This window comes from Streptomyces sp. NPDC051018, from assembly GCF_044456085.1.
Taxonomy (GTDB): domain Bacteria; phylum Actinomycetota; class Actinomycetes; order Streptomycetales; family Streptomycetaceae; genus Streptomyces.
Window position 1 is genome coordinate 399,633 of sequence record NZ_JBITFN010000003.1, and the last position, 112,286, is coordinate 511,918.

The 112,286-nt window shown below is 72.6% G+C and carries 83 protein-coding genes and 4 pseudogenes (1 of these 87 only partly in view); 31 read left to right on the forward strand and 56 right to left on the reverse strand.

Features of this window, described 5'->3' with window-relative positions:
• Window positions 1–447 carry the final stretch of a FecCD family ABC transporter permease gene (locus tag ACIBCM_RS08140; protein WP_399241126.1) on the forward strand. It extends 483 nt beyond the left edge of the window, so only the last 447 of its 930 coding nucleotides appear in the window; its start codon lies off the left edge, out of view; it ends in the stop codon at window positions 445–447.
• 192 nt (window positions 448–639) lie between these two features.
• On the opposite strand, the gene ACIBCM_RS08145 is transcribed toward ACIBCM_RS08140, so the two are convergent.
• The 6 genes from ACIBCM_RS08145 to ACIBCM_RS08170 all read right to left on the reverse strand — a co-directional run bounded on the left by ACIBCM_RS08145 (window position 640) and on the right by ACIBCM_RS08170 (window position 8,879).
• Window positions 640–2,124 carry a glucoamylase family protein gene (locus ACIBCM_RS08145; protein WP_399241127.1) on the reverse strand — a complete coding sequence of 495 codons (1,485 nt, stop codon included), beginning with the start codon at window positions 2,122–2,124 and terminating at the stop codon, window positions 640–642.
• Window positions 2,125–2,232: 108 nt separating this feature from the next.
• A complete protein-coding gene (locus ACIBCM_RS08150) occupies window positions 2,233–4,080 on the reverse strand; it encodes a glycoside hydrolase (protein ID WP_399241128.1) in 1,848 nt (615 codons plus the stop codon).
• A gap of 307 nt (window positions 4,081–4,387) precedes the next feature.
• Entirely contained in the window at window positions 4,388–5,203 is an 816-nt protein-coding gene (locus tag ACIBCM_RS08155; RefSeq protein ID WP_399241279.1) for a carbohydrate ABC transporter permease, read from the reverse strand.
• Window positions 5,204–5,286: 83 nt separating this feature from the next.
• Window positions 5,287–6,255: a carbohydrate ABC transporter permease gene (locus tag ACIBCM_RS08160; protein ID WP_399241129.1), complete on the reverse strand. Its 969-nt coding sequence runs from the start codon at window positions 6,253–6,255 to the stop codon at window positions 5,287–5,289.
• 4 nt (window positions 6,256–6,259) lie between these two features.
• A complete protein-coding gene (locus ACIBCM_RS08165) occupies window positions 6,260–7,501 on the reverse strand; it encodes a sugar ABC transporter substrate-binding protein (protein WP_399241130.1) in 1,242 nt (413 codons plus the stop codon).
• 307 nt (window positions 7,502–7,808) lie between these two features.
• A complete protein-coding gene (locus ACIBCM_RS08170) occupies window positions 7,809–8,879 on the reverse strand; it encodes a LacI family DNA-binding transcriptional regulator (RefSeq protein WP_399241131.1) in 1,071 nt (356 codons plus the stop codon).
• 576 nt (window positions 8,880–9,455) lie between these two features.
• Between ACIBCM_RS08170 and ACIBCM_RS08175 the strand changes: the two genes are divergently transcribed.
• The 3 genes from ACIBCM_RS08175 (at window position 9,456) to ACIBCM_RS08185 (ending at window position 16,543) form a co-directional block, all read left to right on the forward strand.
• Complete coding sequence (locus tag ACIBCM_RS08175; protein ID WP_399241132.1) at window positions 9,456–11,882, forward strand: SpoIIE family protein phosphatase; 2,427 nt, start codon at window positions 9,456–9,458, stop codon at window positions 11,880–11,882.
• A gap of 529 nt (window positions 11,883–12,411) precedes the next feature.
• Window positions 12,412–13,701, forward strand: coding sequence for an MFS transporter (locus ACIBCM_RS08180; protein ID WP_399241133.1), 1,290 nt, complete (start codon window positions 12,412–12,414; stop codon window positions 13,699–13,701).
• Window positions 13,702–14,173: 472 nt separating this feature from the next.
• A complete protein-coding gene (locus ACIBCM_RS08185) occupies window positions 14,174–16,543 on the forward strand; it encodes a S8 family serine peptidase (RefSeq protein ID WP_399241134.1) in 2,370 nt (789 codons plus the stop codon).
• A gap of 353 nt (window positions 16,544–16,896) precedes the next feature.
• On the opposite strand, the gene ACIBCM_RS08190 is transcribed toward ACIBCM_RS08185, so the two are convergent.
• Window positions 16,897–17,541: a dihydrofolate reductase family protein gene (locus tag ACIBCM_RS08190; RefSeq protein ID WP_399241135.1), complete on the reverse strand. Its 645-nt coding sequence runs from the start codon at window positions 17,539–17,541 to the stop codon at window positions 16,897–16,899.
• Window positions 17,542–17,772: 231 nt separating this feature from the next.
• A complete protein-coding gene (locus ACIBCM_RS08195; protein WP_399241280.1) occupies window positions 17,773–18,156 on the reverse strand; it encodes a DoxX family protein in 384 nt (127 codons plus the stop codon).
• Between the two features lie 176 nt (window positions 18,157–18,332).
• Between ACIBCM_RS08195 and ACIBCM_RS08200 the strand changes: the two genes are divergently transcribed.
• Together ACIBCM_RS08200 and ACIBCM_RS08205 are read left to right on the forward strand one after the other, a co-directional pair.
• A complete protein-coding gene (locus ACIBCM_RS08200) occupies window positions 18,333–18,806 on the forward strand; it encodes a carboxymuconolactone decarboxylase family protein (RefSeq protein WP_399241136.1) in 474 nt (157 codons plus the stop codon).
• 136 nt (window positions 18,807–18,942) lie between these two features.
• On the forward strand, window positions 18,943–19,866 hold the full coding sequence (locus ACIBCM_RS08205; RefSeq protein WP_399241137.1) for an RNA polymerase sigma-70 factor: 924 nt from the start codon (window positions 18,943–18,945) through the stop codon (window positions 19,864–19,866).
• A 125-nt stretch (window positions 19,867–19,991) separates the two neighbouring features.
• Here the strand turns inward: ACIBCM_RS08205 and ACIBCM_RS08210 are convergent, their stop codons facing one another.
• Entirely contained in the window at window positions 19,992–20,873 is an 882-nt protein-coding gene (locus ACIBCM_RS08210; protein WP_399241138.1) for a nitroreductase/quinone reductase family protein, read from the reverse strand.
• Between the two features lie 501 nt (window positions 20,874–21,374).
• Here ACIBCM_RS08210 and ACIBCM_RS08215 point away from each other — a divergent pair.
• Entirely contained in the window at window positions 21,375–22,568 is a 1,194-nt protein-coding gene (locus ACIBCM_RS08215; protein ID WP_399241139.1) for an ankyrin repeat domain-containing protein, read from the forward strand.
• 63 nt (window positions 22,569–22,631) lie between these two features.
• Here the strand turns inward: ACIBCM_RS08215 and ACIBCM_RS08220 are convergent, their stop codons facing one another.
• The 4 genes and pseudogenes from ACIBCM_RS08220 to ACIBCM_RS08235 form a co-directional block, all read right to left on the reverse strand.
• Window positions 22,632–23,387 carry an alpha/beta fold hydrolase gene (locus ACIBCM_RS08220; RefSeq protein ID WP_399241140.1) on the reverse strand — a complete coding sequence of 252 codons (756 nt, stop codon included), beginning with the start codon at window positions 23,385–23,387 and terminating at the stop codon, window positions 22,632–22,634.
• A gap of 4 nt (window positions 23,388–23,391) precedes the next feature.
• On the reverse strand, window positions 23,392–24,582 hold the full coding sequence (locus ACIBCM_RS08225; protein ID WP_399241141.1) for a thiolase family protein: 1,191 nt from the start codon (window positions 24,580–24,582) through the stop codon (window positions 23,392–23,394).
• Between the two features lies 1 nt (window position 24,583).
• Window positions 24,584–25,243 carry a 3-oxoacid CoA-transferase subunit B gene (locus ACIBCM_RS08230; RefSeq protein ID WP_399241142.1) on the reverse strand — a complete coding sequence of 220 codons (660 nt, stop codon included), beginning with the start codon at window positions 25,241–25,243 and terminating at the stop codon, window positions 24,584–24,586.
• Window positions 25,243–26,033: pseudogene (locus tag ACIBCM_RS08235) on the reverse strand (CoA transferase subunit A). Before ACIBCM_RS08235 ends, ACIBCM_RS08230 begins: the two are co-directional and overlap by 1 nt.
• Before the next feature lie 127 nt (window positions 26,034–26,160).
• On the opposite strand from ACIBCM_RS08235, the gene ACIBCM_RS08240 reads away from it, so the two are divergent.
• Window positions 26,161–27,807, forward strand: coding sequence for an IclR family transcriptional regulator C-terminal domain-containing protein (locus ACIBCM_RS08240; RefSeq protein ID WP_399241143.1), 1,647 nt, complete (start codon window positions 26,161–26,163; stop codon window positions 27,805–27,807).
• Between the two features lie 295 nt (window positions 27,808–28,102).
• Here ACIBCM_RS08240 and ACIBCM_RS08245 read toward each other — a convergent pair whose 3' ends face one another.
• Entirely contained in the window at window positions 28,103–28,321 is a 219-nt protein-coding gene (locus ACIBCM_RS08245; RefSeq protein ID WP_399241144.1) for a hypothetical protein, read from the reverse strand.
• A 170-nt stretch (window positions 28,322–28,491) separates the two neighbouring features.
• On the opposite strand from ACIBCM_RS08245, the gene ACIBCM_RS08250 reads away from it, so the two are divergent.
• From ACIBCM_RS08250 to secD, 4 genes are all read left to right on the forward strand, one after another.
• Window positions 28,492–30,099 (forward strand): serine/threonine-protein kinase, encoded by a 1,608-nt coding sequence (locus ACIBCM_RS08250; RefSeq protein WP_399241145.1) that lies wholly within the window; start codon window positions 28,492–28,494, stop codon window positions 30,097–30,099.
• Entirely contained in the window at window positions 30,084–30,938 is an 855-nt protein-coding gene (locus ACIBCM_RS08255) for a hypothetical protein (protein WP_399241146.1), read from the forward strand. The genes ACIBCM_RS08250 and ACIBCM_RS08255 overlap by 16 nt, the downstream gene beginning before the upstream one ends.
• Before the next feature lie 238 nt (window positions 30,939–31,176).
• Window positions 31,177–31,596, forward strand: a complete 420-nt coding sequence (locus tag ACIBCM_RS08260; protein ID WP_399241147.1) for a hypothetical protein — start codon at window positions 31,177–31,179, stop codon at window positions 31,594–31,596.
• A gap of 151 nt (window positions 31,597–31,747) precedes the next feature.
• The gene (gene secD / locus ACIBCM_RS08265) at window positions 31,748–34,042 is read left to right on the forward strand and encodes a protein translocase subunit SecD (RefSeq protein WP_399241148.1); all 2,295 of its coding nucleotides are present in this window, start codon (window positions 31,748–31,750) and stop codon (window positions 34,040–34,042) included.
• Window positions 34,043–34,135: 93 nt separating this feature from the next.
• Here the strand turns inward: secD and ACIBCM_RS08270 are convergent, their stop codons facing one another.
• The 3 genes from ACIBCM_RS08270 to ACIBCM_RS08280 all read right to left on the reverse strand — a co-directional run bounded on the left by ACIBCM_RS08270 (window position 34,136) and on the right by ACIBCM_RS08280 (window position 35,643).
• Window positions 34,136–34,627 carry a GNAT family N-acetyltransferase gene (locus ACIBCM_RS08270; protein WP_399241149.1) on the reverse strand — a complete coding sequence of 164 codons (492 nt, stop codon included), beginning with the start codon at window positions 34,625–34,627 and terminating at the stop codon, window positions 34,136–34,138.
• Window positions 34,628–34,699: 72 nt separating this feature from the next.
• Window positions 34,700–35,080, reverse strand: coding sequence for a VOC family protein (locus ACIBCM_RS08275; protein ID WP_399241150.1), 381 nt, complete (start codon window positions 35,078–35,080; stop codon window positions 34,700–34,702).
• Between the two features lie 185 nt (window positions 35,081–35,265).
• Window positions 35,266–35,643, reverse strand: coding sequence for a DUF4440 domain-containing protein (locus tag ACIBCM_RS08280; protein WP_399241151.1), 378 nt, complete (start codon window positions 35,641–35,643; stop codon window positions 35,266–35,268).
• A 313-nt stretch (window positions 35,644–35,956) separates the two neighbouring features.
• On the opposite strand from ACIBCM_RS08280, the gene ACIBCM_RS08285 reads away from it, so the two are divergent.
• On the forward strand, window positions 35,957–37,417 hold the full coding sequence (locus tag ACIBCM_RS08285; RefSeq protein ID WP_399241152.1) for a PP2C family protein-serine/threonine phosphatase: 1,461 nt from the start codon (window positions 35,957–35,959) through the stop codon (window positions 37,415–37,417).
• 353 nt (window positions 37,418–37,770) lie between these two features.
• Here the strand turns inward: ACIBCM_RS08285 and ACIBCM_RS08290 are convergent, their stop codons facing one another.
• Complete coding sequence (locus ACIBCM_RS08290) at window positions 37,771–39,273, reverse strand: hypothetical protein (protein WP_399241153.1); 1,503 nt, start codon at window positions 39,271–39,273, stop codon at window positions 37,771–37,773.
• Window positions 39,274–39,503: 230 nt separating this feature from the next.
• Here ACIBCM_RS08290 and ACIBCM_RS08295 point away from each other — a divergent pair, with 230 nt between their 5' ends.
• The 4 genes from ACIBCM_RS08295 to ACIBCM_RS08310 all read left to right on the forward strand — a co-directional run bounded on the left by ACIBCM_RS08295 (window position 39,504) and on the right by ACIBCM_RS08310 (window position 48,014).
• The gene (locus ACIBCM_RS08295; RefSeq protein WP_399241154.1) at window positions 39,504–40,628 is read left to right on the forward strand and encodes an aminoglycoside phosphotransferase family protein; all 1,125 of its coding nucleotides are present in this window, start codon (window positions 39,504–39,506) and stop codon (window positions 40,626–40,628) included.
• A 503-nt stretch (window positions 40,629–41,131) separates the two neighbouring features.
• A complete protein-coding gene (locus ACIBCM_RS08300) occupies window positions 41,132–42,964 on the forward strand; it encodes a PP2C family protein-serine/threonine phosphatase (protein ID WP_399241155.1) in 1,833 nt (610 codons plus the stop codon).
• 694 nt (window positions 42,965–43,658) lie between these two features.
• Complete coding sequence (locus ACIBCM_RS08305) at window positions 43,659–45,617, forward strand: N-acetylmuramoyl-L-alanine amidase (protein ID WP_399241281.1); 1,959 nt, start codon at window positions 43,659–43,661, stop codon at window positions 45,615–45,617.
• A 216-nt stretch (window positions 45,618–45,833) separates the two neighbouring features.
• Window positions 45,834–48,014, forward strand: coding sequence for a germacradienol/geosmin synthase (locus tag ACIBCM_RS08310; RefSeq protein ID WP_399241156.1), 2,181 nt, complete (start codon window positions 45,834–45,836; stop codon window positions 48,012–48,014).
• Window positions 48,015–48,247: 233 nt separating this feature from the next.
• Here ACIBCM_RS08310 and ACIBCM_RS08315 read toward each other — a convergent pair whose 3' ends face one another.
• The 8 genes from ACIBCM_RS08315 to ACIBCM_RS08350 all read right to left on the reverse strand — a co-directional run bounded on the left by ACIBCM_RS08315 (window position 48,248) and on the right by ACIBCM_RS08350 (window position 57,116).
• Entirely contained in the window at window positions 48,248–48,748 is a 501-nt protein-coding gene (locus ACIBCM_RS08315; RefSeq protein ID WP_399241157.1) for a hypothetical protein, read from the reverse strand.
• Window positions 48,749–48,807: 59 nt separating this feature from the next.
• Window positions 48,808–51,705: an ATP-binding protein gene (locus ACIBCM_RS08320; RefSeq protein WP_399241158.1), complete on the reverse strand. Its 2,898-nt coding sequence runs from the start codon at window positions 51,703–51,705 to the stop codon at window positions 48,808–48,810.
• Between the two features lie 300 nt (window positions 51,706–52,005).
• A complete protein-coding gene (locus ACIBCM_RS08325) occupies window positions 52,006–52,350 on the reverse strand; it encodes a hypothetical protein (protein ID WP_399241159.1) in 345 nt (114 codons plus the stop codon).
• A 169-nt stretch (window positions 52,351–52,519) separates the two neighbouring features.
• Complete coding sequence (locus ACIBCM_RS08330) at window positions 52,520–52,735, reverse strand: DUF397 domain-containing protein (protein WP_399241282.1); 216 nt, start codon at window positions 52,733–52,735, stop codon at window positions 52,520–52,522.
• Between the two features lie 263 nt (window positions 52,736–52,998).
• Window positions 52,999–54,165 (reverse strand): thiolase domain-containing protein, encoded by a 1,167-nt coding sequence (locus tag ACIBCM_RS08335; protein ID WP_399241160.1) that lies wholly within the window; start codon window positions 54,163–54,165, stop codon window positions 52,999–53,001.
• Window positions 54,158–55,237 (reverse strand): thiolase domain-containing protein, encoded by a 1,080-nt coding sequence (locus tag ACIBCM_RS08340; RefSeq protein ID WP_399241161.1) that lies wholly within the window; start codon window positions 55,235–55,237, stop codon window positions 54,158–54,160. The genes ACIBCM_RS08335 and ACIBCM_RS08340 overlap by 8 nt, the downstream gene beginning before the upstream one ends.
• Window positions 55,234–56,196, reverse strand: a complete 963-nt coding sequence (locus ACIBCM_RS08345; protein ID WP_399241162.1) for a Zn-ribbon domain-containing OB-fold protein — start codon at window positions 56,194–56,196, stop codon at window positions 55,234–55,236. The genes ACIBCM_RS08340 and ACIBCM_RS08345 overlap by 4 nt, the downstream gene beginning before the upstream one ends.
• Window positions 56,197–56,285: 89 nt before the next feature.
• Window positions 56,286–57,116: a crotonase/enoyl-CoA hydratase family protein gene (locus ACIBCM_RS08350; protein ID WP_399241163.1), complete on the reverse strand. Its 831-nt coding sequence runs from the start codon at window positions 57,114–57,116 to the stop codon at window positions 56,286–56,288.
• A gap of 250 nt (window positions 57,117–57,366) precedes the next feature.
• Between ACIBCM_RS08350 and ACIBCM_RS08355 the strand changes: the two genes are divergently transcribed.
• Entirely contained in the window at window positions 57,367–58,989 is a 1,623-nt protein-coding gene (locus ACIBCM_RS08355) for an acyl-CoA synthetase (RefSeq protein WP_399241164.1), read from the forward strand.
• 311 nt (window positions 58,990–59,300) lie between these two features.
• Here ACIBCM_RS08355 and ACIBCM_RS08360 read toward each other — a convergent pair whose 3' ends face one another.
• Both ACIBCM_RS08360 and ACIBCM_RS08365 read right to left on the reverse strand, forming a co-directional pair.
• Window positions 59,301–60,398: a calcium:proton antiporter gene (locus tag ACIBCM_RS08360; RefSeq protein WP_399241165.1), complete on the reverse strand. Its 1,098-nt coding sequence runs from the start codon at window positions 60,396–60,398 to the stop codon at window positions 59,301–59,303.
• 269 nt (window positions 60,399–60,667) lie between these two features.
• Window positions 60,668–61,084: a MarR family winged helix-turn-helix transcriptional regulator gene (locus tag ACIBCM_RS08365; protein WP_399241283.1), complete on the reverse strand. Its 417-nt coding sequence runs from the start codon at window positions 61,082–61,084 to the stop codon at window positions 60,668–60,670.
• Window positions 61,085–61,253: 169 nt separating this feature from the next.
• Between ACIBCM_RS08365 and ACIBCM_RS08370 the strand changes: the two genes are divergently transcribed.
• Together ACIBCM_RS08370 and cpt are read left to right on the forward strand one after the other, a co-directional pair.
• Entirely contained in the window at window positions 61,254–62,081 is an 828-nt protein-coding gene (locus tag ACIBCM_RS08370; RefSeq protein ID WP_399241166.1) for a nitroreductase/quinone reductase family protein, read from the forward strand.
• Window positions 62,082–62,703: 622 nt separating this feature from the next.
• Window positions 62,704–63,234 carry a chloramphenicol phosphotransferase CPT gene (cpt, locus tag ACIBCM_RS08375; RefSeq protein ID WP_399241284.1) on the forward strand — a complete coding sequence of 177 codons (531 nt, stop codon included), beginning with the start codon at window positions 62,704–62,706 and terminating at the stop codon, window positions 63,232–63,234.
• 105 nt (window positions 63,235–63,339) lie between these two features.
• Here cpt and ACIBCM_RS08380 read toward each other — a convergent pair.
• The 3 genes and pseudogenes from ACIBCM_RS08380 to ACIBCM_RS08390 form a co-directional block, all read right to left on the reverse strand.
• A pseudogene (locus ACIBCM_RS08380) lies at window positions 63,340–63,497 on the reverse strand (IS630 family transposase); the annotation flags it as partial.
• Window positions 63,487–65,031, reverse strand: a complete 1,545-nt coding sequence (locus ACIBCM_RS08385) for an acyl-CoA synthetase (RefSeq protein ID WP_399241167.1) — start codon at window positions 65,029–65,031, stop codon at window positions 63,487–63,489. The pseudogene ACIBCM_RS08380 and the gene ACIBCM_RS08385, both read right to left, overlap by 11 nt.
• Complete coding sequence (locus ACIBCM_RS08390) at window positions 65,028–66,164, reverse strand: NAD(P)H-dependent flavin oxidoreductase (RefSeq protein ID WP_399241168.1); 1,137 nt, start codon at window positions 66,162–66,164, stop codon at window positions 65,028–65,030. The genes ACIBCM_RS08385 and ACIBCM_RS08390 overlap by 4 nt, the downstream gene beginning before the upstream one ends.
• Window positions 66,165–66,366: 202 nt before the next feature.
• On the opposite strand from ACIBCM_RS08390, the gene ACIBCM_RS08395 reads away from it, so the two are divergent.
• Window positions 66,367–68,259: a serine hydrolase gene (locus tag ACIBCM_RS08395; RefSeq protein WP_399241169.1), complete on the forward strand. Its 1,893-nt coding sequence runs from the start codon at window positions 66,367–66,369 to the stop codon at window positions 68,257–68,259.
• Window positions 68,260–68,336: 77 nt separating this feature from the next.
• Here ACIBCM_RS08395 and ACIBCM_RS08400 read toward each other — a convergent pair whose 3' ends face one another.
• From ACIBCM_RS08400 to ACIBCM_RS08410, 3 genes are all read right to left on the reverse strand, one after another.
• Window positions 68,337–69,869, reverse strand: a complete 1,533-nt coding sequence (locus ACIBCM_RS08400) for a phytoene desaturase family protein (protein WP_399241170.1) — start codon at window positions 69,867–69,869, stop codon at window positions 68,337–68,339.
• Window positions 69,870–70,033: 164 nt separating this feature from the next.
• The gene (locus tag ACIBCM_RS08405; RefSeq protein WP_399241171.1) at window positions 70,034–72,259 is read right to left on the reverse strand and encodes a tetratricopeptide repeat protein; all 2,226 of its coding nucleotides are present in this window, start codon (window positions 72,257–72,259) and stop codon (window positions 70,034–70,036) included.
• Window positions 72,260–72,622: 363 nt separating this feature from the next.
• Window positions 72,623–73,813 (reverse strand): acyl-CoA dehydrogenase family protein, encoded by a 1,191-nt coding sequence (locus tag ACIBCM_RS08410; protein WP_399241172.1) that lies wholly within the window; start codon window positions 73,811–73,813, stop codon window positions 72,623–72,625.
• A 169-nt stretch (window positions 73,814–73,982) separates the two neighbouring features.
• On the opposite strand from ACIBCM_RS08410, the gene ACIBCM_RS08415 reads away from it, so the two are divergent.
• Window positions 73,983–75,050, forward strand: coding sequence for an enoyl-CoA hydratase/isomerase family protein (locus tag ACIBCM_RS08415; RefSeq protein WP_399241173.1), 1,068 nt, complete (start codon window positions 73,983–73,985; stop codon window positions 75,048–75,050).
• Window positions 75,051–75,124: 74 nt separating this feature from the next.
• Here the strand turns inward: ACIBCM_RS08415 and ACIBCM_RS08420 are convergent, their stop codons facing one another.
• From ACIBCM_RS08420 to ACIBCM_RS08440, 5 genes are all read right to left on the reverse strand, one after another.
• Window positions 75,125–75,718, reverse strand: a complete 594-nt coding sequence (locus tag ACIBCM_RS08420; RefSeq protein ID WP_399241174.1) for a hypothetical protein — start codon at window positions 75,716–75,718, stop codon at window positions 75,125–75,127.
• 220 nt (window positions 75,719–75,938) lie between these two features.
• A complete protein-coding gene (gene htpX / locus ACIBCM_RS08425; protein ID WP_399241175.1) occupies window positions 75,939–76,862 on the reverse strand; it encodes a zinc metalloprotease HtpX in 924 nt (307 codons plus the stop codon).
• Between the two features lie 158 nt (window positions 76,863–77,020).
• Window positions 77,021–79,177 (reverse strand): SpoIIE family protein phosphatase, encoded by a 2,157-nt coding sequence (locus ACIBCM_RS08430; protein ID WP_399241176.1) that lies wholly within the window; start codon window positions 79,175–79,177, stop codon window positions 77,021–77,023.
• Between the two features lie 403 nt (window positions 79,178–79,580).
• Window positions 79,581–80,414: an alpha/beta fold hydrolase gene (locus tag ACIBCM_RS08435; protein WP_399241177.1), complete on the reverse strand. Its 834-nt coding sequence runs from the start codon at window positions 80,412–80,414 to the stop codon at window positions 79,581–79,583.
• 205 nt (window positions 80,415–80,619) lie between these two features.
• Window positions 80,620–84,186 carry a phosphodiester glycosidase family protein gene (locus ACIBCM_RS08440; protein WP_399241178.1) on the reverse strand — a complete coding sequence of 1,189 codons (3,567 nt, stop codon included), beginning with the start codon at window positions 84,184–84,186 and terminating at the stop codon, window positions 80,620–80,622.
• A gap of 634 nt (window positions 84,187–84,820) precedes the next feature.
• On the opposite strand from ACIBCM_RS08440, the pseudogene ACIBCM_RS08445 reads away from it, so the two are divergent.
• A pseudogene (locus ACIBCM_RS08445) lies at window positions 84,821–85,720 on the forward strand (cation diffusion facilitator family transporter); the annotation flags it as partial.
• Between the two features lie 15 nt (window positions 85,721–85,735).
• Here the strand turns inward: ACIBCM_RS08445 and ACIBCM_RS08450 are convergent.
• Both ACIBCM_RS08450 and ACIBCM_RS08455 read right to left on the reverse strand, forming a co-directional pair.
• Window positions 85,736–86,269 (reverse strand): DUF6328 family protein, encoded by a 534-nt coding sequence (locus ACIBCM_RS08450; RefSeq protein WP_399241285.1) that lies wholly within the window; start codon window positions 86,267–86,269, stop codon window positions 85,736–85,738.
• 118 nt (window positions 86,270–86,387) lie between these two features.
• Window positions 86,388–87,179 carry a SigB/SigF/SigG family RNA polymerase sigma factor gene (locus tag ACIBCM_RS08455; RefSeq protein WP_399241179.1) on the reverse strand — a complete coding sequence of 264 codons (792 nt, stop codon included), beginning with the start codon at window positions 87,177–87,179 and terminating at the stop codon, window positions 86,388–86,390.
• 286 nt (window positions 87,180–87,465) lie between these two features.
• Between ACIBCM_RS08455 and ACIBCM_RS08460 the strand changes: the two genes are divergently transcribed.
• A complete protein-coding gene (locus ACIBCM_RS08460) occupies window positions 87,466–87,636 on the forward strand; it encodes a hydrophobic protein (protein WP_399241180.1) in 171 nt (56 codons plus the stop codon).
• A gap of 291 nt (window positions 87,637–87,927) precedes the next feature.
• Here ACIBCM_RS08460 and ACIBCM_RS08465 read toward each other — a convergent pair whose 3' ends face one another.
• The 3 genes from ACIBCM_RS08465 to ACIBCM_RS08475 form a co-directional block, all read right to left on the reverse strand.
• Window positions 87,928–89,772: a transketolase gene (locus tag ACIBCM_RS08465; protein WP_399241181.1), complete on the reverse strand. Its 1,845-nt coding sequence runs from the start codon at window positions 89,770–89,772 to the stop codon at window positions 87,928–87,930.
• A gap of 237 nt (window positions 89,773–90,009) precedes the next feature.
• On the reverse strand, window positions 90,010–90,282 hold the full coding sequence (locus tag ACIBCM_RS08470) for a hypothetical protein (RefSeq protein WP_399241182.1): 273 nt from the start codon (window positions 90,280–90,282) through the stop codon (window positions 90,010–90,012).
• Window positions 90,283–90,667: 385 nt separating this feature from the next.
• Window positions 90,668–90,919, reverse strand: coding sequence for a DUF6158 family protein (locus ACIBCM_RS08475; RefSeq protein WP_399241183.1), 252 nt, complete (start codon window positions 90,917–90,919; stop codon window positions 90,668–90,670).
• A 284-nt stretch (window positions 90,920–91,203) separates the two neighbouring features.
• On the opposite strand from ACIBCM_RS08475, the gene ACIBCM_RS08480 reads away from it, so the two are divergent.
• A complete protein-coding gene (locus ACIBCM_RS08480) occupies window positions 91,204–92,013 on the forward strand; it encodes a VOC family protein (protein ID WP_399241184.1) in 810 nt (269 codons plus the stop codon).
• 472 nt (window positions 92,014–92,485) lie between these two features.
• Here the strand turns inward: ACIBCM_RS08480 and ACIBCM_RS08485 are convergent, their stop codons facing one another.
• On the reverse strand, window positions 92,486–93,691 hold the full coding sequence (locus tag ACIBCM_RS08485; protein ID WP_399241185.1) for an aromatic acid exporter family protein: 1,206 nt from the start codon (window positions 93,689–93,691) through the stop codon (window positions 92,486–92,488).
• 281 nt (window positions 93,692–93,972) lie between these two features.
• Between ACIBCM_RS08485 and ACIBCM_RS08490 the strand changes: the two genes are divergently transcribed.
• Both ACIBCM_RS08490 and ACIBCM_RS08495 read left to right on the forward strand, forming a co-directional pair.
• Window positions 93,973–95,031: a PHP domain-containing protein gene (locus ACIBCM_RS08490; protein ID WP_399241186.1), complete on the forward strand. Its 1,059-nt coding sequence runs from the start codon at window positions 93,973–93,975 to the stop codon at window positions 95,029–95,031.
• Window positions 95,032–95,072: 41 nt separating this feature from the next.
• The gene (locus ACIBCM_RS08495; RefSeq protein WP_399241187.1) at window positions 95,073–95,477 is read left to right on the forward strand and encodes a VOC family protein; all 405 of its coding nucleotides are present in this window, start codon (window positions 95,073–95,075) and stop codon (window positions 95,475–95,477) included.
• 162 nt (window positions 95,478–95,639) lie between these two features.
• On the opposite strand, the gene ACIBCM_RS08500 is transcribed toward ACIBCM_RS08495, so the two are convergent.
• Complete coding sequence (locus ACIBCM_RS08500; protein WP_399241188.1) at window positions 95,640–96,356, reverse strand: class E sortase; 717 nt, start codon at window positions 96,354–96,356, stop codon at window positions 95,640–95,642.
• A 248-nt stretch (window positions 96,357–96,604) separates the two neighbouring features.
• On the opposite strand from ACIBCM_RS08500, the gene ppk2 reads away from it, so the two are divergent.
• A complete protein-coding gene (ppk2, locus tag ACIBCM_RS08505) occupies window positions 96,605–97,423 on the forward strand; it encodes a polyphosphate kinase 2 (protein WP_399241189.1) in 819 nt (272 codons plus the stop codon).
• 92 nt (window positions 97,424–97,515) lie between these two features.
• On the opposite strand, the gene ACIBCM_RS08510 is transcribed toward ppk2, so the two are convergent.
• The gene (locus ACIBCM_RS08510) at window positions 97,516–98,391 is read right to left on the reverse strand and encodes a universal stress protein (protein ID WP_399241190.1); all 876 of its coding nucleotides are present in this window, start codon (window positions 98,389–98,391) and stop codon (window positions 97,516–97,518) included.
• A 576-nt stretch (window positions 98,392–98,967) separates the two neighbouring features.
• On the opposite strand from ACIBCM_RS08510, the gene ACIBCM_RS08515 reads away from it, so the two are divergent.
• Window positions 98,968–99,627, forward strand: coding sequence for a pentapeptide repeat-containing protein (locus ACIBCM_RS08515; protein WP_399241191.1), 660 nt, complete (start codon window positions 98,968–98,970; stop codon window positions 99,625–99,627).
• A 129-nt stretch (window positions 99,628–99,756) separates the two neighbouring features.
• On the opposite strand, the gene ACIBCM_RS08520 is transcribed toward ACIBCM_RS08515, so the two are convergent.
• The 9 genes from ACIBCM_RS08520 to ACIBCM_RS08560 all read right to left on the reverse strand — a co-directional run bounded on the left by ACIBCM_RS08520 (window position 99,757) and on the right by ACIBCM_RS08560 (window position 110,428).
• A complete protein-coding gene (locus ACIBCM_RS08520) occupies window positions 99,757–101,028 on the reverse strand; it encodes an NAD(P)/FAD-dependent oxidoreductase (protein ID WP_399241192.1) in 1,272 nt (423 codons plus the stop codon).
• Complete coding sequence (locus ACIBCM_RS08525; RefSeq protein WP_399241193.1) at window positions 101,025–102,470, reverse strand: NAD(P)/FAD-dependent oxidoreductase; 1,446 nt, start codon at window positions 102,468–102,470, stop codon at window positions 101,025–101,027. The genes ACIBCM_RS08520 and ACIBCM_RS08525 overlap by 4 nt, the downstream gene beginning before the upstream one ends.
• Complete coding sequence (locus ACIBCM_RS08530) at window positions 102,467–103,900, reverse strand: FGGY family carbohydrate kinase (protein WP_399241194.1); 1,434 nt, start codon at window positions 103,898–103,900, stop codon at window positions 102,467–102,469. The genes ACIBCM_RS08525 and ACIBCM_RS08530 overlap by 4 nt, the downstream gene beginning before the upstream one ends.
• Window positions 103,897–105,459, reverse strand: coding sequence for an APC family permease (locus ACIBCM_RS08535; protein WP_399241195.1), 1,563 nt, complete (start codon window positions 105,457–105,459; stop codon window positions 103,897–103,899). Before ACIBCM_RS08535 ends, ACIBCM_RS08530 begins: the two co-directional genes overlap by 4 nt.
• 82 nt (window positions 105,460–105,541) lie before the next feature.
• Window positions 105,542–106,312 carry a DeoR/GlpR family DNA-binding transcription regulator gene (locus ACIBCM_RS08540; RefSeq protein ID WP_399241196.1) on the reverse strand — a complete coding sequence of 257 codons (771 nt, stop codon included), beginning with the start codon at window positions 106,310–106,312 and terminating at the stop codon, window positions 105,542–105,544.
• Window positions 106,313–106,944: 632 nt separating this feature from the next.
• Window positions 106,945–107,193 (reverse strand): DUF397 domain-containing protein, encoded by a 249-nt coding sequence (locus tag ACIBCM_RS08545; protein ID WP_399241197.1) that lies wholly within the window; start codon window positions 107,191–107,193, stop codon window positions 106,945–106,947.
• A gap of 446 nt (window positions 107,194–107,639) precedes the next feature.
• Window positions 107,640–108,026 (reverse strand): hypothetical protein, encoded by a 387-nt coding sequence (locus ACIBCM_RS08550; protein ID WP_399241198.1) that lies wholly within the window; start codon window positions 108,024–108,026, stop codon window positions 107,640–107,642.
• 256 nt (window positions 108,027–108,282) lie between these two features.
• Window positions 108,283–109,182, reverse strand: coding sequence for a helix-turn-helix domain-containing protein (locus tag ACIBCM_RS08555; protein WP_399241199.1), 900 nt, complete (start codon window positions 109,180–109,182; stop codon window positions 108,283–108,285).
• Between the two features lie 796 nt (window positions 109,183–109,978).
• Entirely contained in the window at window positions 109,979–110,428 is a 450-nt protein-coding gene (locus tag ACIBCM_RS08560) for a PPOX class F420-dependent oxidoreductase (RefSeq protein ID WP_399241200.1), read from the reverse strand.
• Between the two features lie 178 nt (window positions 110,429–110,606).
• On the opposite strand from ACIBCM_RS08560, the gene ACIBCM_RS08565 reads away from it, so the two are divergent.
• Together ACIBCM_RS08565 and ACIBCM_RS08570 are read left to right on the forward strand one after the other, a co-directional pair.
• Window positions 110,607–111,563, forward strand: a complete 957-nt coding sequence (locus tag ACIBCM_RS08565) for an N-acetyltransferase (RefSeq protein WP_399241201.1) — start codon at window positions 110,607–110,609, stop codon at window positions 111,561–111,563.
• Window positions 111,564–111,768: 205 nt separating this feature from the next.
• Window positions 111,769–112,286, forward strand: a pseudogene (locus ACIBCM_RS08570) (hypothetical protein); the annotation flags it as partial.

Consider the following 112,286-nt stretch of genomic DNA (forward strand, 5'->3'; position numbering starts at 1 on the left):
CTGACGGCGCGCTCCTGGCAGGACGCGGCGACCATCGGGCTGGTGCTGCTGGTCGCTCTTCCGGCGACCGCTCTGCTCACCAGACGGCTGGGCATCGGTGAGATGGGCGACGACATCGCCCGGGGGCTCGGCTCGGACCCAAGGAACACCCGGACGTACGCCGTGGTGCCGGCGATCGTCCTGTCGGCGGGGGCGGTCGGGGTCGCCGGCCCGATCGCGTTCATCTCGCTGACGGCGCCGCAGACAGCCAAGCGGCTCACCCGGGTCTCCGGCCCGCATCTGCTGCTGTCGGGACTGACGGGCGCCCTGCTGCTCGTGCTGGCCGATCTGTGCGCACAGCAGCTGCCGCTGCTGGAGAATCTGCCCGTCGGTATCCACACGATGGCCATCGGCAGGGCGTACCTCGGGTTCCTGCTCACCCGGGAACGGCGCCGGGGAAAACTGTAGGGCGCCGGTGCGCCCGATGGCCGCGGGTGCGGGGTCCGGGCCGGGCCGGCACCGGGCGACGGCGGTGCGCCTCGGCGGCCGAACGGACGATGCCGGTCGGCCGCCGGGCCGGACCTTTCTCGCGCTGAGGGCTCCTCGTCCTGTGAAACTCTCCCTGCACGCCGGGCCGCTCAGTCGAATCGTCAGTGCCGCTCAGATGCTGAAACGCTCCTTCGCCAGCAGCGGCCTGACCCTGGAGGCGAATCCTCCGGCACGGAAGGGTCGTTGCAGCAGGCCGGGCCGCAGTTCCTGGGCGAGGGCCGCCGCGATCATCCCCTGGTCGAGCGCGAGCACGAAGTCGCTGACCCGCCCGGTACGGACGTCGACGGAGTCGCGGAAGCCGAATCCGTCGTGGTAGGCGCCGAAGTCGCGTTCCAGTGCGCGGAGATTGGCGATCGCCTCCCGCCGGGCGTAGGGGAGGGCGAGGAACGCGGCGTGCGGGGTGACCACGCCGCTGGACTGGTAGCCCTCGATCTGCATGCCGATCGCGTCGACTCCGTACTCCCGGTAGCCGCCGGAGGGGATGTTGGCCGGGGAGAAGCCCCAGTAGCCGTACTTCTCCTCCTGCAGTCCGTGCTCGATCTGGGAGCGCACATAGCGCTGGTGGGTCAGCCCCCAGGAGCGGCGGGCCCATTCGGGCTCGGGGACGAACAGCGGCACCATCAGCGCCTCGAACATCGAGCCGCCCCAGGAGGGGACGAGCTTGCGGCCGCGGTAGGTGTAGTGGCCGTTCCAGACACGGATGCCGTCGACGGTGGTGTACGAGCCCCCGGGCATCTGCTCCTGACCGTGCTCGGGGAGCATGGTCCGCAGCATGTGCCAGTAGTGGTCGGTGGGCAGTGAGCCGTCCGCGATGCCGAGGTAGCTGGCCATACGGGGCTCGGTGTTGAGCGCGCCGTAGTGGTGGCCGGTGGGTTCCCCGGTGTCGGTCCAGAAGCCGCCGCGCAGCTGGCCGGGGCCCTTGACCGGGTCCGCGGGGTCGTAGGGCGTGTAGAAGTACGACCAGTCGGCGTCGGCGAGGATCCTCGCGATCCGGCGGCGGAGGCGGGGCTCGGCGTCGGCGGCGATGCGCAGACCGGTGACGAGCCAGGCGTTGTCGACGGAGGAGAGGAAGGGGCGGACGGGATTGCCGTTCTCGGGCCAGGTGGTGAGGACCGAACCGTCGTAGGCGTCGTACCAGTTGAGCCAGAAGCCGTGGTGGCGTTCGAGCTTCTCGACGGCACCGACCATGTGGTCGAGGCGACGGCGCAGCGCGGACCGGTCGATCACCCCGAGGCCCGCCGCGGCCACGGTCGACCAGAGCCCGCAGCCGATGTTGGTGGGTGAGGTGTTCTTCGACGGCACGGGCGGCGCGGAGCCGCTGATGTCGGCCTTGTCCGCGGTGAGGCCGAAGTCGGTCGTCAGTACCTCGATCGAGTGATAGGTGTCGCGGAACCACTTGCGCAGCAGCGGTGTATCAGAGGCATGAACACTTTCCATGTCCTCGGTGGAGCGCATATCGGCGGCGGTCGCGGCGGCGGCCCCCGCCCGGTCGCGCGGTGCCGCCAGTGCTGTCGGAGCGGAGAGCGCCGGGAGGGACAGGGCGGCGGCCCCGGCTCCTGCGGCGGTGAGGAGGGTTCTGCGATCGAGACGGTCCATGTGATTCCAGCTCCCGGTGAGATGGGCGGGGTTGCGGAGGTGGTGCGGGTGCGGGGGCCGTCGGCCGTCCGGGTCCGGCGGCCCCCGGGTCGGGTGGGCGCTCCGGTGTCAGCCGCGGGCCAGACGCAGGAAGCGGATTCCGGGGTTCGGCAGCTCGACGGTCAGGGTGAGGGCTCCGCCGGCGTCCGCCGTGAGCGTGCCGAGCCCCTCCTCGGGCAGCCGGTCCGCGGCGCGCAGCTTCTCCCACTGCTGCTCGTCGGGCCACGCACCGCCGTCCAGGTCCTTCCAGACCGCCTCGATGTTGGCGTGCTGTTCGTCGACGCGCTGGGAGACGACGGAGTAGGAGGCGCCCGGGACCAGGCCCGTGACGCGGACGGTGGCGCTGCGGTCGAGCGCGGTGGAGCCGTCGATCTTCGACTGGTCGAGGGTGCCGTTCCACAGGAGTACGTCGACGGTGGAGCCGTCGTCGGCGCGGGTGGCGAGCGTCTCCACGAGGGTCTCGGCACCGTCACCGGTCACGGCGGCAGGGATCCTTCCGCCCGTGAGCCGGCTCAGCAGGTGGAGTGCCCAGAAGCGGGGCTTGCGCAGATTGCCGACGGTCAGCAGCCCGAAGCCGCCGTGGAAGAGCCGGGGCGGCCAGCCCAGCTCCTCGAACTGGTCGGAGGCGACCCAGTAGGCGAGGCAGTCGGTGGAGGCGAGCGCGCTCTTCATACCCCGCAGTACGAAGGACGCGGAGAAGACGGAGTCGCTGATCCGGTGGAAGTGGGTGGGGGTCACCCCCCATTCGGTCCACAGGATCTCCGGCTCGGCGCGACCCGTCGACTCGGCGAAGGCACGGGTCATCGGGCGGAAGTCGAGAGGGGCGTTGCCATAGGTGTGGGTGGAGACGAAGTCGACGGGGAGGTCGTGTGTCCGGCAGTGCTCCAGCAGCGCTCCGACCCAGCCGGCCGCGGCGGAGGACGGTCCGCCGACCCGGATCCGTTCGTCCACGCCCTTCACCGCGCGGACGGCGATTTCGTAGAGGCGGTGGTAGTCGTCCTGGGTCCCGTTCCAGAACACTTCGAGGTTGGCCTCGTTCCAGACCTCGAACTCCCAGCCCGCAACCTCGTCCGCGCCGTACCGGTCCCGGAGGTGGACGATGAGGTCGCGGCAGAGGTCTCCCCAGCGGTCCCAGTCGGCGGGGGTGGAGACGAGGGCCTTGTAGTCGAAGACGGTGTAGCCGGGGTCGGCGGCGAGTTCGCGGGGCATGAAGGAGAGCTCGACGACGGGCTTGAGCCCCGTGGCGAGCAGGCGGTCGTACGCCTGGTCCAGTCCGGAGAAGTCGAAGGTGCCGTCCGCCCGGACGGAGACCGTCTCGGGCAGGAAGGTGCCGTGGGCGCGGATCGTGCGGACGCCGATCTCGTCCCGGACGATGCCCAGCGCCTCCGCGTAGTCGGCGGCGACATCGGATCCGCCCGCGCCGGGCTTGTCCCAGGTCAGCAGCGAGAAGTGCTCGCCGCCGATCATCCTGTTCCACACACCGGGGAGTTCGGTCGTCGCGGCCGAGGCGTCGATGGCGACGGTGACCTCGGCGGGCCCCTCGCCCGCCGCCCCCGCGCGCCCGGCGACGGCCTCGGACAGTTCACCGGCGCCGCTGTCGGACCAGGTGGCGATCCTGTAGTGGTAGTCGCGGCCGGGCTCGACCAGGGTGTCGGCATAGGGCGGGTGCGGTACGGCGAGGACATCGCCCCCGAGGTGGTCCAGGGGTTCGAAAGGCCCCTCGGCGGAGTCGGCGCGGTGCACCAGATAGCCGAGAGCTCCCTCGACCCGGGGCCAGTCCAGCTGGACGAGACCGGTGCCGCTCTCCGCGGTGGGCCGGCCGGGGGCAGGCAGTTCACCGGCTCCGGTGAGCCGGGTGTCGCTCGGCTTGCCGATCCGGGAATCCCAGTCGACATGGGCAGCGGACTTATTGCTCATTTCGGTGCAGACCTCTTCATCGGGAGTGTGGGGTGGTGGTACGACGGCGGCATAGGCCGCCGGGAGTGGGACGCGCTCCCCGGGGCGCCCCGCAGGGGGCGGGCCCCTCCGGGTGGCCGTCCCCACCCGGTCGGCCGCGCACCGCCGGGGGCGGTGCCGGGTGGCGGGCGGCCGGGGTCCGTGGGCAGCGGACGCCGGGCGACGGCGATGGCCGGGTGGGTCACCCTGACCGGGTGGACCGTTCCGCGGCGGCGGTGCGGCCAGCTGCGGCGTGCTCCGGCCGGAAGGGATGTTCCGGTCCGGCGGACTACTTCAGACCGGCGGTGGCGATGCCCTGGGTGAAGTGCCGTTGAAGCGCCGCGAAGACGAGCAGCACGGGCAGCACCACCAGGAAGGAGCCGGCCATCAGCACACCGTTGGCGCCGTTGGCCCGGTTGGGGTCGGTGGCGAAGGTCGCCAGCGCCACGGGCAGTGTGTATTTGTCGGGGTCGTTGGTGGCAATCAGGGGCCAGACGAAGTTGTTCCAGGACTGGAGGAAGGTGAGGATCGCCAGCGTCGCGAGGGCCGGTTTCACCAGGGGCATCACGATCCGCCAGAAGATGTACCACTCCCCCGCGCCGTCGAGCCGGGCGGCTTCCAGCAGTTCGTCGGGGACCGACAGCATGAACTGGCGCATCAGGAAGACCCCGAAGGCCCCGGCGGCGAACGGCAGGACGAGCCCGGCGTAGGAGTCGATCAGCTGCATCTTGCTCATCAGGACGAACAGGGGCAGCAGCATCAGATTGCCGGGCACCATCAGGGCGCCCAGGACGAGGCCGAAGACCTTGCCCCGGCCGGCGAAGTTCAGCTTGGCCAGGCCGTAGCCCAGCATCGAGCAGAACAGCAGATTGGAGACGGTGACCAGAGTGGCCACGATGGTGGAGTTCAGGAAGTAGGTGGGGAGATCGAGCAGATCCAGCAGCTCGCGGAAGTTGGCGAGCGTCCACTCGGTGGGGATCCACACCGGCGGGCTGGCGGCCAGTTCCGGCTTGGTCTTGAAGGCGGACAGCGCCATCCACAGGAACGGCGCGGCCATCAGCACCAGCCCCGCGCCGAGCACCAGATAGGTGGCGGGCTTCTTCATCCGCGCCGAGCCGCCCGGCCGCGGCGTGCCCGCCGGCCGCGAGGTGTTCCTCGCCCGCCCGGTGCTCTTCATGGGTGCGGTGCTCATGCGGTGTTGTCCTTCAGCAGACGGAGCTGGAGCACCGTGACTCCCATGATCACGACGAAGAGGACATACGCCATGGCGCTCGCGTAGCCCATATGGAAGAAGTTGAAGCCTTCCCGGTACATGTTGAGGGAGACCGTCAGGGTGCTGTTGGAGGGCCCTCCGTTGGTCATCACGAACGGCTCCTCGAAGACATTGAGATAGCCGATGGTGGTGATCACGGTGGCATAGAGCAGGGTGGGCCGCAGCAGGGGCACGGTGATCGCGCGGAACTCGTGCCAGGCTCCGGCGCCGTCCAGCCGGGCGGCCTCACGGACCTCGTGGGGGATGGCCTGGAGGCCCGCGATGAACAGGACCATGACCGTTCCGAGGTTGCGCCATACCGCCATCACGATGAGGGAGGGCATGGCGAGGGTCTCGGAGCCCAGGAAGTCCGGTGAGGTGAGGCCCATTTCGGCGGCGACCCCGGCGATGAGACCGTCGGCCGGGTCGAGGACGAAGCGCCAGACGACGGCGATGGCGACGATGCTGGTGACGACGGGGGCGTAGAAACCGATCCGGAAGAACGTACGCAGCCGGTCGATGCCGTTGTTGAGCAGGACGGCGACGACCAGTCCCGCGACGATGGTCAGCGGGACACCGACGACCACGAAGTACAGGGTGTTGAAGAGTGCGGTGAGGAACTTCTCGTCGTCGAAGAGCTTGGTGTAGTTCTCGAAGCCGATGAACTCCGCAGAGAACGGGTCGGTGACATTGCGCAGCCCGAAGTCGGTGAAGCTCATCACCAGGGTGGCGATGATCGGCAGCGCCATGAAGACCGCGAACAGCACCAGGAAGGGGGTGGAGAACAGCCAGCCCGCCAGATTCTGTACACCGGCCCGGCGTTTGCGCGGCGGCCGTGCCCCGGGCGGGGACGGGTCGGCCGTCCCCGCCGGTTGTCCGGCCACCTCGTCGGTGATGGTGCTCACGGAACTACCCCACCAGTTCCGCGGTCTCGGACTGCATCTTCTTGGCGGCCTGCTCCGGGGTGGCCTTGCCCTGGGTCACCGACTCGATCGCCGCGTCGATCTTGGAGCCGATCTCGGCCCACTTGGCGAGCGCGGGAACCGCCTTGGCGGACTCCATCTGGGTGCGGAACACCTTCATGTTCGGGTCGGAGGCGAGCTTGCCCTCGTCCCAGGCGGCCTTGTTGCTGGGGAGGTCGGTGGTACGGACATACCAGTCGGCCTGGTTGGCGGGCTCGGTGAGGTACTTGATGAACTCGGTCGCCGCGGCCTTGTGCTCGCTGTCCTTGGAGACGACGAGGCTGGAGCCGCCCGCCCAGGAGGTGGAGGAGGTGCCGGAGGGGAGCGGGGCCGCGGCCCACTTGCCCTTCAGCTGGGGCTGGTTCTCGGCGATGTTGGTGGTCTGCCAGGGACCGGACAGGAACATCGGGACGCTGTCGTTGCCGAAGTCCTTGATGACGTCGTAGCCGGGCTGCACGCTCTTCTTGGAGAGGCCCTTCTCGAAGTACGAGGCGTACTCGGTCAGGGACTTGACGGCGGCCTCGCTGTCGAGGGCGGGCTTGCCGTCCTTGATCAGTTCACCGCCGGCCGAGTAGAAGAACGGCAGCCAGTTCTGCCATGCGTCGAGGTTGTAGGGCTGGAGGGAGATCCCCCACTTGGTCTTGGCCTTGTCCTGGTAGGCGCTCGCGAGGGCCGAGAGCTCCGCCCAGTTCGCGGGGGCCTTCTGTACGCCCGCCTTACCGGCCAGATCGGTGCGGTAGTAGAGGACCCGGGTGTCGACGTACCAGGGGACGCCGTAGACCTCGCCGTTGACGACGTTGCCGTCCCAGGCGGCGGGGAAGAAGTCGTCCTTCTTGAACACCGTGGTGTCCACCGGCTCCAGTACGCCGAGTTCGGCGAACTCGCCCATGAAGGTGGAGCCCATCTGTGTCACATCCGGAAGATTTCCGGCGGCCGCGGCCGAGACCAGCTTCTGATGGGCGACATCCCAGCCCACCGGTGTGACCTTCACGGTGATGTTGGGGTTCTTCTTCTGGTACTCGGCGGCGACCTCGCCGAGTTTCTCGCCCTCGGTGCCCATGGCCCAGACGGTCAGCGTCTGCTTCTTGTCCGCCGCGACCCCGTCCCCGCCCGAACTGCCGCACGCGGAGATTCCGAAGGTGGCCGCGAGAGCGACGGCGACGGAAGCGGTTCTGGCAGTGCGGTGCATGGGGCTCCTCCTTGAGCTTCCGGCAGTCCGGCCGGTGATGTATGCGCTGCCTGTAAGCGCATACATCACCCTGCGGCAGCCTCGCGGACATCCGCAAGCACCCTTGGGATAACGCTTCCGTAACGACGCCGCCCCGCGGGCGCCATCGACGCGGCCCTGCCGGCGCCCGACGGAAGAACGCTAAGCGGAATGTTTGCAGACCGAAAGCACATATATGCCATTCCGCTTCCCGGGCCGGTCGGAACACACCTCGCGCCCCGGCCCCCACGTGGTGAACGGGGGCCGGGGCGCGTCGGTGGCGCGCGGGTCAGGCGCGGGCGGCCGGAGGGCAGCCGCAGCTGGCGCGGCGGGCCACGGAGACCGGCAGCATCATCGACACCGGCTCACGGCTGCGGTCCCGCAGGCGCTGCACCAGCAGTTCCACGGCCTCCTCGCCGAGGCGCCGCATGGGCTGCCGTACGGTCGTCAGCGCCGGACGCACCAGACGGCTCAGGGGAATGCCGTCGAACCCGGTCACGGCGATGTCGCCGGGCACCCGGACACCGCGCGCCTCCAGGGCGTGCAGGGCGCCCACCGCCATCTGGTCGTTGGCGAACAGCATCGCGTCGGGCCGCTCCCCCTCCCGGTCGAGCAGTGCCTCCGCCGCCCGCGCCCCTTCGGCCTGGGTCATCATCAGGACCCGTGCGGCCGGTTCGTCCGGCACCGGGAGCCCGGCCTCCCGGCAGGCCTTCCGGAACCCGGCGAAACGGGCCTCGGCATCCGGTGAGTCCCGGTCCCCGCCCACGAAGACGAGCCGGCGCAGCCCGTGGTCGCGGATCAGATGACGGGCCAGTTCCCGCTCGCCGTCCACGTTCGCGACCTCGATGTGGTCGAGATGGTCGATCTCCCGCGGACCGGCGAGCATCACCACGGGCAGCCGCCGGGAGATGACCTCCAGGTCCTGTGTGGGAACGGTCCGGGCCAGTACCGCGAATCCGTCCACCCGTCCCGCCACCTGCTCCACCAGGCTCTGCGGCCCGCCTTCCAGAGGGGCGGCGATCAGGAGGGCGTAGCCGTGACGGCGTGCCGCGCGCTCCATCCCGTGGATGATCTGGTCGGAGTAGAGCATGACGGCGGAGTCGTCGTCCTCCACGTCCTCGCCGTCCGCCTCCGCGTCGGGATCGGTGTAGTCGGGGAAGCAGAGCCCGAGGACACCGGTGCTGCGGCTGGCGAGTCCGCGTGCGTTGCCGCTCGGCACATAGCCGAGGTCCCGTGCGGCCTCCAGAACGCGCTCGCGGGTCCGGGCGCGTACGGAATCGGGATTCCGGTAGACCCGCGACACCGTCGCGATGGAGACGCCCGACCGCTCGGCGACGTCGTACACAGTGGGGGTGCTCACCCGACCGACCGTCCGCTTCTTTGTCTCTCGTGACCTTTGCGTATGCGCTCTGAAAGCGCATTCACCCTAGGTCTCGGCGATACCGCCGGGCAAGACCGGCCCGCGGGAAGCGGCCCGTCCGCCGTGTGTTTCCGGCCAGGACTCTCCCGCCCTGGCCCCAGCGGCCCGGCCACCGGAGCCGCGGTGCCCCGCGACCCGCCGTCCGGGCAGCCGTGCGGGATCCCGGGGGCGGGGTGTCCGGCCCCCGGGGCGTCCGGATCTCGGGGGTCCGGTCTCCCCGGCGTCCCGCCCCGGTGTCGGCCCCCCGGCCCCCCGGCCGTCCGGACCCGGTCTCGGCGCCCCGGGCGTCCCCGTTCGCGTGCGGCGGGCAGGACAGGGGCGGCACGGGCCCGGCTGCCGCACCGCGCCGGACGGCCCTGGGCAGCGCGGTCCGTATTACCGCAGTCCTCCTTACGGCGAGTACCGCGCAGCATAGAGTGGGCGTCCACGGCGAGGACACGTCCCAGCCGGGTCCGGTCGGCCCCACACCGTGGAAGCGCCGAGCGCGGCCTCGGCTTCCCGGGAGGCGATACGGCCTTGAGCAGGCATACCTTTGCGTTCTGCGGAGCGGGGTCCGCAGCCGTCTATCTCCTCGGCGACGAAGGCGACGGCCTGGACCTCGCCGAGGCCGTCGAGGGCCCCGGCGGACCGTACTCCGTGCCCCCGCTGATCCGGCTCGCCGGACGCTCCCCCGTCGCCGAGGTGTTCCGCACGGGCCGGCCGCTGTGGCTCGACCCCGCCGGACTCCAGGCGTACGCGGCGGACGACACCCACGGCTGCCCGGACACCGAGCTGCGGAACCGCGTCAAGACCTGGCCGCCCGGTACCTCGCTGGGCGCGCTCCCCCTCGGCGGGCATGCCAGCAGACGCGGCTGCCTCGTGGTGACGGGGGCGTTCCCCGAGGGCTTCGACCCGGACCGCCGCCGGCTCCTGGAGCTGTACGCGGACCAAGTGGCCGCGGGCATCGAGGCGTTCGAGTCCCGGCTGGTACGGCGCCAGCAGCCGCGCCGGCCCCGTGGCTCGGGCCTGGTGCCGCTGCGCAGCGGCGCCTTCACCCTGCGGCTGGACACCGGCGGGATGACGGCCGACGCCCAGGTGCTGGATCTGCTGGGCATCGGCCCCGAGGACTTCGACGGGCGCGCGGAGACCCTGGTCGCCTGTGCCGTACCGGACGATGTGCCCGCGCTGATGTCCGTCGTGGAACCGGGACTGCTGCCCTCGTCCGACCATCAGCTGGCGTTCCGGATCCGTTGCCGCAACGGCGAGTTACGGTGGCTGGGCCTGCGCTGCCGGGTGCTGGTGGCCGACGACGGCACACCGGAACGGGTGCTGGGCGTGGTCGCGGACGCCTCCTATCTTCGGCCCAGCGCCGACGAGGTCTCCCGGGTGCAGCGGCTCTCCGCAGAACTGGCGGGCGCGACGACCGTACGCGATGTCAGCGAGGTGGTGGTCGCGGCTCTGCGCGCTCCCCTGAACGCGAGCCGGGTGGCGGTGGCGCAGGTGGAGGGCGAGCGGCTGTTCGTCACCGTCCTCGATCCGCCGGCCCCCGGCGCCTGGCCCGAGGTGTGGCGTTCCGAGTGGCGTTCCGAGTGGCCCGACGCGTCGAGCGGATCCCTGCCGACCCTGCGGCGGACCCTCCGCGAGGGCACGGTGACCGTATGGCTGCCCGGTGCGGCCCTCGAACCCGGACTGGCCGACATCGGCCCCGGCGGGCTCGCGGTCCTGCCGCTCCAGGCGGACGGCCGGATGGTGGGTCTGTGTCTGGTGGGGTGGGACGAGGAGCACCGGTTCGGCCCCGAGGAAAGGTCTCTGCTGACCGCGACGGCGTCTCTGGTCGGGCAGGCGCTGATGCGGGCCCATGCACTGGACGCCCGGCACGAACTGGCCAGAACCCTTCAGCGCAGTCTCCTGCCGCGCAAACTGCCGGTGCTGCCCGGCGGCAGGGCCGTCGCCCGCTATCTTCCCGCGACCGTGGGTCTGGAGGTCGGCGGCGACTGGTACGACGTGATCCCTCTGCCCGACAGCCATGTCGCCCTCGTCATCGGGGATGTGCAGGGCCACAGCGCGGAGGCGGCGAGCATCATGGGGCAGATGCGGACGGCCATCAGGGCGTACGCGGTGGAGGGCCATCCGCCCGATGTGGTGGTCGGCCTCACCAACCGCCTGCTCACGGGGATGGAGACCGATCTCTTCGCCACCTGCTGCTATGTGGACCTGGACATGGAAGAGGGCCATGCGCTCCTCGTCCGGGCGGGGCATCCGCCACCGCTGCTGCGGCATCCCGACGGCTCCACCGAGGAGCTCGACGTCCAGGGCGGGCCGCCGCTGGGTGTGATGACGGACGCCCAGTTCCCGCTGACCGAGGCGGGACTTGCTCCCGGTACGGTCCTCGCGCTGCTGACGGACGGGCTGGTCGAGTCGGCGAACCTGCCGCTGGACGAGGGGATGGGCCGGCTGCGCGGGCTGCTGGGCGCGGCCGACCCGGCGGACCCCGGGCACATGGCCGACGCGCTGCTCGGGAACGTGGGCCGTCGCGACGACGATGTCGCGGTGCTGCTGCTGCGGTACGACGGAATGGCCGTCAGGCCCCTGCGGGCCCGCTGGACGGTGTGGCGGCTTCCCGACGCCATCGTGCACGCCCGCAGGTTCACCGCCCGTACCCTGCGGTCCTGGGGCGCGGCCGAGGAGATGGATGTCGCCCTGCTGATCGTCTCCGAACTGGTCACCAACGCCATCGCGCACACCCGGGGACAGGTCCGCCTGGATCTGACACTCTTTCAGGACCGGTTGAGGATCGCCGTCAACGACTCCTCGCCCCGCTCCCCCGCACGGCCGGCCGGGCTGGATCTGGACGCGACCGGGGGCCGGGGGCTGTTGATCGTCGAGGCGCTGGCGACGGCGTACGGCTCGCTGCCGTTCGCCGGGGGCAAGCAGGTGTGGGCGGAGGTCGGGGTGACCCGCTGATCCGGCCCGGCGACGGCCATCCGACGGCCGGGGCGGCCCGCGGCAGCCGTACGCGCGACGTACGGGCACGGGCGGCCGGTGGCGGACCGGGGCCGCGCTTCTGTGCTGCCGTACGCCGGAGGTCGACAGGGGTCGCAACGGAACGGCGCGGTGGTTTCCGGCGGGCCGTGTGTGGCGGGCGGGCGGTTCCGGCGGGCCGCTGCCCCCGCGATGCCCGTACGGCAGCGTCCGTACAGCGCACGGCGCTGGCCCGGTCCGGCCGCGCCCGGCGGTCGGTGCCCGCGCGGGTGTGCCCACCCCCCGGTGGCCGGCTTCCTGCCGCCGGGTTCTCGGTATCGGATCCCCGGCCCCGGATCCTTGTCGGCCCGTCAGCCCGTCGGTCCGTCCTCGTACACTGATCCGCATGAGCCGAAGACACTGATCCTCCGCCGCAGGTCCATCCGGAACGGACGGAGCGCGCTGCCGGGGCCCGCCTCCGGGACGAGCAGTCACCGCCACCGTCCACCACTCCGTTCCGGAGGGCTCTTCCGTGCAGTTTTTCGCCTCGTTCCCGCCCGTACGCTCCCGCCCGCCCGATGACCGCCCCCTGCGGCGGCTGGAGCGGACGCTCCTGGTGTACGCGGGCCTCAAGGATCTGATCCTGCTCTATCCGGTGTACGCGCTGCTGTTCGCCGAGCACGGCCTGACCACCGGCGAGATCTCCTCCCTGTTCATCCTGTGGTCCGTGACCGGTCTGGTGGTCGAGGTGCCGTCCGGTGCCCTGGCGGACCTGGTGTCCCGGCGTCTGCTGCTCGTCGCCGGACCGCTGCTGAAGGCCGTGGGCTTCGCCCTGTGGGTGTTCGCCCCCTCGTACGGGACGTTCGCCCTCGGGTTCGTGCTCTGGGGCACGGGCAGCGCCCTGCGCTCCGGTGCGCTGGAGGCGCTGGTCTACGAGGAGTTGGAGCGGCTCGGCGCGGCCTCCCGCTACACCCGGCTGATCGGCCGCTCGGCCGCCGTCGCCGCGATGGCCACGGCCACCGCCACCGCCGCGGCCGCTCCCGTGCTCGCCCGGGGAGGCTTCACCGCCCTGGGTCTGGCGAGTGTCGCCGTCTGTCTGCCGGCCGCAGCGGTGGCCGTGCTGCTGCCCGAGCACCGGGACGGACGTCGGTCGGCGGTACCGGACACCGACACGACAACCCACTCGCACACCGGTACCGGTACCGGTACCGGCTCCGCGTATCTCGCGACGCTGAAGGAAGGGCTGGGCGAGGTGCGCGCCAGTCCGTCCGTGCGGCGCGCGCTGCTGATGACGGTCCTTCTCACGACGGTCTGGGAGGCGCTGGACGAGTACGTTCCGCTGCTGGCGGCCGAGACGGGTGCCGCCCCGTACGAAGTGCCGTTCCTGGTTCTGACGGTGTGGGTCGGTGTGACGCTCGGCAGTCTGGTGGCGGGCCGCGCGGAGCGGCTGGGCGCCCGGGCGTCGGGGCTGGCGCTGGCGGCCGGGGCGTCGGCCATGGCCGTGGGCCCGTTGTCCGGGGGCCCGGGCGGATTTCTCCTGCTGGCCCTGGCGTTCCTGGTGTTCCAGACTGCGGAGGTGGTCGCCGGGGCCCGCCTCCAGGCCGCCATCACGGGACCGAGCCGGGCGACCGTGACCTCGCTCGCCGGTCTCGGCACCGAGGTGTCGACGCTGATGGTGTACGCGGTCTACGGGGCCGCCTCCGGATACGCCGGCCACGGCCCGCTGTTCGCCCTGGCCGCCGTTCCCTGTCTGGCGGCCGCGCTGGTGGCCCTCCGGCGCCGTCGTCCCTCCCCCAAGCCGTCCGGCGCACAGGGTCGTTGACGTCTCCTCGTGATGACTGCGTCCGGCGGTGGACAGGCAGTACAGTCGTCGAGCCGTCCATGGACGAAGGCGATCCGGCCGGGGGGCCGGGTCGCCCGGTCACGGTTGTGGGCGTCCGGCCGCCACGGGCCCCGGGGGGGCGCACGCCCCCGGGGCCCGCCGGTGCGGCGACTGAACCGGCGAGGGCCGGCAATGCTCCCAACAGCGAGGCCGATCAGGGCGGTTTCCCCGATGATGGGGAACGGCGTCCGTCCGCTCACGGGTCCGGGTGCCGCCACATCGTCGTACACGGCGGCCGGTTCGGTGCTCCACCGCAACCGGACGTCCCGGGGGAGGTCCGCGATGGAGATGCCGGCGAGATCCACCGTCCGGCGGACGCGGGGCGCTGCTGCCCGGTCCGGCGCCGGGCTGATGCGACCGCCGCCGGACGCGGTGGCCCCGGGACCGTGTTTCACAGGAGGGGAGTTCGCCCATGACGAGCAGGCTGATCGTGAGTGTGCGCACGGACGCCGACGAGGCCGCCGTCCGTGCGACCGGGGTGGAGGTTCTCGCGCGCTATCCGGACTCGATGCTGGTGCGCGCGACCGGGGAGCAGACCGAGGCGACGCGACGGCTGGATGTCGAGGTCACCGCGCTGGAGGAGCGGCAGCCGGTGCTCGCGTCCGGGAACAGCTTTGTGTTCGAGGACGCGATGAGCGCTCAGGAGCTGAGTACGGTGGAGCCGCCGTCCGGGCGTACCGCCTACTATCTGCTGCGGCTGGCCGGTCCGCCCGCGCCCGGGTGGCTGCGGGAACTGCGGGCGGGCGGTGCGGTGATCCACGACAGCCTCACCGATTTCACCCTGCTGATCGGCGTACTGCCGGAGCGGGTCGCGGCGCTGGCGGCCCGGCCGTGGGTGGAGGCGGTCACTCCCTACCGGGCGGCGATGAAGGTGTCGCCGAAGGTGTACGCGGAGCCTCCGGCCGGCCTCGGGGCCGGGGAGCTGTCGAGCGTCACGGAGGCCGCCGAGCAGTTGCTCGAGGTGTCGGTCTTCCCCGGTGAGAGCGTGCAGGCGCTGGCGGCCGCCGTCCGCGCGGGGGGCGGAACCGTTCTGTCCACGACCGGCCGCAATGTGGTCGCGAGCGCGCGTCCGGCGGAACTCGCCGGTCTGCCCGCCGTGCAGGCGGTCCTGCCGTACGCGCTGCCGGAACTGCACAACGACCGGGCGCGGCTGATCCTGGAGGTCGAGAAGGACAACTCGGTCGGGGGGCTCCAGCTCACGGGCAGGGGCCAGATCGTGGCCATCGCCGACTCGGGCCTCGACACCGGCGACCCCGAGACCGTCCACCCCGATGTACGGGGCCGGGTGGCGGGCCTGGTGAGCTGGCCGGCCAAACTGTCCCTGGCCCCGTATGTGAACGACCCCCCGGGCCATGACGACGGTCCCGCCGACGCGCACTCGGGCCATGGCACCCATGTCACGGGCTCGGTCCTCGGCGACGGCAGCACGGCCCTCGCGGCGAAGGAGGAGACCGTGCCGACCGGGGTGGCACCGGAGGCACAGGTCTACTTCCAGGCCATCAGCCAGACCATGAAGTGGCGCAGTGCGGCGGAGATCGCGGCCGGGGGACTGCCTCCGCTCGGGGGTACCTGGCCGCCGGCCGAGGTGGGGCTGCACGGTCTGCCGACCGATCTGCTGCCGCTGTTCGAGCAGGCGTACCGGGCCGGGGCCCGTATCCACACCAACTCCTGGGGCTCCGCCGCCGCCGGGGTGTACACGGGCACCGCGCGCGCCGTGGACGCGTTCATGTGGCACAACCGGGACATGCTGATCCTGTTCTCGGCGGGCAACAGCGGTGAGGACCGCGACGGTGACGGGCTGATCGACCCGGATTCCGTGGGCGCGCCCGGCACGGCCAAGAACTGTCTGACGGTCGGCGCCGGTGAGAACGACCGTCCCGCCGGCTCGATCCCGGCACCGGGCAAGGACCAGCGCTGGGATCTGACCCGCCCGACGCTCGGCGGTGCGGGCCATGTCTCGGACGATGTGGACGCGATGGCCGCCTTCTCGTCACGCGGTCCGACGGACGACGGCCGTATCAAGCCGGATGTCGTCGCGCCCGGCACGAATGTGCTGTCCCTCCTGTCACGGAAGCTGCCCGACTCGGTCAACCCGCTGTGGGGCAGGCTCCCGTCCGGCCATCCGCTGGCCGACGCGTACTGCTGGGCCGGTGGCACCAGCATGGCCACCCCGCTGGTCGCCGGAGCAGCGGCACTGGTCCGCGAGCACCTGGTACGGGACCGGGGCCACCATCCGTCGTCGGCACTGCTCAAGGCCTTCCTGGTGAACGGCGCGGTGCCGATGAAGGGCGGTTACGAGGGTGAGATCCCGCCGGGTCCCAACAGTGTGAGCGGCTTCGGCCGGGTCGACGCGGCGCGCTCCGTGGGTGCGGACGAGCGCCAACGGGCCCGGTTCGCCGACAGCTGGGACGACGCCGTGTGCAGCGGTCAGACCCGGCGGTTCGAGGCCGAGGCCACGGAGCCCGGGGAGGAGCTGAGGGTCACCCTCGTCTGGACGGACGCGCCGTCGCAGGAGGGCAACGGGAAGCTCGTCAACGAGCTGTATCTCCAGGTGATCACCCCGGACGGGTGGCTGCTGGAGGGGGATGTGCACCCGTTCCCGAGGGCCGTCAACAACGTCCAGCAGGTGACGATCCCGGTGCCCGGTGAGGGTGTCCACGAGATCCGGGTCCGGGGTGTCTCGGTCACCGAACACGCGAGGCCCGGGGAGCCCGCGGGTGCGCCCAGGCAGGACTTCGCCCTGGTGGTGACGGGCAGCCGGGTGCTGGCGGGGGAGCAATGAGGCCGTACCCCGCGTAAGGCACGGTGCTCCGGGGCTGCCGCCCCGGGGTTCGAGGGCGGCCCGCGCGATCCGGGAGCGCGGCCCGCTCCTCCCTCTCTTCCACGGCTTCAGCGAAGAGGTCGTCCCCGGCCCGCCGACCGGCGCCGTATGCCCCCGCGCCCGCTGGCCGCGCCCGCCTCGGGGCTGACGGAGGCGAGCGCGGACCACGGCCACCGCCGGCGGGCGCGCGGCCCCATGCCGCCCGGCCCGCCGGGCAGGACGCCGTCGGGCCGCTCCCGGAGGAGGGTCGGCCGCGCCTCAGCCGGGCCGACCGGCCCGCATACGGCCGGGGCGTACCGTGTGCCGCCCTGGTGTCATCTGCGCCAGAAGAGGTGGTGCGTCACCCCGCTCGGGCTGGGCACGACGTCCAGGTGGAACCGGTCGAGCAGTTCATCGGGTGACTCCCAGAGCCGTACTCCGGAACCGAGCTTCACCGGCGAGACCGCCACATGCAGGGTGTCGACGAGACCGGCGTCCAGGAACTCGCGGATGACGCTCGCCCCGCCGCCGAGCCGGACGTCCTTGCCCCCGGCCGCCTCCCGCGCCCGTTCGAGGACCGCGGCCGGGTCGCCGCCGACGAAGTGGAACGTGGTGTCGGACAGCGTGAACGAAGGACGCTCGTGGTGGGTCATGACGAACACCGGGGTGTGGAACGGGGGCTCGTCACCCCACCAGCCCTGCCACTCATGGTCCTGCCAGGGCCCGCGCTGGGGCCCGAACTTGTTGCGGCCCATGATCTCGGCGCCGATGTTGTGCGAGAAGTCCCGTGTGAAGTAGTCGTCCAGGCCCCGGCTCCCCCCGGGGTCGGTACGCATGGGCCAGCTCGCCGTGGCCCCGGCCCAGGCGAACAGCCTCCCGGGATCGACATGACCGAACGGCCTCTCCAGCGTCTGGTCCTCACCGGCACCGATCCCGTCACTGGAGACATTGAAGTTCTGCACCCTCAGCAGCTGAGCCATCTGTTTCTCCCTTGCTGTCGACAACAGTGTGGGACTCCCCGGGCCGGGAGATCTCATCGCCGCGTCGGTGACCGGCCGGAGAATTCGGCGGTCCGAAGGGTGTCCCGTCAGTGATCCCGATGTGAGGCGGGCTCCCGGGCGGCGTCCTCACGGATCGGAGCCGCCCTGGAGCCCGTTCCCCCCGCCGAACCGGCGCGCCTTCGGGTCACCGGCTCTCCCCCTCCCGATCGGTCAGCCGGTGAAGGACTCGGGGCCGAAACGGCCCCACGCCACGAAGACGGCCAGGACGAGATAGACCAGGTCGCCCGCGATCGTCGCCCTCTCCCCTCGGCGGAGGCGCGCGAGCGCCGCGCCCGCGAACAGCATCACCAGACCGGTGGCGGCGAGCGGTACCAGAACCGGCGCGATGTCGAGCGCGGCGGGCAGGATCAGGCCCGCCGCGGCCAGGAGTTCAACGGCACCGATGGCCTTGAGGGCACCAGGGCTGAAGTCCTCCATCACGCGGGTGGAGGGGCCTATGCCGGCCAGCTTCTCCCTGGACACGAACATCTTGGCGCTGCCGGCGAGACAGGCGAGAGACAGCACTCCGGCGGTGATCCACAGCGCGAGGTTCATCATCGGCTCCTTGGTAAGGACGGTTCGCACCCCGTGGACGAGACAGCGCATCCGCCAGTGACATCGGTGCGCGTCGGCACCGGGTGAGGTGGGTCACACCTCTGCGTGTCACAGGGGGACGGGCCACCTCGTCCCAAGGAGTGAAGCCACTGACGGCCACCCCCGAGGAGCACACGATGGACGCGCGACTGAACTACCCCGCCAACCCGGCCGACAACGAGGTCTTCAAGAGCTTCATGTCGGCGGGCAGGGCGCTCAGGGACTCGCCGCTGCCGGCGTCGACACGGGAACTGGTCGCGCTCCGCGTGAGCCAGATCAACGGCTGCGCCGTCTGTGTCGACATGCACACCAAAGAGCTCGCCGCTGCCGGCGAGACCTCGGTGCGGCTGAACCTGGTGCCCGCGTGGCGGGACGCCCCGGTCTTCTCCGAGGCCGAGCGTGCCGCACTGGAACTGGCCGAGCAGGGAACCCGGGTCGCCGACGCGGGCGAAGGGGTCGGCGACGACGTCTGGGCGCGTGCCGCACACCACTACGACGAGGAGCAGCTCACCGCGCTGGCGGTCCTGGTGTCCTTCATGAACGCGGTGAACCGGCTGAACATCATCACCCGGCAGCCGGCCGGGGACTACCAAGTCGGGCAGCTCCACTGAACGGCAGCCGCCGCGGAGCCCGGTCCGGACCCGGCGCCGGGGCGGTTGCCCCGTCCCACCGGTGGACGGATGATCACCGGAAGGTGCCCGGGCCGGCGGGTACGGCCGGACGACAGGGCCTCAGGGAGGATTCGGCGTGAGCAAGGTCGAGGAGTTCGAGGAACTGCGGCCGCTGCTGTTCTCGATCGCCTACCGGATGCTGGGCAGCGTGGGTGAGGCCGAGGACGCGGTGCAGGAGACATGGCTGCGCTTCGACGGCACGGCGACCCGGCCCGCATCGGCCAAGGCCTATCTGTCCACCACGGTGACGCGGATCTCGATCGACGTACTGCGCTCCGCGCGGGTGCGGCGGGAGGAGTACCCGGGCCCGTGGTTCCCCGAACCGCTGCTCAGTGATCCGTATGAGGATCCGGCCCGCGCGGCGGAGCTGGCCGACTCGGTGTCGATGGCGGCGCTGCTCCTCCTGGAACGGCTCAGCCCGCTGGAACGGTCGGTGTTCGTGCTGCGGGAAGTGTTCGCCTTCGGGTTCGGCGACATCTCGGAGGCGGTGGGACGGTCGGAGGCCGCGTGCCGGCAACTGCTCGTACGGGCACGGCGGCACATGGACGCGGGACGGCCGCGGTTCGAGGCGGACCGCCGGGAGCGCCGGGAACTGGCGGCGCGGTTCTTCGCCGCGCTGAAGAACGGCGACGTGGACGCGCTGCGGGATCTGCTGGCCGCCGATGTCCAGGTCGTCGGGGACGGCGGCGGCAAGGCACCGCAGCTGGCCAGGGCCGTCATCGGAGCGGACAACGCGGCCCGGCTGCTCGGCGCCCTCTTTCCCCACATGGCCCGCGTCGATGTGACGTTCGAGCCGCACGAGGTCAACGGCCAGCCCGGCGCGGTCTTCCGCGACCGGGACGGAAAGGTGCTCAACATCCTGGCCCTCGATGTCCTCGACGGGCGGATCCAGACCATCCGCTCCGTGATCAATCCCGACAAGCTCGCCCACCTCGGGCCGGTCGCCGACGCCTGGGCCGTCGACCGCGAGGCGAAACAGGCCCGCGGCCGGAGGAAGTGACCGGTCGCGGTCCCGATCCCGATCCGGGATGAACGACGGCGGCGGAGGGCGCGGCCCGGCGACCGTGGCACGGTCGCCGGGCCGCTCTTGTCAATTGGCCACCATCAGGATCCGATCGAGGCTCCCTACGCGTCCATGAGCGGGATCAATTGCTCCTCCTCGTAGGCGAGATGGACGTCCAGTTCGGCCGCGAGCCGGTCCACCTCCGGCAGTACGGCCAGGGGCCCGGCCCCGGAGGTCACGATCCGCTGGAGTTCGTCGAGGATCGCGGCGACCTTCCGGTGTTCGCTGTCCAGCCGTGCGAGGACCGGGGCGTGTTCGGGGAAGCGCTCCCGGATCATGGGGAAGACGGAGCTGTCCTCTCCCTGGTGGTGGTGGCGCAGTCCCTCGCACAGGGTCAGACAGTTCACCCTGAGCTGGGCTCCCAGTGCCGTGGCCGTCCGCCCGGATCCGGATACCGCGGACCCGGATGCGGCGGCTCCGGATGCCGATGCGGCGATCTCCTCACGGATCAGCGCGACTTCACGGCGCAGCGCGCCATGGATACGGGTGAGGTACGCACCGAACGTCGTGGCGCCGGGGATGGTCGGCGGGCCCTCCGCGATCTCCTCCAGGGCGACCACGGGGATCACCCGGGTGGTCCTGGACTGGTACTCGCCCAATCCCGCGTCGAACTCGACGGCACGGGCGAAGGCGTCGTCCCGCTCCTTTCCCTCCAGGACCACGGCCCGGGCGTCGTACACGAACACGCCGTCCTCGACGGTGACGCGGGGCTCGGCACGCAGATTGTGGTACCAGGCGGGGTGCCGCGGCGCGCCGCCGGCCGAGGCGATGACGAGCACCCGGTCTCCGTCGGGAAGACGGCCGAGGGGAGTGGTGTACCGGGCTTTCGACCGTATGCCGGTGGTGGTCAGCAGAAGCAGCCGGGTCCCTTCGAAGGGGCCCCCGACCGTGCCTCCGTTGGCTCGGAACTCATCGATGATCCGCTGGTTGAAATCGTTCGGCATTCTCTGCTCTCTTCGTCGCTTCTCTGTCGGCTGTCGGGGCCGTGGAGGCCGTTCGGGCATACCGGGGAGCCGTCCGGCTCACGGGCGGAAGCACTCGGTCCGAGACGATGTAAGTGCTGAAGCCGTTGGGCAGCCCGAAGGGGCGCGTTCCCGCCTTCGAACGGCGGGGTACGCGGACGTCATCGCGCACAGTGCGCGGAAGGTGGGGAGGAGGGGAAGAGAAAGGCGGGGCTCGCGCCCGCCCCGGACTCACTCCGGAGCCGGGAACCCAACGCGCTTCTGGCCCAAGGCCGACCCGGCAGTCACATGGACGACCCTACCCGGGGAAGGGGCGGCTCGGCCATGCGTTCGGCAAGACGGAGGCGTTATCACCCGGTGTCAGCCGGAGCGGCACATGCTCCGCTCTCGGCGGGAGGCATCGCAGCTCAGGCACGTCGAGGCGGCCACGGCCGGCGAGACGGGCCGTCCCCGGCCGGCAGCCGCTCCGCCTATCATCCGGCGATGAACCGAGTCCAAGCCCAGCATGATGCCGTCACCGCCGGCGACCCCGACGCCCTCACCCGGCTCTTCGCCGACGGCGGTGACCCCGCCGCGAGCTTCGACGACTTGCCGGTGGTCCTGGAGGCGGCCGGTACCGGAAGAGTCGAGTTGGTCCGTCCGTTCCTGGACGCCGGGCTCCCGGTCGACCCGGAGTGGCCCGATGACAGACGCGGGACGACGCCGCTCATGTACGCGGTGTCCGTCGGCAGCCTTCCGCTGACGGAGTTCCTGATCGCCCGGGGCGCGGACGTCAACCGGAGCGAACAGGGTGATTTCGAGACGAACACGGTGCTGACCGGGGCGTTCGATGCGCCGGACCCTCTGCCCGTGGTGTCGGTGTTGCTGCGGGCGGGGGCCGACCCGAGCCTGCCGCGCCCGGACGGCTGGACACCGCTGATGCTGGCTTCCCACGATGGGAGGATCGACGTCACACGAGCACTGGTGGAGGCCGGCGCGGACGTGTCGGCGTCCAAGGACGACGGTACGAACACCGCGATCAGCCTCGCCGAGCACTGGCAACACGACGACATCGTCCGATTTCTGCGCGACCACGGAGCCACCGACCCGGCCGAGGCGTGCGCCGAGCGACTGGCCGCCCTGGTATCCGATATCTCGGGTTGGCTCGCTGAGCACGCCCGCCCCGCGTACCGGTCGGTGGTCGCCGCCGGTGGTCCGGCGGATCCGGCTGAGGTGGCCGAACTCGAAGCCGCGGTCGGAGCACGTCTCCCGGCTGACTTCCATGCCTACCTGCGGCTGTTCGGGCGCTCCGGCGGACTGGACATTTTCGAGTACGAGGGCCTTTCGGTCAAAGGGATACTGAGTACCTGGCGGGGCCTCAGCGATCTCCACAGCCAGGGCACGTTCAACGACCGGACTCCCCACGGGATGCTGCCGGGAGAGGATGACATGCAGGCTGTCTGGTGGCATCCCGGCTGGGTACCGTTCGCCTCCGACGGCGGGGGCAACCTGTACTGCATCGACCTCGCGCCGCCCCGGCCCGGCGCCCGTGGCCAGGTGATCGAGTGGGAGATCCAGGCCGGCCCCTACGGTCCACGTGCCTCGTCGTTCGAGGAGTACCTCCAGGACTACCGCGACAAGCTGTTGAGCGGCCGGTACGTCTACGACGAGTACAGCGGTACCTACGACTGGGAGTAGCACGTCCCGTATGCCCGGGCGCGTGTGCGCCGGCGTTCGTTGGACAGCCCCCCGGCTCTCCGCTCAGCCGAAGTGGCCCAGCAGGGCGTCGAGCACGGCCTTCGGCCGTTCCACGTTCGCCAGATGCGCCGCTCGGGGCAGTTCGAGGAGCTGGGCGTCACGGATGCCGTCGGCGAGCGCGCGGGCGTGCGCCGGTGGTGTGGCCCGGTCGTCCCGGCCCGCGACGACCAGCGTCGGCGCGGTGATCCGGACCAGGTCGCCGCGGAGGTCGGCACCGGCCAGGATCTCGCAGCAGGCCGCGTACGCCTCGGGGTCGGCGGCCAGCTGATCGGCGGTCAGGGCGGCGACCGCCGGATCGCCGGAGGCCGCGAAGGACGGGGTGAACCAGCGGTCCGGGGCGCTCTCTGCGAGCGGGCCCGTGCCCCGTGTGCGTACCAGCTCGGCCCGTTCCCGCCAGGGGCCCGGCACGCCGAAGCGGGCGGAGGTGCACAGGAGGGCCAGTGAAGTGACCCGGCCGGGGTGGTGCGCGGCCAGATGGGTGCCGACCGCGCCGCCGAGGGAGACACCCGCGTACGCGAAGGACTCATGGCCCAGCGAGCCGGCGAGGTCCAGCACCAGCCGGACGAGTCCGGCGAGGGTGGTGGGGTGCGGGGTGGCGGGTGAACCGCCGTGGCCGGGCAGGTCCCAGCGGACCACACGGTGGTGGCGCGCGAGCGCGGCGGCCTGGCGGTCCCAGACCGCGAGCGAGGTACCCAGGGAGGGGCCGAGGTAGAGGGGCGGCCCGTCGAGGGGGCCTTCGGCGCGGTGGTGCAGGGGCATGGGTTCACCGCTCCAGAACGAGGGCGAGCCCCTGCCCGACGCCGATGCACAGGGCGGCGATGCCGGTTCCGGAGCCCGCCGCGGCGAGCTGGTGGGCGACGGCGCCGGTGATCCGCGCGCCCGACGCGCCGAGCGGATGGCCGATCGCGGTCGCTCCGCCGCGCGGGTTGACGATCGCCGGATCGAGTCCGGGCCACTGGCCGAGGCAGGCGAGGGCCTGGGCGGCGAACGCCTCGTTGAGTTCGAAGGTGAGCAGATCGCCGGTGTCGCGTCCGGCCTTCCTGAGCGCGCGGCGGACGGCTTCGACGGGTCCCTCGCCGAAGTACTGCGGCTCGATTCCGGTCACGGCGGTGGTACCGATCCGGGCGAGCGGCTCACGTCCGGTGGCGCGCAGCCCGTCCTCGTCGGTGAGCAGCAGGGCGGCGGCACCGTCGTTCAGGGGCGAGGAGTTGCCCGCGGTGACGGTTCCGTTCTGCCGGAAGACGGGCTTCAGCCGGGCGAGGGCCTCCAGCGAGGTGTTGTCCCGGATGCACTCGTCGCGGGCCGGGTCGACTCCGTCGACGGGCACGGCCTCGGCGTCGTACAGCCCGGCCTCCCAGGCGCGGGCGGCCTTGAGGTGGCTGTCGAGGGCGAAGGCGTCCTGGGCCTCGCGTCCGATGCCGTGGCGCTCCGCGACGATCTCGGCGCCCTCGCCGAGGGCGACGGTCCACTCCTTCGGCATCCGGGGGTTGACCATGCGCCAGCCGAGGGTGGTGGAGAACATCTCCTGATGGCCGGTGGGGAAGGCGCGCCCGGGCTTGGGCACCACCCAGGGCGCGCGGCTCATCGACTCGACACCGCCCGCGACGGCGATCGAGGCGTCGCCGACGGCGATGGCGCGGGCCGCCTGGACGACCGCCTCCATGCCGGAGCCGCAGAGCCGGTTGACGGTGGTGCCGGGGACGGTGACGGGGAGCCCGGCGAGCAGGACGGCCATGCGCGCGACATCGCGGTTCTCCTCGCCCGCGCCGTTGGCGTTGCCGAAGAAGACGTCGTCGACCCGGGCGGGGTCGAGGGCGGGCGTACGGGAGACGAGGGCGCCGAGCACCGAGGCGGCGAGGTCGTCGGGCCGTACGCCGGACAGGGCGCCGCCGTACCGGCCGACGGGCGTGCGGACGGCGTCGACGACGTAGACGTCCTTGAGGCGGTCGGTCATGTCAGGCTCCTTGCGCGGCGGGAACAGGCACGGGGACGTGTACGGGCGCGGCCGTCCTGGCACGTACGTCCTCGGGGGTGACTCCGGGCGCGGTCTCGGCGAGCACGAGTCCGTCGCCGGTGATGTCGAGGACGGCGAGGTCGGTGATGACGCGGTGGACACAGGCGGTGCCGGTGAGCGGGAGGGTGCACTCGGCGACGATCTTCGGGGCGCCGTCCTTGGCGGTGTGGGTGGTCAGGACGATCACCCGGCGGACTCCGTGGACCAGGTCCATGGCGCCTCCCATTCCCTTGACCAGTCTGCCGGGTACGGACCAGTTGGCGAGGTCCCCGCCGGCGGAGACCTGCATGGCGCCGAGGATCGCGGTGTCGATGTGTCCACCGCGGATCATGCCGAAGGAGAGCGAGGAGTCGAAGTACGCCGCTCCGGGCCGTACGGTGACGGTCTCCTTGCCCGCGTTGATGAGGTCCGGGTCCACCTCGTCCTCGGCCGGGTAGGGGCCGACGCCCAGGATGCCGTTCTCCGACTGGAGCACCACGTCGACCCCCTCGCGGAGGAAGGCGGGGACCAGTGTGGGCAGTCCGATACCGAGGTTGACGTAGGAGCCGTCGGTCAGTTCGGCGGCGGCGCGGGCCGCCATCTCCTCTCGTGTCCAGGGCATCAGACGGTCACCGTTCCGTTCACGGCCGGGGCGGCGCCTGCCGTCGCGGCGCGTACCGTCCGCTTCTCGATCTGCTTGTCCGCGGCCTGCGCGGGGGTGAGGACGACCAGGCGCTGGACGAACACCCCGGGCAGATGCACGGTGTCCGGGTCGAGTTCGCCGGGTTCGACGAGTTCCTCGACCTCGGCGACGGTGATCCGGCCCGCCATCGCGGCCAGGGGGTTGAAGTTGCGGGACGCCTTGGTGAAGACGAGGTTACCGAGGCGGTCGCCCTTCGCGGCCCGTACGAGCGCGAAGTCGGTGGTGATGGCGTGCTCCAGGACATGGTCGAGTCCGCCGAACGCCCGGATCTCCTTGGGCGGGCTCAGCACCGGCTCCGCGCCGTAGCGTCGGGGCAGGCCGCCGTCCGCGACCTGGTGCCGACGCCCGCCGGGGTGTAGAAGGCGGGGATACCGCAGCCGCCGGCGCGCAGCCGCTCGGCCAGGGTGCCCTGGGGCACGAGTTCGACCTCCAGCTCACCGGCGAGGTACTGGCGGGCGAACTCCTTGTTCTCCCCGATGTACGAGCCGGTGACCCGGGCGATACGGCCCGCGGCGAGCAGGGTGCCGAGTCCGGCGCCGTCGACCCCGCAGTTGTTGGAGACCACATGGAATCCTCCGGTCCCGCGGGCGAACAGCGCCTCGATCAGTGTGCCGGGCACCCCGCTCAGCCCGAATCCGCCGACGGCGAGGGAGGCTCCGTCCCCGATGTCGGCCACCGCGTCGGCGGCGCTCGCCCTGACCTTGTCCATGGAGAGATTCCTCTTGTTCGTCAGATGAACTACAGTTCATTTATATGCCCGGAGTGTGCGTTCAACGGCCACGTATTGTCAACGGGCGCCGGAGCGCACACCACCTCATGAGCCGTACGGAGGGCCGATGGCCGCCTTGACACCCACCGACGACACGGCGCCCCCCGAGGCCGTGGGACCGCTGACGCGCGGTCTCACCGTGCTGCGTGTCATCACCGACGCCGGCGGCCGGGCGGCCGTCGGCGATCTCGTACGTGCCACGGGGCTCGCCCGCTCCACCGTCGACCGGATCACGGCCACGCTGGCCCTGATGGGCCATCTGCGGCTGGAGGGGCACACCGCCGTGCTCGCACCCCGGCTGATGGAGCTGGGGAACGCCTATCTGGCCGCGATCCGCCTCCCGGGCCTGCTGGGGCCGGAGGCGGAGCGGCTCGCGGACGAGCTGGACGAGTCGGTGTCCCTGGCGGTGCCCGACGGTGACGGGATCCGCCTCGTCCACCAGACCACCCGCCGGCGCGCCATGTCGCTCACCTTCCGTATCGGCGATCCGCTGCCCGCCGAACGCACCGCGCAGGGGACGGTGTTCGCCGCCGGGTGGGACGCGGACGCGTGGGAGCGGTGGCGGGCGCGGCGCGGCCGGGCCGTCTCCCCCGGGCCTCCGCCGCCCGCCACCGGGCCCGGGGAGCCCTCGTTCGAGGAGCGCGCGGCGGAGGCTGCCGGGCGGGGCTGGGCCCTCGACGACCAGCTGCTCGAACCGGGCCTGATCACCCTCGCCCTGCCGGTGCGCGGCCCGGACGGCACGGTGGTCTGCGCGCTCGGCGTCGTCAGCCACACCAGCCGCCACAGCGCCGGCTCCCTGCGCGAGGCCCTGCTGCCCCGGGCGCGTGCGGCCGTGGCGGAGATGGAGCGGCGGCTGGCCGAGCCGCCGCCGCCCGCGCCGGAGCCCCCCGGGGGCCTCGCGGACTGGACCGACGCCTCGAAGCGGGAGCTGGGAGCGGGGTTCCTGGAGTCGCTGGCCCGGGGGCTCACCGTGATCACCGCCTTCGGCGAGGGGCGCGCGGAGCTCAACCTCACCGCCGTCGCCGGGGCCACCGGGCTCGCCCGCGCCACCGCCCGCCGGGCCCTGATCACCCTGGAGCACCTGGGGTACGCGGAGTCACGGGGCCGCGAATTCCGCCTCACCCCGGCGGTGCTGGGCCTCGGCTGTCCGCCCCTGTCACGTCTGACGCTCTCCGAGATCGCCTCGCCCCATCTGGCCGCGCTCACCGAGCGGGTGCGCGACTCGGCGTCGCTGGCCGTGCTGGACGGCGACGCGATCCAGTACACGGCACGCGTCGCGACCACCCGCATCATGAACGTCGACATCCGGATCGGGACCAGATTCCCGGCGTACGCGGCGTCCATGGGCCGGGTCCTGCTGGCCGGGCTCCCCGCCGCCGAGCGCGCCCGGCTGCTCGCCCGCAGCGAACGGCGCGCGCTGACGCCGAGGACCGTCACCTCCGTACCCGAGCTGGAGCAGATCGTCGACCGGGTCGCGCGGGAGGGGTACGCCCTGGTCGACGAGGAACTGGAGGAGGGGCTCCGCTCACTCGCCGTTCCCGTGCGCGATCTCGGGGGACGGACGGTCGCCTCGGTCAACGTCGGTATGCACAGCAGCAGGCGGACGCTGGAGCAGTGCCTCACGGAGGTGCTGCCCGAACTGCGGTCGACGGCCGCGGCGATCGAGGCGGAGCTTCATATCGCCGGTCGCTTCACCGGGATCCCCCCGGTGTGAGGGCACCGCGTCCCGCCGGGCCTCCCCCGGCCGCCGGTGGACGGACCACGCTTCCCGGCCGGATGCCCGGGACCCGGTGGGCAAGGCGCGAGGGCCCCGTACTCCCCGCCGGTACCGCTGGGCACGGGAGCCGGTGCACGCGACCGGGCCGCCGCACCGGGAACGGGCGGCACGGGTCAGTCGCCGAGCTCATGACGGGCGCTCACGAGGGCGGGCGGTTCGGCGGTGCGGCCGGAGAGCCGGGCTCCGGGCCTGGCGCGTACCTGTACGGCTGGCACCGGCGGGCCCGCCCCGCCTACGGCGGAGGCCAGTCGTCCACTCCGCCCCCGCGCCATTCGATCAGGTCCCCGTCGAGGAGGTCGATCACCTCGTCCCGGGACCCCAGGCCCCTGCGCAGCAGCTCGGCCAGTTCTCCGCGGCCGTGGGCGAGTCCGGCGATCCGGCCGTTGATGGTCACCCTGCGGCCACCGCCGGGCGACGGCGGGTGGACGATGACCGGCGGGTGCGGGGGCATGCCTCCACCGTGCCCCGGGACGCGGCCGGACGCATCCCCGGCGACGGGGAACCCCCGGGAAGCCCCCGGGGGAACCGAGGCATGGCGCAATCGTGTCTGCGCTGGGGAGAGAAGGTGGGCTACCGTGCGGCACGACCGCGCACGGTAGGGGGACACACCGAGGGGGCGGGATGAACGCGTGGGCGGTGCCCGGATACACGGAGTCCCGGGAGCTGGGTTCGGGTGGCAGCGGACGGGTCGTTCTGGCCGTCCACGACGCGACCGGCGTTCCGGTGGCGGTCAAGTATCTGAGCGGGAGACTGCGGTCGGACGCCGCGTTCGTCCGGGAGTTCAGGGCCGAGGCGCGTCTGCTGGGCGCACTCCACTCACCGTACGTCGTGGGCCTGTACGAGTATGTGGAGGCACCGGACGGCGCCGCCATCGTCATGGAACTGGTCGACGGCGTCGCGCTGCGCGCACTGCTCCGGCAGGAGGGCGCCACCGGCCCCGAGGCCGCCCTGGTGGTCCTCAAGGGATCACTGCTGGGCCTGGCCGCCGCACACCGGTCGGGGGTGGTGCACCGCGACTACAAGCCGGAGAACGTGCTGGTCGCGGCGGACGGCTCGTCGAAGCTGGTCGACTTCGGGATCGCCGCGGGACGCGGCACCACACCCGGCGTCGCGGGCACCCCCGCGTATATGGCGCCCGAGCAGTGGAGCGGGGAGCCCGCCTCCCCGTCGGCCGATGTGTACGCGGCGACGGCGACGTTCTTCGAGTGCCTGACCGGACGCAAGCCGTACACCGGGGAGAACGTCGCCGAGCTGGCTCTCCAGCACATCGACGCCCCGGTCCCCCACGAGCAGGCGCCCGAGCCGGTGCGCCCGCTGATCAGGCGCGGGCTGGCGAAGTCGCCCGGCGAGCGCCCCGCGAACGCGGCGGTCTTCGTGGCGGAGCTGGAGGAGATCGCCCGCTCGGCGTACGGGCCCGACTGGGAGGAGCGCGGGCAGCGGAAGCTCGCCGCGCTCGCGGCCCTGCTGCCGCTGCTGTTCCCCTCGGCCGCGAGCCGGGCGGCCGGGACGACGGACACGGCGACCACGGCGCTCGGCGGCGGCTGGAGCGACATCTGGAGCCCGGGCCTGCGGGGCGCGCTGACCGCTGTGGCCGCGCTGGTCGTCGCCGCGCTGGTGGCCCTCGGCACGGGCGTCGGCCAGGGCGGTTCGACCCGGACGAGCGCGCAGAGCGTCGCGACGACCACCGCGGACCCCCACGCGCGGCTGCCACGGATGCCCGGAGGGCCGTCGGAGGGGGCCGCCCCCTCGGCCCCCTCCCCATCAGCTCCCCCCGTCCCGTCCCCGTCGGACAGTACGGCGACGGATCCCGCCACTCCCCCGCCCGCGCCGAGCACGTCCGGGCCGGCGGTGACGACCGGCCCGACGGCATCACCGGCCTCGCCGGAACCGAGCACACCCCCATCAGCGCCGGCGAGGGTGCGGGCCGTGTCCGTCTCGGCTCCGGAGGTGACCGGCAGGACGGCGACCGCGTCGGTCACGGTCACCACGGACGGGACCGGTCCCGTGAACGTGCTGGTCACCTGGTACGCGAGCCGTGTCGAAGGAGAACCGGGCACCCAGAGCGGCTCGTACGACTACCGGCGCGAGGGGGCGACGAGCTACACCTTCCCGGTCTCCCACACCTACCGGGAGCCCTCCGAGTGCCACCGGACCGTGCGGGCCGCGACGGAACCGGCCGCCGCGAACGGGAGCTCGACCCAGCAGTTCTCCGCATGCGTGATCACATGAACGATCCCCGGGTCCCCTACCGCCGCGATCACGATCACGAGGGCCGGGACCACCGGTTGGACGACGACCCGGCGGGGCGGCTCTCCGGCGACGCGCCCGGGGAGGCCGTGCCCGGGGCGACCCTCGCCGGGGAGACCTCAGCCGCACTCCCCGCCCCCGGGAACGACGGCTACAGTGCGACGGCGCTCGGAAGCCACTGGTTCGAGAGGCCGGGCACGCGCAAGGCCCCGGGGGAGACGGCACCGGCGGCGGACGGGCCTCGCGCCGGACCGCCCGAGGCCGCACCCGACCGGGTCGAGGGCGAGGTCCTGCGCTTCGGCCCCGGGGTGACGGCGCTCGGCCACCGCGGCCGGGCACCCCACCACACCACCGCGGAGATCTGGCACGGCACCCTGGCCGGCCACCCCGGCGGTCCCGGGCCGCACCGGCGCCGCCGCGGGCTGCGCCGGTACACCCTGGCCGCCGTGGTGCTGGCCGCCGTGACCGCCTTTCTGCTCTGGCAGCGTCACGGCCCCGGTATCGCCGTGGAGCGGGTGGCCGTCACCACCACCGTCGGCGAACTGGGGTGCGACAGCACGGCGGACATCGTGGGTGTGGTGGACACCGACGGGCGGCCCGGCACCCTCGTCTACCGCTGGCTGCGCAGTGACGGCACCACCTCGGGGCGCCTGCGGGAGCGGCTGAGGCGGGGCCAGACGCAGACGCGGCTGCATCTGCTGTGGACCTTCCGGGGCGAGGGACTCTCGTCCGCGAGCGCCCGGCTGGAGATCATCTCCCCGTCGCCGCACCGGGCCACCACCCGCTTCACCTACCGGTGCGGCCAAGCGTCCAGCGGCTGAGCGTCCCCTGAGATCCGGCGGGGCCGGGTGCCCGCCACGGCCAGAGGGCCGTCCGGATGCCCTTCCCGGACGAACCCGGACGGTCCCGGCCAGATCCGGACGGCCGGGATCCGGCGATCCGGAGCCGCACGGCCCGGCGACCGTCCCCGTCGCCTACGCTGTGTCCCGACGGACAGTCCGCACGGACGGTCCCGCGGCCGGACGGACGGTCCCGGGAGCAGGCGACAAGGGGGGACCGGTGCACCAGCGCGTACGTCTCCTCGCGGCGACCGCCCTCCCGTCCCTGCTGCTCGGTGTGTGGGTCACCCTGCTGGCGCTCGTGGGCGCGGCCCCGGCATCCGGCGGTGCCTCGTCCGCCGGGCCCGTCGCCGTGACCCCGGCCTCCCCGGCCCGCGCCGAGGGCCCGCAGCGCGGCACCGCCTCCGTACGGAACGAGGCCCGGCGCACCCCGGTCACCGCCGTCCACGAGGCGGTGGCCACCGACGCGGGCAGCCGTCCCCCGACCGCGCCGCCGCTGCCCGCGGGGGCCGTGGACTTCGCGTACGAACGGACCCTGCTGCGCGGCGAGGTGGTGGGCCCCCGGCAGGAGCGGGCACCGCCCCACCGCCCGTACGGCCCCCGCAGCACCCGCGCACCCCCCTCCACCCGGAGCAGCTGACGTTCCAGGCGTCCGCCGTACCGGTCTCCGGCATGCCCGGGGACCGTCGTGGCGGCGGCGCTCTCAGCCCCCGTGTGCCGCGCGCCGTCGCGCCGCACGACCTCCGTGTCCCACGGACGCCCCGCGTCCGTGTGCTGCCCGTGGAGTACTCATGTCTTCTCGTGCCACGATCTGGCGCGCGCTCGCCGCGCTCGCCGTCGTCGCCGTATCGCTGTACATCGCCCTGACCACCACACCGCGCCTCGGGCTCGATCTGAAGGGCGGCACCCGTATCGTCCTGGAGACCCGGGACACGCCCACCGTGAAGGCCGACGCGGCGGCCACCGACCGCGCGCTGGAGGTCCTGCGCCAGCGGGTGGACGCGCTCGGGGTGGCCGAGCCGTCGCTCGCCCGCTCGGGCGACAACCGGATCGTCGTCGAACTGCCCGGTGTACAGGACCCGCGCAAGGCCGCCGAGGTCATCGGCAAGACGGCCCAGCTCACCTTCCACCCCGTACAGCAGGCCACGGCGGGCCCTCGGAGCGCGCCCGCGGCGGACGGCTCCCGGGTGCTGCCCGACCCCGACGCGCCGGGGAGTTTCCTCCGGCTCGGGCCGCCCGCGCTGACCGGGGACGGCGTCAAGGACGCCGAGGCGACCTTCGACGGCCAGACGGGCCGCGGCTGGACGGTCGATCTGTCCTTCCGGGGCGACGCGGGCAAGGACTGGGCCCGGATCACCGGCGAGGCGGCCTGTGCCGCGCCCGGCGACCCCGCGCGCCGGGTCGCGATCGTGCTCGACGACAAGATCGTGTCGGCGCCCGGCATGGAGCAGTCGGTTCCGTGCAAGGCCGGTATCACCGGAGGCTCGGCGCAGATCACCGGTGGGTTCGACAGTGCGGACGCGCGTGATCTGGCGGCGCTGGTCAAGGGCGGCGCGCTGCCGGTCCCGGTGACCGCCGTCGAGCAGAGCACCGTGGGCCCGACCCTGGGCGCGGACGCGATCAAGGCCAGTGCGCTGGCCGCCGTCATCGGCCTGGTCTGCACCGGGCTGTTCATCATCGCCGTCTACCGGCTGCTGGGCCTGCTCGCCACGATCGCGCTCGCGCTGTACGGACTGATCTCGTACGCGGCCGTCATCGCGCTCGACGCGACCCTGACCCTCCCGGGGCTCGCGGGCTTCGTCCTCGCCATCGGTATCGCCGTCGACGCGAATGTGCTGGTCTTCGAACGGGCGCGGGAGGAGTACGTACGGCCGACCACCCGTACCCCCGATCTGCGCCGGCCGCTGCGGACCGGGTTCAGCAAGGCGTGGAGCGCGATCACCGACTCCCATGTGACAACGCTGCTCGCGGCCGGTCTGCTGTTCGTCTTCGCGATCGGGCCGGTCAAGGGCTTCGGTGTGACGCTCGCCATCGGTGTGCTGGCGTCGCTGATCTCGGCGATGGTGATCACCCGTCTGCTCGCGGACTGGGCGGTACGGCGCTCCTGGGTCACCAGGCGGCCGTCGGTCACGGGCATCACCTCCAAGGGCCGGCTGCGGACCCGGCTGGAGAAGCACCCGCCCCGGCTGATGCGCCATCGCAGGCGCTGGCTCGCGGTCTGCGGAGGGCTGCTGCTGTTCGCGCTCGCGGGCATCGGGGTGCGCGGACTGGAGTTCGGCGTCGAGTTCACGGGCGGGCGGGTGATGCAGTACGCCACCGAGCGGACCGTCGACGCGGACACCGCCCGCCAGGCCGTCGCCGACGCCGGATTCCCGCGCGCCGTCGTGCAGACCTCGGGTGAGGACGGGATCACGGTACGGACCGGTGAGGTGAGCAACCAGGAGCAGGAGGAGATCCGCGCGGCGCTGGGCAAGGTCGCGGGCGAGGCGACCGTGGAGCGGGACGAGCTGATCGGGCCGAGTCTCGGCAGCGAGCTGCGTACCCAGGCGCTGATCGCGCTCGGGGTCGCGGTGGCCGCACAGCTCGCGTATCTCACGATCCGGTTCCGCTGGACGTTCGCGGCCTCCGCGGTCGCGGCGATGGTGCAGGACGTGCTACTGGTGGTGGGCCTGTTCGCCTGGCTCGGCAAGCCGGTGGACAGTGTGTTCCTCGCGGCTCTGCTGACCGTGGTCGGCTACTCGGTCAATGACACCGTGGTCGTTCTCGACCGGCTGCGGGAGCTGCGGCGGGCCTCGCCGCGCGGGGCCTGGCCCGAACTCGCGGACAAGGCGGTCGCCCAGACCCTGCCGCGTACCGTCAATACGGGCATGGGCGCGCTGTTCGTACTGATCGCGCTCGCCGTGCTCGGCGGGGACTCGCTGACCGACTTCTCCATCGCGCTGCTGGCGGGTGTGGTCGTGGGTATCGCGTCGACGGTGTTCACGGCGATGCCGCTGACGGTGATGCTCCAGATCCGGCGGCCCGAGAAGCCCGCCGCCCGGCCCGCGCGGGCGGTCAAGCGCGACAAGTCCGGCGCGGTGGTGTGAGAGAGGTGGTTCGGGGAGTGTCCGGGCCGGTGTCGTACGACGCCGGCCCGGACCGGGCTCGCACCGGCCCGCGGCCGTCGTCCGGGGCGGAGGCTACCCGGTGACCGCGAAGGAGAGTTCGGGCCGGTCCCATGCCACGACGGGCGGGTCGGCCAGGACCGTGCCGGTCCGCCGGGCGCCCACACTGCGGTAGAAGCCCTCGGCAGGCGGGTGCGAGACGACACGCACCGAGGTGAGCCCGCCGCGGCGGGCCTCGCCGAGCATATGGGCGATCAGCCGGCGGCCCAGGCCGCGGCCCTGCGCCGGGTCCGCGACGAACATCAGATCCAGCTCGGGCGGGGTCAGCAGCAGGGCGTAGAACCCGAGGAGGGCACCGTCCGCTGCGACGGCCATATGGACCGGGTGGGCCTCGATGTAGTCCGGACCCACCGTGCACCCGCTGACGACCGAGGCGTACCGGCCCTCGTAGGCACGCGAGCCGCGCACCATGGCGGTGAGCCGCCTGGCGTCACGGGCGGTCGCGCGCACGATCCGGACACCGTCCCCGGGCGTCGCCGGATCGCGGTCCGTCATAGGTGAAGTCATGTAGAGAGTATTACATGTACCGTGCGCGCACCGGACTCGCCGCCGCCCGGCGCACACCGCCGGACGGCGGCCCTACGCGTCGGTGAACAGGCAGAAGGGGTGGCCCGCGGGATCGAGCAGCACCCGGACGTCGTCGTGGAACTGGACGTCCGCCTCCCGTGCGCCGAGGGCGACGGCATGGCGGACCGCGGGCTCCAGTTCGTCGACGCGGATGTCGAGGTGGAGCATCTTGCGCTGGGCGCCCGGCTCTTCGGGCCATCGCGGCGGCTCGTACCACTCCTCGCCCTGGACGGCGATCCCGACCCCGCCGGCGGGGTCGCGGAGCAGAACCCAGTCGGGTTCCTGCGCCGTGAACTCCCAGCCGAGCAGCCGCCGGTAGAAGCCGGCGAGGGCGTGGGCGTCACGGCAGTCGAGCACCACGGTGGCGAGCGTGAACCGAGGTGTACCGGTCACAGCGCCTCCTTCACGGTCACGGGAGGAACCGCCCCCGGGGCCGGGCAGGACCGGAGCGCGCCCAGGCCGCCGGGCACCGGTGGCCGAGGGCGTTGACACGGTCCCTGGGGAGGGAGAGTTCCTCGGGTCGTACGAGGTGAGGGTACGGGGCGTCGCGGTGGCGCACCGGATCCCGGATCCTCCGGTCAGGCGGGTCCGGCCGGTGTTCCCTGGTGGAAGTACAGGCGCCAGCCGTCCGCCGTCTCGCGCCACAGGGAGCTGCGGAGGACCCGGCGGCCACCCGTTTCGGACACATAGGTGACATGGACGAGTCCGGGTGCCACCAGGGCGCCGGTCAGCCCGGTGACCCGTACGGCCGGGGCCGGTTCGCCGTCCCGGCCGTCCGGTGCGACCGCCTCGTGCACCGACGTACGGTCCCACCGTCTCCCCGACGAGCCGAACTCGAAGAACTCGGCGTCCAGCAGCGCGAGGACCGCCCGGGGATCGGCGCGCACCCGGGGGTCGAGCAGCGCGAGCTCTCCCGCCCCGGCGGCCTCGACCGCCCTTCTCGTATGGTCGTCCATCGCGCCAGAATCACCCGACAGACGAACGGCTGTCCAACGCGTATCCGGTTCGGGTGAGCGATTCATCGGAGCAGTACGAGTGTCATTGGCACATGCCCCTTCCGCTGAGGCGGTCCGACAGGGTACACAAGTGCTGATCATCACCAGAACACACGCGCTAACCCGCGCCTATGGCATATGCCTGGGGCACCACCTTGTCGAGTGTTGCCAAATGGCTTACGAGCTGTCGCTCCCTGTGCCAGAGTCGTAACGGTCCATTGCTCGCAGCGCGTTCCAGACCTGGCCCGAGGCCACGCCTGTATCGGAGTACGACATGCCGTCCCATCTGTTCGCGGACCGCCCCGTCCCGCAGCCGCCGGAGCGAGGCCCCGACGCCGTCGACGCGCTGATCACCCGGACACGCCGGCTGCGCGGCGATGTGGACGCCGTACGCAGAGGCACCCTCGTCGACGAGGACGACCCGGGCGCCCGCTGGCAGCGGGCCCTGTGCGATCTGGCGGTCCATCAGCTCGACGATCTCGGCGCCCATCTGGACCAGTTGAGGAACGGCCTGCCCGACGGGACGACCGCCCCGGCGGGCGACGACGATCTCATCGCGTACGAGGCCGACCACGCGCTCGGCACCGGATCGCTGCTCAGCCGGGTCGGCAGCGCCGAGTGGAATCTCCTCACCGACGAGGTGAACTGGTCCGAGGAGCTGTACCGGATCATCGGGCGTTCCCCCGCGAGCGGACCGATGACCCTGGACGAACTGCCCTCCGTGGTGCACCCGGACGACCAGGGGCTGCTGACCGCCCTGGTCACCGGCGCTCTGGTCGACGGACGGCCCATCGACGGGGAGTTCCGGCTCGTCCGGCCCGACGGCCGGGTCCGCACGGTGCATATGACGGGCGAGCCCGTGCTCGACACGGACGGCTCGACGGCCTCCATGTGGGCGGTGATCCGGGATGTCAGCGCGCTCCGGCGCAGTGAGGCGGCCGTACGCGACAGCCGTGACTCCCTCCACCGCCGGCAGCACTTCGAGCGCACGGAGCACCGGATCGCGGTCGAGCTGCAGGAGGCGGTGCTGCCGCCGTGGCAGGGCTCGCTCCAGTTCCCGCTCGGCGGTGCCGCCGAACTGGACGGCGCCGCGCTGGATGTCGCCGCCCGCTACTTCCCGTCCGCGAACAGCGCGCTGATCGGCGGCGACTGGTACGACGCCCTGCAACTGGCCTCGGGAGCCTCACTGCTGAGCGTCGGGGACCTCACCGGACACGGGGTGACGGCCACCTCCTCGATGGCCATGCTCCTGGGCGCGCTGCGGGGTATGGCCCTGGCGGGGGTCGAGCCCGCCCGGCTGATGGTCCATCTCAACCAGCTGATGGAGTCCTCCACCCAGCCGGCCCTGGGCAGTGCCGTCTGCTGCCGGTTCGAGCCGGCGAGCCGCACCCTGTCGTGGGCACAGGCGGGCCACCCCGCCCCGCTGCTCTTCCGCGACGGGACGGGGCAGATCCTGAGCCGCCCCGACGGGGTACTGCTCGGCGCGACCTCCAGCCCGGAGTACGAGCAGGCCGAACTGGAGCTGCTCCCCGGCGATCTGCTGCTGCTCCACACCGACGGACTGACCCGCACCGGCGCCGCCGGGGGCGGCGACACGGCCCGGCTGCTGGCGCTGGCGCCCCGGCTGGCCCGGGTACGGAACGCCCAGGAAGCCGTCCGTACGGTCGTGGAGCTGTTCGGCGGCGACGGACGCGAGGACGACGCCTGTGTGATGGTCGCGAGGATCGGTTCCTGAGGGCCCCCGGGGACCTGACCGGTCCCCGGCGACCCGCGATACCGCACCTTGGGCCCGGGCCGAATTCGCCGCAGCGCCGGGATCCGGGCTCTCTCCGCCCTGATTCCTGCCGCCCCGTTCCTCCCCGGACCCACCCGGGCCCCTTCATGGCCCCGGGAACCTAGTACTGTGACCGGAAACGTTCACCGGCCCGCGACGCCCTGCACGGCTCCCCCTGGGCCTGGCGGCCCGGAGGTACCCCCAGCCGCGTTGTCGGACCGCGCGAGTACGGCGAGTACGAGCTGCGGACCTCCGCCTTGCGCTGCACCGCACCGGACACCGCGGGCCACCGGCAAACCCTTCCGGCCACAGCACTAGATGGCCGCGCCCCTCGCCTTCTTCGAAGGGCTGTTGGGCAGGGCCAGCCGGATCTCCTCGCGCAGGTCCTCGATCTTCTCGTAACCCGCGTACTGCCCCGTCAGCCGATACATCTCCCGCAGCCTGTCCCAGGTGCGGTGCGAGGAGGTCTCCCCCATCGAGATCAGCGCGAGCCGCGCGTAGCGGTCGGCCTCCTCGGGGTCGTCGGCGATGAAGCAGGCCGAGGCCAGCGAGATGTAGTCGAAGATCTTCGAGCGCTGCCGGCCGCCCTCGCGCAGTTCCAGCGCCTTCTTGGCGTGGCGCTGCGCGATGCTCGCGGCCGAGGGATCGTGCTCCGCCAGGGTGCGGTACGCCAGTGCCTCCATGCCGTGCAGATCCGCCTCGTCGAACATCTGCATCCAACTGGGCGGCGGTACGTCTCCCTTGTCGGAGACGAACAGATCCTCCGCCTCACCGAGCGTGCGGCGCATGGCCTGCCCATGGCCCTTGGACGCCTGCGCCCATGCCTCGATGGTGCAGAGCATGGCCCGGGTGCGCGGCAGGGTCCGCTCCCCCGAACCGGACTTGGCGAGCTTCATCAGATCCAGGGCGTCGTCCGGGCGGCCCAGATGGACCATCTGGCGGGCGGCCCGGGAGAGCGCCTCACCCGCGCGGGGCCGGTCCCCGCCCTCACGGGCCGCGTGCGCGGCGATGACGAAGTACTTCTGGGCTGTGGGTTCGAGGCCGACGTCGTGGGACATCCAGCCGGCGAGTACGGCGAGGTTGGCGGCGACGCCCCACAAGCGCCGCTGGAGATGGTCGGGGTGACGGTAGGCGAGCATGCCGCCCACCTCGTTGAGCTGCCCCACGACCGCCTTGCGCTGGAGTCCGCCGCCACGGGCGGCGTCCCAGGCACGGAACACTTCGACGGAACGCTCCAGCGCCTCGATCTCCTGCGACCCGATGGGGGCGGCCTCATAGCGGTCGTACCCAGCGGGGTCGGCGTGCAGGGGAGTGTCGGTGAAGGGCGTGTCCCGGACGAGTGCGGGGTCGGTGTGCAGCCAGTCGTGCATGGTGCTGCTGAGTGCGGAGCCTGCGGCGAGCGCGGCGCCCGCGCCCACCAAGCCGCGTCGGTTGAGCATGAGGTCCATTCCCGTGAATTCAGTGAGGACCGCTGCCGTCCGGTCGGGCGGCCAGGGAAGGCCGTCGGGGTTCGCGGCGCTCTCTGCGCCACGCGCGCCCTTCTGTCTGCCCGATCTCCCGTTCCGTACGAACCCGAGATCCTCGGTGGTCACGACACGGCCGAGCCGCTCGGTGAACAGCGCCGCCAGCACCCGCGGTACGGGGTCACGCGGGGTCTCCCCCATGTCGATCCACCGCCGCACCCGTGAGGTGTCGGTCGCCAGCTGCGGATGGCCCATGGCCGCCGCCTGCCGGTTCACCAGCCTCGCGAGTTCGCCCTTCGACCATCCGGCCAGGCCGAACAGGTCACTCAGGCGGGTGTTGGGTCCTCCGGTCACGTCAAGCCCCCAGGTTCTCGGCTGACTTGACAGTAACGCTCTGTCAGCGGCCTGGCGACTATTCGCCAGGGTTCGCCAGGGTTCGCCAGATGGTGTGCCACCCGCGCGCTGGTGTGACGTAGGAACGCGCCACCCCGGCCCGGCAGCCGGACGTACTCCCCAGGGTGCGGCCGGCCGCCGGGGCGGGGCGCGCACGCATACTGTCGGCGCACGAAGGGATCTGTCACCCCATGTACACAGCATCGTCCTCCGTGTCCGCACCGCACCGGCCCCAGCGCTCCGCTGTGACGGCCGGCACCGGACCGTATCTCGACCCCACACATGCCGGTCGATTGCGGCGGCCGGTCGCGGTGATGGGCCAGCCCCTCAGCGGAAGAATCGACCTGTCCGGCCCCCAGGGCGCGCAACTGCGGATGGCGGTCGCCTCGGTGCACCGGATCTGCCCGGAATTCAACCCGGTGCAGGTGCTCCGCCGCAGCGGACGCTCCGTACTGCTCGTGGGGACGACCGGGCGCACCACGGCCGTCGCCAAGTGCCTGCTGGACCACTCGCCCGTGTGGGTCGAGCGGTTCCGCCACGAAATAGCGGTCTACCGTGCCTTCGTCCGCCACCGTCCGCCCGTCCGTGCCCCGCGGCTGATCGCCGCCGACCCGGACAACTGCGCGCTGGTGGTCGAGCGGATGCCCGGACGCGCGGCGGCACTGACCCGGCACCCGGCCGAGGCCCCGCCCCGCGCCGATGTCAGGGCCGTCGTCGGCGCCATCACCCGGCTGAACTCCTGGCGCCCGCCGGCCGGACTGTTCGACGCGCCCCTGGACTACGCCTCCCGGATCGCGCGCTACCACGAGCTGGGGCTGTTCACCGACCGAGACCTCGGTGATCTGCAGAAGCTGCTGCGCGGACTGGCGTACGCGGGCGGCCGGGGAACCGTGGGGCAGTTCAGCCACGGCGACGCGCTGCTCTCCAACATGCTGCTCTCCCCGACGGGCCCGGTCCTGGTCGACTGGGAGCACGCGGGCTGGTACCTCCCGGGCTACGACCTCGCCACGCTCTGGTCGGTGCTCGGCAACGCCCCGGCGGAGCGACGGTGGATCAGCCAGCTGGCACAGCGGGAGGGGCCCGCCGCCCGGGACGCGTTCCTGGTGAACCTGATGCTGGTGCTGACACGGGAGATCCGGACGTACGAGACGGCCGTGCAGCGCACCATGCGGGAGGCGGCTCCGGTGAGCGGTGGCGTGAGCGCCTCGTCGGGCGGGCTGTCGGCCGGGGAGGAGCAGCGGCTGCTGCTGCGGCGGCTGCACGACGACTGCGCGCTGGCCCGGCGGGCCGTACGGGCGGCGGTCGGCACCCGCTGACCGGTGATCCGGCCGGCGGGAGGCGACCGGATCAGCGGAAGGGATCACCGCAACGGCTCCCCGTCGCGGGGGCCGCGGTACGGCGGCGGCAGGGCATCGGGGCAGCAGGAGGGCAACAGGGCGGCCCGGCAGCGGGCGGGAGCCACGCGGGGCACGGACGCCGGAGCACCGGCGCTCGGGGATCGTGTGCGTGTGCCCCGCCCGGCCGCGTGTGCGGGCCATGTGTTTCTCACCATAAACAACTGCTGCCTGCCCTTCGGCCGCGCCCATGGGGATGGCGCACCCGCACACACGCGCGCCGGGGTGTCCCCGGCGGACGGCGGACCGACCGCGTCGAGAGCGGCGGCGAAAGCCTCCCCGCATGGCCCCGGCCCCGCCGGTGGCGGGCGTCAGCGCCCCGGGAGCCCCGCCCGGCGGCCGGGCCCGTGAGCGTTCGCGCGGGCGGGAACCGGAATCTACGCTCGGTTACGACGGACCGACGTGGTGCCCGGGAGGTCGTTCCCGTGAGCTTCCCCCAGCCGGAGCTGCCCGGCGACGCAACGAGCCTCAAGGCGTACATCGAGTACGAGATCGCCGCCCTGCGGGCGGACGTCCGGCGCGCGGCCGAGGCGGCGGCCGCCCGGCAGGCCCGGAGACTGGCCGCCGCGCCGCCGTCCCGGGCGGCCCCCGGCGCCACGGCACCGCCCGGCGAGTCCCGGGATCCCGGGGAATCCGACACGCCGTCCCTCCGCCCGGAGCCCGGCCCGGCGGCCGACACGCCGCCCTCGCCCGGCCGGCCGCCGGCGGGTACGGGGGAACGCGTACCGGACGGGGAGGGCGAAGGGAACGGGCGGGAGCCGTCCCTGGACGCCGTACTGCGTGCCGTTCCGGTCTCGGCGGCGCTGCTCAGCCCGGTACGGGACGCCGGCGGCGCCATCACCGACTTCATCATCCGGGCGGGCAATGAGGTCCGTTCCACGGAATGGATGGAACCGGCGGGGCGCCAGGTCGGGCAGCGTCTTCTGCGGGTACGCCCCGGGTACGGCACGACCGGGCTGGTCGCGGCCCTGGCACACGCGGTCACGACCGGGGAGCCGCTCACGGGGCTGACCGTCGACTACACGGAGGAGCGGCACGGCCTCCTGCTGCGCGCGCCGCTCCTGCACTACGCCGCGCCGTACGGGGACGAACTGCTCGTCACCTGGCGTCCGGCGCACGGGCGCTCCGAGTTCCTCAGTCTGGACGCCCAGTACATCGCCTCGATGGGGTGGGGGCACTGGGATCTGCTCTCCGGGGTGATCACCTGGTCGGAGACCATGCACCGGATCTTCAGTACCACCGGGGCCATGCCGTGGTCCTTCACCGAGCTGTGCGACACGGTGCTGCCGAACGACGTGCCCGCCTTCGCCGAGGTGGTGACGGCGGTTCTCTCGGGAGAGGAACCCCCGTGGACGCGGACCCGCTTCCGGGTCCACGGGGAAGTGCGCACCCTGGATCTGCTCGCCAAGCCCGTGGTGAGCACCGAGGGGCGCCCCTGGGCCGTGTATCTGGTCGCGCGTGATCTCACGCCCCAGATGCGCAGCCGCCGCCGGCTGGCGCAGACACAGCGGGAGTCGGAGCGGCTGCGGCAGGCGGCGGCCGCGGAGCGCCGTATCGCCTCCGTCATGCGGGAAGCGCTGCTGCCGAGCCACTCCCGTGAACTCGCCGAGGCCGGTCTGACGGTGGCCGCGGCCTATCTGCCCGCCGAGGCGGAGGCGGCCGTCGGCGGCGACTGGTACAAATGCCGGCGCCAGTCCGACGGGCGCGTGCTGATCGCCATCGGCGACGCGGTCGGCCACGGTCTGGACGCCGTGGCCAGGATGGCCCAGCAGCGCCACGCGCTCGCCGGGCTCGCCCAGACGGGGGCCTCGGCCGGTGAGCTGACGACCTGGCTGAACGAGCTGGTGTGCGGTGAGCCGAGGGCGGAGACCGCGACCATGATCGTCGGCTATGTCGACGGCGGCGGCGGGGTGCTGAACTGGGCGTGCGCCGGTCATCCGCCCCCTCTGGTGCGGCGCGGGAGCGAGGTGTCGGTACTCGACACGGATCATCTGGGCCCGATGCTGGGAGCGGTGTCCGGCTATACGTACGAGACGGCTTCGGTGCCGCTGCGCCGCGGGGATCTGCTGCTCCTGTACACGGACGGGGTGGTCGAGCGCCGGGGTGAGGCGATCACCGAGGGCATCGCCCGGCTGGGCCGGGGCCTGGCGGCCAACGCGGGGCGCTCGCCCGAGGAGACGCTCGAACGGCTCACGGCCGTGTACACGCGTTCGGCCCACGACGACGACGCGTGCCTGCTGGCCGTCCATATCGACTGAGACCTCCGGACGGCCTTCGGGGCTCGCCGGTACCGCCGCCCTGCGGCCTTGTGCCGGGTGCCGCCCCGGAGGCGGTGACTGCGCGGGCCACGACGACGGCGGCGACCGCGCCGGAGCACGGTATCGGCGGGCCTCGGATGCGCGGGGTGCCGGGGGTCCTGGTTCGCCGGGACGCGACAGGCAGCCGGGTGACGTTCCGGTGGGCCGGTCACCCGGTCCGCGCCGGACTCCTCCTGGTGTCCCGTCGGCATCTCGGCACCGACGGCCGGATGCCACAGCCGATACCGGCGGACCCTCAGCGGGGTGGTGCCGCCCCACGGGACCGCGGAGGTGACGGGAGGCGTCGGCCCGGCTCCCGAGCGGCCGGCACCCCACAGAGCCGGAGGCGCGCGTGGTGACGTGTTCACGCCATAGCCGACTGGCCGAACGGGCGCCGCCATCCAAGTTGATTGGACTAGACCAATGACGGTTCGCAGGTCCCGCCCTGATTTCCCCGGCGGAACCCGCCAGGACGACGCGATGAGCACCACCGGTGCGGCGGAGCATGATTGACGGACCGTCCGGCGACCGGTACCCCTGTAGTCCTGTCCGACCCCACAAGCCCATCACGCACCACCCGCCCCCGGAGGCCCTCTTGCAAGCATCAGCCCCCGTACGACGGAGGGGCGGCCGCGCCCGGCGGACGCGGACAGGGGTGCTGGTGGCGTCGGCCGCCTTACTGCTGCCCCTTCTGCCCGCGCGCACGGACGCGAGCGCCGCCCCTGCCGCCGGGGGCGGTCTGCAAGGAGACTTCGAACGGGCCGCCGCGGAGTACGGGGTGCCGCGGAGTGTGCTCCTCGGTGTGTCGTACCTCCAGTCCCGGTGGGACTCGCACGGCGGCGCGCCGAGTGTCACGGGCGGCTACGGGCCGATGCATCTCACCGATGCGGCAACCGCGCTCGCCGAGGCCCCGCGCCCCGCGTCCGGCGCGGCGGACCCGCACGGCGCGCACGCCACCGGGGACCTGCGCGGCGACGATTCCCGCGCGGCGCGGAGGCACGGCCCCGGCGCAACCCCGCCCCGGGCCTCCGCCGTCCCGCCCGGGCTGCGGACGCTGGAGCGTGCGTCGCGGCTCTCCGGCATCCCCGCCGGGGTACTGCACGAGAGCCCGGCCGCGAGTGTGCGCGGCGGCGCGGCGCTGCTGGCCGACGCCCAGCGCGCGCTGGGCCGTCCGGCCACAGACGATCCGGCCGACTGGTACGGCGCGGTGGCGCGCTTCTCCGGCGCCGGTGACCCGGCCACCGCGACGGCGTACGCGGACGACGTCTTCGCCGTGATCCGCGCCGGTGTCACCCGGGTCACCGACGGCGGCGACCGGGTCACGCTCGCGGCCGATCCGGAAGCGGTACCCCGGCAGGCGGACCACCCGGCGCGGTCCACGGGACGGTCCCGGGAGCCGGGAACGCCGGGCGTACGGCGTACCGAGTGCCCCCGCAGCCTCGCGTGTGAGTGGATCGGGGCTCCGTACCAGGAGTTCGGCGACGGCGACTACGGCAACCACGACAAGGCGGACCGGCCGGTGTCCCTGCCGGTGCGGTACATCGTCGTCCATGACATCGAGGGCTTCTGGGACAGCGCCGTCCAGCTGGTACAGGACCCCGCGTATGTGTCGTGGCAGTACACCCTGCGCTCCTCGGACGGGCATATCGCCCAGCACGTCCCGCTCAAGGACGTGGCCTGGCACGCCGGGAACTGGTACGTGAACGCCGGCTCGGTCGGCCTGGAGCACGAGGGCTTTCTGGCCTCGCCCGACGCCTGGTACACCGAGGCGATGTACCGCTCGTCCGCCCGTCTGGTGCGCTATCTGGCGAAGCGCTTCGGCGTTCCGCTGGACCGCCGGCACATCATCGGGCACGACAATGTGCCCGGCCCGACCACGGCGTCGATCCGGGGGATGCACACCGACCCCGGGCCGTACTGGGACTGGGCGCACTACTTCGAACTGCTCGGGCGGCCGTTCGTCCCGACCGCCGGTCCGCGCGCCGACGCGGTCACCGTCCGCCCCCGCTACGGGGGTCACCGGCCCGTGTACACGGGCTGTGTGAAGGCCGGGGAACCCTGTACACCGCACGGTTCCGGCGCCGTCCGCCTGCACTCCGCTCCGGCCGAGGACGCGCCGCTGATCAAGGACATCGGTCTGCGGCCGGACGGCGACGACACCACCACCGACGTCAACGACATCGGTGCGCGGGCCTCCACGGGCCAGCAGTTCGCGGTGGCGGAGCGCCGTGGCGCCTGGACGGCGATCTGGTACCTCGGCCAGAAGGCGTGGTTCCACAATCCGCGCGGCCGGGAAACAGCGGTGGGGGCTCGGGGAGTTCTCGTCACACCGAAGCCGGGCGCGGCGGACATCCCGGTGTACGGGCGGGCCTACCCGGAGGCGGATGCCTATCCGGCGGGCGTACCGGTGCAGTCGGTGTCCCCGCTCCCGTACCGGATGCCCGCGGGGCAGCGGTATGTGTCGGGCGGACGGGTCCCCGGTGAGTTCCTGTATGCGCCCGCCTTCGACACCTCCCGCCACCGGGTGGTGCGCGGCCTGGAGGAGTACTACGGGATCCAGTTCGGGCACCGGCTCGCCTATGTGAAGGCGTCGGATGTCCGCGTCGTGGAGTAGCGCAGCGGAGAAGGCGCACACCTGTGCGGGGAGCCACGCGTACGAACGGTGCGCGCGGGCGGCATGACCGGCGTGCGCCACTGGTCGAGGGGTCCGGTGGCGCACTGCCCTTCATTCCTGTGATGGTGTGACTAATAGGCGGCGTGCGTGGTCCGTACGGGCGACGGGTAGAGCCTGGCCGGTAGCTTTCCGACCGACCCGAGAGGCCCCCCGCGCATGGCTCAGCCCTTCGTCCTGCCCGACTTCTATCTGCCGCATCCGGCACGCCTCAACCCGCATATCGAGACCGCGCGGGAGCACACCCGGGAGTGGGCTCGCGGGATGGGCATGCTGGAGGGTTCCGGCATCTGGGAGGAGCGCGACCTCGAGGCGCACGACTACGCCGGGCTGTGCTCCTACACCCACCCGGACTGCGACGCTCGGACGCTGTCCCTGGTGACGGACTGGTATGTGTGGGTCTTCTTCTTCGACGACCACTTCCTGGAGATCTTCAAGCGCACCCAGGACCGCGAGGGCGGCAAGGCGTATCTGGACCGGCTGCCCCTGTTCATGCCCATGGACCTGGGGCAGGACGTGCCGGAGCCGACGAACCCGGTCGAGGCGGGGCTCAGGGATCTGTGGGAGCGGACCGTACCGCACATGGGCCCGGGCTGGCGGGCCCGGTTCGCCGAGTCCACCCGGAATCTGCTCAATGAGTCCCTCTGGGAGCTGTCCAACATCAACGAGGGGCGGATCGCCAACCCCGTCGAGTACATCGAGATGCGCCGCAAGGTGGGCGGCGCGCCCTGGTCGGCGCAGCTCGTGGAGTTCGCGGCGAGGGCCGAACTGCCTGGCTCGGTGGCGCTGTCCCGCCCCCTGCGGGTGCTCACGGACGCCTTCGCCGACGCCGTGCATCTGCGCAACGACCTCTTCTCGTACCAGCGCGAGGTCGAGGAGGAGGGTGAACTCAGCAACGGTGTGCTGGTGCTGGAGACCTTCCTCGGGTGCTCGACCCAGGAGGCGGCCGATGCCGTCAACGATCTGCTGACCTCACGGTTGCAGCAGTTCGAGAACACCGCGCTGACGGAGGTCCCCGCGCTCTGTCTGGAGAAGGGGCTCACCCCGGCGGAGTGCGCGGCGGTCGGGCTGTACGCGAAGGGGCTCCAGGACTGGCAGTCCGGCGGCCAGGAGTGGCATATGCGCTCCAGCCGCTATATGAACGAGGGGCTCGACACCACAGCGCCGTCCGGTGTCCTCGGCACCTCCGCGCTCGACATCGGCAGGCTCTTCGGCCGTCCGGCCACGGCCCGGCTGCGCGCCCTCACCCATGTGCCCCGCCGCCCGGACGGTCCCTCGCTGCTGCCGGAGTTCGATCTCCCGTTCCCGCTGGCGCTCAGCCCGCACCACCGGGACGTCCTCGACTCGTCGGTCGCCTGGGCCGGCCGGATGGGACTGCTGGGTGACATCTGGGACGGTCCGATGCTGCGGGGCTTCGACCTCGCGCTCTGCGCCGCCGGGCTGGACCCGGACGCCACCCGCGAGGAACTGGAGCTGAGCGCGCAGTGGCTGACCTGGGGCACCTACGGCGACGACTACTACCCGCTGGTGTTCGGCCGGGCGCGCAATCTGGCCGGAGCGAAGCTGTGCACCGAGCGGCTCAAGGACTGTATGCCGCTCGGTGAACCGGCGTCGGCACCGGCATCGGCGGTGAGCCCGATGGAGCGGGCGCTCGCCGATCTGTGGGTACGCACCGCCGGACCGATGAGGGAGGGCGCACGGCGGCGACTGCGCACCGCGGTCGACGTCATGCTGGACAGCTGGCTGTGGGAGCTGCACAACCAGGCCCAGCACCGGGTGCCCGACCCGGTCGACTATCTGGAGATGCGGCGGAGCACCTTCGGGTCGGACCTCTCCATGCTGCTGTCCAGGCTGCGGCACGAGGAGAAGCTGCCGCCCGAGTTGCTGCGGAGCGGCACCGTCGTCAGCCTGGAGCACGCGGCGCAGGACTGGGCCTGTCTGCTCAACGACCTCTTCTCGTACCGGAAGGAGATCGAGGTCGAGGGCGAGGTCCACAACGGTGTGCTGGTGGTGGAGAAGTTCTTCGACTGCGACTATCCGTCGGCGGTCCGGATCGTCGACGATCTGATGCGCGGGCGGCTGCGGCAGTTCCGCCATGTCAAGGAGCACGAACTTCCGCTGCTGCGGGAGGACTTCGGTCTCGACGCGGCGGAGTCGGCCGCGCTCGACGCCTATGTGCGGGAGATGGAGGACTGGCTCGCGGGGATCCTGAACTGGCACCGGAAGGCGCGCCGCTACGGCGCGGAGGATGTGCGCACGGGCGCCGGGACGGCCCGGCTGGGCGGCCCGCAGGGGCTGGGCTCGGCGGCCTCGCGGCTCGCGACCCTCCTGGCGCGCTGAACCGCGCCGGGGAATCGGCGGACGGTCGCATGACTCCGCGTGCCGGGCCCGGCGCGCGGGGGTTCACCGTGGTGCCGCATCCCCGGCCTCTGTCCGGATGCCGGGTGCGCGGATGCCTCCGGTGCTGGTCCGGTGGTCGGGCCCGGAGCCCGGGGGCCCGGCGGACCCGGTTCCCACCGGTCGTCCGGGCCGGTGCCGGTGCCGGTTGGATGTCGTTCCCGGCCGGGCCCGGGTCAGCCCTGCTGGAACAGCTCGGCGGGGAGCGGCTTCAGCAGTGCGTACAGATCGTCGGTGATCGGACGGTCCCAGCTGGCGATCGTCACCAGCACACCGTCGCTGCGGTCGAACTGGACACAGGAGATCCGGCTCTCGGAGAGCTTGAGCCGGCGCACGATGAGGAGGTTGTCCCCCTGCATGACCGGAATGTCCTCGGTGCCGACGACGCGGACGGGCTCCTCGTTCTCCAGCGCCAGCAGCAGCTGCGCGACCTCGAACGGGATCTGCCCCTCCTCCAGCTCACGCGCCGGGGAGCCCTCCGGGAGATTGCCGATGATCATCGCGGGACCCCGGCCGCCGAAGAGGTCGTACCGCAGGAACACGCCCTGGCAGCTGCCGTCGGGGGCGGGGAGCAGCCCCGCGCCGAGGTTGCCGGGCCAGTCCCCCGGGTCCATGGCCAGGACGTCGAAGTCCGGGCCCGCGGGTGTGGCGGCGTTGCGACGGCGGAGGAACGACATACCGCCATGGTACGGGTTGGGGCAGGCGTGGCCGACCCGGGGCGGAGGGGAGACTCTCCTCACTCCCGGCTCTCCCCGGGCCCCTCGCCCAGGGCCTGGGCGAGGCCCGCCTCGTCGGTGCCCGCCTTGCGGTAGACGGCCGTGAGGAGCCTGGTCACGGACGGTTCGTCGATATGGAGCGCGGAGGCCACGGCCGGCCTGTCCCAGCCCTGGGCCGTCAGGACGGCCGCGGTGCGCTCCCGGGTGGTGAGGTCGTCGGTCTCGACGGCGTGGGCCCCCCGGGGGTTCAGCCCCTCGGCGGCCAGTTCCGCGCGGGCGGTGCCCGCGAGACCGTCCGCGCCGCAGCGGACCGCCGCTTCGAGGCCCCGCTGAAGGTGGTCGGCGGCCTCCCGCGCCCGGCCGGTGGTGCGCAGCTGGGTTCCGAGGGCGACGAGGGCCCGGGCGAGTTCGTACGCGGCGGGTGAGCGTTCCAGCTCCGCGACGGCCTCCTCCAGGAGCGCGGTCCGCTCGGCTCCCGAGGAGACCTCGGCGGCGACGCGGAGCGCCTGTCCGGTGCCGGAGGGCGCGGCGAAGCGGCGCGCGCGTTCGACCGCGTCGAGGGCGTACGCCCTGGCCCGCTCGGGGGCCTCCCGGGCCTCGGCGAGAGCGAGGTGGAGCTGCCAGGGGCACCAGGTGGGGTTGCGTATGCCCCGGGGGTCGAGACGCCTGCCCACCGAGGCCAGTTCGACGGCCGCCTCCTTCGTCCGGCCCTGGGCCAGCAGCAGTTCGCCGTGGACGGTCTGTGAGTCGGGGAAGGTCACGGCGGCCGGGAAGGGCTCGCCGAACCCGTGGTCGCGCGCCACCCGGGCGGCCTCGTCGATGTGTCCCCGGGCGATCAGCACTTCGACGAGGGTCGTGACCGAGTACCACTCCGCCGGGGTGCGGGGGCCGACGCGTTCGGCGAGGCGCAGCCCGGCCCGGCCGAAGTCCTCGGCCTCGATGAGGCGTCCCCGCCGGTAGCGGATGTAGGCGAGGAGGGTGTACGCGAACGACAGATGCGCGCCGCGCCAGCCCTGCCGTTCGAACTCGGCGGTTCCGGCGGCGAACAGGTCCTCGGCGCGGCCGGGGCGGTCGGCGTATACGAAGGTGAGGGCGACCAGGGCCGGGACCTCGAAGCCGCGGTCCTCCATGGCCCAGCTCAGTCCGCCCGCCAGGGCGCGTTCGGCGTGGTGCAGGGCGACGGCGGCGGGCTCGCCCCGCAGGGTGGCGTCCCAGGCGCGGAGCCCGATGATGTACCGCTCGGTGACATCGCGGCCGGTGAGCCGGTCGGCGAGGCGGGCGAGCCGGCGTGAGCGTGCGGGCGTCTGGGGCTCGTCGGCGCGGAAGGCGTCCCACATGAACTTCTCGGACAGCATCCGCAGCCGGGTGCGCGGTTCCGTGGTGCGCCGGGCCTCACGGGCGAGGGTGTCGGACGCCTCGGCGAGCCGGTCGGAGTGCGCGAGGACCTGGGAGAGCCGGTAGACGATGCCCTGGCGCAGGGCCGGGTCGGCGATGGGCTCCTCCAGGGCGGCGCGCAGATGGTTGACGGTGGTGGCGGGTTCGGTGAGGAGGGAGGAGCACCCCAGTTCGTACAGGACGGCGGCGCGGTCCCCGGCGGCCGGTGGTTCGCGCAGCGCGCGGGCGAGATAGCGGCGGGCCGCGTCGGGGGCTCCGGCCCGAAGCGTCTCCCCGGCGGCCTCACGCAATTGCTGCACCACCCAGGGGTCGCCCTCGGGGTGGGTCTCCAGCAGATGGCGGGCGGCCGCGGTGGGGCCGAGTCCGGCGTCGACGGCGGACCAGGCCGCCTGGCCGTGGAGGGCCACGCGCACGGCGTCCGGGATGGCGCGGTAGACGGCGGTCGCGATCAGCGGGTGGACGAACTCCAGGGTCCGGGTGCCGGTGAGGATGCGGGCGCCGCGCAGCCGGTCGGCGGCGTCGGCGGCCTCCTCGGTGCCGAGTCCGGCGACGGCGGCGGCGAGCGCGGGCGGGATCTCGGTGCCGAGGACGGCTCCGGCCCAGGCGAAGCGGACGGTGGAGGGGCCGAGCCGTTCGAGGCGTTCGATGAGGCCGCTGCCCTTGACCGCCGCGGCGAGGTCGCGCAGCAGCGGGGCACCGGCCTCGGTGGGTTCGATGCCCCGGTCCCGTACCTTCGCGAGGAGTTCGATGGTCTCGAACGGGTTGCCCGCGGTGACGGCCCAGCACTCCTGGCCGAAGGTGTCGTCGGCGCCGTCGCCGAGCCAGTCCCGGGCGAGCCGCCCGACTCCCCGGGCGGTGAGCGGTTCGAGGTCGATGGGGCGCTGGCCCGCACGGCCGGGCAGCCGGCGGAACTGGTGGGCGTGCGCGGGGAGTTCCTCGGGCCGGTACGCGACGACGAGCAGCATCGGCAACTCCTCGGCGCGCGGCGCGAACGAGGCCAGCCAGCCGAGGGACTCGGGGTCGGCCCAGTGGGCGTCGTCGAGGACGAGGACGAGCGGCGCGCGCTGTACGGCGAGATGGGTCAGGACCCAGTCCAGTCCGTCGCGCAGGCCCTGCGGGTCGGGCGGGGATCCGTCCTCCGCGCCGCACAGTCCGAGGGCGGGGCCGACGATGGCGTACCAGCTGCCCAGCTGGAGCCGGAGGGCGGCCTCGGAGGAGCCGGCGAGCTGGGGCTGGATCAGCTGGCGCGCGACGTGGAAGGCGACCTGCTGCTCCTGTTCGCCGCCGCGGGCGGACAGGACGGTGCAGCCCTTCGCGGCGGCGCGCCGGCGTACTTCGGTGAGGAGGGTCGTCTTGCCGAGCCCCGCGTGCCCGGCGAAGGCGAGCAGCGATCCGCGCGGGGGCTCGGGGGCGCCACCGCCCGCGCGTATCCCGGTCAGCTCGTCGAGGGCCTCCTCGGCCGCGGCCAGTTCGGCGTCCCGCTCGAACAGCCGCCGCTTCGCCGCGCCGACACGTCGCGTCATCTGCAACCCCCACGCCCGGCCTTGCGCCCGGCACGGTGCAGGGGCCGCCGGACACACGTCCTTGAGGGGTACCAGATTACGCCAGCCGGGGGGCCTCCGCTGGCGGGAGGCGCTGAAAGGTTGCTGCTGAGAGGGGAGTTGGTGCGGCTGCGGGTGCGGGGCCGGATCACCACTCCCGGGCGGCGTGGCCCCGGAGGGGGTCCGGGGTCCCCGGCAGGGGGCGCGCGGCAGCGCACTCCGGCGGGGCGCGGAGGCGGACCGGCGCCGTGCCGGGACTGTCGGGACGGCGGGGCGGGGTCCTCAGGCCGGGGTCTGGGCGGGCTGGGTCCCCGGCGAGGGAGATCCGCCGATCCGGTCGACGGCCTGGCGGGCGTGCTCACCGGGTGTGCGCCCGGCGAGGGAGGACACCGACGAGGATGCGCCGCTCTGCTGGGCGGCGGGCCTGGCGCCCGAGGCGGCCTTGCGGGTGCGCAGCCGGTGGCTCACCGCCTCGTCGAAGCCGACGGGACGCTTCAGCTGCGCGGCCAGCCGCCCCGCCTCCTGGCCGAGGGCCGCGATGTCCTCCCAGGAGAGACGGACCACCAGGCGGAGTTCGGCCTCACCGTCGGGGAGGGCCTGGAGGGAAGGGTGGACGGCGTCGTTCATGGCTGATCCTCACGCTGGCGTAACGGAACCTGTCGGAGCGGGAACCCGTCGGGACGCTGCGCACCCCGGGGGTCCGGGGTGCGCCCAGTGGTACGGAAACCGCTCCCGATGTGTTCAGCCGGGCGGGAAATCAGCGGACACCTGGTCTCAGGCGGGCCTCGGGCTGGTCTCAGGTGAGGTCGAACTCCCCGTCGCGCGCGTTCAGGACGAAGGCGCGCCACTCGGCGGGGGTGAAGATCAGCGACGGGCTCCCGGGCCGTCCGCCGTTGCGCATGGCTATGAAACCCTCCACGAAGGCGATCTGGACGTCTCCCGCTCCCTGACTGCCGGACTGCCAGTCGGCGTTGCTGAGGTCGAGTTCGGGCTTGTCCCAGCCCGAGTACATCTGCGTGGTGGTGGTGCTCTCGGCCACGGTTCCGTGCTCCTCCCGCATGGTCTCGGGGTCAGCCTAGCGATCTGCTTCCGTCCTCAACAGGCCGCGGACGGGGCGCGGACGGAGCGGGGATCCATGCGCCGATCCGCCCGCGCGGGCACGCCGTCGCGCCGCCCCGCCTCCCCCGCCCGGGACGGTCCCGTACGGGTGTACGACGGCCGGGCGGGCGATCGGTCGCCGGGGGCGCGGACCGGTCCGATGCGGTCAGGGACCGGTCAGGTGGCGGGGGGCCGGGAGCCGACCAGCCACATCGAGAAGAACTGCGACCCGCCGCCGTAGGCGTGACCGAGTGCCCGGCGGGCCCCGTCGATCTGGTGTTCGCCCGCCTGCCCCCGTACCTGGAGCGCCGCCTCGGCGAAGCGGATCATGCCGGAGGCGCCGATCGGATTGGTGGACAGAACCCCGCCGGACGGGTTCACGGGGAGGTCGCCGTCGTGTTCGGTCACACCCGACTCGGTGAGCTTCCACCCCTCGCCCTCCTCGGCGAAGCCCAGGTTCTCCAGCCACATCGGCTCGTACCAGGAGAAGGGGACGTACATCTCCACCGCGTCGATCTCCCGGCGCGGATCGGTGATGCCCGCCTGCCGGTAGACGTCCGCCGCGCAGTCCTTGCCGGCCTGCGGGGAGACGAAGTCCTTGCCCGCGAAGAGCGTCGGTTCGCTGCGCATCGCGCCGCCGTGCATCCAGGCGGGCGGCCGGGGCGAGCGGGCCGCGCCCGCGCGGCCGGTGAGGACCATCGCGCACGCGCCGTCGGACGAGGGGCAGGTCTCGGAGTAGCGGATCGGGTCCCAGAGCATGGGGGACGCCTGGACCTTCTCCAGGGTGATCCCGTGCTCGTGGAGATGGGCGTAGGGGTTGCGGAGCGCGTTGCGCCGGTCCTTGTACGCGACGAGGGAGCCGACGGTGGCGGGCGCCCCGGTCCGCCGTATGTAGGCGCGTACATGGGGGGCGAAGAATCCGCCCGCGCCCGCGAGGAGCGGCTGCTGGAAGGGGACCGGCAGCGACAGACCCCACATGGCGTTGGACTCGGACTGCTTCTCGAAGGCGAGGGTGAGCACGGTGGGGTGTACGCGCGCGGCGACGAGGCCCGCGGCGACGAGCGCGGTGGACCCGCCGACGGAGCCCGCGGTGTGGACCCGCAGGATCGGTTTGCCGACGGCGCCCAGCGCGTCGGCGAGATACAGCTCGGGCATCATGACGCCCTCGAAGAAGTCCGGGGCCTTGCCGATGACGACGGCGTCGATGTCCGCCCAGGTCAGCTCGGCGTCCGCGAGGGCCCGTACGGCGGCTTCCCGCACGAGTCCGGCGATGGAGACGTCGTGGCGGGCGGCCACGTGCTTGGTCTGTCCGATGCCCACGACGGCGACGGGTTCCTTAGGCACGGTCCTCCCCTTCCAGGACGGCGACGAGGTTCTGCTGGAGGCAGGGTCCGGAGGTGGCGTGGGCGACGGCCCGGCCGGACTCGCCCCGGTGGATACGGGCGGCGGCCTCACCGAGGCGGATGAGCCCCGTGGCCATCACCGGATTGGCGGCGAGCGCACCGCCGGACGGGTTGACCCTCACCCTCTCGTCGAGGTCGAGGGCCCGGCGCAGGACGACCTCCTGGGAGGTGAAGGGGGCGTGCAGCTCGGCGGTGTCGAGGGGCGGGGCCGCGGGGTCGAAGACTCCGGCCCGCCGTGCGGCGATCCGGGTCGACGGCGAGTCGGTGAGGTCCCGTACGCCGAGGCTGTGGGCCTCCGCCCGGTGGTCCATGCCACGGATCCAGGCGGGCCGTTCACACAGCTCACGCGCCCGGTCCCCGGTGGCGAGCACCACGGCGGCGGCCCCGTCCCCGATGGGCGGGCAGTCCCCGGTCCGCAGCGGCCGGACGATGTAGTCGCCCTGGGGGACCGCACCCTTGAGCTGGGTGTGCGGATGGGAGGCGGCGTCGGCGCGGCTGCGGGCGGCGATCGAGGCGAGCGCGGGTTCCGCCGTCAGGCCGGCGTCGATCAGGGCCTGTGCCTGGAGGGCGGCGAGCGCGACGGAGTCCGGCCAGAGGGGGGCCGTGTAGTAGGGGTCGAGCTGGCGGGTGAGGACATCGCGGATCTCGCCGGGCGACGACTTGCCGTATGCGTAGACGAGCGCGGTGTCCGCCTCGCCGGTCAGCAGCTTCACCCAGGCCTCGTACAGCGCCCAGGCTCCGTCGGTCTCCACATGGGACTCCGAGATGGGCGGCCAGGCGCCGACGCCGTCGAGGGCCATGGTGAAGGAGAAAGCCCGTCCGGCGAGATAGTCGGAGGACCCGGAGCAGGTGAAGCCGATGTCACCGGTCTTCAGCCCGGTCGCTCCGAGCACCCGGTGCAGCACCGGCATCAGCATCTCGACCTCGGAGAGATCGTCGCTGCGGCGGCGGTGGTCGGACTGGGCGAAGGCCACGATCGCCACCTCCCCGGTGGCCCCGGCGTACGGCGTCACAGCAGCTCCCTGTAGGTGTCGTAGTCGGCGTCCGGTTCGGCGGCGGGGCGGTAGTGGTCGGGGTGGCGGCCCTCGCCGGTCCATACGGGTTCCACGCGCAGGCCCATGCGCACCTGGTCGTAGGGGATGCCCGCGATGCGTCCGTGGAGGGCGAGGTCGGCGCCGTCGAGGGCGATATGGGCGTAGACGTAGGGCACCTCGATATCGAGGTTCCTCGCCTTGATGTTGACGACGCAGTACGTGGTGACGGTGCCGCGGGGGCCCACCTCGACCCGTTCGGCGGTGGCGACACCGCAGGTGGGGCAGGCGCCGCGGGGCGGGACGTACACCTTGCGGCAGGACGGGCAGCGCTCGCCGACGGTTCTGCGCTCGCGCAGGGCCTCCAGATGGGCGGACTGGGCGCGTCCGGGGGCGTAGGTGTAGTCGAGCCGGGCGGGCGCGACGATCCGGCTGACGGGGTCGTCGAAGACTCCGTCGTGGTCACGCGCGGGCGCCGGCGGTTCGCCGTCGTCGCAGGGCTCGAAGCAGGCGATGTCGGTGATGGCACCGGTGCGTTCCGCCGCCCAGCGCACCCGGACGCGCATGCCGGTGCGCACGGCCTCGGGGCCGGGGGCGTCGAGGGCGTGGAGGAGCGCCGTGTCGGCGCCGTCGAGGCGTACGAGCACCCAGGCGAAGGGGGTTCCCAGCGGCTGGTACCGCCGGGGGGACGGGTTCCAGGCCCAGGTGGTGACCGTTCCGGCGGCGCCGACCTCGACCAGGTCGCGGATCTCCTCGGCGGTGACGGGGTCGTACTCGACGGGCGGCACGAGGACCCGGCCGTCCCCGGTCCTGACACCGAGGACGGTGCGTTCGCGCAGACCGGTGAGGAAGGCGCTCTGGACGGGGCCGAGGGAGCGGGTGAAGGGGAACTCGACGACCAGCGGTGCGCTCAGTGTCCCGGGCGCGGATGCGTCTGTCATGGACGGGGCTCCGTTCTGCCGGGCGGGGCTCGCTCCGGCCGGTGCGGGAGAGTGGGCGGCGGGGACGATCGGCGGGAGGGGGCCGCCGGTCAGGCCCGGCGGTAGACGGGGTCGCGCTTCTCCGCGAAGGCGCGGGCGCCCTCCTTGGCGTCCTCGGTGTCGAAGACGGGCCGGCCCCGGGCGAGTTCGGCCGCCAGGCCCTCCGTCTCGGTCATCTCCGCGGTCTCGTAGACGGATGCCTTCACCGCCTCGACGGCCAGCGGGCCGCAGGCGTTGATCTGCCCGGCGACGGCGAGCGCCGCCTCCAGCGCGGTTCCGTCGGGGACGACCCGGCCGACGAGTCCGATGTCCCGGGCCTCGTCCGCGCTGTAGGGCCGCCCGGTGAGCAGCATTTCGAGGGCGTGGGTGCGCGCGATCTGGCGCGGGAGCCGTACCGTCGAGCCGCCGATGGGGAACAGTCCCCGTCTCACCTCGAACAGGCCGAAGGTGGCGCCGCTGCCCGCGATCCGGATGTCGGTGCCCTGGAGGATCTCGGTACCACCCGCGACGCAGTGGCCCTCGACGGCGGCGATCACCGGTTTACGGGGGCGGTGGTGGCGCAGCATGGCCTTCCAGTGGAGATCGGGGTCGGCCCGCATCCGCTCCCGGTACCCCTGCCCGTCCATCCCCTTGCCCGCGAGGGCCTTGAGGTCCATGCCGGCGCAGAACGATCCCCCGGCCCCGGTGAGGACGACGGAGCGGATGGAGTCGTCCGCGTCGGCGGCCAGCCAACCGTCGTACAGACCGACCAGCATCGGCAGGGAGAGCGCGTTCTTCGCCTCCGGCCGGTTCAGGGTGAGTATCAGGGTCGCGCCCTCGCGCCGGACGGCGAGATGTTCGGTTCCACCGTTCTGTTCCGTGTGTTCGCCGTGCTGTCCCATGTGCGGACCTCCCGTCTCGGGGCCCGTCTCCGGGCCGAGAACAGGTTGCAGCAGCCCGGGGTCCAGTTCAATAGTTTTCTGACAGGTAGTCAGATTTCTTGACGGCACCCCTTCACAGTTATGGCCCCGGACGCTCTAATGACCGCCTGGGCCGGGTCGTCCCCATGACGCCGTCCGCCCCCGGGCCGGCGCCACGGGACGACACGGCCCGGCCGAAGTCCGCCGGGATACGCCAGGGTCAGGAGGAACGGTGGAGTACAACCTTGCCGACCTGTTCGAGTCGATCGCCGACGTGGTCCCGGACCGCGAGGCGCTCGTCTACGTCGACCATCCCGGTACGGGGGCGGAGCGCCGGCTCACCTACGCGGAACTGGACACGGCGGCCAACCGGATCGCCCACCATCTGACCGGCGCGGGGATCCGGCCGGGCGAGCACCTCGGGCTGCATCTCTACAACGGCGTCGAGTATCTGCAGACCCTGCTCGGCTGCCTCAAGGCCCGGATCGTTCCGGTCAACGTCAACTACCGCTATGTGGAGGAGGAGCTGGTCTACCTCTACCGGGACGCGGATCTCGCGGCGCTCGTGTTCGACGGCGAGTTCACCGGGCGGGTGGCCGCCGCGCTGCCGAGGGCCGACGGGATCCGGCATCTGGTGCGCGTCGGCCCGCCCGCCGGGGGCGCGCCTCCGCTGGACGCAGTCCCCTTCGACCGGGCGGAGGCGGACGCCTCACCGCTGCGCGACTTCGGCGCCCGCTCGGCCGACGACCAGTTCATCATCTACACCGGCGGCACCACCGGTATGCCCAAGGGCGTGATGTGGCGCCAGGAGGACCTCTTCTTCGCCGGACTCGGCGGCGGGGCGCCGACGGGCGAGCCGGTCGGCTCGCCCGGGGAGCTGGCCGAGCGGGTGGCCGCGGGCGGTGACGGCATCACCTTCTTCCCCACTCCCCCGCTGATGCACGGGACCTCCATCCTGACCGCGTTCATCGCCCTCGACTTCGGCCAGCGGATCGCCCTGCACCGCAAGTACGTCCCGCGGGAGGTGCTCCGTACGATCGAGAAGGAGAAGGTCACCAGTGTGTCGCTGGTCGGCGACGCGATGCTGCGGCCGCTCGTCGACGCCCTGCGCGGGCCGATGCAGGGTACGGACCTGTCCGCGCTGTTCAGTGTGTCGTCGTCGGGCGCGATCATGTCGGACACCGTGCGCGAGCAGTTCGCGGCGCTGGCCCCCCATGTGATGCTGCTGAACAACTTCGGCTCGTCGGAGTCCGGCTTCAACGGCACCGCCACCGCCGACTCCGGCCCCGAGAAGGGCTTCAGGCTCCAGGTCAACTCCCGCACGATGGTCGTCGACCCGGCCACCCGGGAACCGGTCGCCGTGGGCGAGCCCGGCAGGATCGCCCAGCGCGGCCATGTGCCCCTCGGCTACTACAACGACCCGGCCAAGACGGCCGAGACGTTCTTCCGGCGCGGCGACGAGCGCTGGGTCCTGCTCGGCGACATGGCGACCGTCGACGAGGAGGGCATCGTCACCGTCCTCGGCCGGGGTTCGCAGTGCATCAACACCGGGGGCGAGAAGGTGTACCCGGAGGAGGTCGAGCAGGCCCTCAAGTCCCATCCGGATGTGTACGACGCGCTGGTGGCCGGGGTGCCCGACGCCACCTGGGGCAATCATGTGGCGGCGGTCGTCCAGCCGCGCGCGGGGGCGGCCGTACCGACGCTGGACGAGATCCAGGCGCACTGCCGGGCCCGGCTGGCCGGGTACAAGATCCCCCGCCAACTGGTGATCGCCGAGGAGATCCAGCGGTCACCGAGCGGCAAGGCGGACTACCGCTGGGCTCGGAGCGTGGCGGCGGAGGCGGCGAGGGGCTGAGCGCCCGGCGAGTGGCGGGGCGCCCGGGTCGGGTTGTCGGCCCCGAGTTCTGCTCCTGGGTGGGCGGTCCGTGGTCGGTTCCGTTGCCCAGGGCCGAGCCGGCCTGGTGTCGGCTGTCCTTGTGGTGGTGCGGGTGGTTGCGGGGGCGCTGCCCCCGGCCCCCGCGCCTCGAACGCCGGCGAGGCTGATTCCGCTTCCCGCGCACGGGCGGGTTCCCTTCCGGGTGGCTGAGCATGCCGGGTGTCCGGGCGCGCCGGGCCAGTCGGCCGGGAGCGACCCGCCGCTCCCCTGGGCGGGCGAACCCGACGGCGTCACGGGCTGAAGGAGAGAAACACAAAGGCCGCGAACAGCGCCAGATGGACCCCGCCCTGGAGCAGGGTGGCGCGGCCGGGCACCACGGTCAGCGCGCCCACCACCGCGGTGAGCACCAGCAGGACCATATGGGTGGCGTCCTCGCCGAGCACCAGGGGGCCGGGGAGCCAGATCGTCGCCAGCGCGATGGCCGGGATCGTCAGCCCGATGCTGGCGATGGCGGAGCCGTACGCCAGATTGAGGCTGGTCTGGACCCGGTCCCGGCGTGCGGCGCGCACTGCGGCGAGGGTCTCTGGCATCAGCACCAGCAGCGCGATGACGACCCCGACGACGGTGTTGGGAAGGTTCGCGGCCGCCACGCCCTCCTCGATGGACGGTGAGACGAGCTTGGCGTTGCCGACGACGGCGACGAGCGCCACCAGCAGCAGTCCGAGGCTCCACCGGGCTTGTGACACGCTCGGCTTCGGCTCCTCCTCGGGCTCTTCCTCCCGGCTCTCGCGCTCCACCGGCTGGAAGTACTCGCGGTGCCGGAAGGTCTGGACGCCGATGAAGAGCGCGTAGAGACAGATCGAGGCGACGGCGGCGAAGGCCAGCTGATCACCGGTGAACTCCGGGCCCGGCTGGCTCGTGGTGAAGGTGGGCAGCACCAGGGTCATGGTGGCCAGGGTGCAGACCGTGGCGAGGGCCGCGCCCGAACCCTCGGCATTGAAGACGGCGATACGGTTGCGCAGCGCGCCGACCAGCACCGACACCCCGACGATGCCGTTGCAGGTGATCATCACGGCGGCGAACACGGTGTCCCTGGCATAGGTGGACGCCTTGTCTCCGCCGCTGATCATCAGACTGACGATCAGGCCCACCTCGATCACGGTCACCGCGACCGCGAGCAGGAGGGACCCGAACGGCTCACCGACGCGATGGGCGACGACCTCGGCGTGGTACACCGCGGCCAGTACGGATCCCATCAGACAGAGCCCGATGAGGGCGACGGCGAATCCGGGCAGCTCACGGCCCCAGGCCAGGCCGAGCGCGATCACCGATACGACGGGCACCCACGTGGTCCACCGCGACATGAGCGCTGCCGTGCCGGTCTCCATGAGCGCCACGCTGCCAGGGGCGGGGGCGTGGCGCGCGACGTACTGCGCCAACGGGGTTCCGGGGGCCGCGCCGAGGTCCCGGGCGGCACACACCGGCCGGGCCGCGGACTCCGGTCCGGGGCGCGGACTCCGGTCCGGGGCGCGGACTCCGGTCCGGGGCGCGGACTCCGGTCCGGGGCGCGGGCGGCATGTGCTGCCCCGGGTACGCCCCCTGACAAGCGGCGGGCGCGGGGCCGGCGGACCGGATCCCCGCACCCGGCCCCCGTCCGTCAGTTCCCCGGCTGCTCCCGGTCTTCCGGCAGCGCGTTCTCGTACGCCGCGAGTGTGTCGATGAACAGCTTCCGCTCCCCGGGCGTGAGCGGCGCGAGCGCCTTCCGCCAGGCGAGCGCGCCCCGGCCGAGCCAGCCGTCGATGGAGCCGCGGTGGGCCCCGGCGATGGAGACGATCTTCCTCCGGCGGTCGGCCGGGTCCTCCCGCCGCTCCAGCACCCCCTTACGGTCCAGCTCACCCACCATCAGGCTCACCGTCGTGGGAGCGACCTCCAGCCGCGCGGCCAGTTCGTTGACGCTCATCGGACCGTCGAACAGCAGATAGGCAAGGAGCGAGAGATGCCGGGGCGCCAGCGAGAGCGACTGGAGTTCGTCGGGGATCCGGATCCGCTTCACCCGGCCGACCATGCGCGGCATGAGCAGCAGAAGGGTCCTGACCGCGTCGTCGACTTCCGGTCCGGCACCGTCGCGGGACTGATCGGCGGTTGACACACCGCACCACTCTCCATACCTTTACCAACAAAGCTGCTTTGCTTGCAAAGCAAACAGTTCCGATGTGCCGATGGTACCGACTCAGGGGAACACTATGAACGACGAGGTCATCAAGGAGTTCCGGGAGAACGGCGGCCGGGTGGGCGGGATGTTCGAGGGCGCCCCACTCGTTCTCCTCACCACCACGGGCGCTCGCAGCGGACGCCCCCACACGACACCGGCGGTGTACGCGCGCGACGGCGAGCGTGTCCTGGTGTTCGCCTCGAACGCGGGCGGCCCCCGGCATCCGGCCTGGTTCCACAACCTCCGCGCCGACGCGCGGGTACTGCTGGAGATCGGCGCCCCGGACGGCTCCGTGGAGCGGTACACGGCCACCGCGACCGTGACGGAGGGCGAGGAGCGCGACCGGCTGTGGCGCGAGCAGTGCGAGCGCGACCCGGCGTTCACCGCCTATGAGCAGGGGACCGACCGGATCATCCCCGTGGTCGCGCTGTGCAGGATGCACATCGCGGACCCCGCCCGGCAGCGGGCGATCGCCGGACATCTCGTACGGGTGCACGACGAGCTGCGCCGTGAACTGGCCGCGATCCGCGACGGGCTCACGGCCTCTCCGACCACGCTGGAGGGACAGCTCGGGAGGCGCTGCCTGACGATGTGCGGAGCGCTGCGGTCCCACCACAGCGCCGAGGACACGGTGTTCGACCAGTTGGAGACGGAGTTCCCGGAGCTGGGCCCGGCCCTGGAACGGCTGCGGCGGGAGCATCTGGGCGTGGCCCGGGCCGTCGGTGAGCTGGAGGAACTGCTGAAGCGCGGCGGCGATCCGGACCGGCTGCGTGCGGATGTCGGCCGTCTCACCGCGGAGCTGGAGGCGCACTTCGCGTACGAGGAGAGCACGCTGCTGCCGGCGCTGGGCGGCGCCTGACGGTGGTGGGGCGGGGTGGCCCGGGCGCGGGGGTGCGCCGCCCGGGCAGGCGATTCCGGGCTCATCCGGCTCGCGCAGTCGCTCGCGAAGGTGGGCGACGACCATGAGGTCGGCCGAGCCCGAGTTCTTCCAGGCGTAGGTCATCCGCTCATTGGGCGGACTTGGGAGGCGGTCAGGCCATCCAGGAGCGCTTGAAGCCCCTGGCTCGACACCTTGAGTGCGCGCGCCGGCCTTGGCCCACAACCAGGCTTGCGGAAGCACCGGCCGATCACCGTCATCACGCCGCTCGGGGTCCAGCGCGGTCCTCTCAGCCGCGCCCGGCACGGCCTCTCGGCCAACTGCCCCCAGTTGGGCGAACTGCTTCCCGCCCCGCCCCGCCCCGCCTCGACAGCGACGCCGCACCCGCACCCGCACCCGCACCCGCACCCGCACCCGCACCCGCACCCGCAGAGCCTGCCGGGGCCGCCGTCCGCCCGCATCCGCCGCCACCGCTGCACCGACCGGACGCTGATCCGCATGTCCCTGGAGCTCCGGCGGGAAGGTTAACCGGGTTGGGGCGGCGGGCCGCGTTCGTGGAAATCCGTTTCGACCGGTGCCGCGCTGCCTCTACTGTGGCGCGGTGATGACTGAGGTGATCGTTCTCAACGGTGGTTCCAGTTCGGGGAAGTCCGGGATCGCCCGGTGTCTGCAGGCGGTCCTGCCGGATCCGTGGCTGGCCCTTGGGACGGACACGCTGGTCGACGCGATGCCCGCGTCCATGCGGGCGTCGGACGGGGGAATCGAGTTCGCTGCGGACGGACAGGTGGTCGCCGGCCCGGAGTTCCGGACACTGGAAGCGGCATGGATCGAGGGGGTCGCCGCGATGGCCCGTGCGGGTGCCCGGATCATCGTCGATGAGGTCTTCCTCGGTGGAGCGGACTCGCAGAAGCGATGGCAGAAGGCTCTGGGCGGACTGCGGGTGCTGTGGGTCGGCGTCCGGTGCGACAGTGCGGTGGCCGCAGGCCGTGAGGTCGCACGAGGTGACCGGGCCATCGGAATGGCGGCCTTGCAGGCGGACGTGGTCCACCGCGGCATGGTCTACGACCTGGAGGTGGACACCGCGCATGCCGAGTCGATGAAGTGCGCACGGACTATCGCCGCACAGCTCGGCTGATCGGCTGTCTGGCTGTCTGGCTGTCTGGCTGTCTGCTGCGATGACCGCAGCGCCGGAACGGTCAGGCCGCCGCGGTCGGGGGCCGTCCTCCCCAGCAGATGCACTTCTCGCCGCGGATCCGGGCGCGGCGGAGTGATTGTCCAGGATCACGCAGACCGGGGCGCCGTCCGGGCCTGCGGCGCGGATCGACTTCAGGGCTGCGAGGGTGTGACCGTGCCTGTGGGGCGGCGGTTGACGCCCCACAGGGTGTCGTCACCGGTCGTGGCCCTCCCAGTAGGGCTCGCGCAGCCGGCGTTTGTAGAGCTTGCCGTTGGGGTCGCGGGGCATGGTCCCGATGAAATCCACGGTCCTGGGGCGTTTGTAGCCCGCGAGCAGCCGCTCGCAGTGCGCGAGGATATCGGCGGCGAGCGCCCCCGACGCCTCATGTCCGTCGGCCGGCTCCACGACCGCCTTGACCTCCTCCCCCCAGTCGGCGTGCGGGATGCCGAACGCGGCGGCGTCCGCGACCGCGGGGTGGGTGAGCAGGGCGGACTCGATCTCGGCAGGGTAGATGTTGACCCCGCCGGAGATGATCATGTCGATCTTGCGGTCGCGGAGGAAGAGGTAGCCGTCCTCGTCGAGCACTCCGAGGTCGCCGACCGTGAAGAAGTCCCCGATGCGGTTCTTCTCGGTCTTCGCCGAGTCCTTGTGATAGCTGAAGCCGCCGGTGCTCATCTTCATATAGACCGTGCCCAGCTCACCGGGCGGCAGCCTGTTGCCGTCGTCGTCGAAGACCGCGAGTTCGCTGATGGGCCACGCCCTGCCGACCGTACCGGGCTTCTTCAGCCAGTCCTCGGCGGTCGCGAACGCCCCGCCGCCCTCACTGGCGGCGTAGTACTCCTCGACGCACCTCCCCCACCAGGCGATCATCGCCCGTTTCACATGGTCGGGGCAGGGAGCCGCGCCATGGATGGCGTGCCGCATGGACGACACGTCGTAGCGCTCCTTGACCTCGTCCGGCAGGGCGAGGAGCCGGTGGAACTGCGTGGGCACCATATGGGTGTGGGTGCAGCCGTGCGCGTCGATCAGCCGCAGCATCTCCCGGGGTGTCCACTTGTCCATCAGGACCAGGGGGTGGCCGATGTGCAGGGCCGCGCCCGCGAACTGGAGCACGGCGGTGTGGTACAGCGGCGAGCAGACGAGATGGACGTTGCCGTCGAAGGGCCGGATGCCGAAGATGCCGAGGAAGCCGCCCAGATAGGTCTCCTCCGGAAGCTTCCCCGACAGCGGGCGGCGGATTCCCCGGGGTCGTCCGGTGGTGCCGGACGTGTAGTTCATGACCCAGCCGAGTGTCCGGCCCTCCGGTGCCGAGCCGGACTGTCCGTCGAGCAGTCCGGCGTACGGGCGGAAGCCGCCGATGTCACCGACGGCGTAGCGGTGGCTCGCGGGGAGGCCCGCCTCGTCGGCGGCGGCCGTCGCCGCGTCCCCGAAGCGCTCGTGCGCGATCAGGACCCGGGCGCCCGAGTCGGCGACGATCCAGGCGATCTCGGGGCCGACGAGATGGTGGTTGACGGGAACGAGATACAGCCCGGCCTGGGCGGCGGCCAGATAGGCGGTGAGGAACTCGACCCCGTTGGGGAGGACGGCGGCGAACGCGTCCCCGCGTTCCAGACCGGCCGCGCGCAGCCCGTGGACCAGCTGGTTCACGGCCGAGTGCAGCCGGCCTGCACTCCAGCTCACGCCGCTCGGATCGATCAGGATCGTCCGGTCGGGGTCCGCGGTCGCCTGGGCCCAGAACCCGTTCGGCCGCCCGGTCATGAGGTGCCGCCTTCCGGGTTCCTTCCGGCGATCCGGTTGATCCGGTCCACGGCGCGTTCGAATCCGCGCGTCAGCTCGTCCATGACACTCCGTACGGAACGCTCGGAGTTCATCCGTCCGACGATCTGCCCGACCGGGGTGCCGAGCAGCGGGTCGACCTCGTACCTCTGGATACGGGAGACCGCTTCGGCCACCAGCAGCCCCTGGAGCGGCATGGGGAGCGCGCCGGGGCCCGCCGGGTCGTCCCAGGCGTCCGTCCACGCGGTGCGCAGCTGCCGGGCGGGCTTTCCGGTCAGGGCGCGGGAGCGGACGGTGTCGCCGGAGCCCGCGGCGAGGAGTTTGGCGGTGAGGGCCCGGGAGTGGAGTTCGGCCTCGGTGGTGGTGAGCCAGAGGGAGCCCAGCCAGGCGCCCTGGGCGCCGAGCGCGAGGGCGGCGGCGATCTGTTCGCCGCTGCCGATACCTCCGGCGGCGAGCACGGGCAGCGGGTCGACCGCCTCCACGACCTCGGGGGTGAGGACCATGGACGCGATCTCGCCGGTGTGGCCGCCCGCCTCGTATCCCTGGGCCACGACGATGTCGATCCCGGCGTCCGCGTGGTGCCGGGCGTGCCGGGCGCTCCCGGCGAGCGCGGCCACCAGGACACCGTGGCCGTGGGCGCGCCGGACGACGTCCTCGGGCGGGGAGCCCAGGGCGTTGGCGAGCAGGGCGATCGGGTAGTCGAAGGCGACGTCGAGCTGGGTGCGGGCGACCTGTTCCATCCAGCCGGTGATACGCCACCCGGACGCCTCACCCTCGGGCAGTTCCGGCACGCCGTGCCGGGCGAGGGTGTCCTCGACGAACCGCCGGTGCCCCTGCGGGATCATCGCCTCGACGTCCGCCTCGGTCGGCGTCCGGTCGCCGGGAGCCCCGGCCTTCCGGGCGGGCATGACGACATCGAGACCGTACGGCTTGCCGTCGGTGTGCTCCTGCATCCAGTCGAGGTCGCGTTTGAGGTCGTCGGGCGCTGTGTAGCGGACGGCACCCAGGACTCCGAATCCGCCCGCCCGGGTGATGGCCGCGGCCACCGCCGGGAACGGCGTGAAGCCGAAGATGGCGTGCTCGATTCCCAGTCTTCTGCTCAGCTCCGTCTCCATGGGGCGCAGGATGCCCCAGCCGGGCGGACGAGGGAAGAGATTTTCTGATGCTGCGTCAGATTCTTTGGACGGTCGACAGGGCGGACGGGACAGAGGGGAGGTTGACAGCATCCGGGTCCGGCGGGGAAGGCTCGGTACGGCGCGGCGGACTGGGTACGGCGCGATGCCCCCGGGTCCGGCGGGGAAGGCTCGGTACGGCGCGATGCCCCGAGGACACATCAGGAGAGGGTTGCCGGTGACAGAGGAAGCGGCGGAGGGCGAGGGGATCGGCCGGCGGAGGCTGGGCGGCGGGGTGCTGGCTCTGGGCGGGGCGCTCGCGCTCGGGCCCGTCCCCTCCGCCGGGGCGGCGCGTGGCGCCCCGGCAGCGGGATCCGGCGGCCCTGATGACGGCCGGGGCGGCGGTGGACCGGGCCCCGGAGGAGGTTCGGGGGGCGCCCCCGGACAGCCGGTGCTCGGACGGGGTTCACCCGAGCGCGCGGGGCTGATCGCCGCCCATCTGGACCGGCTCGTCGCCGACGCGGAATCCTATCTGCGTCCCTCCCCGAAGTACCCCTGGTACGCGGGAGCGGTCCTGCTCGCGGGGCGCGGGGGCACGGTCGCGCTGCACCGGCCGATCGGCACGGCGGTGCGCTACGCGGGGTACGACGAGACGACGGACACGGCGGTGGAGCTGCCACCCGAGGAGCAGATCCCGATGACCCGGGACACGGTCTTCGATCTGGCGTCCGTCACCAAGCTGTTCACCTCGATCCTGGCGGTGCGGCGGATCGAGCGCGGCGAACTGGAGCTTGAGGCACCGGTGGCCTCGTATCTGCCGGAGTTCGGGGCGGCGGGCAAGGAGAGCGTCACCGTACGGCAGCTGCTGACGCACACATCCGGCCTGCGCGCCTGGATCCCCCTGTACCGGGAGCCGACGCGGGAGGGCAGGCTCCGGATGCTGTGGAACGAGCGGCCCCTCAGCCCGCCCGGCACCGGATACCGGTACTCCGACCTCAATCTGATCGCGCTCCAGCTGATCCTGGAACGGATCGCCGGCCGCACTCTGGACGCACTGCTCCACGACGAGATCACCGCCCCGCTGGGAATGCGCCGCACCCGGTTCAACCCGCCGCACTCCTGGAAGCGGACGATCGCCGCCACCGAAGACGCCAGGCCACCCTGGTCGGGGCTGGACCGCGGACTCGTCCGGGGCGAGGTCCACGACGAGAACGCCTTCGCGTTCGGCGGTGTCGCGGGCCACGCCGGTGTGTTCTCCCGCGCCTGGGACCTCGCGATCCTCGCCAGGACGCTGCTCAACGGCGGCGCCTACGGCTCCTCGCGCATCCTGCGCCCCGAGTCGGTGGAGCTGATGTTCACCGATTTCAACACCGCCTTCCCGGGCGACGGGCACGGACTCGGCTTCGAGCTCTACCAGCACTGGTACATGGGCGCGATGGCGACACCGCGCAGCGCGGGGCACACCGGTTTCACCGGAACCAGCCTCGTCCTCGACCCCGGCTCCGACTCCTTTCTGATCGTGCTGGGCAACTCCGTCCACCCCGTGCGCACCCGGCGCTCCGGCAGCGCGCCACGGGCCGCCGCCGCCAACCATCTCGCCCGCGCCGTCGCCGTACACCCGGCGCGGGGCCGTACCGCCTGGTTCTCCGGACCCCCGGGCCCGGGCTCGGCCACCCTCACCCTGCCCGCGCTGGCCGTCGGCTCCGGGCGGGCCCGGCTCCGCTGCTCGCTGTGGTGGGACACCGAACCGCGCTCGGACCGCCTCTTCCTGGAGGGGTCGGCGGACGGCGGGACCTCCTGGCGGCCCGTGCCGTTCACGACCGTGCGCGAGGGGGCCGCGCCACGGGAGCACCCGGACGGCTCCGCGAACGGTTGGTCCGGGCGTGTCTGGCACCGGCTGTCGGCGGATCTGTCGGCGTGGCGCGGCACCGGCGTACGGCTGCGCTGGCGGTATACGACCGAGCGGCTCGCCACCGGCCGGGGGGTGTATGTGGACTCGATCCGCGTCGAGGAGGAGGGCCGTACGGTCTTCGACGAGAGCAGGCCCCGCGATGCCGCCCGCGTCGAGGCGGACGGCTGGAAGGCGTCACGGGACTGAGCCCGTCTCCCCTATGGGTGGAGCGGCGGGTTCGGGAGCGGGCAGAGGCCGAGCGTCACCGGCCGGCCCGGCGCGGGTCACCGGCCGAGCGCCGCCATCGCCGCGTTGTGGCCGGGCACCCCGCTCACACCGCCGCCCCGGACCGCGCCCGCCCCGCACAGCAGCACATTGGCGTGCGCGGTCTCCACGCCCCAGCGGCCGGTTGACTCCCCGGCGTACGGGAACGACAGATCGCGGTGGAAGATATGGCCGCCGGGCAGCCGCAGCTCCCGTTCCAGATCGAGCGGTGTCCTGGCCTCGATACACGGATCGCCGTGCTCGTCGAGGGCGAGGCAGTCGGCGATCGGCTCCTCCAGACAGGAGTCGAGTTCGGCGAGGGTGGCGGCCAGCAGATCGGACCGGGTCCGGTCGTTGTCGGCGGTGAAGAGGCGGGCCGGGGTGTGGAGCCCGAAGAGGGTCAGGGTCTGATAGCCGCGGGCCACCAGGTCGGGGCCGAGGATCGAGGGATCGGTCAGCGAGTGGCAGTAGATCTCCGACGGCGGCGCGCTCGGCAGCCCGCCGGCCGCCGCCTCCCGGTACGCGGTCGCCAGCTGGCTGTAGCCCTCGGAGACATGGAACGTCCCCGCGAACGCGTGACGCGGATCGACGGAACGATCCTTCAGCCGCGGCAGCCTCCGGAGCAGCATGTTCACCTTGAACTGCGCCCCCTCGGCGGGAACGGGCGGCTCCTCGCCGAGCAGCAGCGCCAGTTCGCGCGGTGAGGCGTTCACCAGAACCTGACGTGCCGTGACCGCCGCCTCGGTGCCGGGCGAGCGGTAGGAGACCTCGGCGGACACCCCGTCGGTCTCGATACGGGTCACCTCGTGCAGGGTCGCGATCTTGGCACCGGCGTCACGGGCGGCCGTGGCGAGGGCGTCGGTGAGCGCGCCCATGCCGCCGACCGGAACGTCCCAGTCGCCGGTCCCGCCGCCGATGACGTGGTAGAGGAAGCACCGGTTCTGCACGAGCGAGGGGTCATGGGCGTCCGCGAAGGTCCCGATCAGGGCGTCGGTGAGTACCACTCCCCGTACGAGGTCATGGCGGAAACGCCGCTCGATCTCCCGGCCCACGGGCTCTTCGAACAGGGCGCGCCAGGCCGTCTCGTCGTCGACTCGGGCCCGCAGCTCCTCGCGTGTGGGCAGCGGCTCGGTCAGCGTCGGGAAGACCCGCGCGGCGACGCGGCCGGTCATCCCGTAGAACTCCCGCCAGGCCGCGTACTCGCCGTCCCCGCCGGTGAGCGCGGCGAACGACTCCGCGGTGCGCCCGGCGCCGACGAGCAGCCCGCCGGTGCCGCTGGGCGTGTACGAGGAAACGTCGCGCTTGCGTACGGAGAACTTCAGCCCGAGGTCCCGCACGATCGAGCCGGGCAGCAGCGACACCAGGTAGGAGTAGCGCGAGAGCCGGACGTCCACCCCCGCGAAGGGCCGGGTGGAGACGGCGGCTCCCCCGGTGCCCGCGCTGCGCTCCAGCACCAGCACGGAGCGCCCGGCGCGGGCGAGGTAGGCGGCGGCGACCAGTCCGTTGTGGCCGCCGCCGACGATCACGGCATCGTACGAAGTGAATGCGGGCATGCCCGGACCCTAACCGCCCCCGGCGGTGCCCGCCCGCTCCCGGCCCGTCGCTCCCGGCCCTCCGTGCGTTCGCCGGTGGGCCGTGCGGTACGACCGGGCCGACGCCCCATCACGACGTGCGGCGGCTCCGTCGCGGCCACGGGCGCACGGCGGCGGACGGTCCCTCAGAACCCCTGTGTGCCCCGTGTGCCCCGGCGTTCACGCAGGGCGGCCACCCGGCGGTACAGCTCCACCGCCTCGGTGTGGCGGCCCAGTTGCTCCAGACAGTGGGCCTCGTCGTTACGGCTGGCCAGCGCGTCGGGATGGTCGAGGCCGAGAACCCGCTCGCGGGCGGCGGCGACCTCTGCGTAGACGGTCAGGGCGTCGGCCCAGCGGCCGAGCCAGCCGAGCCCCACGGCGATCTCACGGCGGCTGACGAGGGTGTCGGGGTGGTCGGCCCCGAGGACACGTACGCGCAGGGCGCTGACCTCGCGTGCCTCGGCGAGGGCCTCCTCCCAGCGGGCGAGGCGGCCGAGGTTCACCCCGAGGCCGTGGCGGGCGCGCAGGGTCTCGGGGTCGTCGGGGCCGTGCAGCCGGGTGCGGTCCTCCACGAGCGAGCGGTACAGATCGAGGGCCTCGTCGCTGCGGCCGAGACGTCCCAGGCTGATCCCGACCTCGTAGCGGGCGGCGAGGGTGTCCGGGTGGTCGGTCCCCAGCGCGCGGCCCCGGGCCGCCGCCACCTCGCGATAGGTTCCGAGCGCCTCCGACCAGCGCCCCAGCCGGCCGAGGGCGTAGGCGACCTCGTACCGGGTGACCAGTGTGTCCGGGTGGTCGGCGCCGAGAACCCTGGCGCGGGCGGCGGCGACCTCGCGGGCCATCCGGAAGGAGTCCTCCAGCCGGCCGAGCCTGCTCAGATTGAAGGCGAGGTTGTGGCGGCAGCGCAGGGTGTCGGGGTGGTCCGCGCCCATGGTCCGCTCGCGGGACGCGAGCACGTTCACATAGAGGTCGTGCGCCTCGAAGTGGCGGCCGAGCCGGCCGAGGACGTACGCCGTCTCCTGGCGGGCGGCGAGGGTCTCGGGGTGGTCGGGGCCGAGCGCGCGCTCCCGGCCGTCGGCGACCCGGCGGAACTCGCGCAGCGCGTCCTCCGCGCGGCCCGTCCTGCTGAGGGTGAAGCCGACCTCGTAGCGGCTGGCCAGTGTGTCGGGGTGGTCGGGGCCGAGGGCGTACTCCCGCTCGGCGGCGACGGCGCGGTGAACCTCGCCCGCCTCCTCCCAGCGGCCGAGCCGCCCGAGGCTGAGTCCCGCGCTGTGGCGGCTCGCGAGCACGGCAAGGGCCTCCGGGGACGGGGTGGGCCGCGCGGGTCTCGCCACGGGCCGCACCGGCGTTCCGGCGCGCGGGTCGGCGGGGGCGGTCCATTCGCCGGTCAGCCCCGCCGTGTGATCGGGGACCACCGGGCGCAGCGCGGTCGCCGTCGCGTGGTGGCCGCCCGTCATCCCCCGGGTCCACTCCGGCAGCGCCTCCTCGCGGGCACCGGCCGGCGGCGGGGAGAGCGAGAGATAGGCGTACCCGTCGCGCGCCATCCGCCGCCGCAGGTCCTTGGCGTCGGCGGGCCGCCCGTCGGGGGCCTTGGCGAGCAGATCGAGCACGATCTTCTGGAAGTGGTCGGGGATGTCCGACCGGTGGGTCCGCAGCGGCTGGGGCGGGGTGTCCCGGTGCCCCACGAGGACCGCCCAGGCGTCCTCGTGGTCGAAGGGCGGGACACCGGTGGCGATCTCGTACAGCACACAGCCCAGCGAGTACAGATCACTGCGGTGGTCGACCCGGCCGCCGCCGATCTGCTCGGGGGACATGTAGTGCGGCGTGCCCATGGCGATGCCCGTGCCGGTGAGCCGGGACGTCGGTCCGATGCCCTCGCCGAGGCGGGCGATCCCGAAGTCGCAGATCTTCACCGCTCCGTCGTGGAGCCGCATGATGTTGGCGGGCTTCAGATCGCGGTGCACGATGCCGCGTTCATGCGTGTAGGCGAGGGCGTCGGCGACCTGTTCCGCGATGTCGACGACCTCGGACACCGGCAGCGGGCGCTGTTTGTTCTCCTCCAGCAGCTGGCTGAGGTTGTGTCCCTCCAGCAGCTCCATCACCAGGTAGAGCACGCCCTCGTACTCGCCGAAGTCATGGACGACGGTCACTCCGCGGTGCTGGAGCGCGGCGGCGACCCGGGCCTCCCGCCGGAACCTCTCCTGGAGCACGGTGGAGAAGGAGGCGTCGTGGTGCGGCCCCATCGGCTTGAGGCACTTCACCGCGACCCGCCGCCCGAGCGCCTCGTCGACGGCCCGCCACACCTCGCCCATGCCCCCGCGCCCGATCACTTCGAGCAGCCGGTACCGGCCCTGGATCAGCCTCGATTCCGCCATCTCCCGCTGTCGCCCCCGTCATTCGGCTCCGCCCTCCCCGGCCCGTCCAGTATGGCCTTGCGGCCGCGCCGTTTGTACGGGGTGGTCGGTACGCGGGGCCGGGGGCGGTCCGTCGGGTCAGCGGCGTCCGCGCCGCGCGAGGCCGAGGTGTCCGACGGCGGGGTGCGCGATCTGATCGTTGATGTGGCGGATCAGATCAAGCGGCTCAGGGAATTGGGCGTGACCTGACTGAACCACGAGGACTTCTGATGCCCCGCCGTCGTGGGCGTCGTCATCAACGTGATGATCACGGTCTGACCGGACCTCCGCCCGGTGCCGGCCGTCCTCGGCAGGTGACGACCGACGTCTGTGGTCACCACACCCTCACCGCCGTACCCGGGGCATCCCCAGCCCGATCCACGAGATGATCTCGCGCTGGATCTCGTTGTTGCCGCCGCCGAAGGTGAAGATCACGGCGGATCGGTAGCCGCGTTCCAGTTCGCCGTGGAGTACGGCGCCGGCGGAGCCCTCCTTCAGGGGGCCGGCCGCGCCGGTGATCTCCATCAGCCAGGCGTAGGCGTCCCGCCGGGCCTCGGAGCCGTAGACCTTGACGGCGGAGGCGTCCTGCGGGGTGAGGGTGCCCTCCTGGACGGCGTTCACCATCTGCCAGTTGAGGAGTTTCATCGCGTCGAGCCGGGTGTGGGTGCGGGCGAGGCGGCCGCGGACCCAGCCGAGGTCGATGACCCGGCGGCCGTCGGCGAGCTTGGTCCCGGCGGCCCACCGCTGGACGTCGTGGAGCGCACGGACGGCCATCGTGCCGTGGGCGGCGAGGGTGACGCGCTCGTGGTTGAGCTGATTGGTGATCAGGCGCCAGCCCTTGTTCTCCGGGCCGACTCGGCGGGAGGCGGGGACCCGGATGTCCTCGTAGTAGCTGGCGGTGGTGTCGTGCGAGGCGAGGGTGTTGATGAGGGTGCAGGAGTAGCCGGGTTCGGTCGTCGGCACCAGCAGCATCGTGATGCCCTTGTGCGGCGCTGCTCCGGGGTCGGTGCGGACGGCGAGCCAGACCCAGTCGGCGGTGTCGCCGTTGGTCGTCCAGATCTTCTGCCCGTTGACCGTGTACGTACCGGTCTGCTCGTCGCCCTCGCGCACGGCACGGGTCTTCAGCGCGGCCAGGTCCGTCCCCGCGTCGGGTTCGCTGTAGCCGATGGCGAAGTCGATCTCGCCGGAGAGGATCCTCGGCAGGAAGTACCCCTTCTGCTCCTCCGTACCGAACTGCATGATCGTCGGGCCGACCGTGTTCAGCGCCATCAGCGGCAGCGGAACGCCCGCCTGGGCGGCCTCGTCGAAGAAGATGAACTGCTCCATGGGGCTCAGCCCCCGCCCGCCGTACTCCACGGGCCAGCCGACGCCCAGCCAGCCGTCGGCGCCGAGGCGCCGCACGGTCTCGCGGTAGAAGTGCTTCTGTGCGCCGGGGTCGGCGTAGCGGGCGTACCCCTTCTCCGGCACCAGGTGGGCGAAGTAGGTACGCAGTTCGGTGCGCAACTGCTGCTGCGCAGGCGTGTATGCGAGGTGCACGGCCCCTCCAGAGTCTCGCGGTCCGTCCCGGGCGCGCACACGGTAGAACGTGTTGCAAGAATCCGGAAGGGCCAGGACCGGGGCAACAGCTCCCCGGGGCCCCGGGGAGCGTGCACCGGGGGTGCGCGAGGATGGGACCGGAAGATCCTCGACGGGGAAGGACCGGCCCATGGGCCTCGACGCATCCGAAGCCGACACCGCTGCCGTACTGCTGCGCACCGAGGGCCGCGCCGGGTACATCACCCTCAACCGGCCCCGGGCCCTCAACGCCCTCACCCACCCCATGGTCCGCGCGATCGGCGCGGCGCTCGACCGCTGGGAGCGGGACCCGGGCGTGGAGACCGTGGTGATCTCGGGGGCCGGCGAGCGCGGCCTGTGCGCGGGCGGCGACATCCGCGCCATTCACGCCGACGCCCTCGCCGGCGGGCGGGCCTCGCTGGACTTCTGGCGCGACGAGTACCGGCTCAACGCCCGTATCGCCCGCTACCCCAAGCCGTATGTCGCGCTGATGGACGGCATCGTGATGGGCGGCGGAGTCGGGGTGTCGGCCCACGGCGGCGTACGGATCGTCACCGAGCGGTCCTCGGTCGCGATGCCCGAGACCGGGATCGGTTTCGTCCCGGACGTCGGCGGTACGCATCTCCTGGCACGGGCGCCCGGCGAACTGGGCACCCATCTCGCCCTGACCGGGCTGGCGGTGGGCGCCGCCGATGCCCTGCTGTGCGGGCTCGCGGACCATTTCGTCCCCGCCGGCCGGCTCCCCGGACTGGCCGCGTCACTGGCGCTTCTGGAGATCCCCGAGGTGCTGCGGCGGTACACGGACCGGGCGCCCGAGGGCGAGCTGGCCGCTCATCGGGGCTGGATCGACGAGTGCTACGCGGCAGGGACGGTGGAGCGGATCGTGGACCGGCTGCTCGGCCATGGCGATCCGGCGGCGAAGGAGGCGGCCGGGACGATCCTCACCAGGTCGCCCACCTCGCTCAAGGTGACGCTCGCCGCGCTGCGCCGGGCCCGCGCGCTCGGGGAGCTGGAGCCGGTGCTGGACCAGGAGTACCGGGTGTCGTCCGCCGCGTTCTCGTCGCCGGATCTGGTCGAGGGCGTACGGGCGCAGGTCGTCGACAAGGACCGCCGGCCGCGCTGGTCGCCCGCGGAGCTGTCGCAGGTGTCGGACGCGGATGTGGAACGGTTCTTCGCCGGGCTCGGCGACCGCGAACTGGGGCTCGCGCCGCCGCGCTGAGACTCGGAGAGGGTGGGGCGGGCCGTATCGCGGTCGGGTCTGACACGGGATCCCCTGTGCGCAGCCGGGCGCCGTCAGTTCCCCAGCCCCGGTGCGCCCCAGACGGGGAACCACCGGGCGAGGTCCGCCTCCACCCGCAGATCGTCCGTGAGCAGCGCCCTGGCCTGGAGTTCCAGGGCGTTGTCCCGTTTCTCCACCGCGCCGGGGAGCGGCGCGAAGGGGTAGAACGTACCGCGCTTGTACAGATAGACCAGCGCCAGCGGACGGCTGCCCCCGGCCTCCCGGAAGGCGATCAGCGAGCAGAGCAGCTGCGGTCCGAAGCCGCCCTCCTCCAGGAGGGTGTTGACCGCGTGCAGATCGTTGACCAGTGCGGCCGTGTCGTCGGCCGGCTGCCGGACGAGGAGCCAGGTGTAGCCGTAGTCGTCCCGGGTGAACTCGACGGGGACGCCGCCGCGGCCGGTGTCGGCGTCCAGCAGCTCGCGTACGTCCTGCTGGATGCGGGCGAAGGCGCCGCCCTCGACGCTGGCGAAGCAGACCGCGCCGACGCCGGTGGGGGTGAATCCGGCCCCGGCCTGAAGGGTGATCGCCGCGCCGGGCACCGCGAAGAGCTGATCGAGATCGGGGCGCACCGGCTTGCTGCGGCCGAGAATCGCGTCGAGGAATCCCACGGAAGCACCTCCGGCTGAACGGGGTCGGGCGTACGGGCGGGTCGGATGTACGAGGTGTACGGGAGCGTGTGTCCGGGGGCCGGGTGCGCGGTGGTCCCGGAAGCTCGGGCACCGGGCGACACCGGGCCGCGGGGAGCCGTCGTGCGTCGGGCCGGCCCCGGGCCCGCCCACCCGGTCCCGGGCCGCGCCGGCCGTACGGTACGTACCGACCCTGAGGGCTTCACGGGCGGGCGAGCTGGGCGGAGATCCCGGCCAGCTGCTCCAGCCGCTGCTCCAGTGTGGGGTGCGAGGAGAGCAGCCGTCCGAGGCTCTCGCGCGAGGAGAACGCCGGCGCGAACCAGAAGGCGTTGTACGGCTCCGCCTTGCGCAGGTCCTGTGTCGGTATCCGCGCCATCTCGCCGGTCACCTTGGTGAGCGCGGAGGCCAGCGCGGAGGGACGGCCGGTCAGCAGGGCGGCGGCCCGGTCGGCGGCCAGCTCCCGGTAGCGGGAGAGCAGCCGGGTGAGCAGGAAGCTGATCGTGTAGACGGCCGCGCTGACCAGCGGGATCAGGGCCATCGCGATCGCCGTGTTGCTGTTGCTGCGCCCGGCCCTGCCGAGACCCCCGTACAGCCCGATCCGTGTCATCACACCGGCCAGGACTCCGAGGAAGGACGCGATCGTCATCACCGCGACATCGCGATGGGCGACATGCGACAGCTCATGGGCGAGGACGCCCTCCAGCTCCTCGGGCTCCAGCCGGCGCATCAGCCCGGTGGTGGCGCAGACCAGGGCCGTCTTCTGGCTGCGGCCGGTGGCGAAGGCGTTCGGCACATCGCTCACGGCGATGGCGACCCGTGGTTTGGGCATGTCCGCGAGCGCGCAGACCCGGTCCACCGCGCCGTGCAGTTCGGGTGCCTGCTCGGGAGTGACCTCCCGCGCGCCCATGCCGTGGGCGGTGATCCGGTCGCTGAACCAGAACTGCGCGATGAACAGAGCGCCCGCGACCAGGAGGATGATCGGCCAGGCGCCCCTCAGCAGCGCGAGCAGAACGCCGACGAAGACGACGTAGAGCAGCCCGATGAGGAACATCGTCGTCACCATGCGGGTGGTGAGCCCCTGGTCCGGTGCGTAGCGGGAGCGGGAGCGGGACCGTTTGGTCGGCATCTGATCACCTCTGGGCAACCGTTGTGCCCCCCTCACTCGATTGTGCTCCTCCTGGTGCCCGAAGGCTCCGGCGTGCGCCCGGAGGGCCTGAAGCGTCCGGATCCGGGGCGGGAGGAACGCCCAGGGCAGGGCAGGTACCGGGCCTCATGGTCCGGACCTCATGGTCCGGGGCGCAGCAGCAGGAGTGCGGTGTCGTCGCCGCGCCGGGCGGCGCCGGGCTGTTCCATCAGGGCGTCGGCCAGGGTTTCGAGCGAGTCGGCGGGCAGGCGGCCGAGCCGTCCGGCCAGGGCGCCGAGGGAATCGTCGAGGTCGACGCCGGGCTCCTCGATCAGCCCGTCGGTGTAGAGGACCAGGATCGATCCGGGCACGAGCGGTACCTCCGTGGTGGGGTACACCGCCTGCCGGTCGACGCCGAGCAGCGGGCCGCCCGCCAGCTCCAGCACCCGTACCCGGCCGTCGGGCTCGCGCAGCAGCGGCTGGGGATGCCCGGCGCGGGCGAAGACGGCCCGCCGGGCGGGCAGGTCCAGATGGAGGTAGGCGCAGCTCGTGAGCAGATCCGCGTCGAGGTCGATGAGGAGCCGGTTGGTGCTCTCCACGACCTGGCGGGGCGGCTGGCCGACGGCCGTGTAGGCGCGTACGGCGGTGCGGACCTGGCCCATGAGTCCCGCGGCGGTGGCGTTGTGCCCCTGGACGTCCCCGATGACGGCGGCGGCCCGGCCGTGCACCGGGACGAGGTCGTAGAAGTCCCCTCCGATGTCCATGCCGTGGGAGCCCGGCAGATAGCGGGCGGCGGCCTCCAGACCGGGCAGGAGGGGCAGGGAGTTCGGCAGCAGGGAGGACTGGAGGCCGTGGGCGAGCCGGAGCTTGGCGTCGTACAGCCGGGCCCGTTCCAGCGCCTGCGCGATGAGCCCGCCGAGGCTGGTGAGCACAGCTCGTTCGTCCGTCGAGAAGTCGTGCTCCCGCGCGTAGCCGAGGACGCAGGCGCCGACGGGCCGCCCGGACGCGATGAGCGGGAGATAGGCCCAGGCGGCCATGCCGTCGGGGGTGGCGAACCGGGTGGGGTAGACGCGTTCCAGCTCCAGCCGCGACTCGAAGAACGACGGAACGCCGGTGGTGAGGGCCTGGACGCCGGGGATCTGGGCGGTCATCGGGGTGCCGTCCCAGCGTTCCACGATCCCGGGGTCGCGGTAGCCGCGCTGTCCGAGCACGCGCAGGCGGTTGTTCTCGGCCGCCAGCATCACCAGTGCGTCGCTGCCGAGCGTGGGCATGATCTCGTCCGCGACCGTCTCGATCACGTCCGAGACGCCGACGGCCTTGGTCAGCGCGCTCGCCAGGCTCAGGATGTGGGAGATCGTCACCAGACTGCCCGACCGGCCGGGCGGGGTGTCGGGCAGCGGGCCGCCCTCGGTGGCGCCGGCCGGGGCGATGTGCACGCTGATGCCGTTCCGGCTGGGGTACAGCCGGAAGGTGAGCCAGCTCCGCGGCGGCCGCAGGACGGTGAACGAGGTCGGCCGCTGGCTGAGCATCGCCGCGCGGTAGCGGTCCTCGTACACGGGGTCGTCCAGCCAGCCGGCCGCGGTCCACAGCTGCTTGCCCCTCAGCCGGGAGGCGGGGAGGCCGAGGAGGTCCCCGGTGGCGGGACTGGCGTAGGTGACCCGGCCCTCCACATCGAGGGCGCACAGGCCCTCCGGGATCCGCGCGAGCATCCGGGCCGCCTCGACCGCGCCGCTGGTCCTGGCCGGTCCCATGGACCCCGCCTCGATCACGCCCGGGGAGGGCAGGACCGGCTGCCCTGCCTCCGCGGCATGCTCCAGACGGAGCGCCAGCCGCTCACAGGCCGTCGTCAGCTGGGTGAGTTCCGCGTCGGAGAGTCCGGCCGGGTGGGAGCCCGGCCAGGTGAGGTACACGGCTCCGTACACGGTGTCGCCGTGTGTGACCGGCAGGGCGGCCAGACAGTACGGATAGGGCAGGACGACGGCGATCCTCGGATAGCGACGGGCCATCTCCTCCTCGCCGGAGATCCAGATGAGCCGGCGTTCGCGGATGGCGTCGGCGACCGGCATGGGCGCGGTGAGGGGGACGCGTTCCCAGGGCGCGGAGAACGACCGGGGCAGCCCGGCCTTGGCCACCATCTCCAGGACCTCGCCGTGGCGGGGAAGCAGATACAGGGCCCCCGAGTGTGCGTGGACGCCCTCCAGCATCCCGGCCAGCGCGAGCGACAGCAGCGGCTGCGGGCCGTCGCCGTCCGCGTCGGGGGCGACGGGCCGGGGCGCACGCGGAGCACCCAGGGGAACCACCTCCTCCGTGCCCCTCATGACCAGGCTGCCCGCAGTCGATGTTTCCCGCGAGGCGAGGTCCGGGGGCATTCCCCGGGAGGCAGGGGTCGGGGCCGGAGGCCGGTTCCGCCGGGTACCCCCGCGGGGGTACCGCCGCCGGAACCGGCCTCCGGCCCTGCCCCGGCACCGTCGGGCCGGGGCAGGGCCGGACCGCGCCCGTCGGGCCGGTGTGCTCCCGCTGTGGGGGCGGGGCCCGGCGTGCCCCCACCCCCACCTCCGTTCCGTCCCTTCCGACAATGGTCCGCCGACCGCGGGAACCGGGACCACCGGGCTCTCGCCCCGGCTCTGGTACAGCTGCGGGACCCGCGTCCCCGCTCCGTCGCGGCGGGCTGGACAACGCCGCGACGGAGCACCGCGGGCCGGGCCGGTGCCGGGGAGCGGGTCAGTGCTCGCGCAGGACCTCGCGCAGGCGGACGGCGAACGTACCGGGGTCGTCGGCGAACCCGGTGTGGTCACCGGGGAAGATCGTGGGCTCGATGCCCAGTGCCGCGGCGAGAGCCCTCGACGTACGGTCGCAGCTCTGGCCCGCCGAGTCCTTGCCGATGCCCACCACGACCCGGGTGGGCGCGGAGCCGAGCGCCGAGATGTCGGGCTGCCAGGTGACGGACGGCAGCATCTCGTGCGCGAACCAGAAGCGCTCGTCCGCGACCGCCTGAGGATCGCGCTCCCCGCCGAACATGTGCTCGACCACACTGTCGGGCAGCTCGATACCGGCCAGGCCGAAGAACTTCCGCCAGGCCCCCAGTACGTCCCCGGCGAGATAGGCGGCGATCAGGTCCTCGGTCCGGGCGCGGACCTGTTCGCGGTCGTCGAGGAGTTCGTCGAGCGGGGGCTCGTGGGCGACGACGGTACGCACCTGCTCCGGGTGCGCCTCCACCAGGGCGAGCGCGGTGACCGCACCGCCGCTGGAACCCAGGACCACGGCCGGACCCGCGTCGAGATGGGCGATGAGCCGGGAGAGGTCATCGGCGCGCATCGCCGGAGTCGAGTCGGCGTCCGGGTCGTCGACCGGGCTGCGGTTGATACCCCGCGGGTCGGTGGTGAGGACGGTGTGGTCGGCGGCGAGCAGATCCGCCAGCGGTGCGAAGGCGACGGCGTCCATCGGGGCGCCGACCAGCACCACGAGCGGGCCCGAACCCCGCACCTCGTAGTGCAGGCGCGCCCCCGGTACCTCCAGGGTGCGGGCGTCGACGGGAACGGTGGGGGCGGTGGCCATGGATCCTCCTGAGCCGATGGGTGCCGCACGGGACGCGGCCTGGGCGAGGCGGGTGCCTTCCCCGCCTCTCACCCCTGCGTCGAACGGGACGGGGCCCGATCGACATCGGCTCCGGATTTTTTTCCGGACGCTTTTCTCCCGGCTGCCCCGCGCCCTCTCCCCGGCCGTCCCGCACCCGGCCGGACACCGGCCCGTGGGGCGCCCGTCAGGGGGCCGTTCGCGCGGTGCCCGCGGGTGTCCGCGGCTCCGCCTCCACCCGGATCCGAGACCGCTGGGTGCGGTCCGCCACGGTGACGGCGAGCGTGACGGTGCCTGTGCGCCAGGCCGTCAGCCGGCCGGTCGCCGGATCGAAGGCGGCGGTGTAGCGGTGGCGCGCCGCGCCCGCGGACCGGGGGTCGCCCACATACACATCCGGCGAGCCCGTCCAGTCCACGCTCATCGGGTGGGCCGCCGGAATGTGCCGCGCGCCCTGGGTGACCGTCGCCCGGACCGTCCCGGTGTCACCGGGGCGCAGGACCGGTGGCGCCTCCAGGGTGAGCGCGTCGGTGTGGGCGCGGGTCTGGGCCGAGAGCCAGTCCGTTCCGGCGCCCGGACCCCGACGGGAGGCGTCCGGGGTATCCGGGGTGTCCGGGCTGTCCGAGGCATCCGGGGTGTCCGGGGTGTCCACGCCGATGAGCGACCAGCCCGTGAAGCCACCCCGGTCCACCGGGCCCGCCGGGGTCTTCCCGGAGTTGCCGTTGATCAGATACGGGACGCCGTCGACGCGCCCCGCGTGGAAGACCCCCGCGTGAGCGGCGACGAGGGCGGCGCCCTTGCCCGTGGTGCGGCGGAACTCCGCGAGCCACTCCTCGATCAGCGCCGCCTCCTTCCGGTCGGTGAGCCGGCTGCCGCCGAGGGGTGCCGGGTCGCGCGGCGGCACATGCCCGACGACGATCACGGAGTGGACGCCCGGCTCGCGCGCCGCCGTGTCGAGCCCGGCGCGCAGCCGCGCGATCTGGGCGATCCCGCCGCCGCGCAACGACAGGGACGAGGTGTCCAGGGTCACGAAGCGGGTGCCGCGATGGTCGAACGTACGGGAAGCCGCGCCGAACTCGGCGGTGAACCGGTCGATCCCACCGCCCATGAGCTCGTGGTTGCCGGGCACGTAGTACCAGGGCAGCGCCTCGCCCAGCTCCTCCGTGAGCACCCGCCGCGCGAACGCGAGGTCGGCCGGCGACCCCTCGTCGACGAGGTCGCCGTTCACGACCAGGAAGTCCGGTGCCGCCGCCCTGATCTCTCGCAGCGTCCGGCGCGCCTGCCGGACGGCCGTACCGTCGGGGTCGCGGGCGACGAACTGCGCGTCGGACATCACGGCGAACCGCCAGTCCCTGCCCCGGACGTCCGCCGCCGTGCCGATGAGCGGATCGGGGGCGGGGCGCTCCTCGGGCAGATCGACCACGGGCGGTACCTGCGCGGCGAGCCCGTCGACCACGACGCGGCCCGTGTACTGGGCGGTGGCCGCGGTCTCGGCGAGATAGAACCGGTGCACCGCGACCGGGGCCGCCGCCCCCGGCGGCACGGTGAATCCCACCTGGCGCCACCCGTGCCAGGTGATGTACGGCCCCCGGAGCAGCTGGTCGGCGCCGGATGCGTCCTTGAGGTGGAGGGTGGGCCACGCTCCCTTGCCGTCACCGTGGATCCGGAGGGTGAACGACTGGGGGCGGCCGGGCAGCGCGATCGGCCTGGGCGGGGTGGCGTAGACGGCGCGGGTCGCGGTCGACCGGGTGAAGTCGTAGGCGATCTCCAGTCCGGTGCCGCTGTGTCCGCCGGGCGTCGCCGCGAGGGAGCCCCCGGCGCGGGCGTGGCTGAAGGTCCAGGATCCGGCGTCGTCGAAGTCGGCGAGCGGTGTTTCGGTGAGGCCGGTGCCGACGCCCAGCGTGGTGCCGACTCCCCCGGCGGTCGCCGTGATCCGGCCGGCTCCGGATGCCGTGCGGGCGGTGACCGTGAAGGAGCCCGCTCCGTCGTCGCGTACGGCGAGAAGGGCGGGGTCGTAGCCGAGCCGGACGTCCGCGGGTTCGATGGGCGCGCTGTTGCCCTGGGCGTCGAAGCCGACAAGACCGAAGGTGCCCCTGGCCCCTGCCCCGGCGAGTCCGATGCGCCGGGTGGTGGGTTCGATACGGGTGAGGGTGCCGAGGACGGTCATACCGGTGCCGCCGCGGGCTTCGCCCTGTTCGGCGCGGACGGTGGTGGTGCCCGTGCGAACGCCCCGGAAGACCCCCTGCCGGTCGGCGGTGCCGACCGAGGGATCCGTGGTCCGCCAGACGGGGGTCCCGGTGGCGGGGCCGTATGTCTCGTCGTATCCGGCCGCGGTGAGGGCCCGGGTCAGGCCGGGGAAGACCCGTTCGGGGTGCCCGCCCCGGACGGGGGAGGCGGTGGGCGCGGCGGACGCGGGGGTGCGGGTGGTGACCCGGAAACCGCGCAGCTCGCCGCTGCCGTCGGGTGCGGTGAGCACCAGGCCGTTGGGGACCGCGCGTTCACTGCCGTCGGAGGGGCTGTTCTCGACCTGGAGCGTATCGCTGCCCACATCCCGGGCGAGCAGGGTACTGGAGCCGCCGCCGTCGAGGTTGAGGGCGTTGTGCGCCCCGGCCCGGCGCATCATCAGACCGAGCCGGGTGAGGGTGATGCCGCCGCTGTCGGCCTGCCGGCCGTCGACGGTGACGATCCGCAGGGTGCGCCCGTCGCGGGAGAAGCCGACGGCGGTGCGCGGGGCGGGAGTGTTGTTGGGGCGGCCGTCGTGGTTCTGCGCGACGCCGTCGACGACGAGGAGTTCACGGCCGCCGACCGCCGTGCGCGGGACGGGGCCGGAGTCGGTGCGCGGGCGGTAGGACAGGGAGACGGGGTCGCCCGGACGCAGGGCGCCGAGCACACCGGCACCGGCCTCCCGTCCGACGAGCACGGTGGTGCCCGCGGGGATCGGCCCGGTGCCGGGCCGATCGGTGACGGAGACGACCTTCCCCTCGCGTACGGCCGCCTCGGCGACGGGCGCGGCCCCGCCCGCGGTCCCGGCCCGGTCGGCGCTCCCCCACGCCGGGGTGTAGGCGCCGATGCCTCCCGAGGGCACCCGGGCGGCGTTGTAGGCGGTGAGCGGATGGGGTCCGGACGGCAGGGTGAGGGTGCCGTCGAAGAAGAGCCGCAGGATGCGTCCCGCGCCGCCGGGTCCGATGCCGACGGCCCGTTCGGCGCCCGGGGCGGCTGAGTGGGTGATCTCGCCGTGGCGGAGCCCGGGACCCAGCGGCGCGCCGGTCCGGTTGATGTCGAAGAAGTCGGCGTTGACCGCGGCGACCGTACGCCGTCCGGGCCCCGGCCGGTGGCGGGCGGCGAGCCGGCTCACGGTATCGCGGCCGGTGACCGTCCCGGCGGACAGGTACCCGGCCTGCGCGCCGCTGCCGTCGAGGTCGACGGTGAGGGTGTCGACGCGCAGCCAGGAGGCGGATTCCAGCCGGTCGTAGGAGGTGAGCCGGATGCCCGGGGCGACGGGCCGGGAGGTCCGCGCGGTCTCGATGCCGTCGCCCGTGTCCCCGTCCGCCGCCCGGCCGGGCGCGGATCCCGGTTCCGGGGTGACGGTGACGCTGCCCGGGGGCGGGGGCGCGACCGGCCGCAGGACTTCGGCGGCGGTACGGGGACGGGGATCGGGGATCGTTCCGGTGGCGGCCGCCCCGGGGATGCCTCCGGCCGTGAGCGCGGACAGGACGGCGATCACCGCGAGGGCCCGTCCCGCTGTCCTTCGGTCCACAACGTCTCCCGGTTCACGGCTGGTCGGACGGGCGGCGAGCGATGTCCTGGGACAGCGTCGCGGCGACTGTACCGGCGCGCCAGCCGATAACCGGAACACCCGGGGGCGTATGTCCGGCCATGATCGCGGGCCGCACCGGAACGGACCGGGGCAGGGGGCAGTCCGGCGAGGGCGGGCCACCGTGGTCCGCCGGTCCCGGACTCCTGTGACCTGGTGCTCTGCCACCACCACGCCCCAGGGCACCGCTCCCCGGAGGGCCCCGGCGGCCCGCCGCGCCCGCGTACCGGGGGATCCTCCCGGGCTATGGCCCCGTCGGCGTGAACGGAATCTCCAGCCAGGTCGTGGCGGACGGAGCGCCGGCGCACTGCCCATCGGCCACGGCGGTCTGAAGCACGGCACGCGGTGTGCGGCCGGCAACCGGCCGACGCCGGGCCCGGCCACCCGCCGTCATCCCCGTTCGCCCGCCACCCCCGTCCGGCCGTCGCCACCGGGTGCGCCCGGCGTCCACGGCGGGCCGCCCCGGTCTTCCGGGATTGGCCCGGAACACGCGGGGCACCCGGCCGGTACCGGGCGCTCCGTCAGGGTGTACGGCCCACGCGTACGCCCTCCCCGCCCCCGACGGACGGTGACCGATGTGGACCGGCAGAAAACCGACGGCAGGACCCGGGTGACGGTGCTCGTGGCCCTCGCGGCGAACCTCGTGATCGCCGTGGCCAAGGCCGTCGGCGGCTTCCTCGCCGCCTCCCCCGCGCTGCTGTCGGAGGCGGCCCACTCCGTCGCCGACAGCCTCAACGAGGTGTTCCTCCTGATCGCCCTGCGGCGCAGCCGCCGCCCGCCGGACTCGCGCCACCCCTTCGGATACGGCAAGGAGCGCTACTTCTGGGCGCTGCTCGCCGCGGTCGGGATCTTCGTCATGGGCGGCTGTTTCTCGTTCTACCAGGGCATCCGGGCGTTCGGCACGGACCGGGGGGAATCCCCGACCGGTTACATCGCGGGGCTGGCGGTGCTCGCCGTGGCGCTGATCGCGGAGGGCGGCTCACTGCTGCGCGCCCTGCACCAGCTCCGCGGGCAGCGCGAGGGCGCGCGAGATCCCGCGCTGCGGACGGTCGTCGCCGAGGACTCATCGGCCGTGCTGGGGGTACTCCTCGCCATGGCAGGAATGGGCCTTCATCTGCTCACCGGGCAGGTGGCGTGGGAGGCGTGCGCGTCCCTCGCGATCGGGCTGCTGCTCGTCTACGTCGCCTTCCGGCTCGCCCGGGAGGCCCGCGACCGGCTGATCGGGGAGGCGGTGGACCCGCGGCTGCGTGAGCGTATCGGGGCCTTCCTCGGTGCTCAGCCCGAGATCGACAATGTCGCCGCGCTGCTCACCATGCGTCTCGGCCTGGACTCGACGCTGGTGGCCGCGCGGATCGATCTCACCCCCGGCCTCGACAGCGAGGAGGTCGAGTTGGTGTGCGTACGGATCAAGCGGAGCATCGCCGAGCGGTGGCCCCAGGCGGACCATCTCTTCCTCGACATCGTCGAGGCGCCGCCCGGCGGCGGTCCCGCGTCAGGAGTCCCCGCGGCGGGTGCCGCCGGGAGTCGGCCGGTCCAGTTCGGCGATGTGCCGGGCCCGCATCCACAGCGGCAGCACGAGCCAGCAGAGGACGAACCAGGCCGCCATGCCGATCACGAGCCAGAGGGCGAGGGTGTCGGGGAGGACGAGTCGCAGGATCAGCAGAAGCACCGAGGCCATCGTGCACAGCAGCAGGAACATCCCGACCATCGTGAGCCGGGAGGCCCAGTCGACGGTCTGCGGCTTCAGCCGGTGGCCGGTCAGGAGCCGGTGGAACGACACCGGGGCGATGAGGGCGCCGGTCGTCGCCGCGCCCAGCAGCACCGTCGCCAGATAGATGTCCTGGTCCGTTTCCGACAGCGTGGTGAATCGCGGCTGGAAGACCACGGACAGCAGGAATCCGAAGAGGATCTGCACTCCGGTCTGCACCACCCGCAATTCCTGGAGAAGGTCGTTCCAGCGCCGGTCTGCTCTCTCCTCTTCCGTTTCCCGCCGGCCGCGGCGAAAATCGCCTCCGTTGTCGGACACCGTACGACCTCCCGATTCACTCCCGTAGTCATATGACCTCTCTTCACATGACCTCTGGATTGATATGAACTCCGGTGGTTCCGTCCCGGGGTGACGGCCGCCGGGGCGCCGCTGACACCTATGCGGCATCCTGCATGATCTGGCGGCGCAGACGGTCACACGAATTGCTGATCAGCCGAGACACATGCATCTGGGAGATCCCGAGGTCCTCGGCGATACGACTCTGGGTCATATCGCGGAAGAACCTCATGTACAGGATCTTCCGCTCGCGCTCGGGCAGCTCGCGCAGCCGGGGCTTCACCGCCTCGCGGTCGATGACGACATCGAGCGCCGGATCGGGCCCGCCGAGGGCGTCCGTCATGGTGCGGCCCTGGTCGCCGCCGGGGATCTCGGCGTCCAGGGAGAGCGTACGGAAGGAACCGATGGCCTCCAGGCCCGCCCGGGTCTCCTCCAGTGACAGCCCCGCCTCGGCGGCGATCTCCTCCTCGGTCGGGGAGCGGCCGGGGACGGTCCGGCTCAGCTCCTGCTGGGCGGCCCGGACGCGATTACGCTGGTCCTGAACCCGACGCGGTACATGCAGAGTCCACATATGGTCCCGGAAATGGCGCTTCACCTCGCCCGTGATGGTCGGTACGGCAAAGCTCACGAAGGCGTGGCCGCGGCCCGGGTCGTAACGGTCGACGGCCTTGATCAGACCGAGGGCGGCGACCTGGCAGAGGTCCTCCAGGCTCTCGCCGCGGTTGCGGAACCGGCCGGCGAGGCGCTGGGACATCGGCAGCCACGCGTTCACCAGCTCCTGGCGCAGGGCGTCGCGCTCGGGCCCCTCGGACAGTCCGGCGAGCCGGGTGAAGGCGGCCTGCGTATCGGGGGCGTCGTCGTGTGAGTGCTGTGTGCTCGCGTGTGTGCGCATATGCGCGCCACTCCCTCGGCGGTGCGAACGGATGATGCGTCCGGACAACCGCGAATGAGAATTCACCCTCACATCGGGGGGTGTCTGCGCTCCGCGGGTGTGCCTCCGGTCCGAAGCACGTAAAGGCGTCTGCCCCCGCCTCGCGGAGGCAAACACGGACTGTTCTGCGACCCTTCACCGGGCGGGTACCCGCTTCATACGGAGCGCCGGAAACCGATAACCGCAACTCACCACAGGGACTGGGGCGGTCTCTTCCGGGCACCCGTTGTCCCGGAGGTGCAGAATTATGGTTCCGATCCTACTCGTTCTGCTGTTGGCGGTCATTCTGTTCGGTGTCGGATTCGCGGTGAAGGCGCTGTGGTGGATAGCGCTGGCCGTTCTGGTGGTCTGGCTGCTGGGCTTCCTGATGAGGAGCACATCGGCGGGCGGCACCAGGTCGCGCTGGTACCGCTGGTAGACGTGCGGAGCGAGCGGTGAGGGCGGCCCCCGCGGGGGCCGCCCTCACCGCCGTCCGTGCCGTCCGTGTCCCTCAACGTCCCGTGTCCCTCGACGCCGTCCGTCCACTGCCGTCCGTACGGCCGCCGGCCCGCGTCCTCGTACGGCGGTCACGGCCGTCCCCCGCCCTCGCGCCGAATTCCGTTGGGCGGGCGGCCACCTCTTCGGCGTACACCCCCTGCCTCACCGGCGGGTGACGCATCACCGGGCGCCACCCGGGCCCGTACGGAAATGGCCCCGGGACGCGGCCCGGTCAGCGGACCACGGACTCCCCCACCAGCAGACGCACGGCCGCCGCGATCGACGCCGCGTCGATTCCCGCGATGTGGAGCTGCTCCTCGGGCGTGGCCGAACCCGGCATGTTCCGCACCGCGAGCCGGACCAGCCTCGGGACGGGACGGCCGTCGGTGAAGGCCGAGGCGACCGCGTCGCCGAGACCGCCCTCGGGATGGTGGTCCTCGACCGTCATCAGACAGCCCGTGGCCTCCGCCGCGTCCAGGAGCGTCGCCACATCGACCGGCTCGACCGAGTAGAGGTCGACGACGCGTACACCGATGCCCTCGGCCGCCGCGAGGTCCGCTGCGCGCAGCGCCTCGTGCACGGTCACCCCGGCGGCCACGACCGTCACCCGGTCCCGCTCCCCCGACCGCAGCACCCTGGAGCCGCCGACGGGGAACTCCTCCCCGGGGCCGTACAGCACCGGGGTCGCGCCGCGGGTGGTACGCAGATAGCCGATACCGGGCAGCTCCGCCATGGCGGAGACGAGGCTGACGGTCTGGTTGGCGTCACACGGGTACAGCACGGTGCTGCCGTGGACCGCGCGGAACATCGCCAGGTCCTCAAGACCCATCTGGGACGGCCCGTCCTCGCCGATGGCCACCCCGGCGTGCGAACCGACGAGGTTGATCGCCGTACCGCTCACCGCGGCCATCCTCACGAAGTCATGAGCGCGTGTCAGAAACGCGGCGAAGGTGGAGGCGTACGGGGTGTATCCGCGGGCCCGCAGGCCCACCGCCGCGGCCACGAGCTGCTGTTCGGCGATGTAGCACTCGAAGAACCGCCCGGGGTGCGCCTTCTGGAAGGCCGCGGTGCGGGTGGAGTCGCCGACCTCGCCGTCGAGGGCGACGACCTCCGGACGCCGGGAGCCGAGCGCGGCGAGGGCCTCACCGAACGCGTCCCGGGTGGCGACGGAGTCCCCGATGCCGTACCGCGGTGTCCCGGGGACGCCGGCCGGCTTCTCCCGCTCGACGCGGGCGTCCGGGGGCGCGGCCACATCCACGGTGATGAAGCGCGGTCCGCCCAGTTCCGCGATCGCGGCGGAGGCGTCGGACAGCGGTTTGCCGTGGTGTCCCTCGCGGTCCTCGACGGCCGCGACCCCGCGTCCCTTGCGGGTACGGGCGATGATCGCGGTGGGCCGCCCGGTCGTCGCCTCGGCCTCGCTCAGGGCCTCGTCGACGGCCCTCACATCGTGTCCGTCGGTCTCGACGGTGTGCCAGCCGAAGGCCTGGAGCCTGCGGGCGTACGCGTCGAGGTCCCAGCCGTGCCGGGTGGGACCCCGCTGGCCGAGCCGGTTGACGTCGACGATCAGAGTCAGCCGGTCGAGGCGCTCGTATGCCGCGTGCTCGACGGCCTCCCAGACCGAGCCCTCGGCCATCTCGCTGTCACCCGCCAGCACCCAGACGCGGTACGGGACCCGGTCCAGGCGCTCGCCCGCCAGCGCCATGCCGACGCCTACGGGAAGGCCCTGGCCGAGCGAGCCGGTGGCCACGTCCACCCACGGCAGCCGGGGTGTCGGATGGCCTTCGAGCCTGCTGCCGCGCCGGCGGAAGGTGAGCAGTTCCTCGTCGTCGACGACCCCGACCGCGCGGTAGAGCGCGTACAGCAGCGGTGAGGCATGGCCCTTGGAGAGGACCAGCCGGTCGTTGCCGGGGTGGTCCGGCCGCCCGAAGTCGTAGCGCAGATGGTTGGCCACCAGGACGGCGGCGATATCGGCGGCGGACATGGCCGAGGTCGGATGGCCGGACCCGGCCGCGTCGGCGGCGCGGACGGCGTCCACCCGCAGTTGCTGTCCCAGTTCTGCCAGCTGTTCGTATCGCATCTCAACGCTCCTTGCCCGAGTCGTCGGCGTCCCCGGTCCCGGTGATCCGGCCCCGGTGTCACGGACCGCTCCGGACCGCCGGGTACCCGTACCGGCCCGGGCGACGCGCACCCGGTTGTCCCGGCGGCGAAGGGGTGACCGCCGGTGACCGCACCCGCGACGGCCATACGGCTACGGCTACGGCTACGGCTACGGCTCACGATCGTCTTCCGCGGTGCCGGGGTGACGGTGACGAGGTCACGGGAGTCCGCGGATACGTCGTGTGATCGTCCGGGGGCGCCCTCGCTCGTACGGCCGTCGGCTCCGCTCCTCGTCGGCCACGGAGGCCGGGGGCGGCACGACGAGCCGCCGTCGCCCGGCGATGCTCGTGAAAGTGACCACGCCGATGACGCGCACGGCGATCAGGATCAGGCCGATCACATCAAGGTCGGCGCCCTTCGTCTCCCAGTCGGTGGCGAAGGTGAGGATCGCTCCCACGGCGATCAGGACGATGCACCCGCCCCGGCCCATCAGCTCCACCTTCCTGTGTTCCGGTCGCGGACGGGCGGTCCGCCGATTCCGGCGGGGGCCGTCGGCCTCCCGCGGGTACCCGTCCGGGGGAGGTTCATGCGAACAGGCGGCACAGGCCGAGGCGGGACGGAGGCGGGCGGGCAGGCGCAGGGGATCGCCCCGTACGGAGATCTCCGGGCCGTCAGGACGAGTGAGCGGCCCGGGCAGGGGTGGCCGGGGCCGACCGGGCACGGTCCACGCGGCGGACGGCAGACAGGCCACTGCGGCCCGCGCGCCGCCCCGGATCACCGGCGGGCGGCGAGCGGCCTCTGAAGGGGAACCGCTGGCGGCTCGCACACCGAGGCGGGTGACGTCACTCTCCGTACCCGGACAGTTGACCGACGGGTCACCTCGGCTGGGTACGGGCCCTGGCACCGGCCCTGGTCCGGCCCGCCGAGACCGGCCGTTCGGGGTGACGGCGCAGATACTCCGCCTCCAGTTCGGCCATCCGGGTGGTGTGGGCGGCGAGGGCGGCGGCCGACCCGTGGAGCAGGGTGTCGTGGCGGCTGCGGTGGATGGTCTCCAGTTCCCGGATCAGCTCGTGCTCGCCGAGGCGGGCGGCCTCGATGCCCCTGGGCTGTTTCTCGGCCTGCGTCATGGCAGCCGTGCTCCCTTCCGTCCGTTGGTACCGGGTGTCACTCACACTCCACGGGTACCCGCGGAGTGCGCACCATCCGGCCCTTCCGGGAGGACATCCGCAACCCGGGCTCCCGGCGCGCGCCGGGTGGCGCACCCCGGCGGCCCTGCGACTCGCGGGGACGCGGCCCCCAGTGGAGGATGAGGGCATCCGGTCCCGGCCGCGTTTCCGTCCGGCCCGAGCCCCCGCGCCGGGCACCGCCGAGGACATCGCGCACACCGCGTAGATCTCAGGACACGAGTGTGATGGACAAGAAGACAGGACCGGCCGACGCGCCGGCGACGACATCGAGCGCGGACGTGTTCGGCGCACCGTGCTGGGTCAGCCTCATGGCCCGCGACCTCAAGGCGTCCCAGGACTTCTACGGCGCCGTACTGGGGTGGGGCTTCCGCAGGGACAGGCTGGGGGACGAGTTCAGCGTCGCCATGCTCGACGGCGCCCCGGTGGCCGGTATCGGAGCCCTGGCCCCGACCCTTCAGGTCGCCGTCACCTGGACCCCGTACTTCGCCATCACGGACGCGGACGAGGCCGCCGCGCGGATCCGCGAGCGCAGTGGCACGGTCGCCGTGGGCCCGCTCGCCTTCTCCCTGGGTCGCGGCGCCCTGGCCTCGGACCGCGACGGCGCGGTGTTCGGCATCTGGGAGGGTGCGCTGATCCCCGACTGGCAGTCCGGGCACAAGGACGCGCCCGCGTGGCTGCTGCTGCGGACCCGTAACGCCTTCGACGCGGCGATCTTCTACGGGGAGGTGCTGGAGTGGGCCAGCGGACGCCCCGGCTGCTGCGATGTGCGCTACGAGAACGACGAGGTGGTGCTCGTCAGCAACGGCCATGTGCTGGCGCGGCTCAGCTCCGGGGCCCTGGGGGCCGCGCCCGATCCCCTGCTCAGGCCCCGCTGGGACGTGCACTTCCCCGTCGACGACGTGGACGCGACGGCCCGTACGGCGCTGGACCGCGGCGGCGCGGTCCTGGACCGGCGCACGACGGCCGACGGCCACGAGGAGGCCGTGGTGCGGGATCCCGACGGCGCCCTGTTCACCATCACCGGCCGTCTCTGAGACGCCCCGGATGACCTTGGACGCACGGACCTCCCGACAAGCGCGCCGAACCGGTCCGGGGCAGACGGCGGGCGCCCGCCCGGGTCACGCGGCGGACGCGCCCGGGCGGGGGCGGCACCGGACGCCGACGGGCCCAACCGTTCCGGCGCCTGCGCTCCCCCACGTGACGGGAGCATGTCCCGTCACGTACCGCGATCTCGCGGTCCGAAACGCGGTTGCGGACCAACCGGACCGCACCGGACGGCACCTGACCGCACCGGCCGGACTGCGGCCCGGCGGCGGGGAGCCGAGCGGCCGGCGCCCGGACGGGAGGCGCCTGCCTGAACGGGAGGCTCCCGCCCGATCGCCCGGGCGCCCGTGACACGGCCCCCAGGCCAGGCCCCGGCCCGGGTCGCGCCGACGCCCGTACCCCGGCTCCGACGATCCGGGCGAGGTACGGGCCGGATGCCCGGCCGGCGGTCAGCGCCGGCGGTCAGCGGGCCGCCGACCGTTCGCGCCGTCTTCCTCTCACCCACTGGCGGACGGCGGCGAGACGGGGGTACTTCTCCCGTGTCTCGCGGGCGCTGCGGTCCAGCTCCTCCATCAGCCGCAGGGAGCGCTGTTCCGGGTCGAGTTCGGCCAGGATGCGGTCGATCTCCGCGAGCAGCGCGCCGTGCAGCTGCCAGTGGCGCGGATGGGCCTGTACGCCGGCGAGGAGCAGCGCGGCCGCCTGTCCGCGGCCGGCCACCGCGGCCTCCAGCTCCCCCGCCAGCCGTCGCTCCGCCGCCTCGGCGCTCGCGCTGACCTGGGTGGTGACCAGTACGGCGAAGCTGACCAGCGCGTCGGCGACATGGGACAGCAGCGACTCGACCGCGAGCCCCGCCTCCCGGGGGAAGAGATCCGCCTCGCCGCGCTCCTTGGCCAGATCGGTCATGGTGCGGGCCAGCACCCGCAGCACCACCGCGCAGATCTCCAGGGTGTCGAGGCCGGTCCTGAGCACCACCCGGTTCAGCAGCCCTTCCTTGACCCTCGGGTTGAATCTGAGGCTGTCCTCGGCCTGCCGCAGCGCCGCGTCCACCTCGGCCACGTCGTTGTCGAGCCGCCGTGCCTCGTGGAGCCGGGCGGCGGCCGTCTCCACGGAGGTGGGAGTGTGGAGTTCCTCGCCGATGGACAGCAGCAGACGGCGCATCCGCCGTGAGAGCTCCTCGATGGACGCCCCCGCGGTGCCCACCCAGACGGGCGGCACGAACAGCACGTTGAACAGCAGCCCCACCACAGCGCCGATGAGGGTTTCGAGGACGCGGTCCCAGGCCGTGTCGGCCACCCGGGTGACACCGAGGACGAGCATCGCGCTGATCGCGACCTCCGGCACGAACTCGCTCACCCGGACCATATGACCGACGATCAGCGACGCCAGGATGATCAGTCCGAGGCTCCACCAGCTGAGTCCGACGAGCAGGCTGAAGCCACTGGCGATCAGCACGCCCACGACGACCGAGTTGACCCGCCGGATACCGGTGGTGAGGGTGGAGTAGAGGGTCACCTGGACCACGAGCAGGGCGGTGAGCGGCGCGGTCAGGGGGGCCGGCTCGTTGCTCAGCCAGAGGGCCACGACGTACGCGATGGTCGCCGCCGCCGTCGAACGCAGCGTCTGGACGACGACGGGGTCGCGGTAGTGCCTGCCGATGAACCCGATCACCGACGCGGGGGCCGGTCGCCGCGTCTCAGGCACTGTCCGGGGCGGGGCGGAGTGGACTCATGTGACACGACTGCCCGCTGAGTCCTTCCCGGCCACCGGGATCCCGGGATGTTCGGACGAACGCACAAGATCATGACTCCACCGGCCGAATCGCCCCGGAACGGCGGCGCCGAAGGCTCCCGATGTGCCGTCGGACGGCCGGGGCACCAGAGTGGGGGGGTGACCGCGGGCCCGGTACGGGCGCCGCGCGGGGTGGTGGACGCATGGGTGAAGGAGCCGGGATGGACCCTGTGGAGGCGCTGGACCGGGTGGCGTTCCTGCTGGAGCGCTCGCGTGCGGAGACCTACCGGGTGCGGGCCTTCCGTACGGCCTCGGCGGCGCTGGCCGGACGGTCCGCGCCGGAGATCGCCGGGCTGGCCCGGACGCGGGCGCTGGAGTCGGTCAAGGGCATCGGCCCCAAGACGGCGAAGGTGGTGCGGGAGGCGCTCGGCGGAGACGTGCCGGAGTATCTGCGTCGGCTGGAGGAGGAGGCGGGCGGGCCGCTCGCCGAGGGCGGCGAGGAACTGCGCGCGCTGCTGCGCGGCGACTGCCATCTGCACTCGGACTGGTCCGACGGCGGCAGCCCCATCGAGGAGATGGGGCGTACGGCGATCGCCCTGGGCCATGAGTACGCCGTACTCACCGACCACTCCCCCCGACTGACGGTCGCCCGCGGTCTGACCGCCGGGCGGCTGCGCGAGCAGTTGGCGGTCGTGGCGGAGCTGAACCGGCGGTGGGCGCCCTTCCGGCTGCTGACGGGGATCGAGTGCGACATCCTCCCCGACGGGTCACTCGACCAGGAACCGGAGCTGCTGGACGAGCTGGACGTCGTGGTCGCCTCGGTCCACTCCGAACTGCGGATGGAACCGGCGCAGATGACCCGCCGTATGGTCAAGGCGGTCGAGAACCCGCTGGTGGACATCCTCGGCCACTGCACGGGACGGCTGGTCGTCGCCAGGCAGACCTCGGGCCGGGGCCGCCCGGGCTCCAGCGGGACCCGGCCGGAGTCGCGGTTCGACGCGGCGGAGGTGTTCGCGGCCTGCGCCGCCTCCGGTACGGCGGTGGAGATCAACAGCAGGCCCGAGCGGCTCGATCCGCCGATGCGGCTGCTCTCCCTCGCCGTGGAGGCCGGGGTCCGGTTCTCCGTCGACACGGACGCGCACGCCCCGGGTCAGCTCGACTGGCAGATCATCGGCTGCGCCCGCGCGGAACGTGCCGGAGTGCCGCCCGAACGGGTCGTCAACACCTGGAGCGCGGACGGACTTCTCGCCTGGACAGGGGCGGAACCGGCCACTCCGTGAGCAGGCAGTATGGCGCCGCGAACCGGGGGTAGACGCGTTCCATGACGGTCCACAAGACAAGCGTGCTGGTTCTGGACTGCGCCGATCCGGTCGGGCTGGCGGAGTTCTACGCCACGCTGTTCGGTGCGCGGATCCGCATCGGGGACGATCCCGACTTCGTGGAGATCATCGGTCATCAGGGCGTGCATCTGGCGGTCCGCCGCGATGTCGGTCACGCCCCGCCGAGCTGGCCGAGGCCCGAGGACTCCCTCCAGGTCCATCTGCGCATCCTCGTGGCCCCCGGGGACATGGACGAGGCCGAGCGCGAGGCGATCGGACTGGGCGCGCGCCCGGTCGAGACCCACGGCGGCAGCGGCTCGCGCGCTGTCCGCGTCTACTCCGACCCCGCGGGCCACTCCTTCTCCCTCGCGGGCCACCCCGAGCCCTCCCCGCACGGGCCGAACTGACACCGGGTCCGGCGCGGGGTCCGTCCGCGGCCCTCCCTCCCTCCCGCCGGCGCACCCGGGTCCCGCCCGGTGACCGGCGCGCGGTCCGGGTGCGGTGACGGGCACGAACAGGCCGGCCGGCGCGCACGCGCAGCCCTGGTGAACGGGCGGGCGCGCCGCCGTTCATGCCGTACCCGACCGCTTCAGCACACCGATCTTGTCGATCCTGTGCTCCGGGTTGTTGTTCCCGTCCCGCCAGAAGTTCCCCGCCGCGTCGTCCTCGGGCGTCGCACAGGTCGAGATGGTGATCATCGCCCGGGTGGCGGGCTCTCCGGGATGCCCGGGGACCGCCGCACGCTGCTCTGCGAGCGAGCGTTCGGAGCGGAAGGAGGTCCAGCGTGTCCCGGTGATCTCGTACTCGTGGAACCGTCCGCCGAGGACGACGGTCACACGGTCGCCCTTGCGCAGGTCGGGCAGCTCGCGCAGGGGTCCGCCCGCGGAGAGCCGGTGGGCGGTGACCAGATAGTTCCCGATCTCCCCGGGACCCACGCCGCCCTCGGGGCCGTAGGGGCTGGCGGCGAGACCGCGGTCCTGTATCCGGGTGCCGGCGCGGTCGTCGGTGGTGCCCTCGTACGGGACCACGCGCAGATCCCCGACCCCGATGGCCGGAATGGACATCCTCGCGCTCTCGGTACGGGGATCGGTCCGGCGGGCCGTGTCCGTATCCGTATCGGGGCCTGCGCGCGCTCCCGGGGCCGTGGAAAGTGCGGGAGGCGACGTGCTGGAGACCGCCGAGGGTGGCCGGGCGTCCACGGCGTCGGCTCCCGCGCCGCCGGTGCAGGCGGTGAGGGCGGTCAGCGCTCCGGCGAGCGCGAGGGGAACTGCTCGGGAGAGGTCCATGAGCGGTCCGGGTCGTCGGCCGGATGAGCTTCGGACGTGACACCAGGGAAACACAGCCGCGCCGCCGGCGCCTCCCCTTGCGGTAAGTGAACACCTCTCCTTGCCGAAGGAACCCGGGTGACCGGGGCCGGGACCGGGACCGGCGGGCTTTCCCGTGCCTGTGACGCCCCGACTCCGTAAGGTCGTCCGGGTACACGGAAGCCGTCCGGGTACGCGGAACGCACAGGAGCAGGGAGCGTGGAGGCTGCATGACCCGAGGAAAAGAGCGATCGGCGGCGAAACTGCCCAGGGCCGTCTACGAGCGGGAACTGCTCAGGCTCCAGACGGAGCTGGTGAAGCTCCAGGAGTGGGTGCGCACGGAACGCGCCCGGCTCGTCGTCGTGTTCGAGGGGCGGGACGCCGCGGGCAAGGGCGGCACGATCAAGCGCGTGGCGGAGCATCTCAACCCGCGGGTCGCCCGGATCACCGCCCTGCCCGCTCCGACGGAGCGCGAGCGCGGTCAGTGGTATTTCCAGCGGTATGTGGAGCAGTTGCCGGCGGCCGGGGAGATCGTCCTGTTCGACCGCAGCTGGTACAACCGGGCCGGCGTCGAGCATGTGATGGGCTTCTGCACTCAGGAGGAGCACCGGAGGTTCCTTCACCAGTGCCCCATCTTCGAGCGGATGCTGGTGGAGGACGGGATCCTGCTGCGCAAGTACTGGTTCTCGGTGAGCGACGCCGTGCAGGAGGACCGGTTCCGGCGGCGGCTCAAGGATCCGACGCGCCGGTGGAAGCTGTCGCCGATGGACCTGGAGTCCATCACGCGCTGGGAGGCGTACTCACGGGCGAAGGACGAGATGCTGGTGCACACGGACATCACCGAGGCGCCCTGGTATGTCGTGGAGAGCGACGACAAGCGGCGGGCGCGGCTCAATATGATCGCTCATCTGCTGGGTTCGGTCCCGTACCACGAGGTGCCGCCGCCGGTGATCGAGTTCCCCGAGCGACCGCCCGCCACCGGGTACATCAGGCCGCCGAAGGACCTCCAGACCTATGTGCCCGACCATGCTGCGGGGCTCGTGAAGTGACGGGGTGACGGCCGGCGCCGGCCCGCCGCGGAGAAGCGTCGGGCCCGGCGCCGGCCGTCCGGCGGCGAGCGTCCTCGTCGCCGGACGGGCCGTCATGCGTGGGGGACGACCGCCACGGGCGAGGTGGCGTGGTGCAGTACGGCGTGGGCCACGGATCCGATACGGCCGCCGAAGGGCGCACGCCTGATACGGCGGCCCACGACCAGCAGGGAGGCGTCCTTCGCGGCCTCCACCAGCAGATCGACCGCCTTGCCGATCGACGCCTCCTCGACCACGGGCAGGTCCGGGTTCTTCTGGCGCCAGGGCGCGAGCACCTGCCGGAGGGTCGCGGTCTCCTGCTGGGCCAGTTCGGCGTCCAGTACGGGGTCGGGCGGCAGTCCGTAGGCGAAGTACGGCGGCAGGCTCCAACTGTGGATCACCCGCAGCGTGGTGCCCCGGCGGACGGCCGCCTCGAAGGCGAACTCGATCTGAGCGTCGTCGGGTTCATTGGCGTCGAGTCCGAGGACGACCGGTCCGTCCGTGGTCACGGGCTCGGTGTCCGCCTGGGACTCGGGGGCGCGGACGAAGACGACGGGGCTCTTCGCGGCGGCGAGGACGGCCTGGCCGACGGAGCCGACGAGGAAGCCGCCGAGACCGCTGAGACCGCGGGAGCCGAGGACGAGCAGCGCGGACTCCTCGGCGATCTTCGGCAGTTCGTCGCCGGGGCGGCCGGTGACCTGGTCGATCGAGACATCGAGTTCGGGGTGGCGGTTGCGCAGGTCCCGGGCCGCCTCACGGGGGATCTTCTCGGACCAGTGCTGCTGGGTGTCGACGCCGAGGAGGGTCGCCCGCGCGGCCATGGGCACGGGCTCCCAGACGTTGACCAGTTTCAGTGGCAGACCGCGCGATGCGGCTTCGCGGGCCGCCCACTCGGCGGCCGCCAGGCTCTCGCGGGAGCCGTCGAGGCCGACGGTCACGGTGCTGGGCATGGTGCACTCCTCCTGAACGCGGACGGGATCGTCGGTGATCCCTCTTCCAGGATGGGCGCCGGGCCGTACGGGTGCGCAGGGCCACAGGTCCCCGGCCTCCGGCCACAGGTCCTCCGCCGGTGGACCGACCGGCCCTGGACCGAGGCCCCCGCGGCGAGCGCGGGGCTCCGCCGATCGGGTGACCCCACGGCCGGTCCGGGCCGCGTACGGGCATCCCGGGCCCTCTCCGGGGGACGGACCCGGGGTGAGCCGCCCCTTGGGGGACCCGGCGGAACGGCACCCGCAGGCGGCCGGCTGAGGGCCTCGCGCGCCCCTCGGCGTACGGCGGGGCATTCCCGCTCCGAAAGGGCCTTCCAGAGGCCGCCCAGGGGCCTTCTCGGGGGCCTTTCACGGAAGACCCTCGAGGGCCTTGCAACACCTTTCACCTGCGGTAATGTGAATGCGCGCGCAGTCGGCCGATGTTCGGTGACCGGGCCGGCCCCGCCGTGCCCCGCGCCGCCGCGCCGCCCGCCGTCAGTCCCTGCCGTCGCGCCTTCGCCGTCCAGCCCCTTGCCGTCCCGTATCCGTGAGGCCGCCATGCCCGTACCCGTACCGCGCACCCTGTCCGAACTTCCGTACGCCGCCCATCTGACCCCCTTTCAGGGCTCGCTGGGGCGCGAGAGCGATCTCGACGGCGTACGTCTGGACGGTGAGAGCTTCGACGGCGTCGACGGGGGAAGTGTCCGCTTCACCGAGTCGGCGCTCTCGTCGGTCACCTTCACCGGGGGCCGGATGCGGCGCGGGCGCTTCAACGAGGTGTGGATGCATACGGTCCGCTTCGTCGCCACCGATCTGGTGGAGACGGCGTGGATGGACACCGAGGTCATCGCGGGCTCACTGGCCGGGCTGGAACTGTTCAGCGCGGAGATGAACCGGGTGACGTTCCACCACTGCAAGCTGGACTCGGTCAATCTGCGCGCGTCCACGCTGCGGAACGTCTCGTTCGTGGACTGTCTGCTGCGGGACGTCGACTTCGCCGGGGCACGGCTCGACCGGGTCGCCTTCCCCGGCTCCACCCTGGAGGAGGCGCGTTTCGCCCGGGCCCGGATGACCGGGGTGGATCTGCGTACGGCCGCGCGGCTGGGGATCGTCGACGGCGCCGAGTCACTGCGGGGCGCCACGATCAGCACCGTGCAGATGATGGACTTCGCGCCGGTGTTCGCGCAGGCGCTCGGCATCACGGTCGCAGACCGCTGAGACACGCGCGCGCTCACCCGTACCCGGAACCCGCTCCGCCGCCCCGGACGGTCGTCCGGGGCGGCGGAGCGGGGCCGCGCGGGGAATCCGGCGGATCCTGGAGCGGTACGGGGGATCCGCCGGGCGGGCTCAGTGGACCGCGATGGTGACCGGACCGCCGGCCGGGCTGATGCCCCGGACGACGGACCACGGCACACGGAAGACACGGCCGGGCGCCGCGGGCCAGGCCAGGGTCTTCTCGGAGACGACCCGGCCGCCCTGGCTGACGCTGACGCGGGGGACGCGGATGAACTCGTCGGTCCACAGCAGCAGCCTGCGGCGCGGCGGCGCGGGGTCCCCGGGACGCAGCAGCCCCGGCGACACCCAGCGCAGCGGGCCCTCCGCGAGCAGCCGCACTCCCGGCGCCGGCTCCCGGTCGGGGCCGCCGGTGGCGAGCCAGGACATCACCTGGTCCGCGACGTGCTTTCCGTCCAGTGCGGCGATGTCGGCGGTGTCGACCGGGTGGAGGAGGTTTCCGGCGGCGAAGACGCCGGGCCTGCTGGTCCGCAGGGCGGTGTCGACGAGCGGGCCGAGGGTGCCGGGGTCGAGTTCGAGTCCGCCGCTGCGGACCAGTTCGTGGTCGGGGATCCAGTCGCCGGTGAAGATCACGGTGTCGCACTCGACGGTGCGGCGCGCACCCGTGTCGAGGTTCTCGATCTCGACGGCCTCCACCCGCGGCCTGCCGATGACACGGACCACCCGGGTCCGGTTGGCGACCGGGACGCGCAGCAGGGCCTTGCCGCCGAGGGTGAAGGCCGTGTACGCCTCGGTCCGCTCGTACTCGCTGGCCATCAGGGCGACGGAGCAGCCCGCCTCGCGCAGGGTGACGGCCGCGGACCAGCTGACGAGTTCACCGCCGACCACGACGGCACGGGTGCCGACGCGCTGGTGGTGGAGGTGGACGGCGTTCTGGAGCTGGCCCGTGGTGAAGACACCGGCCGGGCGGTCGCCGGGGATCCGCCGGGCGGTACGGGGCCGTTCCCGGGCGCCGGTGGCGAGGACGACGGCCCTGGGCTCGACGCGGAACCGGCCCTGCGGGCTGGTGACGTCCACGGCGCGGTCGGAGGCCCAGTGGGTGACCATGGCGCCGGTCCTGATGACGGCACCGGCGCGGGCGGCGTCGGCCGCGAGGCGCCGCGCGTAGGCGGGCCCGGTCATCACCCGGCGCAGATCGCGCAGGCCGTATCCGGTGTGGTCGCTGTGGCGGGGGATGCCTCCGGCTTCCTTCTCGCGCTCGAGGACGAGGACGTCGCCGCTGACGCGGGGGGCGAGGTTCGCGGCCGCGGTGAGTCCGGCGGGGCCACCGCCGATGACGAGTACGTCCGGGGTGAGGGTGGTGGGGGGTGTACTGGGCGTACTCATCGGGGGTTCACCTCGTGGCACGTCCGGGCGCAGTCGTCGCCGGGCGCACTGTGGTCGTTCATGAGCTGCTGGACGGCGGAACCGCAGAAGAAGCCCTGGCAGCGGCCGTTCATGGCGCGCGTACGGCGGCGGAGTCCTTCCGTCGTACGGGCGGGCAGGGGGGCGTGGCAGGCGTCGCGGATCTCGCCCGCGGTGACCCGCTCGCAGAAGCAGACGATCTCGCCGTACGCCGGGTCGGCGGCGATCCGGTCCGCGTCCTGGTAGGGGCGTACGCCCGCTTCCCCGATGTTGGGCATACGGGGTGGCGCGGGCAGGTCCTCGCGTGGTTCGAGGGCGAGCCCCGCGTCCGCGAGCAGGTCCCGGACATGCTCGGCGATGGCCATGCCCGCGGTCAGTCCCGTGGAGCGGATGCCGCCGACCAGCAGATAGCGCTGGTCGGTGTCGGCCTCGATGAGGTAGTCGGGGTGGTCGATCGCGGCCCGCAGCCCCGCGTAGGTCGCGGTCACCTCCTCGTCGAGGAGCTGCGGCATCAGCCGGGCGCCCTTGGTGAGGAGGAAGGCGAAGCCGTCCTCGGATGTGCCGGTCGCGGTGCGGTCGGTGAGGTCCTCCGAGGTGGGCCCGAGCATCACATTGCCGTACACGGTCGGGGAGACCAGGACGCCCTTGCCCCGGGAGGTGGGGACGGGGAGCACGATCTTGTCGACGAGGGGGCGGGTCAGCTTGTCGAAGACGAAGAGTTCGCCGCGCCGGGGGGTGACGGTGAAGCGCTCATGGCCGAAGAGGGCGTCGAGGCGGTCGGCGCCGAGCCCGGCGGCGTTGACGATCCAGCGTCCGTGCACGGGGCCGCCCCCGGTGTGCAGGGTGGTGACGCCGGAGTCGGTGGTGACGCGGGTGACCGGGTGGTCGAGCAGAACGGTCACTCCGCGCTGCCGGGCGTCGGTCGCGAGGGCCAGATTGGTCGTCCAGGTGCAGATGATGGACTCGTCGGGCACGGTCAGACCGCCCATGACGCCCTCGCCGAGGGCGGGGACGAGGCGGTAGACCTCCTCCGGGCCGATCAGGGCGCACTGGTGGTAGCCGTTGCGCTCGGCCTTGTCCTTCAGTCCGGGCAGTGCCTGGAATTCCTCCTCGTTCCAGGCGACGAGGATGGCTCCGGTGTGCTCCACGGGGATGCCGGTCTCGGCCGCGTACCGGGAGAGCAGGTCGTAGCCGCGGGCCACCATGCGGGATTCGAGTGTGCCGGGCTTGGCGTCGAAGCCGGTGTGGAGGATGGCGGTGTTGGCCTTGCTGGTGCCGTCCCCGATGTCACCGCGGGCCTCCACCAGCGCGACGGACACCGCGTTGCCCGCGAGTTCGCGGGCGATCGCCGCGCCGACGATTCCGCCCCCGATCACGACGACGTCGTGCACGGGCGCGGGATCGTGCCCCGGGGTGTTGCTCATGTCAGATCTCCCTTGCGGACGGTGGCCTCGGCGACCGCCGTCCATGTACCGCGGAACTGCTCGGCCCGCTCCGCGGACCACCGGGGCTCGTACACGGCCGCGGGCTTCCACTCGCCGACCGCCTCACGGAGGGTCATCCCCGGGTTCATCGCCAGGCGGGCCAGCGCGGCGGCGCCCAGCGGGGTGGCGTGTGCGGACGGATAGATGTCGACCGGTATCTGCGCCAGGTCGGCCTGGGCCTGCATCAGGGTCCTGCTGCGGGTGAGGCCGCCGTCGGCCCGCAGTCGCGTCAGCGGGGCCCCGAGGTCCCTCTCGACCAGCTCGCACAGGGTGGCGACCTGGGCGGCGATGCCCTGGAGGACGGCGAGCACCAGGTGCTCGGGGCGGGTGGAGAGCGTCATCCCGGTGAAGGTGGCGGTCGCGTCGGGCCGCCACCAGGGGGCCGCGAGACCCGCGAGCGCGGGTACGCACAGGGTCCCGTCGGACTCCTTGGCCGCCACCGTGTCCAGATCGCCGGCGGAGCGGATGAAGCCCAGGTCGCGGATCCAGCGGATCGCGGAGGCGGCCGTGTAGACCTGTCCGTCGACGCAGTACGGCGTACCGCCCGCGGCCCGCCAGGCGACGGAGGACGTCAGCCCGGCGGTGGAGCGGACCGCGGTGGTGCCGGTGTTGGCGAGGAGGAAGGCGCCCGTGCCGAAGGTGCACTTGGCGGCTCCGGCGTCGATGCACCCCTCGGCGAGGAGCGCGGCCTGCTGGTCGACGATGAGTCCCGCGACGGGGATCTCACCGCCGAACGCACGGGTGGTGCCGATGATCTCGTCGCTCGCCACGATCCGGGGCAGCCGCTCGTCCCCGAGTCCGAACAGGTCCGCGAGGTCGGGGGCCCACTCGGCGGTGTCGATATCGGTGAGCAGGGAGCGGCTGGCCGTGGCGGCGTCGGTGACGAACTCCCCGGTGAGATGGTGCAGCAGCCAGGTGTCCACGGTGGTGACCACGCCTTCGGTGGTCACGTTCCGGCGGAGCCAGGCCATCTTGGGCGCGGAGAAGTACGAGTCCAGGACGAGCCCGGTACGGGCGGCGATCCGGTCCGCGTGCTCGGTGAGACCGGCGCAGACGGACTCGGCGCGCCGGTCCTGCCAGACGATGGCCTCGGACAGGGGGGTCCCGGTGGCGGGGTCCCAGGCGAGGACCGTCTCGCCCTGGTTGGCCAGGGCGACGACGTCGATCGGGCGGCCCGCGGCGGCGACGGCCCGGCGGCCGGTGTCGAGCACGGACTCCAGCAGCTGCCGGGGGTCCTGCTCGACGACACCGCCGTCGCCGTACCGGGGGCGCAGTTCGGCCTCGGCGATGGTGAGGGCCTCGCCGGAGCCGTCGGCCACGATCGCCTTGGTGCCGGATGTCCCCTGGTCGATGGCGAGGACGACGGTCATCGTTCGCTCACCTCTGCCCGGGCGGCCGGACCGGCCCCCTGTGCGGGCACCGCGGCCGTCCGGGTTCCGTCGGCGTCCAGCGCGCGGTCGACATCGGCCATGTCGGGCATGGTCAGTCCCGAGACCCCGCGCCGGGCGAGGAGGAAGGCGAAGTACACGCCGCCGATGGCGAAGAGCACCAGGACGTACATCCACGGGTCGCGGAACGACGCGTCGCGGAAGATCAGCAGCTCGTAGACGAGCCAGACCGAGGCGACGACGATCACCGGGATCTCCCAGCGGCCCAGCGAGAAGCCCTGGGTCGGCGGCAGCGACTTGCGCTTGACGATGTACATCAGGACCGTTCCCGCGTAGATGATGGCGGGCAGCAGCGTGGCCGCGGAGAACAGGGAGAACAGCGCGTCGGTCGACATGGCGAAGCTCGCCAGGACCACCTGGGCGACGAGGAAGATGAAGAGCGTCGCGTTGAGGGGGGTGCCGCGGCCGGAGTGGATCTTGCGCAGGGCCCGCCAGCCGGGGAAGCGCTCGTCGCGGGACATCGCCCACACCAGTCGCGTACCGCTCATGGTGATGACCAGACCGCAGGAGAAGATCGAGACGACGACCAGGACGAGCAGGGCCTTGCCGACTCCGGAGCCGAGGACGGCGGTGATCACGGTGGCGACGGGGGTGGCGGAGGCGGCCAGTTCGGCGGGGTTCTCGATCAGCGCGGTGATGGCGATCAGGAAGAGGAATCCGAGGACGCCGAGGGACAGCACGGCCTGGACCATGGCCTTGGGAATGACCCGGGCGGGGTCGCGGGTCTCCTCCGCGAGGTTGGCCGCGGATTCAAAACCGACGATGGTGAAGGCGCCGAGCAGGAACGCCAGGGCGAAGGGGCCGACCTCTGCGGCGGAGCCCAGGCTGTAGTAGCCGCTCTCCGCGACCGGGGCGGTCTCGAACAGCGTGGAGAAGTCGAGCTTTCCGGTGGCGGCGCCGACTCCGAAGAGCAGGACGGTCAGGGCGATCATGCCGACGAGCTGAATGGTCACGGCGGTCTTGTTGACCTGGTGCGTCAGCTGGGTGGACATGGCGACGAGTACGGCCTGCGCCAGAATCACGACGGCGGTGATGGCCCAGGCGTTCTCCTGGGTGCCCTGGTACTGGAGGAGTTCCGGCAGGATCGTCGAGGCGATGGTGTAGTCCACGGCCACCACGACCACGCCGAGGAAGGAGAAGGAGATCCAGCCCATGATCCAGCCCCACACCGGGTTCACCAGCCGGGACACCCACTGGTAGGCGTATCCGCTGATGGGGATGCGGGCGGCGAGGGCGCCGAAGACGAGGGCTATGGAGAGCTGGCCTATGACGGCGATCGGCCAGGCGAAGATTCCCCGGGGGCCGGAGCTGTTCAGCACGGACCCATAGGTGGTGAAGATTCCGGTGGCGATCGACACAAATCCGAAAGCCATCGCGAAAGACGCGTACCGCGTGAGTTCGCGCTTCATTTCCTTCGGGGTGCCGGTGCCCTGTTCCTGCGGTCTGGCGCCGCCGGTGTTCACTGACTCATGGGTGGCCATGGGAGCGTTCCTTTCAAAACCCTGCTCAATATAGAGAACAGGAACTCAAGAGGTTGAACCGTGCGAAAGGGCTGGTGGCCTCTCAGGCCACCAGCACTTCACATCCCGTTTCCCGCACGGCCGCGATCAGGTCGCTGTCCGCGGACGTGTCGGTGATCACCCCCGTACAGTCGCCGGCGGCGCAGACACCATGTGCGGCGACGCGTCCCCATTTACTGCCGTCGGCGACGACATAGGTGCGGGCACTGTTGGCGAGGATCTGCTTCTTGGTGGCGATCTCCTCGAAGTGGAAATCGGTCACCCCGGCGGAGGGGTCGATCCCGCCGGAACCGAGGAAGGCCAGGTCAGGGTAGACCTCGGCGAAGAACCCCACGGTCTGGGGTCCGGAGCAGACCAGGTCCCCGCCCCGCAGCCGTCCGCCGGGCAGCAGCACGGCGGCGTGGGGCAGGGCGGAGACGATTCCGGCCACGATCAGTGACGGGGTGGCCACAGTGCCGCGGAAGTCCAGCGGCAGGGCGCGGGCGATCTGGTCGGCGGTCGTGCCCACGTCGATGACCACGGTCATGCCCGGGCGCACCAGGCCCGCCGCAATGACGCCGATCGCGGCTTTCGCATCGGTCCGGGAGGCCGAACGATCGGCGTACGGGGCTTCCTCCCCGCCGACGCCGACCACCGCGAGTGACGCGGCCCCGCCGCGTACCCGGCGCAGCGCGCCCCGCTTCTCCATCTGCCCGAGGTCACGCCGGACGGTCTCGGCCGACACATTCAGCTGATCGGCGAGGTCCTCCGTGCTGATGGTGCCCACGCGGTCCACCACGGCGGAGATGCGGCGATGGCGTTCTGCGGGAAGCATGACGACTCCTGACTGAGATCGCCCGTACATGACCGGGCATGACTGAAAGTGTGGATTGATGACCGAAAGTTCGTCAAGTGCTGACGGAAAATTCATGTGGTCACAACACGGAAACCCTCAGGGCGAGGTCCCGGGCGGCGCGGAGGGCGTGCGCGGGACACCGGTCCTACAGCGCCCCGAGGGCTTCGGAAACCTCGGGAGGGCACAGGGAAGCGCCCTGGGCGGCGGGGGCCGGGGACCCGCGGCCCGCCGTGCGGAGCGGTGGGTGGCGGCCCCACCCCGCACCGGGGTCCGCGGCGGGGAACCCCGGACGGCCTCGGCGGGCCGTCGCGGGAGCAGTCGGGCGATCGACGGCGCCCCCGGCCGGGCGAGGGCGCGCCTCTCCTCCATGGAGCCGCGCGCCGGGCCGGGGGATGCCGTCAGGACCCGGGGCGCGTACGAGCGGGGGCATGCCAGGCCCCGCGGGGCACTACCGCCGGGACCGCGGGGCGGCACTGACCGTCCGGCCGCCGCCGGCCGGACCGTGGGCCCCGGCCGTCCGGGCGGTCCCGTACCGCGCCCCGGCGCCGGTCGCGACGTCTCGGCGGAGTCGGGGGCGCGAGCTCACGGGAGCGTGCGCGCCGCCCGGCGTATCACCGGTGGACCGGGCCCGTCCCGGAGAGGGACCGGCCGGTTTCCGCGCGGCCGGCCGGGGCGAGACTCCCCTGCCGCGTGTGATCGACGAATGCGCTCCACTTCACCGGGGAAAAGCACAGCACAAAACTGTGAGGGCGTGTGGAGTCCCGGACCATGACCCCGTCACCGCTCCGGGCGACTTCCACACAGTCGACGTTCTCATTCGCGCTGAAGCTGCTCTTGCGCCATGCGCACGGCTCGGTCACCCACGCCTCCTCTGCCCCGTATGTGGAAGCCTTGGCTGAGGCGCCTCGTCACGGCAGCACGCGACCTCTCAGGACCAGTTCCGGCACCCCGACCCTCCACCCGATGAGAGCGATCACGTGCACGGCATGCCGGCACGTTTCCTCAGAATATCAATCGCTTCCCTGAAAACGAACACAAGGAATTCCGCCATGATCGCGGAATTCCGGTCCGAAGAGGCGTGCAGGAGCCGGGTGTTGTGGTGCGGGCCGCGCTAGGCTGATCGTGGAGACGAGCCTCAAGGGAGGACGATCGATGACCCGTTCGCAGCTCTCGTACTCGCCTCGCACGACAAGCGCGCTGTGGTCCGTGTACGCGTTCACCGCGGGAACCCTCGCGTTCGGCGCCGGCTACGGAACCGCGCGGATCACCGGTACGGCCGCCGCGGGGTGGCTCACCGCCGTGGCCGTCACGGGGGCAGCGGGCTGGTGGGGGCCTCCTCTTCTCCGGTGGATCCACCGGGCGTTGTCGGGGGGCGCTCGGCGCCGGGAACGGGATCGGGCACTGCTTCCATCGGACTGACCTCCCGCTCCGTATCCATATCCATGGGGGGACCGAGCCACAGCCGCAGCCGGGCGACGAGCAGGACGCCGGCGCTGCAACCGGCGACGCCGAACCAGCCGTACGGGTTCGGGATCAGCACCCAGATCAGCACCAGGGCGAACACCGCCAGCACGGTGGGCGGCACCGTGACGGCCCACAGCGGCGGGGTCGTCCGGGAGCGCCCCGTACGACGGAGGACGCGGTCCCGGATACGGACGCGGGCAGCGGCACCGGGATGCCTACGCCCCGGCATGCCCGCACCCCCGCACCCGGCACCGGATCCTCCGCCGGCACCGGTTCGCGCGGGTGCCGCCGGTGAGAGCCCCCGACCTGTCCATCGGTCACCTCGGTGATCAATCGTCAGAAACCGCAGCCATCGGCGCGACTGCGGGCAGCGCCTTGCCTTCGAGGTCGGCCCGTCACCGGCCGGGTGACCCTTGGCGGGTCCGGGGGTCCGGCCGTCGCGTCCGCCGTGCCGGCGGGGGTCCGACAACGCTCGGACCCTCCCGCTAGCCGTCCAGGTCAGCCGTCACCGGCGCCAGCTCACCGCTCCCCTCGCTCAGGCCGGCGGAGATCCGCCGCAGCACCGGGCCCAGGTCGTCCCCGACGGCGAGGTCCTCCAGCTCCCAGTACGCCTCAAGGTACTTTCCGGTGACCTCCGGGGCGTTGCTCGCGTACGACTCACCGCGCGGATTCTCCAGGTACACGGAGTCGGGCATGCCGTCCTCGGAGAACTCGAACAGCGTGAACGGGCCGCGGAGGCCCGGGTGCGCGCCGACACCGAACGGCAGGATCCGGATGGTGACCCGGGGGTGGGACGCCAGATCGGCCAGCCGCTCCAACTGGGGCCGCATCACCCCGGGCCCGCCCACCTGGCGGCGGATGACGGATTCGTCGAGAACCATGAACAGCTCCGGCCCCTCGTCCCCCTCCAGCACTTCCTGACGGGCCAGCCGGGCCTCGACCAGCCGGTCGAGGCGCTCGGGTGAGACGCCCTGTCCCGTCCTGCCGACCAGGGCGCGGATGTACTCCTCCGTCTGGAAGAGACCGGGGATCACAAAGAAGTGGAAGCCCCTGATGATCGAGGCGGAGGACTCCAGGGCGAGAAAGGACAGGAACTCCTTGCCGAACACGTCCCGGTACTCGCTGAACGGCATTTTCCGGCTGCCGCGGGCCAGTTCGAGCAGGCTCTCGGCCTTGCGGCGGTCCGTCACGCCGTACTCGGCCAGCAGTGCCTTCAGATCGTTGACGGTGACCGCGACCTCGCCGGCTTCGATCCTGATCAGCTTCGAGGGGCTCCACTCCATCGTGGTGGCCACCTGACGCTGGGTCAGTCCGGCCTGGCTGCGGGCCCTCCTCAGCTCGGTCCGAAGACGCAGGCGCTGCACGGCGGCGCTCGGCGTGCTCACGATCGCCACCTCCCTACCTTGATGGTCCCATGTGCAAGATAGCAGATAGTCATATTACCGAACAGACCTCCCTAGTTGATGGGTCTCGCACAGAAAAACGCCAGGTCGCCGAAGGGCCGTGAGGAAGCGTCAGCGCAAGGGGCGAGGTTCTATGTGCATGCTCGCAGAAAGGCATCTCGCCAACCACCTGACGTCGTGCCGCGAGACACCGTAGCGGATCTCGCACCGTGGAAGATCCCATTACGGCAACACCCGAACAGGGGTGGCGACCATGACCGGCCGCCACCGCGGCATCGGTCCCCGTCGCCCGTCCGGGGTGCGGCCGGGGTGCGGATTCCGGCGGGCTCCGGCGCGGCCGCGCGGTGTCCCTGTACGACACCGGTCGGCCCCGAGCCGCCCCGGGGGACGGCACGGCACGCGGCTCGGGCCGACAGGTGCACGGGCCCGGGGCAGGGCTTCCGCCCGCGCCGGACCGGCGGATGGTGTCCGTGTCCGCCGTCGCCGGAGTCCCGGAAGCGCCGGGCACGGCGGAGCCGTACGGACACGGGCGGGGCCGTGGGGCGGCGGGGCCCGGGGCTCCCTCCGTACCCCGTGGCCCGAGTGGGGGCCTGCGGTGTGCCGAGGGGGACGATCGCCGCCCCCGCGGAGGCCCGGCGGTCAGGCACCCGCAGGGCCGCGGGAGTCGGGGTGCCCCACCGGACGCCCGCTCCCTGCATCGGGTGCCCCGGCCCGGCGGACGGGGCACGGGGTTCACGGGGTTCGCGGGGCGGGTGTGGCCGGGGGCCGGGGGACTTCCTCAGACGGTTTCGGGATCCGGCGGCAGCACCCCGGCGGGGAACTTCTCGACCCCCACGATCCTGCGGGCCACCAGCGGCTCGATCAGCACACTCACCCGGCGCTCACCCGGCACCCGCAGCTCGAAGCGCTCGGTCCCCAGATACTTCCGGGCCAGCAGATCGATGTCGCGGTCGGCCGGCTCCCCCTCCACGAAGCGCACGGCACGTCCCCGGATCTGCACCCGGTCATACGGATCCTCCGCGGCCGTGTGGGAGAGATACACCCGTGGATCCCGGCGCAGATTGTGCTCCTTGATCCGGCCCAGGGCCGTGTTGAACAGCAGCAGGCCGCCTTCGGTACCGAGCCACATGGGACTCACATGCGGCGCGCCGTCGGGGCGCACGGTCCCGACGAACCAGAAGTTGGCTCCCTCCACCCGCGCAAGGATCTCCGGACTCAGCACGCTCATACGCCATCCCTCGGAACATCTCCCGGGCTCCCGCCGGGCAGCGGCACCGGCCGAGAGCGTGTGGCCCCACACACTAGCGACGGAGCGACCGCCACCGGCTGTTTTCGGCTGCTAAAGTGACCGGCGTACCGCATCGCATGGCGGCCCTCCCCAACCGTTCCTTCACGGAGGCTCTGCCATGTCTGCATCTCCTCAGGTGCGCCCCTTCCACCGCGAGGACCGCGATCAGCTCACCGTCCTCGTCAACGCGCACGCCGCCGCCGTCATCCCGGGTGCGGGTGTCTCGGTCAACACCGTCCTCAGCAGCCTCGAACGCTGCCCCGAGGAGTATGTGACCGACCCCTGGGTGACCGAGCGGCTCACCTTCGTGGTCGAGCACGAGCGGCGCATCGTGGCCGCGGCCCATCTGCTGCGATACCGCGACGACCCGGATGTCGGCGACGGCTACCGGGACACCGGCCATCTCGCGTGGTTCCTCCACTTCCCCTCGGACGGCGCGTCCGAGGACGGGTCCGCGGACGCGCCCGGCCCGGCCTCCGGCGAACAGGCGGCCGAGCTGCTGATGTCGGCATGCCTCGCCCAGCTCACGCGCTGGAAGGTACGGACCCGGCTGACCGACGGGCAGCTGCCGGTTCCCGGTGTGGCGGGCGTCCCCGAGCAGTGGCCGCATGTACGGGCCACACTGGAGCGCGCGGGCTTCGTCCACACCGGACACACCGAAATCCTGCTGATCGCCGCGGTGTCCGAGCTGCCCTCCCCCGGCCCGGCTCCCCTGCCGGGACTGACACTCCACCGCACCCTGGGTGAGCTGGGCACCCGGTTCACCGTGCGTCTGGACGGCCGGCCCATCGCGTACGCCGAGACCTCAGGCACGCTCGAACGGCCCGAGCGCCACGCGCGCCCCGGTGGACTCGCCGATCTCGCCGACCTGGAGCTGCCCGAGGACCCGCACCCCGGGCTGCTCCCCTGGCTGCTCGGCGAGATCCGCCAGTGGCTGGCCCTGAGCGGGGTGGACCGTGTCCTCGCCTACTCCGGCGGCGAGGACGACACGTCCGACGAGTTCACCGGGCTCACCGCCCACGGCTTCCGTGAACTCTCGCGGTCCGCACGCGGCTGGACGCACCGGGCCGGATGAGTCCGTCCGCGGCCGGGTCCCGTGGGCCCGGCCGCGGACCGGGCGTCTCCTTGACCCGGGCTCGCGGGTCTCCCCCGGGGCGGCCCCGGCCCGGGCGGCGCACGCGACGGCCGGCCCGGGGCACGGCAGGCGTTTCCTCAGGCTCTCCGCGCTCGTTGGCTCCCATGCTTGTCGACATCGCCACCCCTCTTCCAGGAGACGACAGATGACGATTTCCGACGCGGAAACGGCCGGGGACCCGCTCTCGGAGGCACAGGAGCGGGTACGGGCCCGCAGGGAGGCGGGTGACCGGCCGGGGCTCGCCTCGGCGCTGGTGCTCCTGTCGGCGTACCTCCAGAACGCGGCGAGGCTCGACGAGGCGACGGCCGCCGCGCTGGAGGGCGTGGACCTCTACCGACAACTGAACGACCAACCCGGCCTCTCCTGGGCACTGGAGAACCTCGCCGCCCGGCACGCCGCCGCCGCACACTTCCCCCAAGCCGTCCAGGCAGCACAGGAACGCGTCCACATCAACCGGGAGGCCGGGAACCGACCCGCACTCGCCTCCGCACTCATCACCCTCTCCGCCTACCACCAGAACAACAGCCAACACGACCAGGCCACCACCACCGCCCAGGAAGGCACCAGCCTCTACCGACAACTGAACGACCAACCCGGCCTCTCCTGGGCACTGGAGAACCTCGCCGCCCGGCACGCCGCCGCCGCACACTTCCCCCAAGCCGT

Coding starts and splice junctions, on each gene's coding strand:
- ACIBCM_RS08145 (WP_399241127.1), bottom strand. CDS start 2,124: ATGGACCGTCTCGATCGCAGAACCCTCCTCACCGCCGCAGGAGCCGGG.
- ACIBCM_RS08150 (WP_399241128.1), bottom strand. CDS start 4,080: ATGAGCAATAAGTCCGCTGCCCATGTCGACTGGGATTCCCGGATCGGC.
- ACIBCM_RS08155 (WP_399241279.1), bottom strand. CDS start 5,203: ATGAAGAAGCCCGCCACCTATCTGGTGCTCGGCGCGGGGCTGGTGCTG.
- ACIBCM_RS08165 (WP_399241130.1), bottom strand. CDS start 7,501: ATGCACCGCACTGCCAGAACCGCTTCCGTCGCCGTCGCTCTCGCGGCC.
- ACIBCM_RS08185 (WP_399241134.1), top strand. CDS start 14,174: ATGACGAGCAGGCTGATCGTGAGTGTGCGCACGGACGCCGACGAGGCC.
- ACIBCM_RS08190 (WP_399241135.1), bottom strand. CDS start 17,541: ATGGCTCAGCTGCTGAGGGTGCAGAACTTCAATGTCTCCAGTGACGGG.
- ACIBCM_RS08195 (WP_399241280.1), bottom strand. CDS start 18,156: ATGAACCTCGCGCTGTGGATCACCGCCGGAGTGCTGTCTCTCGCCTGT.
- ACIBCM_RS08200 (WP_399241136.1), top strand. CDS start 18,333: ATGGACGCGCGACTGAACTACCCCGCCAACCCGGCCGACAACGAGGTC.
- ACIBCM_RS08210 (WP_399241138.1), bottom strand. CDS start 20,873: ATGCCGAACGATTTCAACCAGCGGATCATCGATGAGTTCCGAGCCAAC.
- ACIBCM_RS08215 (WP_399241139.1), top strand. CDS start 21,375: ATGAACCGAGTCCAAGCCCAGCATGATGCCGTCACCGCCGGCGACCCC.
- ACIBCM_RS08220 (WP_399241140.1), bottom strand. CDS start 23,387: ATGCCCCTGCACCACCGCGCCGAAGGCCCCCTCGACGGGCCGCCCCTC.
- ACIBCM_RS08225 (WP_399241141.1), bottom strand. CDS start 24,582: ATGACCGACCGCCTCAAGGACGTCTACGTCGTCGACGCCGTCCGCACG.
- ACIBCM_RS08230 (WP_399241142.1), bottom strand. CDS start 25,243: ATGCCCTGGACACGAGAGGAGATGGCGGCCCGCGCCGCCGCCGAACTG.
- ACIBCM_RS08240 (WP_399241143.1), top strand. CDS start 26,161: ATGGCCGCCTTGACACCCACCGACGACACGGCGCCCCCCGAGGCCGTG.
- ACIBCM_RS08245 (WP_399241144.1), bottom strand. CDS start 28,321: ATGCCCCCGCACCCGCCGGTCATCGTCCACCCGCCGTCGCCCGGCGGT.
- ACIBCM_RS08250 (WP_399241145.1), top strand. CDS start 28,492: ATGAACGCGTGGGCGGTGCCCGGATACACGGAGTCCCGGGAGCTGGGT.
- ACIBCM_RS08255 (WP_399241146.1), top strand. CDS start 30,084: ATGCGTGATCACATGAACGATCCCCGGGTCCCCTACCGCCGCGATCAC.
- secD (WP_399241148.1), top strand. CDS start 31,748: ATGTCTTCTCGTGCCACGATCTGGCGCGCGCTCGCCGCGCTCGCCGTC.
- ACIBCM_RS08270 (WP_399241149.1), bottom strand. CDS start 34,627: ATGACTTCACCTATGACGGACCGCGATCCGGCGACGCCCGGGGACGGT.
- ACIBCM_RS08280 (WP_399241151.1), bottom strand. CDS start 35,643: ATGGACGACCATACGAGAAGGGCGGTCGAGGCCGCCGGGGCGGGAGAG.
- ACIBCM_RS08285 (WP_399241152.1), top strand. CDS start 35,957: ATGCCGTCCCATCTGTTCGCGGACCGCCCCGTCCCGCAGCCGCCGGAG.
- ACIBCM_RS08295 (WP_399241154.1), top strand. CDS start 39,504: ATGTACACAGCATCGTCCTCCGTGTCCGCACCGCACCGGCCCCAGCGC.
- ACIBCM_RS08310 (WP_399241156.1), top strand. CDS start 45,834: ATGGCTCAGCCCTTCGTCCTGCCCGACTTCTATCTGCCGCATCCGGCA.
- ACIBCM_RS08315 (WP_399241157.1), bottom strand. CDS start 48,748: ATGTCGTTCCTCCGCCGTCGCAACGCCGCCACACCCGCGGGCCCGGAC.
- ACIBCM_RS08320 (WP_399241158.1), bottom strand. CDS start 51,705: ATGACGCGACGTGTCGGCGCGGCGAAGCGGCGGCTGTTCGAGCGGGAC.
- ACIBCM_RS08325 (WP_399241159.1), bottom strand. CDS start 52,350: ATGAACGACGCCGTCCACCCTTCCCTCCAGGCCCTCCCCGACGGTGAG.
- ACIBCM_RS08330 (WP_399241282.1), bottom strand. CDS start 52,735: ATGTACTCGGGCTGGGACAAGCCCGAACTCGACCTCAGCAACGCCGAC.
- ACIBCM_RS08345 (WP_399241162.1), bottom strand. CDS start 56,196: ATGACAGACGCATCCGCGCCCGGGACACTGAGCGCACCGCTGGTCGTC.
- ACIBCM_RS08350 (WP_399241163.1), bottom strand. CDS start 57,116: ATGGGACAGCACGGCGAACACACGGAACAGAACGGTGGAACCGAACAT.
- ACIBCM_RS08360 (WP_399241165.1), bottom strand. CDS start 60,398: ATGGAGACCGGCACGGCAGCGCTCATGTCGCGGTGGACCACGTGGGTG.
- ACIBCM_RS08365 (WP_399241283.1), bottom strand. CDS start 61,084: ATGCCGCGCATGGTCGGCCGGGTGAAGCGGATCCGGATCCCCGACGAA.
- ACIBCM_RS08370 (WP_399241166.1), top strand. CDS start 61,254: ATGAACGACGAGGTCATCAAGGAGTTCCGGGAGAACGGCGGCCGGGTG.
- cpt (WP_399241284.1), top strand. CDS start 62,704: ATGACTGAGGTGATCGTTCTCAACGGTGGTTCCAGTTCGGGGAAGTCC.
- ACIBCM_RS08385 (WP_399241167.1), bottom strand. CDS start 65,031: ATGACCGGGCGGCCGAACGGGTTCTGGGCCCAGGCGACCGCGGACCCC.
- ACIBCM_RS08390 (WP_399241168.1), bottom strand. CDS start 66,164: ATGGAGACGGAGCTGAGCAGAAGACTGGGAATCGAGCACGCCATCTTC.
- ACIBCM_RS08395 (WP_399241169.1), top strand. CDS start 66,367: ATGCCCCGAGGACACATCAGGAGAGGGTTGCCGGTGACAGAGGAAGCG.
- ACIBCM_RS08400 (WP_399241170.1), bottom strand. CDS start 69,869: ATGCCCGCATTCACTTCGTACGATGCCGTGATCGTCGGCGGCGGCCAC.
- ACIBCM_RS08405 (WP_399241171.1), bottom strand. CDS start 72,259: ATGGCGGAATCGAGGCTGATCCAGGGCCGGTACCGGCTGCTCGAAGTG.
- ACIBCM_RS08415 (WP_399241173.1), top strand. CDS start 73,983: ATGGGCCTCGACGCATCCGAAGCCGACACCGCTGCCGTACTGCTGCGC.
- htpX (WP_399241175.1), bottom strand. CDS start 76,862: ATGCCGACCAAACGGTCCCGCTCCCGCTCCCGCTACGCACCGGACCAG.
- ACIBCM_RS08430 (WP_399241176.1), bottom strand. CDS start 79,177: ATGAGGGGCACGGAGGAGGTGGTTCCCCTGGGTGCTCCGCGTGCGCCC.
- ACIBCM_RS08435 (WP_399241177.1), bottom strand. CDS start 80,414: ATGGCCACCGCCCCCACCGTTCCCGTCGACGCCCGCACCCTGGAGGTA.
- ACIBCM_RS08455 (WP_399241179.1), bottom strand. CDS start 87,179: ATGCGCACACACGCGAGCACACAGCACTCACACGACGACGCCCCCGAT.
- ACIBCM_RS08460 (WP_399241180.1), top strand. CDS start 87,466: ATGGTTCCGATCCTACTCGTTCTGCTGTTGGCGGTCATTCTGTTCGGT.
- ACIBCM_RS08465 (WP_399241181.1), bottom strand. CDS start 89,772: ATGCGATACGAACAGCTGGCAGAACTGGGACAGCAACTGCGGGTGGAC.
- ACIBCM_RS08470 (WP_399241182.1), bottom strand. CDS start 90,282: ATGGGCCGGGGCGGGTGCATCGTCCTGATCGCCGTGGGAGCGATCCTC.
- ACIBCM_RS08475 (WP_399241183.1), bottom strand. CDS start 90,919: ATGACGCAGGCCGAGAAACAGCCCAGGGGCATCGAGGCCGCCCGCCTC.
- ACIBCM_RS08480 (WP_399241184.1), top strand. CDS start 91,204: ATGGACAAGAAGACAGGACCGGCCGACGCGCCGGCGACGACATCGAGC.
- ACIBCM_RS08490 (WP_399241186.1), top strand. CDS start 93,973: ATGGACCCTGTGGAGGCGCTGGACCGGGTGGCGTTCCTGCTGGAGCGC.
- ACIBCM_RS08495 (WP_399241187.1), top strand. CDS start 95,073: ATGACGGTCCACAAGACAAGCGTGCTGGTTCTGGACTGCGCCGATCCG.
- ACIBCM_RS08500 (WP_399241188.1), bottom strand. CDS start 96,356: ATGGACCTCTCCCGAGCAGTTCCCCTCGCGCTCGCCGGAGCGCTGACC.
- ppk2 (WP_399241189.1), top strand. CDS start 96,605: ATGACCCGAGGAAAAGAGCGATCGGCGGCGAAACTGCCCAGGGCCGTC.
- ACIBCM_RS08510 (WP_399241190.1), bottom strand. CDS start 98,391: ATGCCCAGCACCGTGACCGTCGGCCTCGACGGCTCCCGCGAGAGCCTG.
- ACIBCM_RS08515 (WP_399241191.1), top strand. CDS start 98,968: ATGCCCGTACCCGTACCGCGCACCCTGTCCGAACTTCCGTACGCCGCC.
- ACIBCM_RS08520 (WP_399241192.1), bottom strand. CDS start 101,028: ATGAGTACGCCCAGTACACCCCCCACCACCCTCACCCCGGACGTACTC.
- ACIBCM_RS08525 (WP_399241193.1), bottom strand. CDS start 102,470: ATGAGCAACACCCCGGGGCACGATCCCGCGCCCGTGCACGACGTCGTC.
- ACIBCM_RS08530 (WP_399241194.1), bottom strand. CDS start 103,900: ATGACCGTCGTCCTCGCCATCGACCAGGGGACATCCGGCACCAAGGCG.
- ACIBCM_RS08535 (WP_399241195.1), bottom strand. CDS start 105,459: ATGGCCACCCATGAGTCAGTGAACACCGGCGGCGCCAGACCGCAGGAA.
- ACIBCM_RS08540 (WP_399241196.1), bottom strand. CDS start 106,312: ATGCTTCCCGCAGAACGCCATCGCCGCATCTCCGCCGTGGTGGACCGC.
- ACIBCM_RS08550 (WP_399241198.1), bottom strand. CDS start 108,026: ATGCCGGGGCGTAGGCATCCCGGTGCCGCTGCCCGCGTCCGTATCCGG.
- ACIBCM_RS08560 (WP_399241200.1), bottom strand. CDS start 110,428: ATGAGCGTGCTGAGTCCGGAGATCCTTGCGCGGGTGGAGGGAGCCAAC.
- ACIBCM_RS08565 (WP_399241201.1), top strand. CDS start 110,607: ATGTCTGCATCTCCTCAGGTGCGCCCCTTCCACCGCGAGGACCGCGAT.